Source organism: Parabacteroides sp. CH2-D42-20 (assembly GCF_003670185.1).
Classification (GTDB): Bacteria; Bacteroidota; Bacteroidia; order Bacteroidales; family Tannerellaceae; genus Parabacteroides; species Parabacteroides distasonis.
The window spans coordinates 57672-173014 of record NZ_RAYG01000013.1 but is presented as its reverse complement, the minus strand read 5'-3'; the positions used below and the strand labels follow the sequence as shown (position 1 = coordinate 173014).

Genomic DNA, 115343 nt, shown 5'->3' with positions numbered 1-115343 from the left:
TTGATCGTCAGTCCGTTCAAGGAAAGATCGCAATAAGGAGTAACGCCGGCTCTCGGAGAATTGCATACGATACCTTCCTTGGCATCGAAACTTTCCTCGCTTACGTCGCAACCTTCCACCAAGGGGCGGATTTCCAGTCCGAAATGCTTCGCGAAAGCGTAGTCGCGACTATCGTGCGCCGGAACCGCCATGATCGCTCCCGTACCGTAGCCGGCCAATACATAGTCGCTGATCCAGATGGGAACCGCCTCGCCCGTAAACGGGTTAATAGCATAGGAACCACTGAATACACCGGTTACCTGACGGTCGGCGATGCGCTCGCGCTCGGTACGTTTCTTGGTACGATCTAGGTAAGCGTCTACTTCTGCTTTTTGGTCTGCCGTAGTTAATTGTTGAACCAATTCGCTTTCCGGAGCTAATACCATGAAGGTAACACCAAACATCGTATCGGCACGGGTCGTAAAGATCGTGAATTCCTTGTCGCTGTCTTTTACCTTGAAGCGAACCTCGGCACCTTCGCTGCGTCCGATCCAGTTCTTTTGGGTCTCTTTCAAGGAATCCGTCCAGTCGATCGTATCCAATCCGTCCAACAGGCGTTGCGCGTAAGCGGATACACGTAAGCACCATTGGCGCATGATCTTTTGTTCCACCGGATAGCCTCCACGCTCGGAAACACCGTTCACGACCTCATCATTCGCTAATACGGTACCCAAGGCGGCACACCAGTTTACCATGGTCTCGCCACGATAAGCGATCCGGTAGTTGAGTAATATCTCTTGTTTTTCTTTATCGCTCTTGGCTTTCCATTCCTCGGCGGTGAAACTAAGTTCCTCTCCGCAAGCTACGTTCAGACCTTCCGTACCACTGGTCTCGAAAGCCTGTATCAACTCGCTGATCGGGCGGGCTTGCTTCTCGTCGTTGCAGTAGTAGCTGTTGAACATCCGGATGAAGGCCCATTGCGTCCATTTGTAATATTCGGGATCGCAGGTACGGATCTCACGGCTCCAATCGTAGCAGAAACCGATCTTTTCCAATTGCTCCCGATAACGGGCTATATTATTTTTTGTCGTGATCTCCGGATGTTGGCCGGTCTGGATGGCGTATTGCTCGGCGGGCAATCCGTAAGCGTCGTAACCCATCGGGTGCAATACGTTAAAACCTTGCAAACGTTTGAAACGCGAATAAATATCAGAAGCTATATAACCGAGCGGGTGGCCAACGTGCAATCCCGCACCGGAAGGATAGGGGAACATGTCCAATACATAGTATTTAGGCTTATTCGTGTCCTTTTCGACTTTATAAACCTTTTCGGCAATCCAGTAGTCGTGCCACTTCTTCTCAATCTCTCTGAAATTGTACTCCATGATCGTTTATCGTTTTTGTATCGTTTTCTATTTAAGGCCACAAAGTTAGTGAATTTATTTATTTTATATGAGTTATTTACATGAACTGTTTATTTCACGTAACCAATCCGGGGGCGAGATTGATTCTAGGTTCTTCTCGCTTGTAACTCAGCGAGTGACAGATTGATTAGCTCAAGTTGCGTACGGGTATCTTCGTTGATGTCGTTGTAATCGGCAAATGCTTCTTCGATATACGCTTTGAGTTCCTTTACTTCTTGTTGGAGTTCAAGCAAAGGGGAGGAAGAACTTATTATTTGTCGTATGCCGACGAAAGCACGCATGATAGAGATATTGACTTTAATGGCTGTATCGGATCTGAGTACAGAAGAAAGCATTGCTATACCTTGCTCCGTGAAAGCGAATGGAGCATATTGGTTACCTCCTTTCTTTGAGATGCCAATTTGGCATACCATATTGTTTTTCAAGTTGTTAAATTCTTGAATTGTTAATGTGAACATAAAATCATCAGGAAAGCGTTCTATGTTTCGTCTGACCGCACGTTTCAATTGGGCGGTTTCCGTTCCATACATTTCCGCCAGATCAAAATCCAGCATGACTTTTTGCCCTCTGATCTCATAAATCTTGTTTTGTATCGCTTGTAATTCCATAGTATAAGAACTTATTAGTTTACTTTATTTGATATAACCAATTTTAGGCTTTTTAGCATTGTTCTTTTTCTTTGTAGCCAGTTCGGAAAGAGCTATGTAAATATCATCCAAAGACTTTTGGGTGTCTTCACTGAGATCATTGATAGCGCAAAGGGTTTCCTCATTAGCCATTTCAAGAGATTTGATACGTTCTTGTAGTTCTTTAATTTCGATGGAACTAGTGATAGTTTGTAAGGTATAATTCCGGATAGCGACAAAGGCTCTCATAATGTTTCTGTTGATTTCTATGGCAGTTTTAGAATTTAGCACACTACTAAGCATAGCCACCCCTAATTCCGTGAAAGCAAAAGGCTTATATTTGAAATTACTACCTCTTCCTTTATTCAAGATACCAAATTGGCATCTTGAAAGTTCCTCCTTGGTTAACTCAAACATGAAATCATCTCCTTCAAAGCGTTCTATATTACGTCTGACCGCACGTTTCAATTGGGCAGTTTCCGTTCCATACATTTCCGCCAGATCAAAATCCAGCATGACTTTTTGCCCTCTGATCTCATAAATCTTGTTTTGTATCGTTTGTAATTCCATAGTAAAGATTTTAGTTTAATATTATGGTCGCAAAGGTTTGTAAAATAATTGAGATAAGCAATAAGCTAGTTGGATATTTATGATTGGTTGCATTTGTAAGTTGTACAATGAATTATTGCTGATCCGGCTTATTGTCTATTTTTTATGTGTTCTTATTTTCCTTATAAGATTTCCGGGAAAAACACGTACGTGATTTATGAAAAACACGTACGACTTTTTGGAAAAACATGTACGTGTTTTCCGGAAAACATGATGATGTTTTTATATCACTGATATTCATGTATATATAACTTGATACCTTTGCATGGACTTATTGTGTTTTTTTTCTTCTTGTATTTGTTATTTTGTTGTTCTATCGTTTGTTTATGAATTAAAAATATTTAATTTTGCTTATCTATAATAAAGGATGAAGTCATTTATATATATACTATTAACTTCCTTGACTTTCCTTGTGGTAGGATGCCAAAATGAATCTGAGGAAATCCGTTTGATCAATCAGGCGGAACGTTTGTTTGATGCCTATCCGGATAGCGTAATCACTACATTGGATTCCATTCCGCTCCCGGAAGAGATGAGTCCCCGTCTGGTAGCCCGTTGGTGTATGTTATACGCACGTGCCGCCGATAAAATAGAGGACGAGATGCCTTATACGAACCAGCTTGAGATCGCCTTGAAATATTATCAAAAGAAAAAGATGCGGAAAGAGGAGGCTGAGATCGGCCTTTATTTGGGGCGTTCGTATGTGGAGGATAAGGAGTACGAGAAGGCAATGAGGGCTTACTCCGATGCGCTGAAAGTAGCGTTGGCGATTAAGAACTATAATCGTGCCGGGTATATTTGTAGTTATATGGGAGATTTGTATGAGGTAGATCTTCGTTATATACTAGCCGCCGAGAAGTATAAAGAAAGCGGAAAGTATTTCTATTTAGCTAATAATGCTACGAGCTATGTACGTGCGTTCGTGAATGAGGGAAGAAGCTATATGAGTGTTGATTCTAATTATTTGGCTTTAGCTTCATTGAAGCAAGCAGAAGTGATTATGGATTCGTTAAATGTCGAAAATGTTAAAACTTATGTATATAATGGCTTGGGTAATATATATAATGATTTGGGAGATTATGGTTTAGCGGAATATTATATTTTACGATGTATAGAATTAGATCCAGAAGAAGTAGCTTCAGATTATTTATCATTGGTTGATATCGAGAAAAAACGTGGTAACTTGGAGAAGGCTGAGCAGTATTTGAGAAAGGCTAGTGATGTGCCTGCTGATAATGAGTTAGTTCCGATTACTATAGCTTATTATAATTATGTAATAAAGAAGAAACAAGATGACTTAAAAAACGCTTTGGATTTTTTTGAAAAATATGTGGAAATAGAGGATTCTCTTATAAACGTAAGTAAATCTATAGATATATATGATACAGAACAAAAATATGAACATTTGAAATTACATAATGAAAATATAGGATTACTTTTAAAAAATCAAAAGAATTATATATTTATATTGGTTTTATTATTTATCTGTGCTTTACTCGTTATTATCTATTTGATGACATTGAGAAGAAAAAATAGATCATTATTGAAACAACAAGAGGAAATAAATGATTTGAATCAAAATATATATCAGCTATCTGTAAAGTTATGTGGAAAAGAAAAAAAAATAAAGTTACAAGAAAACTCATTACATCTTGCGAAAGAAGAATTAGTATCTTATGAAAGTACAAAAAAAGAAGTAGAGGATTTGAGATATAGATTAATCAATTTAAGAGAAATAAAGATTCAAAATTCTAGTTTAACTCAAAAAATAAAGAGGATGTCTCAAACGGTTTGGTCGAAAGCCTCACAAGCAGTAATCGATGAGAAGATGTGGATTGATATAGAAGTGTTGATGGTAGAGGTATATCCTGATATTGTAAAGGCATTGAGAGACGCAGACCTATCTTTTTCGGAAATGCACCTTTGTTTTCTTACCTTATTCAAATTAGATACGAAAGCCATGTCTACCCTTTTAAATATAATACCAACTTCCGTAGACAAAACACGCTTGCGGGTACGGAAAAAGTTACATTGGGAAGGCAAGCAAGATTTTTATGAGTCGCTTATCCATATTAAACCTGTTTAGTCTGTTATAGACTCTGTTTAGATACAATTTTAGAGTTTTGTCCATATATGTATTGGTTTACTTGTTTGATTATTAAATAATTATATATTTTTGCTTGTCCATACGTTCTTGAAGGTTTTGTACTTTCTATGTCATGTAGACTCTCTACTTTTGCAGTCGTAAACAATAACGAAAAAAGAGAGTGTATATGAAAAATTTAAAATGGCTGTTACTAGCTCTATTTAGTATCTCTACTTGTACAACTTCATTATTAGCGCAGCGTATATCTATACGTGGGCACGGAAGTTTGCATAAAAAACAGCGATCTATTAATTTAGATGTACCTATAATAGCTGATATCGATGAAACCTCAAAAGTTCTATCCTTGGAGTTCTTAGAATATATAGGAGAGGTACGAGTATCTGTTACAGACACTAATGGAAATATTGTTTATGAGGAAATGATAAATACACAAAATGTTTCTTCGGGTATTATCTCATTAGATGAATGTACTTCTGGATCTTATGGACTTTATATATCAGATTCAGAAAATTATGCAGAAGGTTTTTTTAATTTATAATTGATTTTTAATTTGTAAAAGATGAAAAAGAAATTTTCAACAATGGTATTGGGTTTAACTGTCGCTTTGTTAAGCTCTTGTAATGGAAATGATATCGTAGAAGAAACTGCGATGAGTAATGTAAAAACTAAAGCAATAGAACAGGTAAAAAGTCGTTGCTCTGTAGTGGATGGTATATTACATTTCTCAAGTACTGATGATTATTATGCATTAACAGATTCTTTATGCAAATTGTCAGATGTAGAATTTGAGAACTGGGAAAATCAAAATAATTTTCTTTCTTATAGAACCTATGTTAATCGAATTATTGATGAAATAGAATCTGCACAAAATGAAAATGATGTAGATAAGGTTTCTTCTCTTTTGAAAGAGTATTCAAACTATGTTTATCTATCAGAAGAGGATTTTGTTCAACCCGTTATTCAAGCAACTTCTTATAGAAGTATCGTTAATAAAGATGGTATTTTCTACTTTAACGATACTGAAAATGTAGTTGATGGAAGGTATGTTTATGTTAATAATAAATCAGTGAACCAACGTGGACGTTCAATAAAGCAAGAATATGTTGTATATGGTACCCCATTGACAAAAGCTACACCAAATACAACAGAAATAAATTTTGTTACTGTTGCATATACAAAAGAAGATGGTACCAAAAGAGTTTACGGTGCTCCTAAAATATTTAGAAATGTTGTGAATAAAGATAATGTTGGAAATTTTATGGTACAATATGAATTTTATGTGAATGTAGATGGGAAAAAGAAAAGACCTACAGGTTGGAAGCATTATTCTACAGGATATGGAATAAAAGATGTTGTTTGTAGATTTAAAAATATACCATTAAGTTATACGAATGGAATAGTTAAAACAGGAGATATAACGATCACTCATCCTGAGGCAGAAGAACTTGGTGAGGGAAAAAGTGGTGAATTTAGGATGAATGTAGGTATTGGAGTTCCAAACTACACAGGAACTCCTGAGACTGTAGTGTGTATGCATTTTAAAGTATGGACATACGGTACGGCTCCAGAAGCTTTAGGATATAACTATTATCAAGGTAATTATAGTGGTGAGGACGAAGCTAATAAGAAAGGTAATCCTAGTGCTAAACAACTTTGCCCTCTCCATCATTTATATAATGGGACAGATTCTAGTTTAGAATAAACTTAAGTAGAGAAGTATGAGATTGCTAATATTCTTTTTAAGCTTATGTCTCCTTGTCGCATGCGATAAAGACGGTAAAGAGTTAAGTGAGAATGAAAAACTCGGAACATTGGGTTTTATTTTTGAGGATGAATTCTCAGACACGATCCCGGTTATTAAGATATCTCCAACAGATACATTACTGCCGGTTAAGATTGTGAGAGAGAGTAATCCCCAGTTAATAAATAAAACATATTCTTTTGATCGATATATACCGATCAAAGTACCGGAATCGAAGGATTCTACTCATGTACGACCGGGATATCATTATGATGTGGATGCGGAGTTGTCATTGACTGTTCCTGCTAACCAATACGAATATACTGTAACTCCATTAAGGATTTATCCTGAGCATATAGATAGGAGACTTTATATTAGTTTTGATATGGGGTATACTTATACTGGTATCCGGACTGTTCATTATTATCTGGAACCTATGAGATAATATATGATATTTTCGCTGATAAGTAGGGAAACTTTTGTTAATGTTCTCTGTTTATCGGCGAGTCATATTTCTGTCAAAGAAATGATTAATTCACTTTGTTTTACTCTTTTTATCTTTCAATGGATAAGGGTATTTTGTTTTTTCCTGTCTTAAAGATAAAATATGTAAGTTATAAAAAGAGAGAGTATGAAAAATGTGAAATGGCTAATAGCTACTTTATTTCTTATTTCTATTTGTATTCCGTCATTTGCCCAAGTAGAGCATGGCTTATTAGTAGGTGCCGGTGTTGGATTTCCTTTGCAGGACGGTTGGAAGGAGACTACTTGGGGTGATAAATCGAATTTGGATTATCGGAACGATTATAAATTGAATAGTATGATCGGTTATCGCTTCCGATTCCTTCCGGAACAGAAATTCTTCTATGACTTGGATGTTACGATGGGATTTCAAAAGATGGAAACTGTCAAGTCTTCTCGTTATCTTTCTTACGAAGGTATGGAAGGTGGTTCACATATATTCAAGGGAGGTACTGAGACGATCGATGAATTTGTGATGCCTATCTCCGTAGCCGCTAGTTGGAATTGGCGTTTTACCAAGAAATTCTATTTAGGTGTCGGTATCGCTCCTACACTTTATGTACAGCCACAAGCCGTGTTTGATCTGTCCGTGATGGCGAAGGTGGGATATCGTTTAAGCAAGCATTGTGAGTTCGGCCTTTCTTATCAGTATGGCTGTTTCAATACCTTGAAGCATTTCAATAACGGACCGGCTAATGGCCGTCGTGGACATCTTTCGGATTTGATGCTCTCTGTATATGTTCCTTTTGTTTTGAAATGATAGAATAATAAAATATAGAAACACATAATGTTTTATTTGGAACCAAAACAAAGATGAATAACTGCCTATAAGAAAAGAGTACGTGAAAAGAGTCATGTATAGAGAAATAATTCTATGCATGGCTTTTGCTTATATAATGTATATAGATTCTCAAGAATTATTGAGGCATTTTTTGTTTGCGATATTGTCTCTCTCGTGATTAAGAACTATCTTTGACAAACTATCCAATAGTGGATGCCGGATCAAAATCAATTGACTATGAAAACAAAAAAATTGAAATTCTTCGTAAATTTGTGGTTCTTTAAGCATATCTTATAGTAAGGATCGAATATGAAAATGAGTGAAAAGGAGGTTGATACATCAAATGAACTACGGGTCTTGTCCCTGTTCTCTGGATGTGGGGGCATGGATTTAGGATTCGAGGGGGATTTTATATGTCATCGTAAGTCTATATCTCCTCAAAGTACCTGGGTTCAAGAGGTTATCGATGAACACTGGGTTCGTTTACAGAAGAATCGTTTTCGAACGGTCTTTGCGAATGATATATTGAAAGAGGCACAAACCGCTTGGCTTCAATATATGGATCGATTCGGATATGATAAAAACGTTTATAATACAAAGAGTATCGTAGACTTGGTGAAAGAGCATCGAGCGGGGAAAAAAGTTTTCCCTAAAAATATAGATGTCGTCACGGGAGGTTTTCCTTGCCAGGATTTCAGTGTCTCTGGTAAACGTTTGGGATTTGAGTCGAATAAGGATCATACCGGGAAATTGCGTGAGGACGATGAGGCCTCGGAAGAGACGAGGGGTAAACTTTACTATTGGATGAAGCAGGTGATCGATATTACGAGACCCAAGATATTTATCGCGGAGAACGTGAAGGGACTGGTGAATCTGGGAGACGTGAAAAGTATTATTCAGAGAGACTTCGCCCATGCGGCTGGGGATGGATATATTGTTTTAGATCCTCAAGTTTTACATGCGGGCAATTATGGGGTTCCGGAGTCTAGAGAGCGTGTGATTTTTATCGGGATACGTAAGTCCGCGTTAAAGGTTAAGGCTTTAAGAGCGCTTCAAGAGGAGAAGATACCCAAAGCTTACGATCCTTATCCGAGTCCGACACATGCTTGCACCGTGGAAGATAAGAAACTATTGCCACCGGTGGTTTGTCGGGATGTATTTGTAGGATTGGAGGAACCGGATAGGACAGAAGATCCATCCCAGCGGTATTATTCACAGGCGAAATATATGGGAGCTCATTGTCAAGGTCAAAAGGAGATCGCGCTGGATCATATTGGCCCGACGATTCGTTCCGAGCATCATGGAAATATAGAATACCGTCGTTTATCCCGGGAGCATGGGGGCGTTATTACGGAAGAATTAGACGCCGGTTTACAAGAACGTCGCTTAACTCCTCGAGAATGTGCTTTGATACAGACGTTTCCGCCGGATTATACGTTTGTCTCCCATAAAAAGAACAGTACACGTTTTGAGTTAAGTGCCTCAGGCGCTTATAAAGTGATCGGTAATGCGGTTCCTCCAGTATTAGCGTATCATATAGCGAATCGCATACAGACTTTATGGCCGTTGTATTTTAAAAAGAGATAATATGGAAGAGGAGAATATTATTACTGTGCGTAATAGAAATCTTCAAAAAGCGGATGAGGCTTTTGCGGATTTTATGTTTATGCTGGAATCATACTTGAATGAAAAAGCAGCTGCTATTCCGGGTACGTATTGCGATTGTAAGAGTAAGGAATTGGAAAATGTAGTAGTGAACGTGATGAAAGAACTTTGCGGTAGAACTCCTTTCCGTGCGGAGGAGATACGCTTGGTTTCCGCCCAATATTTTCCGGATATTATTGCGGAGAAATATTATGGGGTTGAGGTAAAATCTACAAAAGAGAACCATTGGACATCTACGGGAAGTAGCATCGTGGAGTCTACACGTGATAAGAATGTAGAAAATATCTATATGCTCTTCGGCAAACTGGGAGGTAAGACGGCGGAGTTTAAGTGCCGTCCTTATGAGGATTGTCTCTCCGATATAGCTGTTACCCATTCTCCCCGTTATTTGATTAATATGGAATTAACGAAAGAGCAGACTATTTTTAGTAAGATGGGAGTTGCTTATGATCAATTAAGGAATGCTCCGGATTCTATAGAGATCGTTCGAAAATATTATAGGGAAAAAGCCATTAAAGCCAAAAAGAAAGCTATGCCTTGGTGGTTGGGCACTTCCGCTGAGGAAAGTTTGGAGGAGCATACGGATATGAATATAAGCCTGTGGGTGGATAATGGAGAATATGCGGATCCGGAAAGGAATAAGAGACTAAAAGCGGAGATATTTATTTTATTCCCGGAAGTGGTGAGTGGGAATTATGAGAATGCTGCCTTATGGTTATGTACGCGCCGGTCTGTTGTTAATTTTCATATGCGGGACACTTTTTCCGCGGGGGGCCAACAATTGAAACTGAATGATGAACTTCTGCCTTTTCCTCTACCGCATGTGGTTGGTGAGTTGTTAGAATCTGCGACTTTAATAAAGAACTATCTTCTTAATAGTGATGATTTAGACTTAGATATATCGGAATTCCGTCCAGAACTTATGTTGCCTAACCGATATGAGGTCTGGCTTAATGATATTTGGAAACGTATTCATCAACTAAAACCTTATAAAAGGAAAGAGACTATCGAAGAATTGGGCGGTATTTCATTGGCCGAATGGATCGATAGGAAATATACTTTGTCTGTAAAATAAAATATATCTTCTTCTCGATCGTCTCCCTAAGATCATAGATCGTATCAAGAAGCATACCTATCCCGGAAAAATACGCTGTTTTATATCTCCACAAACGGCTTAACGACTTGTATATGGAATTAGTAGGGGATTGAGACGGTTGATTTAGAACTAATAGCGAATCAGAAGGGTTATACAAATACGTAACATTAAAGTTTAAAGCTATGAAGTTTTTTATTGACACGGCGAATCTGGACCAGATCCGGGAAGCGAATGAATTGGGAGTATTGGATGGCGTAACGACTAATCCGTCCTTAATGGCGAAAGAGGGAATCCGGGGGGTGGAAAATCAACGGAAACACTATTTGGAAATTTGCGAGATCGTGGGCGGGGATGTAAGCGCCGAGGTAATCGCTACCGACTTAGAGGGCATGATAAAAGAAGGGGAGGAGTTGGCCGCTTTACATCCCAATATAGTCGTTAAAGTACCTTGTATCGAAGCGGGGATTAAAGCGATAAAATATTTCACCAGAAAAGGCATCCGTACGAATTGTACGCTGGTTTTCTCTGTCGGTCAGGCGTTATTGGCGGCTAAGGCCGGGGCTACGTATGTATCGCCCTTTGTTGGGCGTTTGGATGATATTGCCAGCGACGGGATAGAGCTGGTACGTAAGATCGTGGAAATGTATGATTATTATGATTATGATACCCAAGTTTTAGCGGCTTCTATCCGTAGCACCCAGCATATCATCCAATGCGTGGAGGCCGGGGCGGATGTGGCTACTTGTCCTTTGTCCGCCATTAAAGGCTTATTGAAACACCCGTTAACGGATAGTGGGCTGGCTACTTTTCTAGCGGATTATAAGAAAGTAAACGGATAGAAAAAAAATAGTACCTTTGTGCGGATTAATTCGTAAACGCATTTAAAAGATTACTATCGTGGCAAAAGTTGTGGAAACCCCTTTGATGAAGCAGTATTTCGATATAAAAGCGAAACATCCGGACGCTATCCTTTTATTCCGGGTTGGAGACTTTTATGAGATGTATGGCGAGGACGCTGTGATTGGCGCGGAAATACTGGGTATCGTACAGACCAAACGTGCGAATGGCGTGGCGCAGCATGTCGAGATGGCGGGATTTCCACATCATGCCTTGGATTCTTATCTGCCGAAGTTGGTGCGGGCCGGAAAGCGTGTGGCTATTTGTGATCAGCTGGAAGACCCTAAATTGACTAAGAAATTGGTGAAGCGGGGAATTACGGAATTGGTGACTCCCGGTGTTTCCATCAATGATAATATACTGAATCATAAAGAGAATAATTTCTTGGCCTCTATCCATTTCGCCAAGGAGGTATGTGGTATCTCTTTCTTGGATATCTCTACCGGCGAGTTCATGACAGCGGAGGGTTCCATCGATTATATCGACAAATTACTCAATAATTTTTCCCCGAAGGAAGTGTTGATCGAACGGGGAAACAAGAAGCGTTTCGAGGAGGCTTTCGGTCCTCGTTTCTTTATCTTTGAGCTGGATGACTGGATCTTTACGACCTCGGCCGCCGAGGATCGCCTGTTGAAGCATTTCGAGACGAAGAACTTGAAGGGTTTTGGCGTACAACACTTGAAATTAGGTATTATCGCTTCCGGGGCGATTCTGTATTATCTGGACCAGACCCAGCATACGCATATTTCCCATATCACCGCTTTATCCCGTATCGAGGAGGATCGATACGTCCGCTTGGATAAGTTTACGGTACGCAGCTTGGAACTGGTGGGTACGATGAACGATGAGGGAACAAGCTTGTTGGACGTGATCGATAAGACGATCTCGCCGATGGGCTCTCGTATGCTTCGCCGGTGGATACTATTCCCGCTAAAGGATGTAAAACCGATCCAAGAACGCCAAGAGGTCGTGGATTATTTCTTCCGTGAACCGGAGACAAAGGAGTTGCTGGATACGCAGTTGGAGCAGATCGGCGATTTGGAACGTATTATCTCCAAGGTGGCTGTCGGCCGTGTATCTCCTCGTGAGGTGGTTCAGCTAAAGGTCGCGCTTCGTGCGATCGAGCCGATCAAGGAGGCATGTATGGCGAGCGGGGAACCCAGCTTATGCCGGATCGGGGAGCAATTAAACGCTTGCGCCTTGATCCGCGACCGGATTGAGAAAGAGATTAATAACGATCCCCCTTCTTTGGTCAATAAGGGAGGAATTATAGCGAAGGGTGTCAACGAGGAATTGGATGACTTGCGTGCCATCGCTTATTCCGGCAAGGATTATTTGTTGAAGGTACAGCAGCGCGAGATCGAATTGACGGGTATCCCAAGCTTGAAGATCGCTTTCAACAACGTCTTCGGCTATTATATAGAGGTACGTAATACCCATAAGGATAAAGTCCCGGCGAATTGGATCCGTAAACAGACCTTGGTGAACGCCGAGCGCTATATTACCGAGGAGTTGAAGGAATACGAGGAGAAGATATTAGGGGCGGAAGAAAAGATCCTTGCTCTGGAGACCCGCCTTTTCAATGAGCTGGTATTGGCCTTGACGGAGTATATTCCGCCTATCCAGATGAACGCGAACTTGATCGGGCGTATCGATTGCCTTTTATCTTTCGCCAAGGCCGCGGAGGCGAATAAGTATATCCGTCCGATCGTGAGTGATTCCGACAAGATCGACATAAAGGGAGGTCGCCACCCGGTAATCGAGAAACAACTGCCCTTGGGAGAACCTTATATCGCCAATGATGTCTATCTGGATGACGAGAAACAACAGATCATCATTATCACGGGTCCGAATATGGCCGGTAAGTCTGCCTTATTGCGTCAGACAGCCTTGATTACGCTCATGGCGCAAATCGGTTGCTTTGTTCCGGCCGAGAGCGCCCATATCGGTATCGTGGATAAGATATTTACTCGTGTAGGCGCCTCGGATAATATCTCGGTGGGTGAGTCTACTTTTATGGTCGAGATGAATGAGGCTTCCGATATATTAAATAATATGACTTCCCGGAGCTTGGTGCTTTTCGACGAGTTAGGGCGGGGTACCAGTACCTACGATGGCATATCGATCGCTTGGGCGATCGTGGAATATATTCATGAGCACCCGAATGCGAAGGCGAAGACGCTGTTCGCTACCCATTACCACGAGCTGAACGAGATGGAGCGTGCCTTTAAGCGGATCAAGAACTATAACGTATCGGTCAAGGAAGTAGGGAATAAGGTGATATTCTTGCGTAAGTTGATACCGGGAGGAAGCGAGCATAGCTTTGGTATCCACGTGGCGAAAATGGCCGGTATGCCTAAAAGCATCGTGAAGCGTTCGAATGAGATCTTGAAGCAGTTGGAGTCCGAGAATCGTCAGGAGGGTATTACGGGTAAGCCTGTAAAAGCGATCGCCTCTGCCGCCGAGGGGTATCAGCTGAGTTTCTTCCAGTTGGATGATCCGGTGTTGAGCCAAGTACGGGATGAGATCAAGAACTTGGACGTGAATAATCTTACCCCCTTGGAAGCCTTGAACAAACTGAGTGAGATTAAGCGGATTATTACAGGGAAATAACTTGTGGTACAATGAATTATACTATGTTTCTTACAATGCCTATTCTAAGCCTCTTATAATGCCCATCGTAAGCTCTTTATAATGGGCATTATAAGAGGCTTAGAATAGGCATTGTTATTATTTGTTGATCTCACTGGTAATTTCCTGCACATCTTGGAGCGTAAAACGCCCTAACAATTGCATGACGCTGAAGCCCCCGTCGTCCATGTCGGCTATCATGATCAACTCCTGTATCAGTTCTCCTTGTTGCTTGACGTAGAAATTGGCTTTGGTCTTTCCGTCTTTTACTCGCATGAGTTCCTCATGGTCCTTTCCGATCAAGGCTTTGAACTCCCCTCGCATTCGTTCCCTTAAATCCGCTTTTTGGGTGGTGAGTATTTGCAGGGATTCTATTTTCCCTTTCAGGTTGGCAAGGTTGAGTCCGGCGGTTTCCATGACCGGCATCATCTGAAACATCTTCTTGGAGATATATACGGAAGTAACATCATCCATATCCGCATATTTGTCGAAAAGCTTGTTCTGGGCAAAACAGATATTCACGCAACAGAGAAGCAGTATTGTATATAGATATTTGAGTCTCATTGTATTAATCATTTAAATGTTTATTTACGATCTTGTTTATTTTTGTGATCTCTTGACCGGCTTCATTGACCTGCCCGAGACCTTTGTTTAAATTCCTAGACATGAACGCCAAGGCATTTTGGGCTACGACAGCTGCCTCTTCAGGATCGGTAAAGGTATCGGCCATAACGGGAGCCGGACGATTTGTCTCCGTGAAGATTAGGAATAGGGCGCCGAGAATAGCGGCGGCGATTCCGCTTATCCAATAGAAGGAACGTCTTCGTGATACTCGGGGAGATACCTCTTCTTGGGCTAGGAAGTCGATTTGTCGTTCCAGCCTTTCGGAAAGTCCCTCCGGTAAGGCTAAATCCTCTTGGAGTGCCTTGTTTATTAGTTCATCTATCTTTTTATCATCCATGACAACTTGCTTTTTCTAGTTTCTCCCGGATCAATTTGCGTGCCCGGGAAAGTAATGTTCTTATATTAGAGGAGCTAAGCCCTGTAATCTGTTCAATGTCCTCATAGGAACAATCCTCAATACCACGCAGGCGGATTACCTGCCTCTGGTTCTCGGGGAGCTGTTCTATCAGTTCTTGTATACGCCGGATATCCTCTTTTTCTTCCAATTCCTTTTCCGGCGAGGAGTCGGTCGTTAATAGAACGGTCTCCAATGCCTCTTCGTTGTCTCTTCGGCTTGCTTTGGGCGAGCGCAGGAAATCCAGACAAAGATTTTTGACCAATGTTATGGAAAATGCTTCCGGATTCTGGATATCTCCCAGCTCATCCCTTTTATTCCATAATTTGCAATAGGCATCTTGAAGTATGTCTTCCGCATCCGCTTTATTGTCTAATAAGGCATAAGCGATCCGATAGAGTTTAGGATGAAAGGGTAGGAACCGTTGTTTAAAAACATCAACGTCCATCAGTATCGCCCTTAATAATTTCCAGTTTTGTGCTCATTGATTACCCGGTCTAGATCGGACGGGCTGATCTTTCCTTTGATACGGATTAACGCATTGTCGCTTCCTGTCGTGAATATGACCAGTTCACGGATCATATCCTCTTTTATTTTGACAAGAACTTTCGTGCGACTGTCCCTTTCATTTGCCGTGACCATCGTCTCATAATCAGGATCTCTCAGGTTCCGTATGGCGGTAGACAGTCGGTCTTTCACCTCTTGGGCACAATTATCAAATTCAAGGATCTCTATACCGTTTACTCCCATTGTCTCGGTGAACAGGCTGGCTAGCTTCATCGTTATGTTTCCGATATTTACGGAAGTAACATCGCTTTCACCCCGGAAAGCATTGAATAATTGATCCATCTTCTGCTGCCCGTATCCTACTTGGCTGATAAGGAGGATGGCCAGTAACGCTAGTAATCTTTTCATTGTAATTGACTTTTTCGTTAATACTATGTTTTTGGATCGCCCTTCGTCCGTGCGCCTTAGAGTGGGGGCTTTCACAAAGAAGACGGGATAAGGGATTTGTTTGTTACAAAAATAGGCAAAAAAAGAATTATTTTTTATTCAACTTAGGTATCCAAATGCAGGCAACTAAGTCGTGAAACTTAATCTCCTTACCATCGAAGTAGAATTTGTATGAGTATTTATATCCTTTATTCCAACAGGTGCCTTCCGGAATGATGTATTTGTAAGTTCTTCCATTGATCGTAAAGATCGCCTCAACTTCTTTTTCCCGGATAGGAGAGTAAGTAGGGACTATACGGATATTTTGCTCCTCCGCTTTCGCGTGTCGTAAAGTTACGGATGGATCTATTGTAAGTAAAGTGGCCTTGTGTGCCCCGGGAGTTCCTTTGATATTTCCGGTTACGATATCCATTGTGCCGGTATACTGCAAGGTATTACCTCCCGCACGGTTACCGATCTGTATGGAGGTTAGCTTGAATAGCCCGTTAATGTTCGAATCTTGATATATTTCGAAAGAGAGAAGTGATAACGCATAATTCATGGAGAGTTTCGCGAGCGGAGATTTACGGTTAACCTCTTTTTGACCTTGCGAGAGCCTCCCATATTTATAAAAGGGGGTTTCCGCCGCGATTGGGGATATTTTGATCGGTATGGAAGTGGGATCTAACGGTATTTGTACTTTATAAGGTGAGTAAGCGTAGATCATGACTGGTCGATTAGATCTGAGGAATACCTGCGGTGTTTGTTTCCATTTTAAAGAACCTTTTGATGAGCCTACAGCCTTTGATTTTACGTTTTTATAAAGAGATGCGCCTTTATATAAACTGTCTTGATTACCATAGGTTATAAATAATCCTATTTCGGATCCTTCGGGCAGAATTTCGGTGAATACTGAAGAACCTGCCGTATAGGACCGGGTAGTCATTTCAAGAACCGACTTTCGTGCGATTGATTTCTCTTTGGACATCCACTGTTGATTTTCATGACATCCGGTAAAGATGATTAACAAGATCGTAATTAATAATAATTTGTTCATTTTGTCTAATGTTTTAATGGAACCTTTCAAACAATAAACATTTGAGCCAATATAGTTTATTATTCTATTACTATTAATTATTATTCCTGTTATAAAATGATATTTTTATATATTATATAGTAACGATTGTTTTATCCTCTTAATACGCAAAGTAACCTGCTTTATTGTATACTATAATAATCAATATATCCAAGAGATATAAAGTTATTATTAAACGGGTCTCGTCCTTGTAATAGTCAAATAGAAGAGTGTTTTTGGCGATAAGTTGAGAGGGAATGATAGCCCTTGAATGTAAAAGGGTATTTGGACGAGACCCGTTGTTTCTCTTAAACATAAAAAACTTACATGATATTGCCAATCAATCCTTCGTCGTTACCCGGTAACCAGTCTGTGATAGAGACGTCTCGCAATTGTAACGACCTTCCGTTAAAGCTTAGCTTATATAAATATTTTTTCCCTTTTTCCCATTGGGTGTTAGCGGGTATGTCAAATTTGTAGGTTTCTCCGTTGATCGTGAATAAGGTCTCCACGTCTCCGGTTCCGATCGTGCCGGAAGGTGGAATTACCATGAGCCGCATAGGATCACAATATTTCTCGTTGATGAGGGTAACCGGATTCGTCAAGGATAATACCGTGGATGCGGACGTGCTACGGGCGGTAGAACCGATGATATCGCCCGTCGTGATATCGAGGGTTCCTTCGCTGACTAAAGTTGTTCCACCGGGCTTATTTCCTACTTGAACGGAACTTATAATAAAGGCACCTGTCTTGCCTTTGCTTAGGTTCAGCTGGAAAGATATAAGCGATAGGGCATGATTCATGCTGAGTAATACAAGTGGCGAGGTACTGTTGACCGCTTTTTGTCCGATCGCATGGGTTCCATACATATAATCATCGGTCTCCAATGCGTTCGGGGCCAGTTTAACAGGTATCTGACGGGCGTTAAAATTTATATCTTCTTGATATGGATAATATGCGTATATCGTAGCTTCATTAGAGTCAAGGATCACTTCCGGACTCTGTTGCCACCGGATTTTTCCATTCACTCTATAAGCTTTTACGCTTACGTTTTTATAAGTGGATATGCCATTGTATAAATCGTCGACTGTACCGGACGTGATTTGTAGTCCGAGCATAGAGCCTTCTTTAAATTCTTGTATAAAATTGGTGGATTTTGTAGTTAGGATACGAGTCGTTATTTGGAGTGGTTTTTCATTCCAGCCGATATTCTCAAGACCTCCGAAGTCTTTGTCGTTGGAGCAACCCCAAAAGCTTAAAATCATACTGGTAAAGAGTACTAAATTTCTCATTATTTTACTTATTTTTGTGTGAAACTTCTGGATGCAAATATCGGGTGGTTAAGGGGAAAGGGAGGTGCATACGGTCTAAAACGTCGGTGAAATCGTATAAAATTAGATCGTTCAAATTGTCTAAGGCGTTCATATTGTTAACTGAGGGGTCAAAAAGAACATTCGGGGGGGCGTATTGTTTAATAGATAGGAGGTAGTGTTATTATGTTGGATAAAATTCAGTTTCTACTAAGCTTACAGATATTAGGCTTTTGTGTTTTTGGTGGTATTACCCTGCTACTACGGGCCCGTGAGAATAGGGCAAAACAGATTTTGGGGTGGAGTATGTTATTATGGGCGTTTTTAGCGGCGGTACGAGTATCGGTTAACCTGTATTTAGAGGATTCAAAAGAGATATTTCATCCGGATGTGCTGATTATGGGATGTATTGTGGTAGCTACATTAGCTTGTTACGTGATAGAAGTGTTACGACCTTGCTATATGACCGTTCGCCGTTTCTTTATTTTTACCAGTCCGATATGGGTATTGGGTATTTCTTTTTTGATTTACCGGCTATCCGGTGGAAATATTCATCGTTATAACTCTTTTGGCGAGGTATTCGATACCTTGAATCTGGATGTGGTTATAAGGCTTTTGATTTTATTTTTCACGCTTCTGTATATGATCGTTCCTATTTATCTGATCTTGCGCTATAGTGAGGGATTTAAGGTGTATTTAAGGGAAAATGTATCGGACCCGGAAGATTATGATCTGGACTGGTTGAAAAAGACCATGCTGATCCTTTCTTCTATGTATATTTTTTATTTGGTATTGTTGTTTACGGATCGGGTTAGCCTATATGTAATCGACAAAACGTTTTTATTGGTTTTATGGTACTATTTCTTTTATAAGGCCTTGTTCCTAAAGGTTATCCATTTGGATCACACATTCGAGAGCGGATGGGGATTACCCGATTTGGAGGAGGATACGGATGATGATCAAGGTAGTGAGGAACAGAAAGGCATCATACGCCAAAGGTATGTTGAGGAAGTACAGGCGTGGTTTGAACGTGAAAAGCCCTATCTACGGGAAGATTTACGCTTAACGGATTTACAGCGGATCTTCCCGATGAGCCGCTCTTATCTATCCCAATTGTTTAATAAAGAATTAGGTTGTTCCTTCTCGGATTACGTAAACCATTTCAGGGTAGAGGAAAGTAAACGTCTATTGGAAGCCGAACCTCTGGCCAGTATACAAGAGATAGCCGAACGTTCGGGCTTCCATTCTATCAGTACGTTCCGTCGTGCGTTTATTAAGCAGACGGGGGTTATTCCTTCCGAATACAGGAGAGACGGGAACGAGTCAATTTAACCGGTAGCTGACGAAAGCGAATCGTTTGCTATCGGGTGCCCAAGAGTTTACGTTTATGGTACCTTGGCCGCCGAATAGTTTGACTAAAGTCTTAGGTTCTCCGCCCTCGGCCGGCATAAGGCGTAACTCTACGTTTTTATTGGCGAGGTGCTGTCCGGGTTCCAGATCTCCTTTTGTATAGGTGATGAAAACGATTTGTTTTCCATCCGGAGAGATGTGGGGAAACCAAGAATTACGGGTCTCATCGAATGTCATCTGGGTTTGTTCGGAACCATCCGCTTTCATGCGCCAGACTTGCATAAGCCCGGTACGTACGGAGTTGAACCAGATATATTGTCCGCAAGGTGAGTATTCGGGGCCATCGTCCAAACCTTCGGCTGTCGTAAGACGTTTTTCTTCTCCGCCTAGGGCAGGAATGACGTAAACATCAAAATTACCGTTTCTCTCGGCGCAATAAGCGAGTTGTTTTCCGTCGGGGCTCCACCCGTGTAGGTAGCTAGGACCGAGTGGGGTAATCAACCGGGGAACACCTCCTTCGAAAGGCAGGGTATAGACACGCGATTTACCATCTTCTTTTGTTCCGTTACTGATCGCTATTTGTTTGCCATCCGCGGAGATCACATGGTCGTTGTTGCAACGGGTCGCATAGTCGCTATTGATTAATTGCGGCTCGCCCGGAGATTCCGGAGAGAGCTTATATAATTTTCCTCCACTATTATATACAAGCCAGTTACCATCCGGAGTCCAGTTAGGTGCCTCGATTAAAAAAGGGAATTCCTTGACAACGGAACGTTGCCCGGTCGTAATGTCCATCACTTCCAGCACACTAGTCACATTCTTTTTTTGGGCATGCGTACAAAAAACGGCGATACACATACAAAGTACAGAATTGAGAAAACGTTTCATATACATATAGATTTAAAGGATATAAGAAAACCGGGTAAAATTAGCTTTACGCTATTTTACCCGGTTTCAAAGATATAATTTATTTCGATTACTCTTTATACATTGAAACGGAAATGCATGATATCTCCATCTTGCACAACATATTCCTTACCTTCAACGCTCATCTTTCCGGCCTCTTTAACAGCAGCCTCGGAGCCATAAGCGATATAATCCTCGTACTTGATCACCTCGGCACGGATAAATCCTTTTTCGAAGTCCGTATGGATAACACCGGCGCATTGAGGAGCTTTCCAGCCTTTATGGAACGTCCACGCACGACATTCGTCCGGTCCGGCGGTCAAGAAGGTTTGCAGATTCAATAATTTATAAGCCGATTTAATCAAACGGCTTACGCCAGACTCTTCCAATCCGATCTCTTGTAAGAACATCTGGCGTTCCTCATAGGTATCGAACTCAGCGATCTCGCTCTCGATCTTAGCGGCGACTACTAGAATCTGGGCATCCTCGTCTTTAACCGCCTCGCGTACGGCATCTACATATTTATTGCCGTTTACGGCGCTAGCCTCATCCACGTTACAAACATACATGACAGGTTTATCCGTCAGCAAGAATAAATCGTGGGCAATGCGTTCCTCGTCTTTCGTATCAAAAGAAACGGTACGTGCGCTTTTTCCTTGTTCTAAAGCCTCTTTGTATTTACAAAGTACCTCGTAAGCGATCTTGGCTTGCTTATCACCTCCGGTTTGCGCTTGTTTCTGCACCTTGGCGATACGGCTGTCTATCGTTTCCAAATCCTTGATCTGAAGCTCATAGTCAATGATCTCCTTATCACGGACCGGGTCTACACGTCCGTCCACGTGTACGATATTATCGTCGTCGAAGCAACGCAATACGTGCAAGATAGCGTCTGTCTCACGGATATTAGCCAAGAACTTATTGCCTAATCCCTCGCCTTTACTCGCCCCTTTCACCAATCCGGCGATATCCACGATCTCTACGGTGGTGGGGATCACTCGCTGCGGATGTTCGATTTCCGCTAGTTTATTCAGTCGCTCGTCGGGTACGGTGATCACGCCTACATTCGGTTCGATCGTACAGAACGGAAAGTTCGCTGATTGTGCCTTCGCGTTGGATAGACAATTGAAAAGGGTAGACTTTCCTACGTTCGGAAGTCCCACAATGCCACATTGTAATGCCATATTATTATCGTATTTTTTATTATCAATCTGTTATATAGTCGCTCCAAGCGACTTGTTTTGAGTTCGCAAAGATAATCAATTTTAGGCTGATACGGTTATTTTCTTAGGCTTTCTCTTCATGCTTAACCGGTTGCCTCATCGATTGTTTGTTTAATAATGTTTTAACGAGTTTGTTCATAGGCTTCTCGAAATGGTAGTAAGAAAGCAGGCTCAACAGGATTATGACACAAAATAGAAGCGGGATCGAGATGTACCAGTCTATATGAAAGTCGCTTTCTTTTTGCCATTTAGCATAAGAGAGCAGTACAAAAAGATGAATCAAATAGAAACTGTAACTGATTTCTCCGCCAATCACTAAGAGGCGGTTAGATAATAGTCGTGAGACTATACCTTTTTGCAAGGAAAAACTTATTAGGATAAACGCGATGGGAAGCCAGTAATAGCAGGAGTATCGGTATACTTTGGGGATTTCAGCGGCATACAGATAGAAACTTAAGAATAATGCTATTGACGCGATCTCGATGATACTTCCTTGGCTGGAGGTGATATTCTTGGTTTTCAAATAGTCGTATAATTGAAATAATAGCATCCCGGCTATAAAATCTGGAAGTCGGGTGATTGGATTAACATACCAATATCCTTTTATACTTTCCATAGGAGTAAAATACATACCGACAATGCTCAATATCGTGCAAATCAAGAAAATGCTAAGTAATTTTCTGTAGTCTTTCGTGAATGCTATAAGGAAAGGAAAACAAATATAGAAAAGCTGTTCACAACATAAACTCCACGAAGGGCTGTTGAATGAAAAAAAGTAATTGTCTTTTGGTATATAGGCGTTTGTCAATGTGAGTAAGGCGAGGAAATGCTTGCACCAATCTATAGTTCCCGATGCTATTACATAGTTTCCTAAAGCGACGGCAATCAATAAGGTCAGCCAGTGTAAGGGATAAATACGGGCGATGCGTGCTATCCAAAAAGTGCGTTTGGTGATCTTATTCTCACTAAATTTCTTTTGATAATTGTACGCTATAATAAAACCGCTTAGCATGAAAAAGAAACTAACCCCTACAAATCCCTCCTTGAAAAAATGGATATCGAAGTGATTATCTATTACATAACAGTGCGCCCCAAAAACCATCATGGCGAATATAAATCGCAAAGATGTTAAAGTGTTAATCATAATTTCGTTACATTAAGTCTGTAAATGTAGGAAATCAATATGGAAATTTAGACAAGATTCTCATCATACTATTAGATTTACTGATCCTTTGGCTAATTTGTCATAATTTTCTTGCATGAATTAGCGTAGAGACTTGCCTATGTATAGAAAGAATTTGAAAGCTTTTGATAACTTTGTATGTATTAGTATTTAATATTCATTCAAAACTTTATGTCAATGAAACACGTCTACTTGGCTTTGTTAGCTTGTGCTACGCTATGTGTACAAACACTTTCGGCTGATCCGATAGGTTCGGCCGAAGCGCTCCGGATTGCCCAGCAACAGTATTCGATGGAGAATACCTCGGTGTTGAGGGCCGGTTCTTTTCCTGAGTTTAAGTTGGCCTACGTAGGGACGGAGGAAGGCATCGAGGCCCCTTCTAAATTACGTTCCTCGAGTGTGGAGAATGCCTTACTTTACCTGTATAACGTAGGGGATAACCAAGGTTTTGTAATCGTATCCGGAGAAGATCGTGGAAAGCAGTTATTGGGTATATCCGATAAGGGGGCTTTGCCGGAGAAAGGTCTGTCCGCTACGATGGAGAATTTTATGCGTATGTATATCCATTATGTAAAGGCGTTACGGTCCGGGATGCCTCTAGCGGTGGATAGTGTTGAGGCTTCTTCACGGTTTCCAGAGGCGGTGATCCCTTTGATTAAAACGGAATGGAAGGATGATGCTCCCTACAATGAGATGTGCCCGGTTGTCAATGATGTTCTAACTTTTGCGGGTGGGGAAGGTGTCGCTATGGCGCAGATCATGAATTATTATCAATATCCGAAAAGCGGTATGGGTAACGTAAATTATAAGAATCCGGGAAGTACGTTGGTTGTTTCCGCTAATTTTGGGCATACAACGTATGATTGGGAAAATATGCCTGCTACTCTTGATGAGTCTTCCTCTTGGGATGAGATAGAGGCTGTTTCCACGCTGATTTTTCATTGTGGAGCGGCTGCCTATATGAATTATGAATGGGATATGGGGGCTAATAAAGAAGATGTACGGAAGGCTTTCATTAATAATTTTGGATATGATAAGAATATACAATTGTATGATAGGACCTTCTTTTCCGGAAAAGAATGGACGGATCTGCTGAAAACGGAACTAGCCGCTCAACGTCCGGTTTATTATGAAGGAGGTAGCGGAGAAAATAATCAGGCCTATAAATGGGCATTTGTTTGCGATGGCTATAATCGGAGCGGACTTTTCCATTTAAATACGGGCTGGTTTGGCAGTGGATATTTTGAGTTAGGTGCGATTGGCGATAATTTACGTACTTACAATGAACGCCAAGCCATGATCACGGGTATCCGCAAACCGTCTGATGACTCGAAGCCTGTGAAGTTGTTAACGATCAGTTCTTTGGGTACTAAAGATATTGAAAGTATCAAGCTTGGTGAGAAGTTTCCGATTACTTATAACCTATTTAACTTGGGGCAAGATGGGAGCTATGTCCATACATTAGCCTTTTTCGAAGAGAATGAGGCGGTGGAGTTGCCTGTTAGCGAAGCGGCATTTTTAGATACGATCGCGGACTTTCAGCTAGGTAATTATATAACGAAAGATTTCCTTTGTGAGTCCCTAGGTATCCCGGATACTACGGCTACTCTGTATATGTACGTACTGGGAGGAATGGAAGGAGATAGCATCTTACGTCCGATCCGTTCGGTAAATCATCCGTATGATTATATCTTGTTGGATGTGAAGGATAGCGTTATTTCTTTCTCACAGGCACGGAATAGCTTGACCGCCGATCCTGTAAAGGTCGAGTATGATGCGGAAAGTGGGACCGCTACCTTTGAGGTGACTTTCTATAACAAGCAAAAAACGAATTTCCAAGGTACGGCCGGCCTTTACGTGCGAGATCCTAATCTCTCGATAGACGATTACAGTTGGGAGGTGAATAATTGGCTGGAGATTCCGGCAGGGAAGAGCCAGACGGTATCTTATAGTGGCTCGTTTGATTGGGGTATTGGTGATATGCTTGCCGTAATGGCTACTTACCAAGGTGACTTGAGTGAGCTGTGGGAAACCAAGTATACGGATATCCGTGAAAGCTATCGTACGTTCTGCCTAAAGATCGATGGTTCGCTAGTGGTTTCTAATGAGGTTACCGAGCCGTCTGTCTCGGATTTGGAATATGCGTTTGATTCCGCTTCCGGCCTATTATCGGTTCAATCGGATGTGGCGATAGAAAATATGATGCTTTATACTTACGACGGCGCGTCTGTCTGGGGAACTACCATAGATAGCCGGAAACAATATACGACTACCTTGTCGATACCTTCCGGGCATTATATCTTACGTATAAAGACGGCGGATGGAATAATCTCTAAGAAGATTTATAAGCAATAAGAGTTCCTTTTGATCACTAATAAATAGGGTGTCCTAAAAAGCTTCCGGCGATTTAGGACACCCTGTTGTTTTTACTTAGGCTGTTATGGTCTTAAAAAAACACGTACGTGTTTTTGGAAAAAGTCGTACATGTTTTTCGGAAAACACGTACATGTTTTTTTAAGGGGAATTCCGGCATTATTTTAATGCGCCTCCAACCAGTTCTCTCCCTCGCCGCAATCGGCGATTAAGGGGACTTGTAGTTTCATGACGTTTTCCATTTCCTCCAGCACGATTTTCTTTACCTCCTCGGCTTCCTCTTTGTAGACATTGAAGTTTAACTCATCGTGTACTTGGAGGATCATCTTGCTTTTCAATCCCTCTTCCTCAAAGCGTTCGTAAATGCGTACCATCGCTAGTTTGATGATATCGGCGGCGCTCCCTTGGATAGGGGCATTGATCGCGTTTCGCTCGGCATAGCCGCGTACGACGGCGTTGTGTGAGTTGATATCCGGAAGGAAACGCTTGCGCTTGAAAATGGTCTCTACGTATCCTTTTTCCTTGGCTACCTTGATGCTCTCCTCCATGTATTCCTTGATGCGGGGGTAGGTGCTGAAATAACCGTCTATCAGTTCCTTGGACTCAGAACGAGGGATGCCCAGACGCTCGGCGAGCCCGAAGACGGAGATGCCGTAGATGATACCGAAGTTGGCGGTTTTCGCCTTCCGGCGCATATCACTGGTTACTTCTTCTACCGGGATTCCGTAGATCTTGGCGGCTGTGGCGGCGTGGATATCCGCTCCGCTTTGGAAAGCCTCGATCATATGCGGGTCACCGCTCAGGTGGGCCATGATACGAAGCTCGATCTGGGAGTAGTCGGCCGAGAAGAAGAGGCAATCCGTATTGTCCGGGATAAATGCCTTACGGATCTCACGGCCCAGATCGTCCCGTACCGGAATGTTTTGCAGGTTCGGATTGGTAGAGCTGAGGCGTCCGGTAGATGTTACCGCTTGGTTGAAAGAGGTATGTATCTTTCCGGTCTGCGGATTGATCAACTCGGGTAGAGCGTCGATATAGGTACTTAATAACTTTTTAAGTCCGCGGTATTCAAGGAGCTTGCCGATGATGGGATGTTTGCTGCGAAGTTTCTCCAATACATCCTCGCTGGTACTGTAACCGCCAGTTTTGGTCTTCTTCGCTTTCTCGTCCAGCTTCAAGCGGTCGAAAAGGATTTCGCCGACCTGTTTCGTGGAGTTGATGTTGAATTCCGTGCCGGCCAGCTCGTAAACCTCTTGCTCCAGTTTGTTCATGGAGGCGGTAAGTTCCCCCGAAGATTGCTTAAGCGCTACCGTATCCAGCGTGACGCCGGTGGCCTCCATTTCCGCTAATACATATATTAATGGCATCTCGATCGTGGTGAAGAGGGATTCCAGTCCTTCCTTCTTTAACTCGGGCGCGAAATAATTCTTTAGCTTGAGCGTGATGTCCGCGTCCTCGGCGGCGTATTCGGCGATTTGCTCCACGGGTACGTTTCGCATCGATAACTGGTTCTTTCCTTTTGGGCCGATCAGTTCCTCGATGTGGACGGTCTGGTACTTGAGGTAGGTCTCCGCTAGGTAATCCATTCCGTGCCGCAATTCCGGATTCAGCAGGTAATGGGCGATCATCGTATCGAACAGAGGACCGGCTACCTTCACGTTGTATTTACGAAGTACCAAAATATCGAATTTGATGTTTTGCCCGATCTTTAATGATTTCGGATTTTGCAGGGCAGGGGAGAAGCGTTCCACTACTTTCGCCGCCTCTACTGAGTTGGCGGGAACAGGGACATACCAAGCCTCGTTTTCTTTCACGGCGAACGACATTCCGACCAATCCGGCTTTCAAGGGATCGATACCGTCGGTTTCCGTGTCAAAGGCGAAAAATTCTTGACCCAATAAAAAGCGGGCTAAATCGGCTTGTTTTTCCTCTGTATCAGTTAAATAATAGTTATGGGGGGTGGACTTTAAGTCCGTGAGAATCGATTTTTTGGGCTCTTCCGTACTCTCGGGCGTAAAAATCGCGAACAAATCGCCTTGAACGGGACCTTTCGGAGCGGCTTTGACCGGCTCAGAACTTAGTTTGTTAATAAATGTTCTAAATTCCAATTCTGTGTAAATCTCAGTCAGCCGCTCTTCGTTTGGCTTTTCACGAATGCAACGGGCGGCATCGAACTTGATAGGGACATCCGTCTTGATCGTCGCCAAGAATTTGGAAAAACGGATTTGCTCGGCGTTCTCCTCCACCTTCTTCTTTTGTGCGCCTTTCAACTTATCAGTGTTCGCTAACAGGTTCTCGATGCTTCCGAATTCGGTCAGTAGTTTTTGAGCGGTCTTCTCGCCGACACCCGGACAGCCGGGGATATTATCGGAAGCGTCGCCCATCAGTCCCAGCAAGTCGATCACTTGCTCCGTACTCGTGAGGCCGTACTTGTTTAAGACCTCGGGCACGCCCATGATCTCGTAATCGCCTCCGAATTTCGGACGATACATAAATATATGTTCGGACACCAATTGGCCGTAATCTTTATCCGGCGTCATCATGTACACCTCGAAGCCTTCCTTCTCCGCCTGTTTGGACACGGTGCCGATCACATCGTCCGCCTCGTAGCGGGGTACTTCCAGAATCGGAATATTGTAAGCCTCTATGATTTCTTTAATGATAGGGACGGATTGACGGATCACTTCCGGCGTCTCTTCCCGTTGTGCCTTGTATTGCTCGAAGGCCTCATGGCGGAAGGTCGGTCCCTTCGGGTCAAAGGCCACCGCTATATGAGTCGGGTTCTCACGTTTTAATACATCCTCCAGACTGTTGATAAAACCGAAAATGGCGGAGGTATTCACACCCTTGGAGTTGATACGCGGATTCTTGATGAAGGCGTAATAGGAGCGATAAATTAACGCATACGCATCTATAAGGAATAACTTCATTACTTTTAACACGTTTTAGTGGGACAAAATCTGGGTAAATGTACGAAAAAACTCGCTTACTCGATAGTTTTTGTTACTTTTGCGAATCTTTGCATGGAATTATGGATGAAAGAAGGAAAATAGAAGAACCGGTTTCCGCTGAATTTGAACGTTTCAATAAGGATTTCGAGGCATCTCTACGCAGCGAGACGACCCGGTTACAATCGGCTATCGACGTTATACTGAATTCTACCGGGAAGCATGTGCGTCCGTTATTGGTGCTCCTTACCGCCAAGGTCTGTGGACAGGTTACGGATAACACGATCAATTCCGCTGTTTTGCTGGAGCTTTTGCATACCGCTACATTGATTCACGATGACGTGATCGATGAGACGAAGCAACGTCGTGGCGTTCCCTCATTGAACGCTATCTTCGATAACCGTATTTCCGTGTTGGTAGGTGATTATGTGCTTTCTACCGCTTTGATCCGTTCCATACAAACCGGCGATTTGCGGATTGTCGGGATTATCTCTAATTTAGGCAGAGACTTGTCCGAAGGTGAGATCAAGCAATTGGAGACCGCCGAGGAGAGTATCTTAGACGAGAATTGTTATCTGCAAGTTATCAAGAAGAAGACGGCTACCTTGCTTTCCGCTTGCACGGAGATTGGGGCCATTTCATCGGGCGCCTCTGCGGAGGTGATCGCTCTTTGCCGTGAGTTTGGCGAGTATCTGGGGTATTGCTTCCAGATCAAGGATGATATCTTTGATTATTTCAAGGAGGCGAATATCGGTAAGCCGACGGGAAATGACATTCGTGAGGGTAAGGTTACGCTTCCATTATTATATGCCTTGCGGCAGGGTAGGGAAGAGGAGGCCGCCCGTTATTTGGATATGATTTTACGGAAGGATTTCGCGGCGGAGAATGTCGATTCTTTGATTGAGTTTGCCAAGGCGAACGGTGGAATCGAATATGCCGAGGCCCGCATGAAGGAATATCATGATAAGGCGGTCGATGTTCTTTTGAGATTGCCAGAATCCGGGGCACGGACATCCTTGATCCAGTTGGCGGATTATATTATGACTCGCTCCAAATAGAAATTCCTTTATCTATTAGTTGTAGAGAGATGGCTCTTGTTAGTAAAAAAGTAAGTATGCTTCAATAGCCAATGAAGTTAACTTACTTGACGAAGTCAGTTAACTTCGATGCTAAGGTAAGTTAACTGACTTTGAGAGTGCTTACCGGACACAGGATTCTAAGTCATCTGCGCCCGGTTTATTAGAATGGACTATTTCCCGAGTCGTTTTTCTATATCACCGACCAGACTGCTCGCTCCTATACGGAACAAATCCTTGTTCAGCCATTCGTTGCCCAGTATTTCCTTTACGATCGTATAATATCGAACTGCGTCTTCCGCCGTGCGTACGCCTCCGGAGATCTTGATGCCAACCTTGTTTCCGGTGATGGAATGGTAGGTTTTGATGGCTTTGCACATGGTATAGGCGGCCTCGAAAGTGGCTCCCGGGTATCCTTTACCCGTGGAGGTCTTGATGAAGTCCGCACCGGAATACATGGCTAGGATGGATGCCTTTTGGATGTTCTCCGCTGTGACTAAAGCTCCGGTCTCTAAGATTACCTTTAAATGGGCGTGGCGACAGCTCTCTTTGATCTCTTGTAATTCTTCCGTCAGTTCCTCGAAATTGTCTTCCATGAAGTAGCCTAGGTTCATGACAACGTCGATTTCATCGGCTCCTTGCATGACGGCCATGGCCGTTTCGGCGATCTTGACTTCCGTAAATGTCTGTGAGGATGGAAAACCTCCGGCAACCGACGCGATCTTAACCTCTTGTGCAGTAAGTGCCTGCTTAACCGTTTCCACGAATAGGGGATAGACGCAAATAGCGGCTACGTTCGGGACATCCGGACGAGTTCCCTCGAAATCATTTACCGTGTCTACCATCTTCCAGATACTTTCTTTGGTATCCAGACTGGTTAATGAGGTCAAGTCGATGCAACCATGAATCGTTTTCAATACTTCCGGTGTAAAGTTTTCTTGGAAATGTTTCTCTAAAAGAGCGTTTACAGTCTCAGTGGTCTGGGTATCCGGCAGGGCCGGCTCAAACTTATTGAAAGCTTCATGATAACGGTCTATCTGTACGGAATTTGATTCGTGTTCATGTTCATGATGATGATCATGTCCACATTCGCAATCGTGATGATGTGCCATATGCTTATAGTTTTTGATTGTTTATATGTCGTTCTTTATCTCGGTCTGTTTTCTTTTGGAGATTCTTCTCGAAAGCGGCGGTAAGATCTACTCCGGTCTGGTTGGCGAGGCAAAGCAGTACCCATAAGACATCTGCCATTTCATCGCCTAAATCCCGGTGTTTGTCACTTTCCTTGAAAGACTGCTCACCGTAGGTACGTGCCATGATCCGGGCTAGCTCGCCCACTTCCTCGGTGAGGATGGTCATATTGGTAAGCTCATTGAAATAACGGACCCCATAGGTCTTGATCCAAGCGTCTACCATTTGCTGGGCTTGTTGTAAGGTTATATCTGCCATACTTATTCTTTATTTTGAGAGTCGATAATAATAGTAACCGGCCCGTCGTTTAAAAGTTCAATTTTCATATCAGCTCCGAATGTTCCGGTTTGTACAGGTTTTCCGAGTTGAAGCCCTACCTCTTCGCAAAAAGCTTTATACATCGGAATGGCGATATCCGGTTTAGACGCTTTTAAGTAGGAGGGGCGGTTCCCTTTTTTCGTAGAGGCGTGTAAGGTAAATTGGCTGACAACCATGATTTCGCCTCCCGCTTCGATAACCGAGCGGTTCATGACCCCGTTTTCATCGTCAAATATGCGTAGGTTGGTGATCTTTTTTGCCAACCATTCAATGTCTTCTTGCGTATCCTTGTCCTCGATACCGACTAATACCAATAGCCCCTTTCCAATTTTGGACTTAAGCTGTCCGTCTATCGTGACGGAAGCGTGCTGCACACGTTGTGTAACTGTTCTCATCTTGTTCGCTTTTTGTTCGCTTTTGTTCTATTTTTGTTCGCTTTCTGTTCGCTTTCCATCCAGTCCCTCTTGTAGTGCCTTGGCTTTCGCCTCGCCAATCACGGATTTCAGTTCCTCGAAGCTTGCTTCCTTGATTCGTTTTACGCTTTTAAAGTGACGTAAAAGTAATACTTTTGTCTTTTCACCGATACCCTTAATGGTGTCTAATTCGGATTTTGTCTGGGTCTTACTTCGTTTATCCTTGTGGAAAGTGATGGCGAAACGGTGTACCTCGTCTTGTATCCGGGTAAGCAGATGGAATAGCGGACTGTCCAAACGCATGCCAACGGTTACGGGTGGGAACCCGAATAATAACTCCGAGGTTCGGTGCTTACCATCTTTCGCTAGTCCGGCGATTGGAATGGACAAGCCTAATTCATCTTCTACCACCGAGCGAACCACTTCCATTTGCCCCTTTCCACCGTCTGTTATAATCAAGTCGGGTAGGGGAGATCGCTCCTCGATCGCTCGCCCGTAACGCCTACGGACGACTTCTTTCATGGAGGCGTAATCATCCGGACCGACTACGGTCTTTATATTGTATTTACGATACTCCTGCTTGGACGGTTTCCCCATCTTGAATACCACGCAAGCCGCTACCGCATCGCTTCCCTGTATGTTTGAATTATCGAAACATTCGATATGAGCGGGCAGTTTTTCCAGATGCAAGGCCTCTTGGATCTCTTTCAAGATACGGGTATTCCGTTGTTCCGGATTCAACTTTTCCGCTTGCTTCAAGCGGTCTACCTTAAACTGCTTAACGTTCATCTCGGATAAATCAAGCAGTTTCTTTTTATCTCCTCTTTGGGGAATGGTGAAAGTGACATTCTCTAGCTGCATGTCCAGCTTGAAGGGTACGATAATCTCCCGGGCGGTGCTTTTAAAACGATTCCGCATCTCGATAATGCCTAGGCTTAACAATTCCTCCTTGCTTTCGTCCAATCGTTTTTTATACTCGAATGTATAGGCTTGTACGATCGCCCCGTTTCCGATATGCATAAAGTTTACATAAGCGGAATGGTCATTCTCTATGATCGTGAATACATCTATATTATGTAGCATCGGGGTTACGACCGTAGATTTAGAACGGTAGTTCTCGATGACTTCGTATTTTTCCTTGATCTTTTGCGCTTCCTCGAACTTGAGCTCGGCAGCGAGCGATTGCATCTCCTCATAGAGGTGTTTGCTGATTTGCGAGATGTTGCCTCGCAGAATCTCTTTGATCTCGGAAATATTTTGCTGGTATTCTTCCAATGATTGCAAGCCTTCACAAGGCCCTTTACAACGCTTGATATGGTATTCCAGACAAACCTTATAGCGTCCTTGTGCGATGGATTCGGGAGTGAGGGGATATTTGCAAGTGCGTAATGGGTAAAGTTCCTTTAGCATCTGTAGCATCACTTTCGCCGTGAACAAAGAGGGATAAGGACCGTAATATTGTGATCCGTCCCGAACGATGTTCCGGGTTTGGAAAACCCGGGGAAAGTACTCGTTCTTTACCACGATGGAAGGGTAGGTTTTGTCGTCCTTCAATAATACGTTATAGCGGGGACGATACTGTTTGATGAGGTTGTTTTCCAGTAGTAACGCGTCTTCTTCCGTATCGACGACTATATATTTGATATCCCGGATTTGTTTGACTAACACACGTGTCTTATTGCTGTCATGTACCTTGTTGAAATAAGAGGATACCCGTCGTTTTAGGTTCTTCGCCTTGCCGACGTATATAATCGTTCCGTTTTCATCGAAATACTGGTAGCATCCCGGCTTTTCCGGAATGACCGATAGGATCGTCTTGATATGTTCGTCTTTATCGGCTATCATACGAATAGGGAAGTAAATTGGAATGTCTCGCTATTGAACAAACCTTTGTTGCTAAGTTTCAAGGATGGGATCACCAGCAATCCCATAAAAGAAAGCGTCATTTGTAATGAATCCATCGGGGTCTTTAACCGTTTGATCTTTTCCTCGATCTCTTCGTAACGGCGGCTCGTCTCTTCCAATGATTCGTCGCTCATCAATCCCGCTACCGGCAAGGGCAGGAGAGTGACTTCGTCCATACTGCTTACTGCGATTCCACCTTTAGCCTTTATTACCGCATTGATCGCTTGCATAAGCTCGAAATCGGTTACGCCTATAGCGATGATGTTATGGCTATCGTGGGAAATACTTTGAGCGATGGCACCGAGCTTGAGCCCTGTTCCTTTTATAAAGGCAATAGCCGGAGGAGCCGTTTGATAGCGATTTAGAATGACGAGTTTTAAAATGTCTCGTTCTGTATCCGATTCTACAAATCCATCGAATGTATGTACAGGATATAGTTCTTCTTTCGTGATTAATTCGCTGTCTTCGCAAACAATGACACGCATCTGTTCCCCTTTCGCTTTTACCGCTAGCTTTTCTAATGTGATCGGTTTCGTGTGGAAATTATTACGATGTATAGGCTTTTGGAGTGGAAGCGTGCATTTTTCCCCATCGTATACACAGGTTCCTTGTATATAGGTTGCCTGTATGGTTAGATCCTTTAAATTGTCTACTTGGATAAAATCGGCGGAGTCTCCCTCTCGTAAGAAACCTGCGGGAATTTTATAGTGCATGGCCGGATTATAGGAAGCGGCCCGTAATACATCATATAGATCATATCCTAAATCCAGCGATTTTTTTACCATCCTATTTATGTGTCCTTTGTTTAAAAACGAAGGATGCGCGTCATCCGTACAGAACATGATTTGTTCGGGATACTCTTTCAATAGCGGATGAAGTGCGTCAAAGTTTTTCGCCGCGCTTCCTTCCCGAATAAGGACATGCATCCCAAGCTCACATTTTTCACGGCCTTTTTCTAGATAGATGGTTTCATGATCGGTGGAAATGCCAGACTCGATATATGCCTTTAGCTTGGGGCCTGTTGCTAGGGGATAATGTCCGTCGATGGGTTTCCCTGCGTTTTTCGCGGCTTCTATTTTGCGCATAACTTCCGGATCTTTATTTAAGACTCCGGGGTAATTCATCATCTCTGCCAAGAAGTGTAGATCCTCTCGTTCCAACAAACGAGCGGTTTCGTCTGCGTCTATGATCGCACCGGAGGTTTCCATAATCGTAGCCGGTACGCAAGATGGGACACCGAACCATGTGTAGAAAGGAATCCCTTTCGCGTTGTCGAGCATATATTCGACTCCTTCGGTACCCATTACATTCGCTATCTCATGAGGGTCCGCCACGGCACCGATACTGCCATGGCGTACGGCTGCGTGAATGAATGCCGCAGGGGTTACCATGCTACTCTCTATATGGACATGCGCGTCAATAAAGCCGGGGAGGAGGTAAGATCCCTCATCTTGTCCGGTAGGGATTACCTTTTTGATGCGCCCGTTTTGAATTGAAATCTCTGCCCCAAAGGTGCGCCTGTTGATTATATCTACCAGATTTCCTCGTATAACCAGTGTTTTAGCTTCATTCATTTGAATATCTCCTTTAATATGTTTCACGTGGAACATTTCGTGTTTTATCTTCCGAGCAGTACCAAAAGGATGTTGATGTCGCTAGGGGAAATACCCGGGATGCGGCTCGCTTGAGCGATCGTGTCGGGGTCTATCCGGGTCAATTTCTGGCGGGCTTCCGTAGATAAAGACTGGATAGAATTGTAATCGAATTTACCCTTGATCCGGATATTCTCTAAGCGGTTTATCTTGTCCGCTATGATTTGCTCTCGTTTGATGTAGCCGCTATACTTAATCAATATCTCGGCGGCCTCGATGATCTCTTCCTTACGAGAGGCCGGGACTTTGTCCAGCTCCGCACGAAGGGCCGGAACTAGATCCGCAAGGTTCTCCAAGGTAGTCTGCGGACGGAGTACGACATCGAATAATTTGCAACCATGGGATAGGGGGGCTGTGCCCAGTTTCTCCAAACCGCTATTTATATATTGAGGCTTTACGGAGTAGGTCTCCGCAAAACGGATGATAGCGTCACGGCTCTCTTTTTTCTCTCGCAGTAAATCGTAGCGGTCTTGTTTGGCCAATCCCATTTGGTAGGATTTCTCGGTGAGTCGCATATCTGCGTCGTCTTGGCGCAGTAAGATGCGGTACTCCGCACGAGAGGTAAACATACGGTAAGGCTCGTCTACGCCTTTTGTTACCAAATCATCGATAAGGACACCGATATAAGCCTCATCCCTTCCGAGGATAAAAGGTTGTCCGCCGTGGCAATTGATGTGGGCGTTGATACCCGCTACCAAACCTTGTCCGCCGGCTTCCTCGTATCCGGTAGTCCCGTTGATCTGTCCGGCGAAGAAAAGATTTCGGATTTGTTTGGTCTCCAAATTGTGTCTTAGCTGAGTCGGGTCGAAGAAATCGTATTCAATCGCATATCCGGGACGATAGATTTGCACGTCACGGAAAGCGGGGATCGCTTGGAGCGCACGAAGCTGGATATCCAAGGGTAGGGAAGAGGAGAAGCCATTTAGGTAGTATTCCTGCGTGGTCTCGCCTTCCGGCTCTAGGAATAGTTGATGTTGCGTCTTGTCGGCGAACGTCACGATTTTCGTTTCGATACTAGGACAATAACGGGGACCGATACTTTTGATCTGTCCATTATAAAGAGGAGAGTCGGGGAGACCTTCCCGTAATATATCGTGGCAAGTCTCGTTCGTAAAGGTAGTCCAGCAACTCAATTGTTTTAATTTACGATGACTGGTATCCATGTAGGAGAACTTATGGAAATCGTTCTCCCCCGGTTGTTCCTCCATTTCATCGAAGTGAACGCTCCGGCCATCGATACGGACCGGTGTTCCGGTTTTCATGCGATCTGTTTGGATACCTAAAGAGATAAGTTGCTCGGTAAGTCCGGTCGCCGCAGGCTCGGCGATACGTCCGCCCCGTATCTGGGTTCTTCCGATATGAAGCAGGCCGTTTAGGAAGGTCCCGTTCGTAAGCACCACCGCTCCGGCACGGAATACGACATTCATTCCCGTACGAACGCCGCAGACTTGTCCATGCTCGATAATCAGTTCTTGAACCATATCCTGCCAGATGGATAGATTCGGCATATTCTCCAGTATGCCCCGCCAGCAATCGATAAAACGGGCACGGTCGCTTTGGGCACGCGGGCTCCACATGGCCGGTCCTTTGCTACGGTTTAACATACGGAATTGGATAGCGGTCTGGTCGGTCACGATTCCCATATATCCGCCTAGCGCATCGATCTCTCGTACGATCTGTCCTTTGGCGATTCCCCCGACTGCCGGGTTACAACTCATCTGGGCGATCTTGTTCATGTCCATCGTGATCAAAAGCGTCTTTGATCCTAGATTCGCCGCGGCGGCGGCGGCTTCACAGCCGGCATGTCCTGCGCCTACTACTATTACGTCGTAATTGAAAGTCATTTTTATTCCCTTTTATTTTACGCGAAGATAGTGAGTGTTCGTGAAAGAATTCGTTTATATTTGTATAATAAATACATACATTGTTTTCAGGTTTAACGAACTAAAGATTTAAGCTGCTATGAATTCTATTCAATGCCGTATCCTTGTTTTTCTGGTTTTACTGACCTCTTGCTTCAGTCCAGTTTGTGGGAAAGATAAGAAACTTCGTCAAGCGATCGAGAATTTATCGATTGATGGTCCCTATCTATTGAAAGCGGATGATGGTAGTATGCGTGCGATATCTGTAGATGGGAAAGGCCGGTTATTGGATAAGCATTATAAAAGTATACCTACCACCTTTTCATTCGAGGTGTTTTCCGATAACGGAGAGAGATTGTTTCCGGTAACCATACACTCCGTCTCTCGTCCGAAATGGAAAGATGTGCAACCTGAGAAGACGTTTGTTCTTTCAGATCCACATGCGAACTGGTCTTGTTTCGCCTCCTTGTTAAAGGCGGGAAAAGTGATCGATGCGGACTATAATTGGATTTTCGGGGCCAACCAATTGGTGATAATCGGTGACGTCTTTGACCGGGGCGTCGACGTACTCCCTATCTATTGGTTGATCTACAAGTTGGAGAAAGAAGCGGAAGATGCCGGTGGAAAAGTGACTTTCTTAATCGGAAATCATGAGACCATGGTTTTGGGAAATGATTTGCGATACGTGAAGAAGAAATATACTCAATTGGCGGATACTTTAGGAATGACCTATCCGGAGCTTTGGCAGAAAAGCGAGTTGGGACATTGGTTGAAAACTCGTAACTCTATACAAGTGGTCGGAGATAACCTGTTTGTCCATGCTGGGTTGAGCAAGGAGTTTTTAGACCGGAATTACGATATCCCTACCGTGAATGAGATCGTGAGCGATGGTCTCTTCTTGACGAAAAAAGAACGTAATATAGATAAAGGCTCCGATCTTTCTTTTATGTTCGCTACGTATGGACCGATCTGGTATCGGGGTATGGTACGTAGCGCGGATAAGTATCATCCGCTAGACCGGGATGATTTGCGGAAAATATTAGAGAAATATAATGTGAACCGCATCTTTGTAGGTCATACCATTTTCGATGATATCACGACTTTCTATCATTATAAAGTGATTGCCGTGAATGTCGATAATCAAGAAAACAAGGAGAAGGAACGAGGCCGTGGCGTCATGATCGAGAAAGACGGCTCTATGTTTGTCGTATATGATTCGGGAAAACAGGAACCGTTGTTGATCGATTGATTGCTAAAAACGTATGGCCAAGGCCGCTCCGAACGCATGGTTATCTGGTTGATAGAACGGCGAGGTCGCAATGATAGTGGCACTCTTTTTCTTGTCTAATCGGAATAATTTTCGGTTGACCGGCAATAGCCAGTAACCGATACGTGCGCTCAATATGCCAAAACCCGCTCCCGCTACCACATCGTTCAACCAATGCCGATCGTTGTAAAGCCGTAGAAAAGCTACGCCTCCGGCTACCAAATAGGCACCGATTCCATATCCGATCCCATATTCCGACCGTACCAATTCCGCTCCCATGAAAACCGTGGCGGTGTGTCCCGAGGGGAAAGAGTTTTGGGCTGAGGAATCGGGTCGTTTCTCATCGACAAAGTACTTTGTCCCATTCACCAATATGCCCATGGTCAAATAAGAGGTAGTCGTGACGATCAGCCGCTCTTTGAACGAGTGTTTGGCTTTCACACCTACTAATCCTAATCCTACGTATGAGATGACCGGCAGGTATTGAATGTAATCGTCGGCATGGAAGTAGTGTTCTCCCCGGAGGTTGGTCATGCCGTCTCGCACGGAATTGTCGACAGATCGTAGAAAGCCATTGCTTATGCCCCATGATCCAACCGCTATTAAGGAGGCCGGAAGTATAAGTTGCTTTACCTTGAATCGTGTAGTCCTGTCTTCGCAGGAATAAGTAAGACTATCTGTTACTTCTCTTCCATCTGCCCATAAAAGATTCGGGATTAAGAGAAGAAGCAATCCGAGTACGCTGGTTCGCATTTCTTTGCTATATGAACTGGGTAAAAAGATATTGTTTACTTTATGATGGTTTGGACTTGCCCGTTCTTGAAAAATAAGTAAAAAGAACTGCTGTACATCCATTGTATCTCGCCATTGGTTTCTAGTATGGATTGAGGTTTGCCGAACGCCAATCTGCACTCATCCTCGTTCATGCCCTTTATGGGCTTACGGATGCTGATTGCGTCCCAATGCGTGATCTCGGATAATTGGTTGGTCGAGATGAAATCGAATAGTTTGTTTAGCACAGACGATTCGCTTTGCGTGAAGTCTTCCATCGTTTGTTTATGCGCTGCCTTTTTGTCTGGTGTCAACTTTTCGAGAGGGGTCACTTTCTTCATCACGAAAGCCGGCGATTCGATCAGTACATCCGATATGTAGTAAACCAATTTTTGATCCGCTACACGGAAATTGACACGGCAATAATACGTGTTCTCAAATCCGGAGCCGGCCAGCGACCCGATGATCCAATCGCAGCGAAAGCTCTTGCCTTTATCGTTTCGGTCGTTTATCCCTTCTTGAAGTTTCGGACATACGTTTTCCACCGTCCATAATAACGTGTTGGCGTAAATCTCCTCATCGGTGAGTTTATCGAAGGTGATGAAACCATTGACAACATATTTATTACCATCCACACTTACCGGATAGGTATTCCCGATCTCCACGAATGTCTGAGCTACCAGCATGGAAATTTGGAATAGGAATGTGATTGAGAATAAAAATCGTGACATATATCTTGAAATGTTTAAGATCATGCAAAAACGTCTATGACTTGTCTTCTATCGTTAGGTAAGTCATAGACATCTTTTTTGGGGTGACTTTTAGAATGCAACGCCTAAACGTAGCATGATATTGCTGGTATAAGCCTCGCTATCGGTAGCAGCCTCCACGAATCCACGTTGGAAAGTGAAGTCAAGGTTGAAACGGTCGTACCATATTCCGAATCCGATGTTCATACCTGCGTCGAACCGGTTCCATTCTATATCCAACTCATCTTCCCAGTCGCCCATGCTGATGCTCTCGCCATCGTATTTCATCTTGCCTAAATAGTCAAAGCTGATGAATCCTCCGATATGGCCGTCGATGAAAAAGTCATCCGTTATCCCATATTTCCAGCCGAAAGTGAATGGAGATACTTGGAGGTTGTTCGTCATGGTTTTTAGTTCATCTATTTTCCAGCCTCTCGATCCCAATCCGAAATCCATGCCCCAGTAAGCACCGATGTTCGTGATCGGCTTTTGAAAACCGACAGCGAAATTATAAGCCGCTTTTCTCCCCATGCCTTCCGCGCCGTCACCGGCGAATCCAGCCATATTCAGTCCGCCTCGTAAATACCACATGGTCTCGGAAGGGCGTTGTGGAGTGGATTCAATCCCAACGCTGCGGGATGATACGATCTGTGCTTGTATGCCGGAACATACGAGGAGCGTCATTACAAATAAAAGTAAACTCTTTCTCATCTTTGAAATCAATTTATAGTTAGTAATCTTTATCTTTCCAGCCGTTTATGGGCTTACAGACAGGATCGGTCAATCCGAGATCTTGCGATAGACCGTGCTCTGATATTCTTCGTAGACGATCCCCTCTTCCGTATCCATATGTTTATGATGGTACTCGGTGACCAATTGGGAAGAGGTCAGTTTCTTCACTGTTACGACCTCTTCTTCATCGTACTCGTAGTCACGCATATAGATCTTACCTCCTTTGTACGTCCATGTTCCTTCCAATCCTCCGTGCCACTGGCCATAATACCTTTCATACGATTCAAAAGTTCCGTCTTCGTTGAAGACAATCTTGAAGTCATCGTCTGGTTCGTCCTCCCATTGTTCGACAATTTCCTTGTTTTCTTTATACCAACCGGAAAGAGACACACTTTCCCATGTGCCGATCAAGTCATTGGAAGAACCAATGTTATCATCGGAACAAGACGTGAGACTGATGGGCATAAGCATTATGATGCCTAGCAGCCATAAAAGATAAATTCTTCTCATGCTTCTTCTTTTATTTTATTACAGTATTTATTTCACTACGGCCGAGATCTTTTCCCGGTCGTTGGTGGTAAGAGTCTTTTCCATTCGGATCCACTCTAAGTCGGAGCTATCGGCTGTTTTCCAGTTCTCGAAGGTTGCCGGATAGCCGACGACAGTAATCAGATATCCCGTACCTTCATCGTTTGTCCTGAAGTTGAACGTGGCGGCAACGATCACGTCTGCGTCATGTTTTTGCGAAGACATATAGACTGCATAACTGCGGATATTCACGATATCTCCTTTCATCTCCCCTTCCGCTTGTTCCTTGGTCAAAGTCCATTCATCCCGGATGCGTCCCTTGGTTTTATCTACTTTCAGTTCCACGGTTAGCGGTTTTACGTAGGCGTTGGATGTCACGTCTAGCAAGCGTGCTTGGGTATCTTGTATCTTTACCTTGTCTCTTTGAGCATACGCCCCCGTGCATATTAGCGCAAGCAGTGCCGTGGTTAGAATTTGTCTTTTCATCTTTTTATAGGCTCATATTATCGTTAATTGTAATTTGTTTTTACGGTACAAATATAGAGGTAAATATAGGAGTTAGTGGGTAAATTGGTGATTCCAAATGATTTATACAATTGTATCCTATATGGATACACTAGCCATGTTAGAAAGATGTCAGATCCGTCTTGACAGCTTCGGAGAGGTCTCGGAAGAAATCGTGCCGCAAGATGCAAGAAATTCGCCAAAGTAAGTAAGTGTCAATGCTTTCTTTGTTGAATATCTTATATACGTTCGGTCGGGTACAGCACAATTGCGTAGCGAACCAAGTGATCGTGTGACCTTGGTTGCGGAGCGTATGCTCAATCAGCTGTCCGATGTGGATCATGGTTAATTTCTCATGATACCCGATTCCCTTTGGTGGTTAATTGTTGGAAAAAGGAAGCCTATATACAAGGAAGGCGTGGGAATCTTACCTTTGCCCGTCCCGTACTTCAAGGCCTTCGCATTGCCCACTCCCCGAGAACGAGCAACGCAGAAAGCCCACGCCGATATGTACAACAAACCAGACGCCCTTTTGGCAAAGGACATATCGGTGTTTGTATGGACACACCACACGAGGACGTCTTTGTTGCTGTTAGTCATTTCGAGGAGTCAAAAGTTGCGAAGTTTTGAAATACGAAAGACAAACGCCAATAAACGTCTTCTTATAAATAAACCTTTCCCCCGGCTTCCACCCTAGGGCTTTCTGCTGAGGAATTTGTGACAAATATAGGAATAAAAAAGAATGAAGAACGATTCCGGGGGGTAAATATGCGGGAAATTATAGGGAAAGTTTAGGCGGTGTAACTTTCCCTTTGGTAAAACAATAGTTCTTATAGGACTGCAACTAGCCTTGCAGCATTACTGTAACCCACGTGCAGTGACACTGCAACCGGCGTGCAGTACTACTGCAAGGCGGGTTGCAGTAAAAGTAGGTTATGGGATCGCTCAGGCTCTCCAATTAGGTTGCGTCACATATTCGTCGAAGGATGGAGCGGGAAGGCCCGCTTTGGAAAAGATGGCATTGATTCGTTTCTGCTCCTCGGGAGATGTGAGGTACTCCCCTTTCTGGGCATAATAGAAAATACGCTCGCAACTGAACACTTGCATCACCCGTTGTCGTACTTGCGGATAGAGAGAGCGAGGTACGTCATCGAATAAGTGGTTCATACCTCGGGCATAGCGTAACGGTGTATCGGAGCGGTAATGTTTGCAAGGTTTTCCGGTGGCTACTTTCGCCACGTATGTTGGGGTGACGCAAGAGACGACGGAGTAAGGTTCCGGTTGTTCCTCGTTCATCTTGGCTGCATGTCTGCGCAAGCAATGGCCGGTTTGTGTACATTGCTCGTCCGTGGCGTAGCAATACGTGTAATCGTAAGGTATGTCTTCTGTTTTCATATTTGTGTTTTTGGGATTGATCGATGTTTTATCCCCGACATTCCTCCGGCAAGATCGCTAACGCTCTGTTCTCGTTCTCCTCCATGATCTCCCGCTCGCCGGGACCTTTGTCGTTGATACCGCAAAGGTGCAGGATGCCGTGGATGATGGTACGGTGGAGTTCCTCGTTATAATCCGTGTGGAATGTCTCGGCGTTTGTCCTGACCGTATCGAGGCTGATGAACAGGTCACCCGAGATCTTATTTCCTTCCGTATAATCGAAGGTGATGATATCCGTGTAATAATCGTGTTGGAGATATTGGCGGTTTACCTCCAATATCTTCTCGTCGGAACAGAAGATATAGCTGATATCTCCCGTTTTCTTTCCGTATGTCTCGGCCACTGCCTTGACCCAGCCGCTAACCGCTCTTTTCTTGATTGCCGGAAGCTCGATATCTTCGGCGTAATATGCTATTGCCATAAGGTCTATTTATCGTATTGAAATTTCGTTACAAATGTAATCATTCGATTTTAAATAGATTCATTTCAAATCTATTGATTGTATAGAATGTTAAAAGAACAGATAAGCCATTGCTATCGCCGCTATCGCCCCGGCCAGATCCGCTAACAAGGCGCATTGTACCGTATAGCGGGTATTACGGATACCTACGCTACCGTAGTAAAGAGCGACTACATAGAATGTCGTATCGCAAGAGCCCTGAACGATGGATGACAGGCGACCGACGAAAGAGTCCGCTCCATACGTGTTCATGGCGTCCAGCATCATGCCCCTAGCCCCGCTCCCGCTTAACGGTTTCATCAACATGGTAGGCAGCGCTTCCACGAAATCTGTGTTGAGTCCTATCGAAGCAATGCCGAAACGAACGCCTTGTATGATGAAATCCATCGCTCCGGAAGCCCGGAAGACACCGATACCTACTAGGATAGCTACCAGATAAGGAATAATCGTTATAGCAGTCTGGAAACCTTCTTTCGCCCCCTCTATAAAAGCATCATATACATTGATCTTTTTACGCATGCCGCTGATGATAAATCCGCAGATAATGGTAAAAAGAAGCGTGTTGGCGAATAAAGTCGAATACAAGGAAACTTGCTCCTGTTCCATCGAGTTAAATAGCCATACCAGGCCTCCGATAAATAATCCCAGTCCCCCGAAAAACAGGATTAGGTTCCGTTGGAGGATATTGATCTTCTGCCGTACGCAAACCGCTAAAATAGCGACTAAGGTTGATGTGAATGTAGCGAGCATGATCGGCAGGAATACGTCTGATGGATTCGCCGCTCCTAACTGCGCCCGGTACATCATGATGGTGATCGGGATCAAGGTCAGTCCCGAGGCATTGATGCATAAGAACATCACCATGGAGTTGCTGGCGGATTCTTTATTCGGGTTTAATTCCTGTAACTGTTGCATGGCTTTCAATCCCATTGGCGTGGCGGCATTATCCAGTCCCAGTAAATTTGCCGATAGGTTCATGAAGATAGAACCGGTCACGGGATGGTCTCTTGGGATATCCGGGAAAAGCTTGCTGAATACGGGAGCCGCCAATCGTGCGAACGCTTGTATCACCCCCCCCTTCTCGCCGATCTTCATGATGCCCAGCCAAAGCGACAAGATCCCCGTTAATCCTAACGAAATCTCGAAACCCGTCTTAGCCGAGGCGAAAGAAGCGTTGATAATCTCGGTAAAAACAGCGGTATCCCCACCTATGACCAATTTACCGATAGCCACTACAAAAGCGATTAAGAAAAAAGCGATCCAAATATAGTTTAGTACCATAATAAATATATATTGGTCACAAATTTAGGAATTAATTGCCAATTGATTTGTATTTTTGCTTTTTGAATAACAAATAGATCCAAGATGAAGATATTAGTGACATACGACATGTTCCGCGAGGGATTTACCGAGTTGGAAAGTAAGTACGAGGTAACCTTTCCCGAAGGAAGAGATTTTACGTATGAGGAGGTTTTCGAGATGATACCGGAGTACGATGTGCTCTGCTCCATGTTCGATTTCCCGGTAAACAAAGAGTTGATCGACCATGCGTCGAAATTGCGGCTGATCGCTAACTACGCCGTTGGTTATAATAATATCGATGTGGCCTACGCCCTCGAGAAAGGCTTGACGGTGGCGAATACGCCTGATCCTGTCACGGCCCCTACCGCCAATATCGCTTTAGGCTTGATGCTGGATACTGCCCGGCGTATCACGGAATGTGATCGTAAGCTGCGTACGCTTGGTAAGGACATGAAGGTCGGTGTACTGGAGAACCTCGGTATGCCGGTTACCGGACAGACCTTGGGTATTATCGGTATGGGACGTATCGGCAAGGCCTTGGCGAAACGGGCGAATGCTTTGGGCATGGATGTGATCTACCACAATCGCCGTCAGCTTTGCATCGAGGACGAGACCAAATTGAATGTTACCTACGTCTCCAAGGAAGAGCTTCTGGCGAAAGCCGATTTCGTATCCTTGAACGCCCCTTATACCCCCGATACCTATCATATCCTCGGCGAGGAAGAGTTCAAGCAGATGAAGCCTTCCGCCATCCTGATCAACACGGCCCGTGGCCCGTTGGTGGACGAGCATGCCTTGGTAAAAGCCTTGCGGGAAGGTACGATTCATGGTGCCGGTTTGGATGTATTCGAGTTTGGAGACTATCCTCTCCCCGAGTTATTGGAAATGGACAACGTGGTATTAACCCCTCATATCGGCACCCAGACGATGGAAACCCGTATCATTATGGCACGCACGGTATGCAACAACGTGATCGGGTTCTTGGAGGGCGATCGTCCCGTATCACGGGTACTCCGGCCATGACGGCGGCGTTTATCCTATCCGAGCTACAGTCGGTCGGTACACCCGAGAAGGCGGTTCATTTGAGCCGTTTTTTCAAGACTGGTCCCGGTCAATATGGCGAGGGCGATCAGTTTCTCGGGGTGGTTGTCCCGCAAACCCGCAGCATAGCGAAGGCTAATAAGGCGACTCCTTTCGATGAGCTGCAGCTGTTGCTGGATAGTCCGTGGCATGAGGCACGTCTATGTGCCTTGCTGATTTTGGTCTATCGTTTCCAGGATCGGAAAGTGATGCCGGAAGAGCGGGAAGCCATCTTCCGATTCTATCTGAAGAATATGCGGCGTTGCAATAACTGGGATTTGGTAGACTTGACCTGTCGGGATATCGTCGGCGAGTATTTGGTGGACAAAGATCGTTCCCTCCTCTACCGTTTGGCGGAAAGCGAGAATTTATGGGAACAACGGATCTCGATCGTCTCTACGTGGGCATTTATCCGTCGGAATGATTTTGGGGATACCTTGGAGTTATCCGAACGGTTGATCGGTCATAAACACGATTTGATGCATAAGGCGGTTGGGTGGATGCTGCGTGAGGTCGGCAAAAAGGAGCGGCAGACGCTTACCGATTTCTTGGAACGCAACGCTACTCGTCTTCCTCGTACGGCGCTTCGTTACGCTATCGAGCATTATCCGGAACCCGAGCGGCAATATTTTCTAAAGAAGAAATAACATGGATACAAAGATCATCTCTTTACTTCGTGAATGGGCGAAAACGTACAATACGGAATCGTTTATCAAGGATGATCCGGTTCGATTCCCCCATCGGTTTACGGAGAAACGGGATATTGAGATATCGGCTTTCCTGACGGCGTGGATCTCTTACGGTCGCAGGGCGCATATTCTCCAAAAAGCGGAAGAGCTACACTGGCTGATGGGCGAAAGTCCTTACGAGTTTATCCGTACCGGAGAGACTTCTTTCGCTCCTCTACGGAACCGCCCGGTTCGCGGGCGGGATACCTTTTACCGTTTTTATACCTATCATGATCTGCATCTCCTTTGTTGTCGCCTAAAGGATATATACGATACCTACGACTGTATGGAAGACGCTATGGCCGCCGCCGGTCCTTGCGAAGATCCTATCTTGCGGTTGCGACAACTTTTTGCTGATCTCAATGGCATTCCGGTCTTGCACGGGACTTCCGCTTGTAAGCGTCTGGCGATGTTCTTGCGTTGGATGGTGCGTACGGATGGTATCGTCGATCTCGGTATCTGGAGAACAGCCGTGCATCCCCGCCAATTAATCATCCCGTTGGATACGCATGTGCACCAGATCTCCTTGCGCTTGGGCTTGACAGGCCAAAAAACCGCTACCCTTCGTACGGCCCGTGAGATAACGGACGCATTGGCGAAAGTCTTCCCCGATGATCCTTGTCTGGGGGATTTCGCCTTATTTGGCTACGATATAAATCAAGAATAAAAAGATATGGAAGAAAAGAAGATAAATAACATCTCGTCTGTTTGCGTGTATTGCGCGTCCAGCACGAAGATTCCCTCGGTTTATTTTGACGCCGCCAAGGAATTGGGGCGTCTTTTGGGGGAGCGAAAACTACGGGTAGTCAATGGTGCCGGGAATATCGGTTTGATGTGCGCTGTCTCCGACGCTGCGTTAGCGGCTGGTGGAACGGTAACGGGCGTTATCCCCCATTTTATGGTGGAGCAGGATTGGTATCATAAAGGCTTGACTGAGTTGATTGAGGTCGAGACGATGCACGAGCGTAAACAGCTCATGGCAAACCTCTCGGATGCGGTGATCGCCCTTCCCGGTGGATGCGGTACATTAGAGGAACTTCTGGAGATCATCACTTGGAAACAACTCGGTCTCTACCTCAATCCGATCGTAATCCTCAATATTAATCATTACTATGATCCCTTGTTGGAACTCTTGAGGAACGCCATGAACGAGAATTTCATGCGTCCCCAGCACGCCAAGATGTGGGCGGTAGCCGACACGCCGGAAGAAGCTATCCGTCTCATCCACGCCGAGCCGAAATGGGACGCAAGCCTTCGGAAGATCGCGGCGATTTAATACTATTAGGCGAAAGGAGACGCAGCACGCTACGTCTCTACAATTAAAAATGAATATGATAATGAAAAAACTAGGTTTATTAATGATGTTGTTGCTCCTGTCAAGGATCGCTTTATTCTGCCAGCCACAGACGGCAGGCATCGAGGAGAAAGAAGTGCTTAAGAATGAAGATGTGATTTTCCATCAGATTGATGAGCATACATGGTTTGGAACAGGTCATTTAATGGCGAACGAGAGCCTGTATCTGGTCGAGGGCGATACGAAAGCGATCCTGATTGATGCGGGGACGAAGATCAAGGACTTGGATAAGCTAGTGGCTTCCATCACGGATAAGCCGGTTACGCTGGTCGCCACGCATGTGCATCCGGACCATACAGGCTCGGCTATCGATTATTTCCCCGAGATCTATATCAATCCGGCGGATACGGTAGGTATACCGGAATTTATGCCGAATTATAAAGGCAAAGTTTGTTTCCTTGAAGATGGTGAAATCCTAGATTTAGGTGGGCGTATCCTAGAGATAGTCTTTACTCCCGGGCATACTCCCGGCTCAACCACTTTTGTGGATAAGGATGCCGCTTATGGTTTTAGCGGCGATTCGTTCGGCTCCGGTAATCTATTGCTGGGAGTTGACCTCTCTACGCTCATATCCACTTGTAAGAAGATGAGTGCGGTGATCGAGAAATATGATATCAAATACCTCTACCCCGGACATTATTTCGGAATGAACAAGGAAACCCCTCAACGGGTAAAGGATCTAATCACGATGAGCGAGGAGATCTTATCCGGTAAAGCGCAAAGCGAGCCTAACCCCAGCGGCCTGATGGGGTTAGACCGAATATACACGAAGTATGGTGTCCGTATAAATTATAAAGAAGAAAGTATGAAATGAGGGGACCTTTAGATTCTGAACCCGATTTCACTGATAATCTTCAATTCAAGCAATTTCTCCAATATTAATCTATCCATATGAGAGTGAGCGGTTTTTCCGTGTGCTAACTTATATACACGGAAGCCGCTGACATTGAATTCTTTCCCTAATTGATCATACAAGCTTTTCTTGTTTGTCTTAAACCAGTAATTAAATAAGTTCTTCATAATCCGACTTTTGTAATTATCTTTCATTGTACGTTGTTAAAGAGCGTATTTTTACCTACCAGAATTGTAAGTGATGAAAACGAATAGCTAAAACGATGGTTTAAGCTAGTCGTTTTAAAGAAGCACTTAGGAATGAAGATGTGCTTTTCCATCAGATTGATGAGCGTACATGATTTGGAACAGGAAATTTAATAGCAAACGAGAGCCCGTATCTAGCCGAGGGAGAAACGAAAACGATCTTGATTGATGCAGGCCAATAGTAGCCTATATATTTATTATAGGTAAAGGTGGAATAGCCCCCTCCTTCATGCATGCATCCCCACTGTCACCCTCTTGGCATTCGTAATCGGTTTGGGTAAGCCCTTTATAGAGAGGAGTGCATATCTATGATTGCGATATCTTCTTTTCCCATCATGACCAATAATGTGCTGCAATTTGAGGCGTATCCGGATGTGTAGGTTATCGCATACTTATTTTTAAGGTAGGCTTATTGTATATTTCCATATACGCTCTTGTTTCCTGTCGTGTGATTCAGTAAAAACATGTACGTGTTTCCCGAAAAACATGTACGACTTTTTCCGAAAACACGTACGTGTTTCGCAGAAAGTATAATTGTCTTTTTAAGTTGTTTATGTTCAGTGATTTATATAAGAACATTATTTACGTGCTTATTGTCTAGGATTTGCCTTGGGATACGTATGCTCTAAATAGACTCCGGATACTTAAAATCGGGTGGAAAAAGTAAACAGGGATCGTTGGCAAACTTACCAGCGATCCCACTAAATCCCTATTATAATTTCGCTTGATTCACTTGCGGCGTGCGGATACCCGGTTTCAATTCTCCGTTGATGATAGTTAACCGGCCATCTTGGATAACCGCTCCCGCTCCGGCACGGGCCAACTGCTCATATTCGCCCAGATCGCTCCATGCTTTCGTGGATAGGTCGTATTGAAGTAAGGTGGTATTGAATCGGTACCATTCTACCGGATGGTGCATATAGGCCTTGGCTTCCGCTTGCAGGCGGGTAATGGCCGCTGAATCTCGCGTCGCCTCCGCTTTCGCTAAATGGATCGGGCGGGCGATGGCGGCTAGGAAACAATCGTAGTTCACACCTCCCATAAATAAGATTTTATCCGTTTGGAAAGTCACGGCACAGCCTCCTGTTAGGGTACGGTTCGCTCCGTCCTTAAACGGGGGAAGAACGGTCTCTTGTTGCCAGGTAAAAGTTGCCGGGTCGAATACCAATACATCCGTCGGGACGATCGGTTCCTCTTCGTTTAGGATGGGCTGGAAGCCTCCGGCTAGATAGATACGTGTGCCGTTGGGACTTTCTCCGGCCGCTAATACCGGTTGTACACGGGCTGCTCCCGGGAAGTCCGGTAGTTGTTCCCATCCCTTTTCGATATTCGCTAGGTTGAGGCGTAAGAAGGTATGGCAGGGCTGTCCGTTCTCATTTCCCCCTGCTACGTAAATCTCCTGTCCGGTAAAAGCGGCCGAGAGATTATCCATTGGAGACGGCAAGGAGGGTAAGGCGCAAACCGTTACCTCTCCTTTCGTGGGGTTATAGGAGATGCGGGAGACCTCTACCAAGGAAGAATCACTGTTGTTTCCTCCGATGCAAACGATACCTTCCGGGGTGGAAACCGTAGCGCCGTAGGCGACGGGACGAGGCAGTCGGTCGATCTCTTTCCAGCCTTCGGGAAGAAGGACGAATATCTCGCTATAATATCGCTTGGCTCCTCCCTCGGTGACGGGTTTGTCCGGAAAGTTGCAACCTCCGGCAACGATCAATACGCCGTTATGGATGCCGGCGAACGGGGCGGAAACGCCAAGGGAAGCCGTATCGGCTGCTCCCGGTAGATCCGGTAATTTTGTCCAGTTTATCATGGTGTTCTGTTTTTTAGATACAGGCTGGCCGCATCCCGCTACGCAGAGTAGCAGGAGGAACAACCAGCCGGTGATTTGTTGTTTATTATGCATAGCTTATTCTTTTATTGCCCGGAACGTAGAGGCCGGCATGCCCGCCTCGTTTACAAGATTCGCTCTCGTGAAGGGTTGCCAGCCGTAGCGTACCAGCTTCGGGTGAGTCACTTGATCGTTCCACACCTTTACTTTCCCGTTCTCTACCACGGCTTGCGCCGGATAGTAAAGTCCTTCCTGCTCGGCGATCTCGAATGTACGGATGGGGTCCCCATCGGAAGTTCTCAAGCCCTTTGCGTAATCGAAAGTGATATAGGCGGCGTTATCGGTAAACGTTGCGTTGCGGAACAAAGGGCCGGATGGGATTACGTTATGTCCGTAAGTCTTGTTCAAGGCCCAATGTGCCAGTCGTTCGCCAATCTCTTTTTTTCGGGTAGGGTGAACGTTTAAAGAATCCCCGCGATCGCTACTAACGGCCATACCCGTATTCGATATGGTTTGCGCTAGGCGGCGTTGGCTGTCCCTGAACCAAGTCCAACTCGGGCGGTCTATGCTGGATAGTTGGACATAGTAGAAAGGCAGGTCTGCGTTCCAATTCTGGCGCCAGCTGTTCACCAATAACGGGAATAATCGTTCGTGTACTTCCATATTATGGGCGTTCGATTCTCCTTGGTACCAAATAATCCCTTTGATGGGATATCGATGAAGGGGTTGGATACCCGCCTCGAACAGATAACAAGGCTCATACGGATGGCGTTGGAGCGGGTTGGACGCTTGCTTGATGTTTAAGGCCGCCCGTTCACGTACCCAATCTTGGATAAAGTCGTTCTTCGTCCAATCCTGTAAGATATCCGGAAACTCGAATTCCAGTGTTTTCCGGTCGATCCATGCCTCCGTAGGCGAGCCGCCAACAGCGTTCAATATCAATCCTACGGGTACTTGTAAGCTATCGGCCAGCATACGCCCGAAGGCAAATCCTATGGCCGAGAAGCGTGCGGTATTCCGCGTGTCGCATACTTCCCATTGGGCGTCGTGGTAATATTGCAGGCGGTTCAATGAATCCAGTACGGAAGCGTCCCATTCCACGGCGTAGGTCTCCCAGCGGGGCTTTAGGTCGAATAAACGGATTTGCGAGTGTTGTTTCGCGTAATCCAATTGTTGCTGTTGTTCTTCCTTTACGCTCTCGTTTACCCGAAACGCCATGTTGGATTGTCCGGAGCATAGCCAGACTTCCCCGGCTACTACATCCCGATAGTTCAGCGTGCGGCTGGGGGTAGAAACCGTTAAGGTATAGGATTTCCCGCTTACCCGCAAGGGATCGAGCGTGACAGTCCATTTCCCGTTCGTACCGGCTACGGTCTCCTTCCTTTGTCCGGCGAGGGTAACGGTTACTTTCTCCCCTTGGTTGGCGATACCAGATATAGGAAGCGGTTGATCCCGTTGCAAGACCATCCGGTCCGAATAGATGGCAGGAAGCTGTAATCCTCCGTAATCGCCGGTTAGCGCACCATAAACGGTGCGGGCCAAGATACCGGCACCTTCAGCGTTGGGATGCAATGCGTCGGGCAATAGATCCGGACGGTCATATAATCCTTCCTGCAAATCGACCAAGGTCGCGCCGGCTATCCGGGCGATTTCTTCGATAAGCGCTTGCTCCATCCAGTACCAGTCTCTTGTACCGGATTTAAAACGAGGATGGCGGTGAGATATCGGAGTCATACGGCAAACCCATACCTTGCATTTCGGATTGGCTTTCCGGAAGGATTCGATCAAGGAAAGATAATCCCGAACGAAGTCGTCCCGGTAATTCGGCCATGCCCGAGGGTCCGTATCGTTCAATCCCAGATGGATGATCACGTAATCTCCGGCAAACCTCAGTGCCTTTTGATACGCCTCTTGTTGGGTATAAGGACGATATCCCTTGTTTAATAAAGTAGCCCCGCTATGCCCGAAGTTCTCCACTTCGTAGGCATCTCCAAGCATCTGTTGCAATTGGGCCGGGTAGCAGTTTGTTTCCCGGTTCTCGATTCCGTAGCCGTAGGTCACGCTATTACCTACGCAAGCCACCTTGATCTTTTGCGCTTGGCTCATAAATGCGAAAGCGAGGAAGATGGATAAGATTCCTATTATTTTTCTCATTTCATTCAACCGAATTAGACGTTATTTAAGTTGTTTATCCGGAGAGTAAACCAGTCCTTCCACCGCTTTCTCTCCATCGGGTGTGACGCAAACGAACGTAAACATCCATTTCACCAGACGGACCTCGGGGGTATTGAACGTACCGACCGGAAGCTTCATGAACACCTTGTTCCAGCCTTTTCCCAGATGGACCGGGGTTGGTTTACGGCTTACGCAGTTCTCGTTCCCCAGTGGGATCTCATTGGACTTCTCCCGGTGGGTAGCGGTCCATACGGGGGGCGTTATCTCTTGATCATTTACCCAGATACGGCTCTCTTTATAATCCCATTTCCCTTGTGAGGGAGGAAGATCCATCTCCGAGCGCCCGTAATTCTGGAATTCGATCCACGCCCCTACGTCTTGCGTCTTGGGCGAATAGATCCAAGTCCATGCGTAAGCGGTATGATTCGGCTGCGGGTCCTTATAGACACCGGGAACCAGCGGTCCCCAGACATGGCGCAGGTAGATTCCGGCACCGATGGCGTCATGCGTGCCGTAGCTTTTCCCTTCATAGGTATATTGTGTCTGAAGCGCCTTTTCCGGAGGGAAAGAGCGGGTCAGTTCCCCATCATTCGGGAAAGCGTCGGTGATACGCCATCTCACGTTGGTTTGCTTGACGTAGGCGAACGGGTATCCTTGGAAATGATGTTCTTTATGCCATAACATCCGCCGCTCAAAATCGACAAATGCCTTATGCTCCTCGTTATCGGGATCGATAGGCAGCATCGTTCCGTTCTTATCGAAATATTGATAGCCGCCGCCCAACCAAGAACGTTCGGCGATCGCTAATAGATTCGGATACAAATTATTCTCCCGGATCAATTTGTCCTCCGGCTGTACGACCCGGTCGTGCCATACGGCAAGGATCGTACCCGCCAAATCATGGCTTCCTTGCGGTTCATTGTAAATACGGCTGGTGTATAAGCCGATCAAGTCGGCGAACGTATCAAAATGGTTGATATAATGGAAACGGGAGTCGATTGCGGGAATGCCCGGTCGCGCTTTTCCCCGGTAACTCCACATTTGCTCCATGTCGATCTCACCCGGCTTGTACTTCCATCCCGGGTTCCAAGAGATCACTTGTTTCCCTTTCGCACGGATATAAGCGACCATCTCGGGTACGAACTTTGGATTGGTAAACTTTACCTCGTCCGTACCGATATGTAAGTAAGGAACCTCCTCGAATACCTCGCAAACCTCGTCCATCAATAGTTTCAAGATCGCCATACCCTCCTTGCTCTGCATATCATGACGGAAGGCCCGTATGAAAGCGGCGCTATGTCCCGGCATATCTACCTCCGGGATGAGTAGTACGTTATGTTCTTTACAAAAGCGAACCAGCTCCTTTGCCTCCTCGATCGTGTAATATTTTCCGGGCATACGGCTCATATTGCAGCTGTCGTTCAGCATCGGAAAGATCTTGCTCTCCAGACGCCAAGCTTGGTTCTCCGTGAGATGCCAATGAAATACGTTCATCTTGTAGCGGGAAAGTACCTCGATCTCCCGTTTCAGTTCTTCCATGGAGATATAGCTCCGCCCCACGTCTTGCATGAATCCTCGTATGCGGAAAGCGGGCCAGTCGGTGATCTCGCAGCCTTGGATGGAATATCGCTTCCCTTGCCGCTCGGTCAGTTGGCGCAAGGTTTGTATCGCCCAATAAGCTCCTTGCTCGGATACCGCCCGGATGGTTATCCCCCGGGAAGAGACGCTTAGTTGATAAGCCTCCTCGGAGTTGAGGGGGATTCCGTCCAATTTGTCAACCAAGGAAACCTCTATCTTGTATCGGCTGTCTGGTTGGACGCTTACCGGCAGCTCCTCCAAGAATTCCATTAGGATGGAACGGAGTTTCCCTTCGGAAGAAACCGCGATTTCCTTCGGATGGAACGAAGCGTTTGTCCGGACGTATTTTTGGGGCAAGGGCAATAAAACAGGATTCCGGGCCTGTAAAGACCCGGAAATGCCTATATATACAATAAGAATAAGATTCAGTATTGATCTCATAGATTGTTTCTCTAAGGAATAAGATCTGTTAGCTTAATGGCTTGGAAGGTCATATGTGCCACGCTTGACTCGTAGAAGATTCCAACCGTTTCCTTATCGATCATGGAGAGACAGGAATATCCCCAGCCCTCGGCCTCGTCTAATAAGACTTGATGCTCCGTAGGCCAAGTAAGTCCGCCGTCCAGACTCGCCTTGATCGTGATATGATTACGCCCTTTTGTCGTATTCGGGTTGGAGAAGAGTAAAAGGTCTTTGCCGGTGATGTTGTCTTTGGCGTTTACCTTGATCAAGCTGGCCATACAAACGGGTTCCTGCAAGGCACTGCGGCTGGAAGGATGCTCTGTCCATGTCTTGCCTAAATCTTTTGTCGTGGCTACGGCACGGCTACCGCCCCGGTTATCGCGCATATTTAGCATCAATACGCCCGGCTCTACCTCGGCAACTTGTGCCTCCGTGGTATTCGTGCGGGCTAAGTTATGCAGGTGCCATGTTTTCCCGCGGTCTTTGCTATACATAATGCCGGCGTTGGGCACACGGGTAGCGTCGATAAACTGGATCGGGAAGACCAAGGTACCGTCTTGCATCGTGATGCCTCGTCCCGGGCCTTGCAATAGGAAATACCAAGACGGGTCTTTTACTTGAGACGTGATGTTGATCGGTTCGCTCCACGTCTTACCATCGTCCTCACTTTTCACGAGCATAAGTTGGGCGGTCTCGTCCGGTGTCATTCCCGGCATGGAGTTCCACCAAGCCCGTTCGTTACCCATACCATGCGTCCATGCGGCTACTACCCAGATCGTATTGGTCTTTTCGTCTACCAAGATCGATGGGTCTCCCACGCCGTTTTGTCCGTGGGGCAGGCCATCCGTTTGTTTGAAAGTCATGGCTACTCGCATCGGTTCCCAAGTTTGTCCCTTATCGGTACTGCGGCTTACTCCGATATCGATTTTCTCTTGCAGGTCCACGCTGCTATTATAGCGAATATCGTAGACTCCGAGTAATGTTCCGTTATTCGTCGTCACTAATCCCGGGATGCGGAAGGCCGCCGATCCGTCATCCCCGGCTTGGCGTACGCCGATACCTACATGGCGTTCGTCCACCTTTCCTTTCCAAGTGATGTCGATCGGTTTGTTGTTGATCTGGGCGTTAGGTATCGTAGTCGCTACTTTTGCCAATAAGGAAGTCTCTGGCTTCATCTGGATACTTACCCAGAAATAATTGATGCCTTTAAGCATCGGTTGTTTAGAGGTTAGTTTTACCGTGCGCGACAAGGGGGTGGTAACCTCATCTTGCCGTACGGAATAAGATTCAAGAGCCTTACGGGTATTTCCCGGTATATGGCTGGATATGTACGTAACGGGACTGAAATGTTCCCCTTTGCGGGAAGGAGCTTCCACTCCGCTATAAAATAGACGTATCGCTTGGATGTCCGACAGGTTGACATTGTCTCCGATCTGTATCGTGATCTCGTTTAATACATCCCCTTTTTGGGCCGGTATCCGCATCTCGTAAAGTACATTGTCGATCCGGTCTATCAAGATGGGGATTTGTTGCTCTCGCACATAAAGACTGTCTGCCGCAAAAGCCGTTTGTACGATGAAAAGAAGGCAGAAATACAGGAAAGTTTTTTTCATGATGTTTTTTGTTTGTAGGTTGAAATTAATAGATATGTGAATTCCAAAGGTAGCGATATTCATTCATATGAACAAAGCCCCTTTGGAATTCGTGCCAAAAACCTAATTATATCCAATCGCCTTAAACCTATGTACGATTAGTATCCGGGAGTCTGTTTCAATGCGGGATTGTTTGTCAATGCCCCTTCATTGATCGGCCATAATAAACGTGATTCTTGTGCTGTGGTATATTTTAATACATAATCCTTACCGAAGCGTCTCAAGTCGTACCAACGTTTACCCTCAAAGAAGAACTCGCGAAGTCTCTCTTTAAGGATAGCTTCCATCACATTCTCGTCGCCCGCCTCAAACGGGTTATCGTTATAGAAACTTCCTTTGTCATTCGGATAAGCCACCTCGTTCTTATGTGCGTTAAAATATTCGGAACCGTAAGCACGCTCGCGAACGGCGTTGATCTCTGTAGAAGGATCTTCTCCGAGCAAGGCCTTAGCCTCGGCTAATAATAGCAAGGCATCCGCATAGCGATAGATAGGATAATCATCGTACCAACTTCTTTCGTTGCTACCTTCCAAGGTGGTTCCTTGGAACTTGTATTGGATTGGTGCGATATATTCCAAGGTTCCGTCTTCGTGCTTTTTGTAAACCGCCTTCAAGGTACCTTTCAAGCGGGTATCACCTTCGCGGAATGATTTTAGGTAATGATCTTTCTTTACTTGGTAGCGCATTAAGCCTTGTAGGTTGTATCCCGGTATTTCAAGGAATGGAGTTCCTGTCTCGTCACAGTAGCCTGCCATGTACTCACGTTGAGGTACCATATTGTTACGCCAGTTATAGTCTCTCCACATCATGAAATCATCCTCCTTACCACTATGGAGTGCGAAGATCATCTCGCTGTTCTCCTTATTGTTGAAAGAGAAAACGTCCGTGAATTTCTCTTGCAGCTTTAAGTTGCCGTTTTGTTGAAGATCTTGCAAGGCTGTCTTGGCTACGGTATAATCGCCCGTGCCGCCACCCATCTGGCGTCCGCTCCATAGATAAACCTCACCTTTCAGCATCAAGGTAGCGGGTTTAGACCAATAACACTTTCCTTGTTTATAAGAATAATCTCCGCCAAAAGCTTTTTCCGAGGCATCGATATCCTTCTTGATCAGATCCATCACCTCACTCGCTGGAGAAGCGGCCTTATCAAGGTGAGAGATATCCAATTCGCTACCTAAGGTTGGCTCCGTAGTAATGATAACGTCTCCCCAAGAGCGTAACAAATGGAAATAGATATAGGCGCGTAAACCGTAAGCCTGCCCTAAGTAATAGTTCTTTTCGGCCTCGCCTAATAAATCGGTCTCGTTCGTTCTACGGATCATCAAGTTGATTTGGTTCAGTGTCGTATAAAAATTAGCGAAGTTGCTGATACCTGTAAACTCTGCGTTGATCGTGTTGTATGAGAAACGCTCTACGCCTTGGGTAGCCTCGCCTCCGAATGGCTGATCTCCGTAGATGTCCGAGCGAGGTTCGCCCAATACGAATATGTTATAACTGGATTGTGAACGGAGCAATCCGTGTAAACCTATGTTGAATGCCTTAAACTGGTCCGGGGATTTCCAATAGTTTGCGTCGGAAATACTACTTACGGGTTCCATGTCCAAGGAGTCGCATCCGCTGAAATTCAGTAATGAGACTGCTGCCATCATGGCTATAATTATCTTTTTCATAAATGTCTGTCTTTTTTAATGGGTTTGACTAAAATGTTACGGATAAACCAAGAAGAACCGTTTTAGGAGTTGGGTATCTACCGTTATCAAGACCTTGACCATAGGTAGTATCTACCGCCGGTTCCGGAGATACACCGGTATATCCTGTGATGTAGAACAAGTTTTGTCCGGTTACATAAACAGATGCATTGCTCATCAAGGCTTTGTTAATCCATTTCTTCGGTAGGTTCCAAGTCAATGTGATTTCACGTAAAGCTAGATAATCACCCTTTTCGTAGAAGCGGGAGCTGTTGTTGTCAACTGCTGTTAAACCATTGTTGGAGCGAGTAATATTCTTCTTACTCAACTGATCGGCATAGTAGAACTTAGGTATATCCGTATCCTGGTTTGTCTCCGACCAACTGTCTTTCACCATATCGATGATGTTAAACGAACCTTGATATTGTCCAAGTGAACGTGCGGCTAAGTCGTTATACAGCGTATGCCCTAACGCATAATCAAAACGAGCGTATAAAGAGAAATCCTTATAGCCTAATGTCGTGGAGAAACCACCGGTTACTGTCGGGAAAAGATTACCTACTTTCACGCGGTCTAGATTGTTGATTACGCCATCATTGTTCAAGTCGGCCCAACAAACGTCACCCGGCTCGATCGGTTGCTTACCTGCCTTATCCTTTAAAGCTTCCCATGCGGCGGGGCCATACAATTCTCCAATTGCGTCGTAGCGGTTATTGGCATTCGCTTTCACGTCATCCCAATCCTTGAAGATATGATCTTGCTTGAAGGCAAATAAATCACCCAGCTTACCTCCTTCTTGTTTTCCGCCAACCCATACGACTTCACCCTTTTGCGGGTCGTATACTTGGTAACCTCCTTGGCGGTTATTTTCGTTCCCATTGGCCGGAAGCTTGACAATCTTGTTCGCTACCGTAGATAAGTTTGCTGATACATCCCAACTGAATCCGTTTACGTTGTTTAGGATATTCGCTTTTACTTCCATCTCGAAACCTTGGTTACGTAAAGTTCCCAAGTTGGTTTTGATGCTGTTGAAACCAGTGTAATTGGGTAAATCCAAATCTGTCAATAAATCGGAAGTCGTACGATTATAATAGTCTAGGATAAAGCTCAAGCGATTGTTGAAGAATCCTATATCCAAACCTACTTCGAAAGATTTACTTTGCTCCCAACGTAATCCACCGTTTACCAATTTGTCATTATAGAAACCTACAGAGCCATCATAGTTTGTTATGATCGATCCGTTCGCGTCTTTCTGCCCATAGCTGCCATATACGTCGTAGTATCCTAATCCGTTTACGTTACCGTTCACGCCGTAGCTGATACGAGGCTTCAGGTTAGAGATCACATCTACCAACTTCGATTCCTTAAAGAACTCCTCTTCCATGATATTCCAACCAGCGGAGATACCCGGGAAGAAGCCCCAACGGTTATCGCTTAACTTGGAGATTCCGTCATAACGAGCTACGACCGATAACAGGTATTTGTAATTGTAGTTATAGTTTACACGGGCAAAGCCAGAAAGGATACGATAGCCTTCCTTGTAGCTATAGGTATAGGTACGATTACTACCAGCGTTCAAAGTAGGGATGTCATCCGACGGAGAATTTTCGGTCCTTGCGTTCAGCGTATATTGATGCCAATTGAAATACTCGCCACCAAGTATTGCCTCCAGATTGTGTTTTTCTTTGAATGTGTCTGTGTACGTCAAAGTAACACTATGTTGCTGTTGGTTCTGCTTTATATATTTGGCCTCAGCCTTACGGGTAAGATTCGGGCTAGTGGCGTTTTGTTGTTGGTAAGATTTCTCGAACTTATCTGTTTGATCGTCTACGTGGTATAGGGCGCTATTCTCTTTCAAGATTAATTTCTTCGGGATGATCTCTAGATCAAAACCGATATTATAGGTAGAGCGGCGGGTTCCATTCGTATTCGTTAATTTATCTTTGTAGTAAAGAGGGTTTCCATCACCCGTGCCGAAGCCTGAAGCGGGAGATCCGTCTTCCATGTATGGGTTCCATGTAGGGCGTTGGCTCATTGTGCGATAGAAGAACTCATATGATCCGATCCAAAGACCCGGCTGGCGAGACCATGTATAAGTCGTTCCAGCGTTGACTGTCAAGATCGGAAATATCTTATAGGATCCATTGAATGTCCCGGAGAAACGCTCGTAGCTGGTTCCCTTAATGAGACCGTCTTCTTTGTAGTAACCTAAGCTGGCTGCGAATGTACCTTTGTCGTTACCTCCTGTGATATTGATATAATGATCTTGCGTGAAAGAAGGGTCTTGGAAGGCTGCGTCTTTCATTTGCCCTGAGTAATCCTTGAATAAGATTTGTTTATTCGGATCGGTTGGGTCTTGCATTTGTTGCCAACCTTCTGCCAAGAGGCCTTTGGTACTGTCATCCAAATAACGGATATCAAATAGGTCATTCCCGATACCGTATCCCATTTGGTTATCCATGCCTGAACGTCCAGTTCTTTGGTATCCTAAGCGATTGTAGTAAATATAATCGTGAGCGTTTAAGTAATCATAACCTGTGCGAGCAAAGTTGGCACCTCCCTTGAACTTGTAAGAGACGGAAGCGGATCCTTCTTTACCACGTTTCGTGGTAACCAAGATTACGCCACCATTGGCACGGGCACCGTAGATAGCGGTTGAGGCTGCGTCTTTCAATACTTGGATAGACTCGATGTCGGAGGGGTTGATGTCGGCCAATGAGTTGCGCACGATACCATCTACAACGACCAATGCGCCATTATCCTTACCTGTTATGGTAGCTCCGCCACGAAGTACGATATTTGGGTTTGCTCCCGGCTGACCGGTCGTGTTTACGACGCGCAAACCAGATACGGTTCCTTGCAAGGATTGTCCGGCGTTAGACATCGCTGCATTTTCCAGTACGGCGTTATCCAATTTAGAGATAGAGGTTGTCAAGGTCGCTCTCTTTTGTGAGCCACCGTAACCGGTTACCACTACTTCGTCTAGCTGTTCGGCGTTTTCTTGTAGGATCACGTCTACTTTGGCCTTTCCGGCTACTGGAACTTCTTGTGTCTTGTACCCAATGAAAGAAAATACTAATGTGGCGTTCTTGTTGGATACGGTGAGAGTGTAATTACCGTCGAAATCGGTAATCGTTCCATTTGTCGTGCCTTTTTCAACGATAGACGCACCGGGGACACCCATGTTGTAGGTATCCAGCACTGTTCCGGAGACTGTCTGCTCTTGTCCGTACATAAATGCCGGAAGTAGGAGCGCGAGCATTAAGAGCAGTAGATTCTTCTTCATAATGAATTACTTTTTTGTTGTTTATTTAGTTTATTGGATGAGATTAATTAGCATTCGTCGGTCATATTAGCGACTTTCGGACGTAAGAAGATCACTTGGATTAAAAGTGCGATGAGTACCAATCCGGCTAGCATGGCGAAGTCATGGCCAAGATTACCAGCGTCGGTAGATTTTCCTAGTATATCCGTGATGGCGGCTCCGGCAAATACACCGGTCATATTCATAATTCCATAGGCTGTAGCCCGATAACGGGGGGAGATGAATTGGCAAAGGATAGGCATATTATTGGCGTCGAATATACCATAACCGATACCGAAGCAAAGACCACCGCCGATAATCATCGGGAAGTTGTGCCCAAATCCTAGTAATAGGAGAGAGGGTATCGTTAATGCCAAACCAATGGCGCCTGTGTATACACGTCCCCGGACATTCCGCTGGATCCATTTATCGGATAAAATACCTCCGGCGATTACCCCTATAAAGGAAGAGATAGCGATCGTGAATGTAGATAACGGACCGGCCTCGGACATATCCAACGAGAGATTTTCAGCGAATAGGGTAGGGAGCCAGTTCTTTGTCGCCCAACCCGGTAAGCTCGGCGTGGCGAAATAAAGAAGAATGATCCAAAAAGCGATGTTCGTGAATAACATCCCTAATCCTTTAAACGCACCGGAAATCGGATTCTCTTTCGGATAATTTTCCAGTTTTACGGCTTGTTCCACATGATCTTTCTTATCGTGTAAGAAGATGATCAAGACCACGCTATAAGCGATGCCGATGATACCAAACCAATGGAAAGTCGTTTCCCACGTATAAGCGCTGGCCACCGTAGCTCCGAATCCCCCCAAGGCTTGGCCTACGTATAGACCTGTCATATGGATACCTACGGCTAATGACCGTGTTTTCTCTTGGTGATAATCTGTGATAAGCGATAATCCGGCAGGAATATACAGGGCCTCACTGACCCCCATCAAGGCACGTAGGTAATAGATCTGATTGAAATCCGTGCAATACCCCATCATCAAAGTCACGAAGGACCAGACAAATAAGCTACCCACGATTAGCCACTTCCTGTTTACCCTGTCTGCCACCATACCGGCTACAGGGCTCATGAATCCGTAGATCCAGAGGAAGACCGCCATCAAACGTCCGAAGTTCGCCGCAGACTCTAGTTCCACGATATCCACCATCATAGCTGATTTCATGGTTGATAGCATCTGGCGATCCATATAGTTCAGTAAGGCGACAACCCATAGTAAACCGACTACGATCCAAGGATATAATTTCTTATTTTTCATTTGATTGAGGAAAATAAAAAGGAAAACAAAGCCTTAGAACATCAGGAGCCACGGTTGTGACCCCTGATGTCAATTGACCAATTTTCAGTATTTTAGATAAAGTTATTTAGAAAGAATTTCGTCGCAGAGTAAACTACATTTGAGAAGCATTCTAGGAATGTGGAACGGACCTTTGAATAGATTGCCTTTGGCAGATTGAGAGAGACTACCATCGAAGTGTAGGTAGCCATACCATTCCCCATATTCTTTGTCGGGGAGATGATTAAATGTGTAATCGTTTATTAGTTTGTGCATTTCGAGATATTTGGCGTCGCCAGTCGCTTGGTAGGCGTAAAGCGTAGCGATAACCGCCTCGCATTGTGGCCACCAGAACTTCATGTCGTGCCAATACTCTTGGGGAGGGAAGTTTTTGCAATCCTTGAAATAGTTGATTCCGCCGTACGTCTTATCCCAGCCCCAGTCCCAAGACCAGTTGAGGATTTGTAAGCCCATCTCTTTTAGTTGGGGGTCCCATCCTCGGTATTTGGCCTCTTCCAAGATAAACCATGCGGTCTCGATGGAGTGGCCGGGATTGATGGTACGCCCGGCGATAGAGTCGATAAACTCACCGTTGGGTCCTACTGTCTCCAAGATAGCCTTGAATTCGGGATGCATGAAATCACGGCGTAGCTCGGCTATGGAATCATCGATTTGTTGTGTAAGTATGGGATCGTTTATAGCCTCACGGATGCGTGCCGCCGTATCGATCAGTATCATGCAGAAAGAATGGCCTTTCGCCACGAGACCTTCACGAAATTTAGGCTCCAATAATCCCGGGGTATTCTTATAGTGTAATACTTGCTTGAATAAGTTCACGGCCTTCTCGGCATAGCCTTTGTCGCCTGATGCCAATGCATAGTGGGCCATAGCGATCGCCGCAAAAGTCTCGGAGAATACGTAACGGCGTTTACGTACAGGGATGCCTGTCGCTGTCACCTCGAAGAACATACGTCCGTCCGTATCAAAACAATGTTTCTCGATGAAATCGATACCGTTTTTACAGGCTCTCAGCCATTCTTCGTTCTTCTCAATGTGATTATAGGCATATGCCAAGATAAAGGCGAATCGTCCTTGGAACCAAACGGATTTAGTGGAGTCCATCAGAGTACCATCCCGGTCTACGCAAGTAAAGTAACCGCCGTTCTCTTTGTCCAGTCCGTATTTCATCCAAAAAGGAAGAATATTGGAAAGAAGCTCATTCCGATAGGTCTTGCCCCAATAAGCTAGATATTCCGATGGATTAGATAAATTGTCAAACGCTGCCATACCTTAGAATTTATTACATCTTTCAAAGAAATTGATAGCCTCTAATTCCGCTTTCATCGCGGCCTCTTCTTCGTCCGTCATATTCCGGAACGGGGTACGGTTCTTGCCGAGATCTAATCCGATCAATTTCATGATGCGTTTTCCTCCGACGATATTACCACGGTAATTGCAGATAACGTTAATAACCTCCTGAGAGAAGTTTTGTCTCTCGCGAGCTGTCTCTAAGTCACCGGCTGCCCAAGCCTCTAGGATACCGGTTAATTCTTTTCCGTTATAGTTTGTGGTACCACCGATACCTCCTTGCGCTCCACCCATCGCAAGGCAAGGAAGAATCGTTTCATCCTGTCCGTGCAACATGTCGAATTTACCATCCTTGTATAAACGACATTGATTGTATTCGTATAAGCTCTCGTATGTATATTTGATACCGGCGAAATTAGGGATACGCCCGTCTACTGCTTTTAAAAAATCCAGCATAGGGAGGAAAGCGTTGTTAAACGCAGGGATATGATAGTAGTAAAACGGTAAGGCAGGAGCGCCGCAAGCGATCTCCTCGCAGTACTTTACCAATTCCTCAATTCGACCGATACGAGGGAAAGGAGTAGCCATAGCGCCAATACCCCAAGCGCCGATCTTTTGAGCATGTTCCGCCAAATTACGACTAGACTTAACGCATGTGCTACCTACGTGCACAATTACCTTAAAGCCTTCCGGAGCTGCTTCCATCCATTTCTCGGCCAATTTCATGCGTTCTTCCTCTGTCAGCATATAACCTTCTCCGGAAGAACCATTGATGAACACGCCTTTCAGTCCGTTTTTCACAAGAAGTTTCGCATAAGCTTCAATTGGCTCGTAATTAACTTCCCCGTTCTCATGGAACGGAGTGAAGGGAGCATCGATCAGTCCTTTAATTTTATCCATACCTGCGTTATTTTTATGAGTTTTAACCTCTAATTTTAATTATGATGCAAATATAAATAAAATAATTTAATAATATAGTAGTGTTTTATCGAGAAAATGAAATAATTATTTATTTTTTATTTAATTCCTTTGAAATACATATTAAATCATACCTAGAATTTTAGATCGAGATAGCAGGCAGGCTCCTAATATACCCGCTCTTTCACCTAATTTGGATACTTTGATCTGAGTATCACGGGTTACCAAGTTCAAAGAGTACTTCCTGACGGCACTTTTAATAGGTAGGCTTAAATATTCTCCCGTCTGCGACAAGGGGCCGCCCAGTACGACCAGTTCCGGATTGAAAATGTTCATCAATCCGGCTATTCCTTTACCTAGATTAAAACCGATCTCCTCCAGTATCTCAATAGATAGCATATCCTCTTTCTGAATAGCGTCGATCAAGTCAGAGAGCCCGATGTATTCCCCGGCATCGATTTTACTGGCCAATATGGTGTTGCTACCCTCTTTATACCGCTCAAGGAGGGTACGGTATAGGGCAGAACCGGAAGCTCCAGTCTCGAGGCATCCTTTTTTACCGCAATGGCAAAGAATCTCATTCTCGAAGAAGCTGAAGTGCCCAAATTCTCCGGAGAAGCCTGATTTCCCGAAATAAACCTTGCCGTCTATGATGATACCGATACCTAATCCCCAAGATATATTGATGAATAGGATATTTTTTTCTCCTTTTACGACTCCTTGAAGATATTCGCCGTAAGCCATGGAACGGGTGTCATTCTCTATATAGATCTTTATATGTAGTTTTTCCTCAAGGATTTGAGACAAGGGCTTCTCCTCAAAGTAAAAAATGCTATAGCTATATCCGGCGAAAGGATTTACCCGTCCGGATATATTAATGCCAATGCTTAATATCTTTTCCCTTGGGATCGGCAACGAGTTTATAAATTCATTGATACATTCGCAAAGATGGTCTAAAGCGGCTGGTGTGTTTTCGAGTGTATAAGGGATATTCTGCTCAATGCGGATCTTATCTCCTTTAAAATCTAATATGGCTAGATTCAGTTGATCTTTCAGTATATCTACGCCCACAAAATAGCCGGATACGGGATTGAGCCCGTAAATACTAGGTTTACGCCCTCCGCTAGTCTCTTGTTTTCCAAAGTCGAGTATATAACCGTCCTCTTGTAATTCGCTAATTAGCTTAGTGACGGTGGGGATACTGAGATTCATTTCTTTACATACCTCCGCTATAGTAGCGTCTCCATTGGCCATATAATAATGTATGATCTTCTTTTTCAGAAGGCCACTGCGAGTATTGTCATCGGACGAGAGCAAGAACTTAGTTGTCATGGTTATACCTTTATTGAGTGATTAGGGCAAAGGTACAATAAGTTTTTTCAAAAACTAAGCGTAATAAAATAAAATTTTTTCATAAGGAGCTATCTTAATTGTAAGAATTTGTAATAGAAGTTGAATGACATAGTCTGCGGCGAACTCTGTCACTCGTGACATCTGTGATAAACGCATAGGAAAGAAAGGATAATATTACACTAAAATCCTTCTTTCACGATCCGTTTGATCGGGAGGAAGAATCGTTCGATCAGGCGTAATTCTTCCGTTACGATCTCCGCGGAGGCTTGCGTCTCGGGCGAGACGGGCAGGTCGATACCGTAATTGGTTCTCAGACCCTTTGGAAAATCGATATCCGCCGTATAGTACTCGTCGGTGGGGACCAATGAGATATTCGATACCACGCCGTTTACCACGCCAAACTCCTGATCCGGGAAATTGGAGAAACGGACGATCGCCCGCTGGCCTCTCCGGACTTTTCCCGAGCGTGCTATCGGTATGCGCACCTTCCCCACCAGCCGGCTCTCGCCTTGCGGCACGACGGTGAAAGCCACCTCTCCGGATGGGATATACTGGTTCTCGTTCCAGTACTTGGTGAAAGTCACGACACCCCCTACCGGGGCGATGAGGCAATAACGCAACCTCCACTCGTTCATGCTATTCAGCAATTGTTCCCGGGCGGTCTGTAATTCCTGCCGTAGCGTAAATTCTTTCTCGCTCCGCTCCAGCGTCAGATCCAGCAAGGATTGCTCTTGCTCCCCGATCTGTATCCGGAGATTCTCGGCCGAGGCTGCCGCCCCTTCCAGCGAATAACGGCTTTGCAGCAAAGAAGCCCGTGCGGTCTCATGCTCGTAGGAGGAAATCACGGACCGGCTATACAATAATGAATCCCGGGTGTATTGCCGCCTTGTCAAGGCGAATTGCTCCGAGAGGGTCTTCCGCTGCCGTTCGGTCTCGTTGTAGTAAGCCTTATACAACGCTATCTGTTTGCGGATGGAGGCCATTTTTTGTGGATAATAATCGATCTCCCTGTAATTGATGCAGGCATGGAGCGCCGAGAGTAGTCCCGAGTAAGCCGCTTGCATATCACCCAGCGATAGCTCCTTGTACTTTGATAATGCCTTGTCCAAGCTATCCACGTCGCTTCCGGATCGTTCCAACACCTTATCCAGATAGATGGCATCGTCCGTGTCGGCGTGATTCTCTATGACCGCCAGCCAATCCCCCTCCCTTACCGGACGATTATCCCTGACGAGCAGCTCCTGTATCTTTCCCGCTGCCCGTGTCACTACCGCCGTCGCGGGATGTTGCCCCGTCAATGTCATGTCTGCCGTGATCACGTCAGGATACTTAAAGAAACAGCTCCCCACCAGCAACGTCACGACCACGAGGAATAACAGCGTTATCCCCCACCGTACGATCCAGGCCGGCACTTGCCCCATCACCTCCTGTACCTCCTCGCTCCTCAGTTCTATGTCCTTATTTCTCTTCTCCAACTAATTTTCAACTTTCAATTCTCAATTCCCAAGCTCCAACTGGTTCTTCACCAACTTATAATAAGTCCCCCGCAAGGCCGTGAGTTCCTGATGCGTCCCTTCCTCCACGATGCGTCCCTTGTCCAGCACCACGATCTTGTCCGCGTCACGTACCGTGCTTAGCCGATGCGCCACGACCACCACCGTCCGTCCTTTATAGAAGGCGTGCAACTGCTCCATGATCTCCCGCTCGTTGTTTGCGTCCAAAGCGTTCGTGGCCTCGTCCAGGAAGATGAAGTCGGGATTCTTGTACACCGCCCGGGCGATCAGGATCCGTTGCCTCTGCCCTTGGCTTACTCCATTGCCCTCCATGCCGATCTTCGTATTATAGCCCAGCGGGAGCGAATCGATGAAATCCCGGATATTCGCTACCGTCACGGCATGCAGCAGGCGTTCCTTGTCCACCACCTCTTCGCCGGGGGCGATGTTGTTGGCGATCGTATCCGAGAAGATAAAACCATCCTGCATGACCGAACCGGTCTTGCTACGCCATACGTGAGGATTCAAGTTCCTGAGGGAGGTATCGCCGATCCTCACGTCCCCCTTGTTAGGGTTATAAAAACCGAGCAGGAGTTTTACTATAGTCGTTTTTCCGCTTCCGCTGGCCCCTACGATGGCGGTCACCCTGTTATGGGGTATCGTCAGGTTGATATCCTCCAGCACGTAATCCCTGTCCGCCCCGTCATAGTTGAAGCTGAGGTTTTCCAACCGTAGCGTCCTGTCATCGGGGAGAACATTCAGTCTTATCCCGCCTACCTCTTCCTCGTCCTCCTTCCCGTGTATCTCGCCGAGCCGCTCCAAACTGATCTTCGCGTCCTGCAAGGACCGTGAGAAATCGATCAATTGCTCGATAGGTGAGGAGAGCTGCCCCACGATGTAGGTCACCGACATCATCATACCCAGCGTCATATCCCCTTGCACGACGGCCCGTGCCGCGATGAAGGAGATGAGTATGTTCGTGGTCTGGTTGAAAAAGACCGCCCCGAGTTGCTGATATTGTTGTAACGCCAACCCCTTGATCCCTATCTTGAAAAGTTTTACCTGTATCCGTTCCCATTTCCATCGCATCTTGGTCTCGCAATTATTGAGCTTGATCTCCTGCATTCCGGTGATGAGCTGGAATAGGTTGCTCTGCTCCCCGGCCGCCTGCGAGAAACGCTTTACGTCCAGCTCCCTCCTCCATCTCATGAAGCCCAGCACCCACGCCACGTACAACCCGTTTCCTAGTAGGAACAATCCCAGTATGGTCCAGTCATAGTAGGCCAGTACGAACCCGAACACGATGAAGTTGACGAAAGAGAAGAGCGTATTGATGGATGTCCCCGTCATGAAAGCCTCGATGCGGTCATGGTCTCCGATGCGCTGCATGATATCGCCCACCATCTTGGTATCGAAGAAATGCAGGGGCAGGCGCATCAGCTTGGCGAGGAAATCGGAGATCAAGGCGATATTGATCCTCGTGTTTACGTGCAGCAATATCCAGCTCCGTATGAAGTCCACGGATAGCTTGGCGATAAAGATCACCAATTGCGATATAAGGATCAAGGTTATGAAACCTAGGTTGTTGTCCCGTATACCGGTATCTACCAAGCTCTGCGTGAGGAAAGGCAGGATGAGTTGCAGTACGCTGGCTGTCACCATGCCCAGCACGAGCTGTGCCATCTCCCGCCTGTAGGGCGATATATATCGGAAAAAGAATCCGAGGTTACGTTTCCTGTCTCTCTCCTCGTCCTCCATCCCGTAGAACTCCGGCCCCGGTTCCAGCAAGAGCGCCGTCCCGGTATCCTGCCCGTCCACCTTGGTACTGACCCAGCACCGCTTGAACTCCTCCCTCGTATAGGTGATAAGTCCCGCCGCCGGGTCCGCTATGTAGAACTTCCCTTTCTTTATCTTGTAGCAAACCACGAAATGCCATTGGTTCCAGTGCAGTATGCAGGGTAGGGGACATTCCTTTTCCAATTCCTCCACCGTGATCCGCACGCCCTGTGTTCGGAACCCGATCGCTTCCGCCGCCTCGCTGATACCCAGCATGGAGACTCCTTCCCGGGTGATGAAGGCTTTCTCCCGTAAGTTCTGGATCGAGTACACACGACCATAGAACTTGGCGATCATACGGAGGCAGCTAGGACCACAGTCCATAGAATCCAATTGCTGATAATGTGGAAACGATCTTAGCATAAATTAAAACATTAGGATATAGACATGATTTAGTTCTTATTTCTTATACTTGATCAGCATTATGACGGGATTGGAATCCTCATTCAATTTCGTCGCGATTTCGTTTAGCCTGCCTTTGAGCTTCCCTTCTTTATAAGCCTCAATCAGTTCAGGCACATCAAAGGGATACCAGTTCGCGATATCTTGATTAATAGATGAAATCCAATAGATCGGTCTTTGATATAAAAAATCAGTATTATATATTTGATATTTGAATATAGAATCTTCCTGTTTGTCGTATACCAACCTACTCACCGGTATTTTTCTCGTTTTAATATCGAGTTTTTTTTCTACGGTTCTCATAAAATAATAACGGCTTGTCACCTCCTCTACAAAAAGAAATATTTCTGTATCCATGGAATATATAGAGGGTGTCCTCACGATAAAAGGCTTAATATGACCGTTTGGCGAATAGGAATATAGGGTATCGGATGAGAGATTCATAAGTATCCAATTATCGGAAGTGGCGGTTGTAGCAAAAAAAGTAGGAATTACTTTTTGATCATTATCTCCGAATATAACCAGTGTTTTCTGTTCTTTAGAAGGAATTGTAATTTTCTGGATAATACTTCCATCATACTTTGAGATAATCAAATGATAAGGCTGTTGGTCTGCCACCATTCCATAGCCTTTGTTATCATAAGTGATCAGATTATCCTTGTCATAATTAAAAACCTTAAGGTAGTCACTCTCGGGGTCTAGGAAATTAAAGCTTCTTTTAAAGTCCCCGTCTAAATCATATACTGATATTTTCCCTGTATGTGTAACAAATAGCTCATTGTTTTCCTCATCTAGTGTAATTCCTGCAATCCCCGGATATTCCTCGACACCTTGTCCTAAACGGTTTATTTTCCGTATAGCTTTTCCCGTTTTCCGGTCAAAAATGAATATGTTCCCGTCGTTTGTGTTGTTTTTTACTATTATAAATTTTTCGTCGACATCCATGACATTACCATGTGTGATAAATTCGTCAGTCGTTTCCAGCGCAATATATTCCACATCCATAATATCCTGAAGGATTAGCTCCTTTTCTGGGTAATCTTTGCTAACATTGATCGTGACAAGCTCGTCTGTCGATTGCTTATCTTTTCCACATCCCGCTAAGGCAAAGAGGAGGACTACTGAAATTAAATTTACTTTCATGCTAGTATTTATTTTTCTTATGTTTTATCAGCATAATCACCGGATTAGACTCTTCATCCAATGTAGTTGCGATCTCTTTCAGTTTGCCTTTCAATCGTCCTTTCCCGTAAGCCTCGACAAGTTCGTGGGCTTGCAATGCCTGTCCGATTACGAATCCCGGATCTAAAGGTCTTGACATCATATACACTTCTCTTTTGCTGGTATAATCACCATTGTATGTTTTAGGTATGAATACAGAATTTTCTAACCTATCGTACATCAATCCGGAAGTCGGAAACCCTCTCCCTGTTTCAAAATTAAATTCCGCTTTCAACAGGCTCATGAAATAATAACGGTCGGTAAAAACGGTTGGCATAAGAAATACTTCAGGAGGATCCATGGAGTGTATGGAGGGGGTTCTTACGATAAGGGGGATTGTCGTATTAGCATCCGGCAAATAGTGGTATATGGTATCGGATGATGTCTCCATAAGTACCCAATTGGTATGATCTGGAACTATTTGATACATGGCGGTTGGTACTGGAGCGGCCCAGTTCTCCCAGTTTTCCCCATCTCTTGCGACCGGGCTTTTAACTTCATCAAAAGGAATTGATATTTTCCGGGTGATACTTCCATCCTGCTTGGAAAAGATTAAATAATATGGAGGTATGGCGTTTGACGGGTTTTCCAGACTATTATCTGGTACATAAGAGATCAAATTATCCCGGTCGTAATTAAATGTATTTATATGAGATTCCGTACCTTCGGCTTTGAAACTCCTTTTAAAATTTCCGTATAGATCATATACTGAGATTTTACTTCCGGTATAGGCTATGACAAATATTTCCTTGTTTGCTTCATCTAAAACAATTTCAGTAATATCTACATATTCCTCGCCACCTTGCCCTTTCCTGTTTATCTTCTTCAAGGCTTTGCCGGTTTTTCTGTCAAAAACAAACAAATTCCCGTCGTTGGCCCAGTTGGTTATTAATATAACTTCTGCACCAATGGCCATTACTTTGCCTTGGGTAACAAACTCATCATTTGTTTCCAACGGGATGTATTCTACATCCATGAAATCCTGTAGTGTCAATTCCTTTTCAGGATAATTCTTTGTAACATCAACTGTGATGAGTTCATTTGTTGATTGTTTATCTTTTCCACATCCCGCTAACGCAAAGAGAAGGATCGCTGAAATTGTGATTATCCATTTCATTATTCTTACGATTTAAGGTTAAACACTTAGGGCGATACATTCGCTCAATCATGCCTAATTACAAAAATAGGTTATTTTTTCTCGATATCTCTTCTTTTTGCTCAAAACTTATAGCGGTGAATGGAATTCTATCCGTTATTTACATAATTTAGGCAAAGGCTTAGCAATGGATGTTGTTTCCTCTCGCTATCTTGCTATCTTGTGGGTCACTTATCAAAAGGTCGAATAGTTCGTTTATTTCCGGGTCGTTGATTCCCAGATCATCCTTTTCGGACTCCAGATGCCAGCTGACCCATGTTTGTCCTTCCAACTTATCCAGTCTTCGCTATCTAAAAAAGCGATATACTCACCTTGGGCAATCTCCAAACCTGGGTTACGGGCAGCGGACGCTCCCTCGTTCTCTTGATGAATCACCTTGATACGATCCTCTTTCTTAGCGTATTCGTCAGCGATCTTTCTGGATAAGTCGGTCGAGCCATCATCCACCAAGACAATCTCCAAGTGCAGATCGCCTTGGTACATCAAGGAATCTATGCATGTGGTCAAATATTTTTTGCTTCTTGGAAGGCCCTTGTATAATCACCGTTACCGGCTATCAGCAAACGACTATTAGGATGAGCTTCTAAGACCATATGGAACGCTTTGATCAAAGAACTCACACCCTTTATTTCGTCAATCCGACCGGCAAAAAAAATAATTGTTTCTCAATTTTTGTATTATAAGAGACAGCCTCCATTGGATTCATAACCATTAGGGATTGGTTTGTTTTTTGTGTTTTATTAACATGATTACCGGATTGGATTCTTCATCTAAACTTGCGGCAATTTCTTTTAATCGTCCCTTCAACTTCCCTTTTTCATAATCCTCAATGAGCTGGGAAGCCTCGATACTTTGCCAAGATGCGATTTTATCGTCTACAGGAAGTGATTTCATATTCACCGCTCTTTTCTCAGAATAATCGTTGTTATATACAATATATTCAAAAATAGCCTTTTCTTGTTTGTCATATAATAAGTCTGTAGTGGGAAATCCCTCATGTGTCTCGAAGTTATATTCTTTTTTAACCGTTTCCATAAAATAATAGCGGTTAGTAAGAATCCCTAGGAAGAGGAATACTTCCGGATTCATGGATTGTACGGATGGGGTCCTTGCTATAATCGGTATCATTTTATGGTCTGATTGGTACTTATATACTGTATCGGATGATTGTTCTACAAGTACCCAACAATCAAAATAGGGAATTATAGGATTATAGTTATCAGGGATCACGTTGTAATATATATCCTTTGCTTTATCAGAATAGTTTACAGCCATTGATATTTTTTCTTTAAATGGAATCTGGATTTGTTTGGTTGTTCCATCCTGTTTAGATATAATAGTAAAAGCAGGCTTGTCTGTTACCCAATAATTATTAGTTATTAAATTTGTTTGGTTGAAATTGTATAAATGAAAGAAATAGAGTTCATCACCTCGTTTAAGGCTTCTTTTAAAATTCCCATCTAAATCATATACTGATATTTTCCTTGAAAAATGATCGAGTACAAATATTTCATTTTGTTTTTCATCAAGCACAATTCTTTGGATGAACGTATATTCTTCTCCACCTTGCCCTTCTCTATTTATTTTTTTAATCCTTTTCCCGTTTTTCTGTCATAGATAAAGATATCTCCATCTCTGATTCGGTTTCTGGCAAGAATAATATCCTTTCCGATTGCTAGGACAAGACCTTGGCAAATAAAATCGTCCTTTGTTTCCAAAGGAATATATTCGACATCCATAAAATCTTGAAGAATTAGTTCTTTTTTAGGGTAACTTGCCGTAACATCAACAGTGATAAGCTCATTTGTCGATTACTTATCTTTTCCACATCCCGCTAACGCAAAGAGGAGGATCGCTGGTATTGTGATTATCCATTTCATTATTCTTCCGATTTAAGGTTAAACACTTGGAGCGATACGTTCGCTCAATCATGCCTAGTTACAAAAATAGGTTATTTTTTCTCGTGATCTCTTCTTTTTGCTCAAAACTTATAGCGGTGAATGGAATTCTATCCATTATTTACATAATTTCGGCACAGTCTTAGCAATGGATGTTGTTCACCCTCGCTATCTTGTGGGTCACTTATCAAAAGGTCGAATAGTTCGCTTATTTCCGGGTCGTTGATTCCCGGATCATCCTTTTCGGACTCCAGATGCCAGCTGACCCATGTTTGTCCTTCCAGCTTATCCAGATCATTCTCTAGCTCATAATGCAATGTGGGAAGGTGGAAAACGACTATAGTCGCCTGTTGGAAATATTTCCTGTCGGTGGTTATCACCCAATCAACGGGTACATCCTCTATTTTCAACTGTAGATCTTCCCCATTTATCGTGTTGAATACGAGCATCACTTTTTTACCAGCCTTTATTTGGCAATCTACGCCTGCTACCCAATCAGACACACGCCAATCCGTATATTCTTTCAGCCCGGCTTCTGCCTTGTAGTAATAATTCCTGCATCTTTGTATAGATTCCGGAATCATTTGCCCGCAATCCCTCCAAAATCGATCCAGATAATGTTTGTGTACTATGTATGAGGAATCTTTTATGTTGGGAAGTAGTGTGAAGGCCATGGAATAAAGCCTGAGGATGTTTACATACCACCAGCTTCTCAAGTCAACGCTCGTCTTAGAGGAAACAAATTGATCAGAGAATTTAATCAATCCCTCAGTAACTTGAAATAATGATTTCAGCCTTCGGGCTAGGCTTGTCGTATGCATGACCGATTCTTCGTTCTGGCGGTAATAATAAAACTCAATGTTGGTGATAACCATCCTCTCCGCTTGGCAAAGGACGATGGGACACCATAACTCATCCTCATGCATGATGCCTTCCTCAAAACGAGCCTGCATTTTATGCAGATATTTCCTATTGTATATGTATCTGACGGGTGTAGGCAAATAGAAACACGTTTTGACTAATTCTATGAAACCTTCTTTACCGGAAAGCAATTTTTTTATAGATCCGTTGGAAATACATTTAAAAGGTTTATCCATACTTCCGTCTTGATGGCATAGCCACATATTTCCCATCACGACATCGGCATGATGTTTCACCGCCTCATCATATAGAAGAGATAATGATTCATCTTTAATCCAGTCATCACTATCCAAAAAAGCGATGTACTCTCCCGTGGCAATATCCAAACCAACGTTGCGGGCTGCGGATGCTCCCCCATTCTCTTGATGAATCACTTTGATACGCTCCTCTTTTTTAGCGTATTCATCAGCAATTTCCCCAGACAAATCAGTCGAGCCGTCATTAACCAAGATAATCTCCATACGTAGATCACCTTGGTTCATCAACGAGTCGATACAAACCGTCAAATATTTTTCCACGTTATATATCGGGATAATGATCGATATGTCGATTTGATTGGGCGTATTCATATAATAGTATCAGGCTAGTTGTTTATTACTTGCATTCTTGGAATAAGGATTTATAAAATTCTATCATGTTTTTCCCGAATACCTCCGAGGAATATTTCTCCAAATACCGTTTGCGACCGTTCTTCCCGAGTCGTTTCGCTTCTTCCGGGCTCTGTAATAGGTAGACGATCTTCTGTGCTAATAAAGAGGTGTCGATCTCTACATTATCAGGAGATACTATTAATGGTACTTTCAATCCGCAAGACTCATCTACTACCTCGTTTAATCCGGATGTAGTGGTCGCTATAATGGGCAATTCATGCATCATCATCTCGACAGGGACATAACCAAATGGTTCGAATAAAGAAGGTACAACACCGGCATCGGCCAATTGATAGATCTCAAACAGCTCCTCCTTTTTCAATAGCCCAGTGAAAGTAATTTTAGTGTAAATATTTTTTGCTTCTTGAAAGGCTCTTGTGTAATCACCATTACCGGCTATTAGCAAACGGCTATTAGGATAAGCTTCTAAGACTAGATGGAACGCTTTGATCAAAGAACTCACACCCTTTATTTCGTCAATCCGACCGGCAAAAAGAATAATTTTCTCTTTAGGTCCTACGTGCCATTTCTTACGTAAAAGTTCTTTATCTACCGACATATCAACTACATCACCCAAACCATTAGGAACAACAGAAACTTTCATTGAATCAAGTCCATAATCCTGACATAGTATTTTTTTCATATAATTTGACAAGCAAATTGTATGATCCACCTGGGTATAGTACGCCCTTTCTTCTTCAAACGATTTTTTTACGTTTTCACTAAAACTATTCGGATGTTCTTCATTGAGAATATTACGTAGGCGATTCAGGTTGTCAAAAACAGTAAATCCCCAGTCAGAAAAATGTGCGACAGAAATAATCTTACAATCAAAAGCTTCTTTCAGTTCGCTGACAAGACTCTCATTTTGATGATAATTCAAATGGAACACTAAATCCTTTTTGTCCTTAATATGTAATTGAAGTAAATATACAACATTACGAAAATACAACGCTCTTTGTTTTTGGCTATCTGATGTTCGTTGCTCTGGTATAGGTGAGGGAAAATACCAATGCTCAATGTTCTCTATTTTCTCCATCTGTATATATGGCTTGTCAGATAGCAAATTTATTATACAAATGTGCAAACTTCTATTTTGTAGAGCAAAAGTTAGTTCTCGGATATATGTCCCGACACCAAAAACAGCTCCTCGACGAGTTTCATTAAAGATATATAGATTCATATTAACGACATTTTCTTGGTTAATAAAAGATTATAAAAGTTGCATCCATGACAGATCCGTTGAATTAAGTGCGGTCAATCGCAACAATCCTTCACCCGCATAACCAGAAAGAAGCCCCATAGAAACAGGCTGTTTCTCCATATCTAGATCAGGAAGTTGTTTTAAGATATTATCAATTTCGTTTTGACTAGTATTATGGAAATATTGGCTATTTATACTTTTGCACGCAACGTTACCTATCATAGAATTTTCTAAACGATGAAAGCATACTTCCAAACTCCATTCCCTACATTGTTCTAAGAGATCTTTACAATCCTCATAACCAAATATCTTTTGTAAGTCAAGTAAGAAACAATATACATCTGTTTGTTCTTCCGGAGAAATCTCCGGTAATTTATTTTTGATCAGTTCAACAATATGCCATAGACATTCTCGTGCTTGAGAGGATGGCTTCTGATAACGTAATCTCGAAATCCAATATCGACCATACCCAGCTAATCCGTCATACAGGCTGAAATCCAGCCAAGGATCGTACATAACTGCACGAAGCATCCTTTGATCAAAATCCTCACAAATATCATCTTCTACAATTAAAAAATTATTACGGATTAGGTAATCAATTCCTATGCCTATTCCTGCTATACCTTTTTCATAATCTGCGGGGCTATTTACATGTATTTGATTCTGTATTTCTCCAATCAGATCTAAGGCATAATCTGCAAACAACATGTTTTTTGTATATTGCGCATAATGGAAAAAGAAAATTGCAATTCCCATCTTGCCATGTACTAATCCGGGACTTTCTGTCAATGTGCCGTTAAGTAGGAGTGTACCAACAATATGAGATATTTGTTTCTCTATTGTTGTATTAGAAGAGATCGCCTTTGGATTCATAACTATTTACGATAGTTTCATTTTTTATGTTTTATCAGCATGATCACCGGATTGGATTCTTCGTCTAAACTTGCGGCGATCTCTTTTAACCGGCCTTTCAGTCTTCCCCTTTCATGATCTTCAACAAGTTTGGGAGCCTCTAGGTACAAGATAGATGCGATTTCTTCATTGCCTGGTAATGATTTCATATATACCTCTTCTTTGCTTGAATAATCATTATTATACACGGTATATTTAAATATAGTTTTTTCCTTTTTGTCATATACCAAATCAATACCCGGAAATCCATATTCTTTTTTGACTGTTCCCATGAAATAATAGCGGTCGGTGAGCACACTCGGTAAAAGAAATACTTCTGGCATCATAGATTGAACAGATGGAACCCTTACTATAGCAGGTTTCATAGTATGGTCTTGTGAATATGTATACAATGTATCGGCCGAAAGTTCCATCAGTAAATAATTATTAAAATAAGGAATTATCGGATAAACACACGAAGGAAGGTAGGCATAAGTCATACCAGTTGTTTCATCTTTAGTCCTCATCACTATTGATTTTTTCTCTTTAAATGGTATTTGAATTTCTTTGGTGATACTACCATCTTGCTTTGAAACGAGCATGAATGAATGACCAGTATGAAAAGCCAGAGAATTATTATCATTAAAAGCATCATGGCAAATTAAATTTTCCCTGTCAAAATTAAACATTTCAAAAAACAAAAAATCTCCTTTATGAGGAAGACTTCGTCTAAAATTCCCTTCTAAATCATAAACAAGTATTTTTTTTGCATACATATCGTTGACAAATATTTCGTTATTGTCTTCATCTAAAACGATTTTTAAAATATCCGTATACTCTTCCCCTCCCTGTCCTTTCCTATTTATCTTTCTCAAAGCTTTTCCTTCCCGATTATAGATATAAATATTTCCATCATTGCTTCGGTTTTTTGCAATTATCATATCCTTACCAATAGCTTGAATAAAACCTTGGCAAATAAACTCATCTGTTGTTTCTAACGGAATATATTCGACATCCATAAAATCTTGAAGAATCATCTCCTTTTTAGGGTAATTTGCTGTAATATCTACAGTTATAAAGTTATTAATTGGTTGTTCATTTTTTTTACATCCAATCAATAGAAACAGGATAATAACTAAATTTATATTTTTCATATATACTCGTTTATCTTATTACGACTCTCTAATTAACATATTATCACGATCCATTATTGTCACTTTACATGACAAAGGTTAGGACGACCAATGGCTATTTCATAATTAGATGGAGAGGGGCAGAACCATTGGTATAAACAAGTATTGCATGGCGCTTGATTACGGATACGAAGCCACGATCTGCCTTCTTCTAATTCTTTAGATATGATCTCATAAATACTATGTGTATGTATATTTCCTAATATTGGATAGTTTACATTTGCATAAATATCACCATTAGACATAATGGCTATTTTCCCAAAATCAAAAATATTCATCGATTGATTTATAAAAAAATCACTAATGGAAAGTGGTGTGGATAAAATATCATCCTTTGTTAGAAAAACATTTTCCTTAAAAAAATCTATGTTATCTCCCGTATATACTGGTTTTAATTGGTGTTTTTCAATTCCAAATTCCTCTATAAATTTATTTATTTGCGAATAATTATCCATAGATGTTACTTCAAAAATACATTCAAAAGGTATTGATTGATTAAGTAATAATCGCCTTGAATAATTCCATTTTGATATATCTATTGGGTAATTTATTAATATTGAGTATGAAAAATTATTTACAAATTCTGGCTGCAAAGATATAACATTTGAATAGTTACATGTTATTTTTTTTAATGAAGGAAATTGATCTAAAACAAGTAATAGCTCTTTATAATTCGCAACATCTTTTAAATTTCCAATAATATTAACAGTTGAAATGTTTGGCAATGACTTTAGAAAAGAATTTAAGTCCATTATATTAGTATTGTAATCCACGTAAATACTAATTTCAGATAGATATTCTAAAATCTTTTTACCTGTTGGAAAATTTTGTTTTTTAAACAACTCTTGAGTATTTAATAAACTAGTAAAAGGCATTATTTGAACGGGTTTTGATTTAGATAATTCAATATCAATTATATCACCCATATATTTCGCCCTAAGCTCCATGATAAATTTTCTTATATTGTCTAGATTATATCTTTCAGCAGTTAACAAAACAACACCGCAATTTTCTTTTAGAAGCGTTTCTTTTAATAGTTTAACAATTTCAATATCTTTTGATTCAATAAATGATCCATCAAAAGTATTATACAGTAATACATTGCTATTAACAATGCTAATGTGCACATATGGTTCTATTTTAAACCAGTAATTAGTTGTCTCTTTTTTTGTTATCATATGATTACTATATTTTCTATTATTGAGGAGTTATCTTCTGGGTGTTTTTCAAGAAATGAGAAAATTCGGTGTAATTTTTGAACAAAAGTATTTAAATCGTGAAAACTATCGCAAACGAACTCCTCTGTATCTAACTTATCTAGATTATTATTCTTCATGAGAAATAAACAAACATCACAGGATTTGTTGATGTAGCAATGCTGACATTTTTCTTTAACATGATCATAATAAAAATTATATAATTGCGTAATTTTAGGTATATCAATTTTTACAGATTCATTTACTTCCCCTACGGTTAACTTATGATAGTTAACTTTTTCACATAGAGCTAATTTGCTACTTGTAGTTAACATCAATTTTTTCCAAAATGGCAGGCAAGTACTTGTTGGTAGATATTTTTTCTCTTTAGATAACAAATCTGTTATATTTGAAATATAATAATTAATTGAATAATTCTTTAAAAAAGAAGTTAATTCTTTATATTGTAATAATTCTTCGTGAGGTAATAGATTTGAATCGTCCTTTATGTATTCAGACTCACTTCTTCTATAACTGTGAAATATTTCATTAAAAAATTCTTTTTTACTTGGATTTACGTCATTAGGTGCTAATTCAGAAATTCTTGGAATTTTATGATATCTTGAATAAATAAATTCATATATATCATTTACTGAATTTCTGTCATGCAAGACGGCATTAAAATTTACATTGTCGGTAAAATATTTAGGGTATTTATTCTGAAGATTATCTATATTTACGATTACTTTTTCGAAAGAATTTTCCTTGCTTTTTCTAAAAATTCGATAGCTATGATTTGATTTATTCCCATCTAAACTTATAAGCAATTGAAAGTTGTTTTCAACTAAAAAATGCAAATATTTATGTAGCAATGTGGCATTTGTAGTCATTGTGTATACAATTTCAATTTCTTTCCCTGATTTCAATTGATTAACGACATCAACGATCTGTTTGATAAAATCTCCATTAAAAAGAGGTTCTCCTCCATGAAAGCTGATGTATAATTGGTTTTTTTTACTTTTATGCTTAAGTTCAAAAATGTATTTCAGCAAAATAATTGCATGATCAATATTGATCATTTTTTGATTCCTTACGTCAAACTCTTCATAAAAATCGCCAAATACGCAATACGAACAATTCAAATTGCAAAAGTCTGTCGTTTCAAATACAATTTGTGGAACTTGCGCTATATTGTTTTTTATTACAGACTCATCTATTTTGCCAAAATTAACAGGGTCTACTGTGGAGAAAAAATTATGTTTTTTCAGATATTCATATTTTTTAATATAATACGGATCTGCATCTGCTGATCCTTCATAAGCTTTTCTGAAATCAGGATGTACTAATATCGATAATTTAGATTGATGATTATAGATATATAAATTATCATTTTCTGAAGTGTGAATGAGTGTCTTAAACATAATAGATTAGTTAATCATATCTCCCAATAAGCAAGAAGTTGTTTACTGGGAGACACATGTTATAAAATCTGTACAATACTACTACAAACTAAGCATGCGTTTTTTCCACATAATGTCAATATGCAGCACCAGCACCATTCGAACCTCCTCCAGTGTTTTCATAGCCAGAAACGCCTGCACAAGCACACTTGCATTGACAACCTCCTTTTAAAGCATTTAGTTCACGCTTTTCCAATTCGGCTTTTCTGAATTCATTTAACTTAAGTTTACCTAATGTTTTCATTTTCTTACGTATTAAATTAGTTCATTATTAATAATATATATTACAAATATAAGTGTGTGTGTTTATTTGATAATTAGCCTAATTGAGTCTATTTTGCGCTTATTGCTTCAGGCCATCATAATTTAATATTAATTATAACACATTATAGTAAATGAATGATTGTCTCTAGATGGATTCTATTAGAGCCTTTGATTAAAATTTCATAACCTTGGAGTGGGTTAGTCGATAAATACCGATATAATGCCTCAACGTCAAGGAAACACTGATAAATAGAGCTCACTGCCGTAAACTGATCACCACAAAGTAGGATTTTTTCAAAACCATATCTATTAAGTGCCTCTATTATTTCAGCATGGTACTGCAAACTGTTTATCCCTAATCCGAGCATGTCTCCTAAAATTACAGCCTTAGGTTTCGCTTTCAGTGTGGAAAAGCTAGCCAAAGCAGCATGCATACTACAAGGATTTGCGTTAAAGGTATCAATTATTAGCTCATTACGTAACGTTTTTTTCCACTGTGAACGATGATTAGTGGGGATATAGTCGCTAATCACACGATTAATTTCTGAACAAGGAATATCAAAATGAAGTCCAACAGCAATTGCAGCTAATGCGTTCCACAGATTGTAGTTACCTGCCATGTGTGTTGATATGGTATACCCAACTCCGGCATTTTCCCAATTAAAACAGAGACACGGTTCTGAACTTATCATTCGACCGGAAACAAAAGCATCTTTACTTTCACCATAAGAAATTTGCTCTAAACCTCTGGCTATGGACTGAAGATGTGTATTTTCCTTATGGATAAATATTTTACCACCAAATTGGCGTAAATAATCATAAAGCTCACCTTTGGAACGTATCACACCTGCAAGTGAGCCGAATCCTTTGAGATGGGCCAATCCCACATTAGTGATAATGCCATAACAGGGTTGGATAATTCGAGCTAGTTCTCGTATCATTCTAGGGCAACAAGCACCCATTTCAATAATAGCTACTGTATGCTCAGGTTTTAAGCGTAACAAAGTAAGAGAAGCACCTAAAGAAGCATTTTCACTTCCCTTTGTAGATACTAAATTGTATTTGGTAGAAAGTACGGCTGTTATTAAATCTTTAGTTGTTGTCTTACCACATGTACCTGTAATACCTATGACTGGCGTTTTTAAAATTTTGTGGTGAATTTTTGCTAATTGCTCCAATGTTTGCAGAACATCATCTACTAATATATAGAGATTGTTAGTTATTACCATGGGGTTATCGACAACTGCATAACGGCATCCCGCATCTAATGCCTTTTGTGCAAATTTATTGCCATCGTAAGAATAGGTTTTTACAGCGAAAAAAAGAGAATTAGGCAAACTCATCTGGCTATCTGTACAAATGACTGGATATTCTTTGAAAATTTGATACAGTTCAGAGATAGGCATATAGGATAATCTATTTTTTTGTGGTAAATAATCGTTATTTTTTATTAGCCATGAACCTAAAAAATAATGGATAGCAATAGCATTTTGTAGTTTTTTTTCCAATATCTTTTCATCTGCTTTACCATGAATATAATTTTTCACCTCTTCTCTTGAGAAAGGAGATACTAGTTCTGCTGGCAAAATATCAACTGTATCTTTATTATGATAATTTTCATAGAGGTTGGTTAACATTGACGCCCCTGTAGTATTTAACACATCTTGATATTTATTTCCTGTATAGAATATTGGTGTGGTTTGAAGATGCACAATAATATTGATAAAAAATGGATGATTTGGAGGTGTAATGATCAATGCATTATTAATATAGGGGACTTTATTACAAAGGCGATAATGTCCTTCTGGTTCCGAAGCAAAATGACATTTACTTCCATCCAATATATATCTATCGAAAGATTCTAAACATTCATAGTCAAAATCCACATACAAACCTCCTATCTTATAAAGAATTAGGTAGCGTATTACATGCCAACGTTGCACATTATATTGATATCCAAAGTAGATATCAATCATTTCTGGATAGTAATCGTAAATAAAATCAACTATTCGGCTTTCATCCCAAAACTCATATTTCCAGTCAGGATGATGCTCTTTCCAAGTTTCACCTAACAATTTATATGCGTCCCCCAAATATTCGGTACGTCCCTCCCAAATCTGATGAATTATCTTTGGAATCATAATAATGCAGATTGATTTTATTTATTTATTTTAATGTTTAATAGGTGATAATAGTCGCAAAATTCAATAGCCTCCTGTATGGAATGTGCTTTTAATTTATTAAATAAAGATTTTATCTGATTACGTATAGTATTTTGACCTTTGTATAAATCATTAGCTATCTCTACCGTATTTTTACCTTGTTTGGCAAGCATAAGTATCGCTTTCTCTCGTTCTGTAAGCAGTTCTCTTGTTTGTTGTTTCCAGCGTCTAGTGATAAAATTATACTCTTCGTATATTAATATGTTTTTGTTATGCAATAATAAATTTCCAGTCTCTTTGTAGGTTGAGCTTCCTACAATACAAATAAAGTAGCGCAATTGGTTATTTAGACAAATAGGTTTCATCCGTTGATATACCATTTGTGATAGGAAGCGTGATGAAAAAGAATATTTGCGAAGCAAACGAAGGGTACAAGAAAAATAATCTATTTCATTCCATTTATCTTTTCGGTCATTTAGGTATTGAGGAATGATCTTAAGTATGTTTGTCCATAAAGGCAAGTCATCAGGATGGATTATTTGTTTATAGAAATCATAGCCAAGCTTCATTGCCTCTTCCGTGGAATGATCGCATAAGAAAAGGTTATCAGGTTTAATATAGCAAAATCGCTTTTGGACCACGTCAAATACATAAAAGCTATCAGTGGTAAGTGAAGAAAACACTTTACAATATTGAATAAATGCAGACTCTTGATCATTAGTGGTATCTGTTATTTTCCCGGCATATTTGGGAAAAAAATCTTCAAAGGTATTCATAATCATATTATTTTTAGGTTAATTCTTTAGTTTACTCGTGCCAACTGCCGAAGAAATAATGTATCGCAAATGATTTTTCAACTTTGCTCTCAATAGTCATAGATGTTTCCTCTTTCATGATTTTTCTTATATCTGAATGAGTTATAGGAGCGATGAGTTCTGCCGGAATTAACGTAATCCGTTCCTGATATTTACTATTATCATATATCCGAGTTGTTAGAAATGGGCCTGTGGTGTTAAGTATTAATTCTACTGAATCAGTGTATGTTCCGGCTTTTGTGTTATCATAAAAAACTGCATCGATCAACTCTTTGAAATAAGGATGCTCCGGAACTGTTGCCATAAAAGCATTTCCAACAATGTAAGGTACATGGATACGGACAGCGTGAGCTTCCGGTTCCAATCCCATGGCACATTCTGTATTACATAATATAGGGGTGATATTTTCCGTACATTCATAATCCATGTCTACATATAGACCACCAAACTTATAAAGTATTAAATACCGGATTGCGTCCCAGCGTTGTACATTATGTGAAAAAGCATTATAGGCCGGAATAAATTCCGGATAATAGGTTTTCAAAAATGTCTCAATATCATTTTTATTCCAAAACCGATACTCCCAATCGGGATTTAGCTCTTTCCATGATTGGGAGATCTCGACTAAAGAAGGAGGTGGTCCCGCTAAATCCTCATAGATCTGATGAATGATCTGTGGAATTTTAGGATGTATATGATTATTTCGGATTGCGGCGACAAAGTGCTCTTTTAAGTAAAAGTATTCTTTAGGCATATACAGTTCCTCGAAAGATGTATTATATTCTTTGGTTTGTGAATATAAATCGGCTTCTATGTCCGGACAGATGAAAGATGGATGAACAATATGGTCGATTTCCTCGTTTTTGATGTTGGTAAATGGATGATTTTTTATAGCATGGGGCATTTTGTCATAATATGCGATCTTTGTTATTAAATTTTTGTTTGGAATGATCGATAATCGATTATTGATAAGGTTCGTGTATGCGTATTTTACCTCCCAAAAATGTTCATTACTGTGATTTGCTATATTGAAGAGCCTGTTCCAGCGATATTGGAATGGAGCGTGAGAAGGTAAATTTGATAAGTAATCCAGTTGGTTAAAAAGATCGTACTTGTTTTCGTTAAGGCAGTGCTCTTGCCAAACTCGTCTCCAACCAGCCCATCCGGATACGTGGGTTAGGTTAGAATAATAGTAAGTTCCGTCTCCCCTGTTTTTACCGAATTGATAATTACTTCCGGATATATGTCCGATGCGTTCGTCGTTTCTGAATTTTTTTAGTAATGTCGTACAAAAACCAAAGAATGAAAGAGAGGGTACACAGTCATCTTCTAGTATGATTCCTTCGGGCTCTTGCTCGAAGAACCAAGAAATCGAATGAAAACAGTGTTTGTCGTATCCTTGATTTTTTCCCTGATATAGTTTAAATACTTGGCATTCCCAATCAATGTGGGAAACAATGGACGTTGTTTCCTTACATATTTTACACTGTGTGTCATTAGTTGATTCATCTACTGCTATATATAGTCTTCTCGGTTTCACCACTTTGATACGATCAAATACTTGCTTTATATTTGATCGATTAAAGGCTATAAGGAGAATCGCTATTTTAGGGTCGTAGATTATCATAATATGTATTAGTTCTTGATTAATGACAAACTTAGTATTTTTGTTAGGTTATGCTTAGAATTCCTAATAACATAATTCAATGCAAGCATCCAGGAAAAACGTATCATTGGGGGCACTGTACAGTGATTATCACAATAGTGATGGATCAACTATATAATACTGTTTAATCCTGAAGCTTGCATATGATAAAGAATAATACCTAATTATTTTGTATGATGAAATCTCCCGTAAGCTGCCCTAGGCGATGTTCTAACACTAGATAAAAGCATCCTGTGCCAGCCTGATCTAAAGAGATGGATACACATTCACCTGCTTCGCCGGAGACTACTTCGTTATATAGGATAGCTCCTTGCTCATTTACAACTTGGACAGTCAAATCATCCAGAGCATCTATAAAATGTATGCTCAATAAATTTCCGTCGATTGATACCGTTGGAGGATTGGGGATTATCGAACGATATCTTTCTTTACCCCATGTTCCTTCGGTTGGAACGGTATCTCCCAATACTACTTGAGGTAAAAATATACCTAAGCAGATAATTAATAAGGTCAACAAATGCTTATTCATGATATCTTATGGTTTAAATTTTTTGCAATTTAAAAAGTTTAATGAAGGTAAGGCAAGAAATCCAGAACAAAGTTCAGAACATATTTTTGTTCTGAACCTGTTCTGATTTGTATAGAGTTAAAAACCAGCGATAAACGAATTAAAATCCTGAACGCTTCCAGTTTTCTTAAAGATTTTTTTATAGAGACGAGAACGGAGTGGCGAGCTATTGTATCGCAATATCTTTGTCATCTTTGTAGAGCTAAGTTTTATCTTTGTCAAGTAACAAACCTGTATTTCCTTATAGGAGATCTTCGGATAGCTCTTCTTTAATCGTGCCGTAAAGTTATTGAAGGTTTGATCTAATAGTTTTTCTAATGCTCTCCATTCATCATCGGTTAGTTTTACACAGTCTTCCGTATGGATTTTTTTATAAATATCAGAGTCTTCCATTTGAGCAATCCGTAAAGATTGCCTCTTTTCATCAGCATCTATACTCTCATTATGAATTTCCAGTACTCTCTTCTCTTGCAAGAGCTGTTGACCTTCCCATCCTTCTTGTCGCTCTTTTTCCATGGCTATTAGTTGTTCTTGCAATTTCTCAATCTGTTGTCTGTTTTCTTCTTTTATCCGGAGATTGTTTTGACGTTGTTTCTCGATAGTCTGCTCCAATATCTCTTTTTGGTTTTTTATTTCTTTCTCTCTTCTTCGCCAATAAGAATAAATCCCTAAGCTTATAAAAACACATGCACAGATAATCAAAGCATACAGATAGCGTTCCTTATCTTTTTTCATTACTTTTATTTGAGACTGGTATAGTGCTTCTTGAATTTTCTGATAGTTGTAAAAATAATCCATTCTCCGGATTGACTCTGTTTCCACGATTCTATCGATAGAGTCTCTGCACGCTTCATATCTTTTATTTAAAGTGATACTCTCTATCCATGCGGATTGTTTTTCTTTTACATATGACAGATATTTCAATGCTCCCGCATGAGTTTGTAAAGAAGGGCTGCTTAATGCCTTTTGCAGATAATATTCCGAGGAATCGATTTGCGCTGTCTCTAAATAGTATTTGCCTAGCACCAAATGGGTCGGAAAACGTGACTCCTCTGTTCGAAAAAGCCGTAAGGCCTGATCTATATATTTTGCGGCTACCTCATACTCTCCCTTTTCTAAATAAATATTGGCTAATTCATTGGGAATAGTTCCGTTACCCATAGCAGGGGCATAAGGTAATGCCTCACGGTAAACCTCTATTGCATCGATGAGTTGTTGAGTTACGGTATATGCTCTTCCTAGGTCTCTTAACACGTAGGCCTGTCCTATCGTATCACGAATCATTTCGAAACAATTATTGGCTTGTTTCAAATAAGGAATTGCTCTTTCATATACATGTTGATAAGTGTAGAGCATCCCTATCTGATTATTGATTCGTCCTAGCAATGCATAGTCTTTCACTTGCTTTTCATCTCGCAAAGCCTTTAAAAAACATTCTTGTGCTTTCATTGGTTGATCGAGGTCATTATTTATCAGTCCTTTGTAATACCAAGCTTTCGCTTTTCGTTCCAGATCGTCTGTTTCCTCATAATAATCCGTCGCGATCGTGATCAGCGAGTCGGTTTCATGCTTAACAAAAGTTTTGTCTTGTGCTTCTGTTAACAGCAAATAATAATGTGCCTTATCTTTTCGGGATAGGTTTTCTTTGTTCTCTATTTGCTCAAGGAGCATTAAGGCGCTATCCGGATGTTGGGGCATAAGGTTCTCTATTTTTCGGAAGTCTATGGTTTGATGGCCCATTCCATCGCAAGAGATCCATATAATAGGTATTAGAATTAACAGGAAAACAATGTTTTTCTTCATCTGCGTATTATTTGTTGGCGATAAAGATAATACAAAAAGGCGAGGATATTCCGGCTGGAAAGTCCGACTTTTTTGAACGGTTTTTATTTCTGTTGTAAATGCATTGAATAACAGATTGTTACGCTAGATGTAAACTGTTTGTTTATGGCTTGTCAAATGAATAACTTACGAGTAGGGGTAGCCGTAAGCTTACGAGTTGGGAAGTGATTAGTTATTCACTTGAGGAGCCTTTTGGGGGAGAAGATATACTTCGATGCCACTTGAAGTATATCTTCTCCGGGCATAGGATATATACTGTATCGGCAAAGTAAGTATATCTGGATAAAAACATGACTTTTTCACCCAACCAGCCACTTCTCGATATTGCGGGTCTCGGAAGAGAAGTTCACGCCGATCTTGAAGACCTCCCGGTCGTCTCCGGCGAAGGGTAGGGCGTAGCCTTTCTCCTCGATCTGCCGCAGGGCCTCCTCGGCGGTTCCGTTGAGCTTGAACTCCATGATATAGATGTATTGGTTGGTTTGCAATACGAGGTCGATACGCCCGTTCGAGGTATGGTACTCCACTTGCGTGTACAGGCCGACCAGCTTGAAGACGATGAAGAGGATGTTCCGGTAATGCAGCTCCGTGTCTCGCTCCGGCTTTTGCCCGGCGATCACCTCGTAGGGTGTGTCGGCGAAGAAGCTTTGGAGGCGGTGGAAGAAGGCGTCGTAATTGCCAGACCGTATCTCCCGAACGAACTGTCCGATCTCGAAGGGGGTCTTAGAGGCTTGTATGCTCGTATAGAAAGGAAGTAGGTATTTGACGAAACCTTCTTCCACCTCCTTGTTCGGGAAACCCAGTCGATAAATGCCAAACTCAGGATCATAGCCCTTGATGGTCAGATACCCGCTTTGGTAGATGACGGGTATGGGATTGTTCGAGGCGGAGTCGATGCTGTTCAGCACATCGGCGTCGGTCTCCGTGTTGGCCATCTCGTAGAGGTCGTAATGGGTGTGCTTGAGCAGCTCCACGAGGTAGGAGGGTGTTCCGGTCTCGAACCAGTAGTCTCCGAATTCCATCTTAGCGAAGGTATTCAATAGGCTGAATGGATTGTATATACCCTCGGACTTGGCGGTGAAATGGTATCCGTCATAGCGTTGCTTGAGTTTTAGGCAGGTTTCCTCGTAGGTCGTCATTTGGGTATCAGCCAGTTCCTTCACTTCGTCATCCAGATAGGCATGTATCTCTTTCTCTGTGATGCCGCATATCTCGACGTACCGATTATCCATCGACAGGTCCATGAGGTTGTTGAGGTCGCTGAATACGCTTACCTTGCCGAACTTGGTCACGCCGGTCAGGAACGCTAGGCGGATATATCCGTCCATGCTCTTCAGAACGCCGTAAAACGCTTTCAGTATAGAGCGGTAGGCCTCCTGTAACTCCGGATTCCCGATCGCCTGTAGCAAAGGCTTGTCATACTCGTCTACCAGTATGACCACTCTCCGTCCTGTTCTCTCATAGGCACGGCGTATCACGCCGGTGAAACGATCGGATGGTGTTATCTCTCTCTCGTCTTTCCCCCACAGGTCTTCCCAAAGGTTCAGATAACGTCGTAATATACTCTCTAATGCCCCAGGGTCAGAATATCTCTCCGCATTTAAATCCAAATGTAAGATGGGGTATCTTATCCAGTCTTTTTCCAATTTCTCCATTGCCAGTCCCTCGAACAGCTCCTTCTTTCCTTGGAAATAGGCCTCCAGCGTGGACAGCAACAGGCTTTTCCCGAAGCGTCGGGGGCGGCTGAGGAAATAATATCGTCCGGTTGTTACTAATTGGTAGATTAGGGCGGTCTTATCAATATAGAGATAACCATCTTTGCGAAGGCTCTCGAAGTTCTGTATGCCGATGGGATAAATTGTCTGGTTCATATCGTCCTATATTTTATGCGACTTATAAGCAAAGTTACATAAAATATAGGAGAGGAACCGTATCTTTAGAAGTAAATTTTCAACAATAATATCTTACTATGAAGTCGATTTATAACTCGCTGATAGTAAGATGGATAAATATGCTTGTCGGATTTCCGTAAAAACACGTACATGTTTTCACGGATTCACGTACGTGTTTTTGGGGATTCACGTACGTGTTTTCCGAAAAACATGTACGAATAAAAAACAAGTCTGGAAAAATAGACAATAAGTAAGAAGTTTTTATTCCTTATACTTAGCCACCATAATCACGGGGTTGGATTCCTCATTCAATCCCGCTGCGATCTCATTCAAGCGGCCTTTCAGCTTACCTTTCCCGTAGGCTTCCACCAACTCATTGGCTTCTAGTTTCTTTATGAAAGCGATCCCATCGTTATTGATGATCTTTAGTATTCCATGTTCGTACCACATATTAACGGGTGTCTGATCTACGAAATCGTTATTATATACGACACACTCAAAGATAGCGTCCTCTTGTTTATCATATACCAAGTCGGTTCTGGGGAATCCGGTTTCTTTCTCAAAATCCCATTGTTTCTTTGTTGTTTGCATGAAATAATACCGGTCGGTAAGAATACTTGGATAAAGAAATACTTCCGGGGCCATAGAGCGGATAGGTGGAGTCCTTACGATAAAAACGGTGATATCTTATGCTCATAAGGGAGTTCGATTTCCTTGACAATGCTCCCGTCTTGTTTGGACAGGAGCCAAAATGCGCTTTTTCTCAGATTTTTATAATTGCCAATCTCATCGTAGCAGATTAAGTTGTCTTGATCGAAATTGTATATCTTCCCGCTATTGAAATTAAAATCTTTATCGTACTTTAAAGTTCGCTTAAAGTTTCCGGACAGGTCGTATACGATAAACTGGCTCGAATAGTAGTTGTTGATAAACAGCTCACCTTTCTCCTCATCGAGGGCAATAGACCCGATATTCGTGTATTCTTGGCTACCTTGGCCGCTGCGGTTGATTTTTCTCTGGCCTTTTCCGGTCCGGTCGAAGATAAATATATCTCCGTCTTGTCCGTTCTTGTTTCTAAGGATTATGAGATTTTTGCCGATGGCTTGCATGCTGGCTGAGGTTATGAATTCCTCATTCGTTTCTAATGGGATGTATTCCACATCCAAAAAGTCTTGAAGAATCAGTTCCTTCTTCGGATAATTTGCCGTGATATCCACGGTTAAAAAGTCGTTAGCCGGTTGCTTACCACTTTCGCATCCCGTTATCAGGAACAGGATCATCGCAGAGATTGTGAGTATAAGTTTCATGGTAGTATGTTTTTAAAGGTGTCCCTTTAGCAAACATATGCTTTTCTCACTGTTAGAAAAATATTTTATACATCTATTTTCGTGAATGTGTTGTTTAACATTATCTTTGCAAGTCAATGAACGTGAATATGGAAGATGATTTTGATATAAGGGATGCCCGGATGCCGGAAAACGAACGAGAGTACGAGAACGTGCTTCGGCCGCTTTCGCTCCGTGACTTCAGCGGGCAGGCGAAGGTGGTGGAGAACCTGAAGGTGTTCGTCATGGCTGCCCGCATGCGTAAGGAGGCGCTGGATCATGTGCTTTTGCATGGACCTCCCGGGTTGGGAAAGACGACGTTGTCGAATATTATAGCGAACGAGTTGGGGGTTGGTTTCAAGGTCACGTCGGGGCCTGTGCTGGATAAGCCGGGAGATCTGGCCGGGGTATTGACCTCGCTGGAGAAGAACGACGTGCTTTTTATCGATGAGATTCACCGGTTGAGCCCGATCGTGGAGGAATACCTATATTCCGCTATGGAGGATTACCGGATCGATATCGTGATCGATAAAGGACCAAGCGCTCGCTCGATACAGATCGATTTGGCTCCGTTTACATTGATTGGCGCTACGACCCGTAGCGGCTTGCTGACTAGTCCGCTGCGTGCCCGTTTCGGTATCAATATGCACTTGGAGTATTATGATATGGAGACGCTGACGAAGATCGTGCTCCGTAGTGCTAATATCTTGAATGTAAAATGTGAGTTGAACGCCGCTAGGGAGATCGCTTCCCGTAGCCGGGGTACGCCTCGTATCGCCAACGCTTTATTGCGCCGTGTGCGTGATTTCGCTCAAGTGAAGGGGAACGGAGATATCGATAAGGCGATCGCTTGCTTCTCTTTGGAGGCGTTGAATATAGACCGGTATGGCTTGGATCAGATCGATAATAAGTTGCTGACGACGATCATTGATAAATTCCAGGGAGGCCCGGTCGGATTAACGACGATCGCCACGGCTTTGGGCGAGGACCCCGGAACGCTAGAAGAAGTGTACGAGCCTTTCTTGATCAAAGAGGGCTTTATCAAACGCACGCCCCGTGGCCGTGAGGTCACCGATTTAGCTTATACCCATCTGGGACGCAGCCGGGTGGGGGAACAAGGTTCTTTATTTGATTAGACAGATACGATATGGCAGGAGGAATGAAGCGGCTCGCTAAAGAGACAGCCGTTTATGGATTGAGTAGTATAGTGGGGCGTTTCCTGAATTGGATGTTGGTGCCGATGTACACACGTGTGTTGGCCGGAACAGGGGATTATGGGATCGTGACGAATTTATATGGTTGGACAGCCCTGTTGCTGGTCTTGCTTACTTATGGCATGGAGACGGGGTTCTTCCGTTTCATCAATAAGAAAGAGGAGCAAGAGCCGATGCGGGTGTACGCTTCCGTGCTGTATTGCCTGCTGGGAAGTTCGGCGCTGTTTAGCGTAGCGGTTTTCGCCTTGTTACCATCTATTAGTGCCGGCTTGGGATATGGCGACCATCCGGAGTATATCGGGATGATGGCGGGTATCGTGGCGGTAGACGCTTTTTGTTGCATTCCGTTCGCTTATCTTCGGTATAAGGGAAAAGCATGGCGTTTCGCCGGGATTAAGTTGCTGAGTATTTTCTTGAATATTATCTTGAATATATTCTTCTTGATCACTTGTCCGTGGTTGCATACGCACTATCCGGAGGCGATAAGCTGGTTCTATCGTCCGGATTATGGGGTAGGCTATGTATTCGTGGCGAACGTGTTTACGACACTGATAACCTTATTGCTTTTGATCCCGGATATCTTGCCGGGCATACGGGCGAAAGTAGACGGAACGGTATTGAAACAAATCTTGCGTTATTCCTTCCCGATCCTCATTCTAGGTATTGCCGGTATCTTTAACCAGACGGCAGATAAGATCCTGTTTCCATTCTTGTTTGATGATAAGGAGTACGCGAACGAGCAATTGGGTATATACGGCGCATGCTTCAAGATCGCCGTGGTGATGGTGATGTTCACGCAGGCTTTCCGGTATGCCTATGAGCCGTTTATTTTCGCTAAAAACAAGAGCGATGATAATAAGAAAGCCTACTCGGAAGCGATGAAATATTTCATCATATTCGCCTTGTTTATCTTCCTCGGGGTAATGTTCTATATCGATATCTTGAAGTACTTTGTCGGGCCGGCCTATTATCCTGGATTACGGGTGGTGCCGATCGTGATGCTGGGCGAGTTGTTCTTCGGTATTTATTTCAACCTCTCCTTATGGTATAAGCTGATTGACCAGACACGATGGGGCGCCTATTTCTCCACGATCGGATGTGTGGCCACGGTCTCTATCATCTTGCTGTTCGGTCCCTCGTACGGTTATATGGCTTGTGCGTGGGCATCGTTCTTTTGTAATTTATTGATGATGCTTTTATCCTATTTTGTAGGACAAAAGAAATTCCCGATCGAGTACGACTTGAAATCCGCGTTTCTTTATTTCGGAGTGGCGACGGTGTTATACGTGGCAGGCATGGCACTGCCGATACAGTCTGAATGGCTCCGGTTGGGATACCGCACGATCTTATTAGGCGTATTCATCGCATTTATGGTTAAAAGGGATTTACCTTTACGAGAACTCCCGTACGTAGGACGTTTCTTTCGTTAATCGGTAGGTTCGGAGGGTTTGGACGGCGTGGCGATTGGCATCGTGATAACGAAGCGTGAGCCTTTCGTATAAGACGGATCTGTCTTTATCTTACCGTTTAGCCGGTTAACGATCAAGCGACATAGGTAAAGCCCCAGGCCAGAGCCGGGAATGAAATCATTGGTCTTCGTGAAACGCTCGAATATCCATTCCTGTTTGTCTTGAGGGATGCCGCAACCCGTATCTGTTACCGACAAGGTCACTAAATTGGCTCCGCTATCCAGATGGTATGAAAGCGTGATGCTTCCTTTCTCCGTGAATTTATTCGCGTTTGCCAGCAGATGCGAGATGATCAAACTGAAATAAGCACGGTTGGTCAAGACCATATCATTCTCCTTATCGCCTTCCACCACATAGTTGATCTCCGGCTTCTCTTGATATTTCTTTACCTGTTGCATCTCATGTAAACAAAGCTCATGGATACGTGTGGGAACAAGAGGAAGGGAATCATTGCCGCTATCGAGCTGGGCGATCTCAAGGAGATTGTTCAGCATGGAAGTCAAGTGGTAACAGTTTTCATAGATAATACGGCTGAAAGCCTGTTTCTCGTCCATGGAGATATCGTCGTTGGTGATGAGTTCCGAGAAACCGTTGATTGCGTTTAAGGGAGTCCGTATCTCATGCGACATATTCCGGATGAAGGCGGTCTTCATCTCCTCGCTTTCTTGTGCTTTCTGGTTCGCTATCAAGACCAGCTCGTTAGACTTCTGCAATGCCCGATAGAGGGATCTCATTTTGCCTAGCCGGAAAAAGATATAGAACACGGCGCATAAAGCTAGAAGCAATAAGGATATATACAGGTAATTCTCTTTCTTGCTTTTCTGTAATTCCAATTCCAATGATCTCTTTTCGATCACCAACTCGTTCGCCCCTTTCTCGATCTCCAGATTTTCCATTTTCTTCCTGAGTTCTTGCATACGTAAGGTGTCTAGCAATACAGCGTATTCCTTGGATGTCTCATAGGCTTCCTTGTACATCCGGAGGCTGTCGTAAGCGGCAGCTTTCGCGGACACATAGGCGATTACATGTTCCTTGTAAAGCGGTATCTGTTTGGAGAAATTGATCAAAGAGTCACTGAACTCAATGAATTTCTTATAGTCCTTAATACCTAGGTAATAATTCGATGAGGTGTAGTAGAGCTCATACTCCGGGGCGGCGCTAGCTGATTCCGGATAAGCCTTCAGCAGATTCATGAACTTACGGTAATAAGAGGTCGCCAAATCCTTTCCAATAGCCTCGGCGCTAATGGCAAGGTTTGAATAAGCGCTTAATAATTGACGTTTGTTGACTGCGTAAGGACGTTTCCTCATCTCCGGGATGTTAGAGTAACCTAAGATCGTATTTAGGTAACGGGTAGCATATTGTCCTCGTTCTTGAGGGTTACTCGCATAAGCGCATAGCATGAAATAGGTGTTAGGCAAGAAATTGTACGCATATCGTAGGGGCAGTTTTTCCGCCTCGGCCAGAACATTGTCGAAATATTCTCTTCCTTGCTTAAAGTCCTCCTTAAGCATATTTTCTTCCATAATGCTGTTGCTGACAGCCATACCAAGTATATAATTGCAGGCTATTTTCTCGTAGGGAGACAATTTATCAGGTTCTTCCAGCTTGAATAGGCAATTCATGAGGACTTTCTTTCTCGGTTCACCGGATGTATAGAATATGACGCGCGTATCTTGTATCATTTTCATGAACGACACGAGGCTGGCTCTGGCTTCTCCTTTTAGCTCCTGCTCGGCTTTGGCGATATAGACATTTGCGCTATCGGTTTGGTCCGTGTTGATATAATGCCGGAGAATCTCGGTCAATGCCGCTTCCTTATAGTAATTGTCATTCGCTTTTAAGGCTTCCTGATAGAGTTGTTTAGCGTTTACTAATATGTCATCGTTTCGTGAGATGTCCATTAAATTGGTAAGGATTTCCAATCTTGAGCGTTCGGAGGTTGCTTTTTGCAAGGCGTTTTTGAGTGAGTCTGGTGTGGTCGTTTGAGATGAAACGACAAAGGACATAAACAATAAGCATAAAAGCATTAGATATCGTTTCATACAAATAGGATCTCTTTTTGTTGTGTTACAAGTGCAAATATACGTAATCTCACTATAAAAAAACGATTAGATAGTTAGAAAAACAAACAATTGAAATATCTTTGCATAAATATGGGACAAGATTAATACCGCATGGAAAAAGGATTGCTACATAAACAGATTATGGATTTTTTTGTCCGTAATTTCGACGTCAGGCAGGACAAAGAGGACGAACTGGACACGATAGAATCTATTAAGAAGGGAGTCGAATTTAAGGGGACAAATTTATGGGTACTTATTTTCGCTACATTTGTGGCCTCTCTCGGATTGAATACGAACTCTACGGCCGTGATTATCGGCGCCATGCTGATCTCGCCGTTGATGGGACCGATCATGGGATTCGGCTTGGGATTGGGAATCTCCGATTTCGAGTTGATCAAGCGTTCGTTCCGTAATTTCGCTACCGCTACTATTTTTAGCGTGATTACCTCCACCTTATATTTCTTGATCTCACCGATCAGCGAGGCGCAAAGCGAGTTGCTTGCCCGTACGCAACCTACGGTATACGATGTATTGATCGCTTTCTTCGGCGGTCTGGCCGGAATCGTGGCGAGCTCGACAAAGAGTAAGGGTAACGTGATTCCGGGTGTAGCTATCGCTACGGCTTTGATGCCTCCGCTTTGTACGGCTGGATTCGGGTTGGCGAGTGGCAATTTGTATTACTTTTTCGGTGCTTTTTATCTGTATTTTATCAATACGGTTTTTATCAGTTTGGCTACGTTTGTCGTCGTTCGTTTGTTGAAATATCCGAAGAAAGTTTTCTTGGATAAACAACGGGAAAAGATCGTGACTCGTTACGTGGGTATCATTGTTTTTTTCACGATCGTGCCGAGCCTTTTCTTGAGTTATAACTTGATCCGGAGTAGTTATTTCAATGATCGGGTACGTAACTTCGTATCGGAGGAGTTGACTTTCCCGAATACGCAAATCTTGAATAAGGTCGTTACGGATACGAGCGAGAAAAAGGAGGTGAAAGTAGTCTTGATCGGCCAGACGGTACCGGATGAGATGATCGCTAACGCCCGGGCTAAATTGCCTAAGTATGGATTGAAAGATGTGCATTTAGTCGTGCAACAAGGCTTCGGACAAGAGGCCACGGATATCAATGAGTTGAAAAGCCTCTTGATGCAGGATTTATATAAGAATAGCGAGGAGGTACTACGTGCGCAGACCATCCAGATAGATTCGTTAAAACGACAGGTTGACAAATATCAGAGTTATAGGCGTTTGACATCCGAGTTGATCCCGGAGATGAAGGTTCTTTTCCCCTATGTAGTTGAGGCATCTTGCTCGAATACGTATATTGTGAATACGGAGACGGCGAAGCCGGATACGGTTATGCTGGTTTATCTGAAAAGTAAGACGATCATTAAAGATGCGGAACGTAAGAAGATCAGGGAATGGCTGTCGGCTCGTGTGGAAATGAAAAATATTAAATTACTAATCGAATAATTTAGACTAATCAGAGTAGAATGAAGTTGATGAAAAGAGTGTGGGCGGCTTTGTTGCTTTTAGCCGCTTCCGGCCAGTTATATGCCGATGAGGGCATGTGGGTGCTGAAGGAATTAAATAAGCAGAATTTGGCGAGAATGGCCGAGTTGGGTTTTACCCCATCCTATGATCAGTTGTATAGTGAGACGGATCCTTGCGTGGCGAACGCCGTGGTAATCTTCGGTGGGGGATGTACCGGTATTACGGTCTCTAACGAGGGATTGATCTTCACGAATCACCATTGTGGTTTCGGAGCCATCCAGCAGTTGAGTAGTGTGGAGCACGACTATCTGAAAGATGGTTTTGTCTCTCAAAGTAAACAGGAAGAACTTCCGGTTCCAGGCTTGACGGTACGTTACCTGAAAGAGACCGTAGACGTGAGCGATCGTATCAACAGCCAGATCTCCGGTATCGAGGATGAGTTCCAGCGTTTGTCGGCGGCTGATTCTATCGGTCGTGTGATTTGTGATTCCGTGGGAAATAATGAGTTCCTAGCGGCTGATGTTGTCCCTTTCTATAGCAATAATAAATATTTCTTGGTGGTGTACGATGTTTATCGTGACGTGCGTATGGTTTTCGCTCCGCCTAGCTCTATCGGTAAGTTCGGTGGCGATACGGATAACTGGATGTGGCCTCGGCATACCGGTGATTTTTCCGTATTCCGTGTGTACGCCAACGCAGATAATAAACCGGCGGAATACAACGCGGATAATAAGCCTTATACCCCGAGATATGTAGCGGAGGTGTCTATGCAAGGCTATCAAGATAAAGATTATGCCATGACAATCGGTTTTCCGGGAAGCACGGATCGTTATTTGTGCTCTTGGGGCGTGCAACAGCGTATCGAGAATAGTAATAAGCCTCGTATCGAGGTGCGTGGCATCAAGCAGGGCATCTGGAAAGAGGCGATGTTGGCTAGCGACGCTGTACGTATCAAATATGCTTCTAAGTATGCGGGAAGCTCCAATTATTGGAAGAACTCGATCGGTATGAATAAAGGATTGGCGAATCTAAACGTGATCGAACGTAAACGTGCGGAAGAGACGGCTTTTGCTGATTGGGTAGCGAAAGATCAAGCCCGGGGCGCTAAATATGGCGAGGTCTTGAATTTGTTGGAAAAAGGATATACCTCGACCAATAAGTATAGGGAGGCGTTGACCTATTTGAATGAGGCGTTTTCCAGTGGAGCGGAGATTATTCGTTTGGCTCGTATGGTGCAATCGGTGGATATAAACGGAGCTACTCCGGAAGAGATTACTGTCTTTTTAGAGGATCGTATCCAACCGTTCTTCAAGGATTACGAGCCGTCTTTGGATCAGAAGGTATTGGCCGCGATGATGAAGATCGCGAAAGAACGTGTATCTCCGGAGTTCTTGCCGGATATTTATACGAGCATTGATAAGAAGTATAAAGGAAATTATGAGAAATATGCGGCGGATGTATTTAAAAAGACTTCCTTATTGTCATACGACAAGATCGCCGAGATGTTGAGAAATCCGAAGCAATATGAGAAATTGAGAAAAGATCCGGCGGCGGAACTGAGCTTGTCCGTATTGGTGTCTATCTTCCAGTTACAGCAGTTGATGGGCGATGCGGAGTATGATATCGCTAAGGGAGAACGGTTGTATTTCGCTGGCTTGAAGGAGATGTATCCGGAGAAAGCTTTGTCTTCCGACGCTAATTTCACGATGCGTTTAAGCTATGGTTCTATCGGAGGGTATCGTCCTTATGATGCCGCATGGTACAATTATTACTCAACGGATAAAGGTATCCTAGAGAAAGAGGACCCGACGAGCGATGAGTTCTGGGTACAACCGGAGATACTGGATCTGGTTCGTAGCCGTGATTTCGGACCTTACGCGAATGAAAAAGGGGAATTGCAGCTGTGCTTCCTCTCGAACAATGATATCACTGGTGGTAATTCCGGTAGCCCGGTATTCGATAAAAACGCCCGTTTGATCGGACTTGCTTTCGACGGTAACTGGGAGGCGATGAGTGGTGATATCGCTTTTGAACCGGATTTGCAACGTTGCATCGGCGTAGATATCCGCTATGTCCTTTTCATGATCGATAAATGGGGTAAATGCCCAAGGTTGATTGAAGAGTTGAGGCTCGTTCGATGAGAGAAAAAAGAGATGGGCATCCATGATTTCCGCGGATGCCCATTCTAAGGAGCTAATAATGCCCATTGTAAGGTGCTTTGAATGCCTATTCTAACAACCTTACGATGGGCATTGTAATATCCTATACGATAGGGAAGTTCTAAATGCCTAATTTAGACTTGATTGCCTTTGGTATCGCATCCTTATGTACCATGATATAGATCGTCTTGGCACGGACAAAACTATCGGACATGTTCAAGTATCCGCCGAAAGTATTACGCTCGGTTCCCCAAGAGTTCTTCGTGATATAATATTTCGTGCCGTTTTGATCCTTGGCGATGCCGGTAAGGTGCATCAAATGGTCATCGGTGGTGACGAATGCCTCGAAGCCTTCTTGACGGACCTGCGGGGTGACGTTTACTTCCGGGAAAGGTTTCTCGAATTTGTAGACTTCCTCCAGACGTTCCTTCTCGTCCATTTTCTCAAAGCGAGCACGGTCGGTAGTCGAGTAATCTTCCACCTTCTTTACCTCCGGGTTGATCGCCACGCCATTCTTGAAAGAGAAGCCTTTCTCGCTCACGTCGCCATCCCAACATACCGTGTAACCATTATTTAAAGCATAATCCGCGACTTGCATCATCTCATCCAACGGGAGGTTATACATTTGCGCATGTTCCCAGTTATCGGGAACCTCTACCTCGAATTTCTGGTAATACGGATGATGCGTGAAGCTTGTCAGCTCGATATAATCGTCCATATTCAACCCTAGGGAGGCGGCGAATGTCTTCGGGGTATATTCCTTGCCTTGATAAGTGAATTTCTCCGGAAGCTTGCCTAGGTAGGTATCGAATAGGTTATCGATTAGTTTGTAATATTCCGGGCTGCGTTTCTTCATGTCCACGGCTGTCGTTGCGATCGCCTTGATGTATTTTACCATCTCGGCATGATTGTGCCGGTCGGAATCGTAGTTGATACCCGAGTACACCTCTTCCGGAACGATACCTACTTGGTTGAAAGCGTTCATGAAGGTGTGGGAGAGACTTCCTTGACCGATATTACCTCTGCCTTGGCGGACATAATTATCCTGCAACTGGTTCATGTATTTCTGGCGGACGATAAACATCTCAGAGAGATCGTACGTCCCTTTTCCCATACGGAGTAATTCCGACTCCATGAAAGAGGTCGTGGCGAAGCACCAGCAGGTTCCCGTGGATGCTTGATTCTTGACTGGCGTGGCGGGTACCTTTACTACATCCGTAAATTGGTAGCCTTGAGCGAATGTGCTCAAGGAACCTAACGCTAAGGCGCATGATAGAATGAATGTTCTCATTGTATATGAATTTAAGTTTATATTATTATTGTAGAGACGGGGTGTGCCTCGTCTCTACTATCGGATGTGGTGATTAGAAGCCTCTTTCGAATTGGGTCCAGAATGAGTCTCCCATTTCTCTCCAGCGTAGCATCGTGGCTCCGGCGAAATCGGCGGTATATCCGGTTAGGTATTCTTTTGCGGCCTCCTCACCTTGTTGGGTAAGAATCTCTTTGTAACGGCTCTCTACGAAAGGAAGTTCTGTCTGCCCTTTCTCCGTAAAATGGGCGATAGATGCTTTCATACGATCTTTAGTCGCTCCCCAACGTACGGTAGCGAGTTTATTGGCACGACGGAAAGCCCATACGGCGGCATCTTCCCGGTAACGGTGCTGTCCGCAAACCTTGAAGCAAGCCGGGAGATCTTTCGTCCCACAGAAGATGGGGATGCGGGGGCTTTGTCCGGGATTATCATAGGCCATCCAAACCACGCCGCCTACTGCATTGGGTAACCAGTCACGTAACTGGATCACGGTAGAGTAGGAGCATTGTGGTACGGCAACCAAACGGTAGCTTTTTACGGCGTCCGGTTTTAACCCATTCAACATGTTCACCATATCCCGAGTCATCCAAGGATTGGCTACCGGACTGATAACCGTATCGGTCTCGTTACTATCTTTTTTCTTTACGGCTACTTTCAAGTTCTGGGTCATATCGTATTCCGTACCCTCGTACGTTTCGGAGAGGAGAGCCATCACATCCGTTACGGATACTTGCCGGTCCGGTTTTACGCTGATGGGAAGTTCTTCCGCGTCATACGATAAACGTAAGGAAGGCGCTAATTTATTCAATATAAAGAACTCACGGATACTGAATGATTTCAGTTCACCGGCATAGTTCCCACCGGCATACGCTTCCCAGAAACGGAACGGTTTCTTTCCGTCCCAGAAGCCCATGCGCTTGGCTACCTCGAATACGTTGGCGGAAGCCATGCAATTGTCCGTATCTTTCGGATCGACCTTAGAGATACGCGGGATATTCGCCGATACGCCTACATGATCGTCGGGGATACGGATCGCCGCCCATACGCCACCGATCTTATCCGGACCCTCGCCGAAGACCTCGAAATGCCATACCTCTTTCGGATCCGCTATCGTAAGGCACTCGCCCCAGTCGCCATATCCGTATTTCTCGATCAACTCGCCCATCACACGGATGGCATCACGGGCGGTCGTGCAACGTTGTAAGACGATTCGCTGAAGTTCCTCGATCATGAACATACCTTTCTTGTTGACAAGGGCTTTCCGGCCGGTGATTGTTGTTTCCCCGATGCCTAGTTGCTTCTCGTTCAGGCAAGGATAGGCCGTGTTGAGGAATTGATACGTAGACTGCGCTTCGGGCAGTGTTCCTTTCGTTATCATCCCCCGGGTTCCCTCGGCATATTCGGTATGCATACGTCCGGTATAGACCGTGGTTGTCGTATCGTGATCGTACGAGGCGGAAGGTACGATATCCATCCAAGTGCGGTAATTGCTATCGCAGGTGTGGCTAGTCATCACGGAGCCATCCGCCGAGGCTTTTTTACCGACCATGATACTCGTACAACTCTCCGGGTTCAAGATCGGCTCCGGATACTGGATTTGTTGCGCTACCGAAACGGATAGGCTGGCGCAAAGCATAAGAACATAGGTAAAAAGTTTCTTCATCTTTCTTGTGTTATTTAGATGTTTGTATCAATTAAATTTGTAGGCCGCTTTTCGTACGTCTTTTACGGATTTGAATGGCTTATTGGGTTTTAGATGCTTGGCGAGGAACTGGTAGATGCCGAGTCGTATCTCGGAAGCTTGTTTCGTGTCGGTCCGGTCGAAGCTATGGGCACCGGGAGCACGGTCGAATATTTTGTAGTCGAACTTCTTTCCTTCGGCCTTGAGAGCGCGTATCATATGCTCTACTTCCACTACGTTCACGTCATCGTCGCTAGTATTGGTATGGATGAGCAGGGGATCTTGTAGTTTTTCCGCGTGCCAGACCGGTGAGCGGCGTTTGTATTCCGCCATATCCTCCCGGGGAGTCTTCCCGATATGGCCTTCGTCGGAGAAGATTTTCCGATAATCATCGGTGGAATATCCCATGCGCATGATCACGTCGCTTACCGGTACTCCGGCGAAACCGCATTTATATTTACCGGGGTAGGTGAAGAGGTTCATCAGTGTGATCATTCCCCCGTGGCTCCATCCCATGATACCGATACGATTGGCATCTACAATATCGAAATTCTCTACCATATAATTACGACTAACGTAGACATCCTCGTTTTCCAATCCTCCGTAATCGATATTATCGTAAGTAGCTTTGCCATACCCCGTGCTACCCCGGTATTCAGCGGAGACCACGATGTATTCCTGGGCGATCAGTTCCCGGACGATATGGGCGTAATACGTGTTGAAATCCGCATGTACACCACTATGCGGGAGAACGATCAAAGGATATTTCTTGTCGGGATCCACACTTTTAGGGATGAAGATATAAGTCCAGAATTTCAGTTCGTTTCCGGCGCTCATCCCGGTAGGATTCGTTTCTTTCCAGCGGGCGGGGCCGCAAAGGTAGACTTTGTCGATATGGGCGATGTCGCCCACTTTCTCGTACCATAGGAGGTCATCTACCTTCTTTACGACTTGGTCAAAATCATGTTGGTAGTTTTGCGCTATGGCATAGTCTGCTCCGAATATAAAGAAGAGGCAAAAGCAGGAAAGATGTTTAAGCAGTGTCTTCATGTGACTTATCTTTGAATTTGTGATTGACTGTGATTTTCCGGCTGTAAATATACAATAAAAGAAGCGTGATCCGTAATAAACGAACCACGCTTCTTTGATAAATTATGTATAAGTTGTATGTTACTTGCGTTTCTTCCTGCTACGAGGAGTGTCCTCATAGAATTTGCGCTTCGGTTTGTCGTCACTACGGCTGGAACGTCTGCCGCCACGGTCACTTTCCCGGCGGCTGTCTCTGCCTCCTCTACCGCTATCCCGTCTGTCTCGGAAGCCATTGCCTCCACGACTGCCTCCACGAGGACTACGTCCACCTTTTCCTCCCTCGCCTTTCGCTTGCGCCGGTTCCACGGAGATACGTCGTCCGTCTACCTCGAAGCCGTTCATCGAGTCCATGACACGGTTGGCTTCTCCCTCTTCTACCTCGAAGAATGAGAAATTATCACGTAAGTCGATACGACCGATACGAACCTTGCCCGGTACGCACTTGTTGACTAACTCAATAAGTTGAGGAGGCGTAAGCTCGTCTGTCTTTCCGAAGTTGATAAAGAAACGGGTGTAACCTTCTTCCGCTTCGCCTCTGCCACCCCGTTTACCTCTCTCTCGGGGAGCGTTCTCGTCTACAACCTCGATATCATCGTTATCTTTATAATAGTCGATCATCCGGTTGAACTCCAAGGATACGACACGTTTGATGATATCTTCCTTATCCAGCCATTCCAATTTACGGTAGATAGAAGGCATCAAACTGGCGATTTCCTCCTCGTTCACTTTCACTTTCTCGATCTGGTCCACCAAGTTGAACAATTGCTTCTCACAGATTTGCTCACCGGTAGGCATCTCGCCCCTGTCGAATTTCTTGTTGATGATCCGTTCGATCTCGCGAATCTTGCCTTTTTCCCTTACGTGGCAGATAGAGATAGCGATACCCGTTTTTCCCGCACGGCCCGTACGTCCGCGGCGATGGGTATAAGATTCTACCTCATCCGGCAGACCGTAATTGATTACATGGGTTAAGTCATCCACGTCCAAACCACGTGCGGCTACGTCCGTAGCGACCAATAACTGGATATTCTTGATACGGAACTTCTGCATCACGTAGTCACGTTGCGCTTGGCTCAGCTCGCCGTGCAAGGAGTCGGCGTTATAACCGTCTTGAATCAATTTATCGGCGATCTCCTGTGTCTCCTTACGGGTACGGCAGAAGATGATACCGTAGATGTTCGGGTAATAATCGGCTAGACGTTTCAAGGCGAGATATTTATCCTGCGCACGAACCATATAATAAATGTCGCGGATATTCTTGTTTCCCTCGTTCTTCCTGCCAATGACGATCTCTTTCGGATCCTTCATGTATTTCTTGGTGATAGAGGCGATCTCTTTCGGCATGGTAGCGGAGAAGAGCAGCATATTTCGGTTTTCCGGTATAGCCGCCAAGATCTCGTTGATACTGTCGGTGAAACCCATGTTCAACATCTCGTCCGCCTCATCGAGGATGACGTTCTTTACGTTGCTTAAGTCAACCGTCTTGCGGTTCATCAAGTCGATCAAACGTCCCGGGGTAGCCACTACCACGTGTACGCCTCTCTTCAGTGTCTTGATCTGGCTCTCTATACTGGAACCTCCGTATACAGGGAGAACCTTCAGGTTATCGATGTATTTAGAATAATCGTTCAAATCGTCCGCTATCTGTAGGCAAAGCTCGCGTGTCGGACAAAGGATAAGCGCTTGAGGTTGATATTGAGAGACATTGATCTTTTGCAGGATCGGCAGGCCGTAAGCGGCTGTCTTGCCGGTTCCTGTTTGTGCCAATGCGATTACGTCGTTATCTTCTCCCAGTAAGAAAGGAATCACTTCTTCCTGTACGGGCATGGGCGATTCATAGCCCATCTCTTGAATTGCCTTTAATATCGGTGCGGCAACTCCTAATTCTTCAAATGTTTTCAAAATGCGATTGTGTATATATGATAATATTCAGTGGCCGCAAAGGTACGTAAATAATTCGGATTCATATCAATAAAGTAATATATCTTTTAGCCTTTCACGTTTCTTATCAGTAAGACGTAATCCTTTGGATAAATATTTTTCGGTAGAGCCATACTCTTTCTTGATTTTGTTAAAAACCAAGTCCATGAGTCCCTCGTTGGCTGTAAGGAAGACCGTAATGCTTTCTTGGGCGTCTGTGGAGAGATGTTTCACGATATCAGCTAAATGACTCGTATCGATATATTGATTGGATGTCAAGTAGTCTTCCATGATGGCATCCCGGGGAATATCCAAGGCGGCGAGTAACATGGCGGTGAGAAACCCGGTACGATCCTTTCCGTAGGAACAACTGATGAGAATGGGGTAATTATCCTCGTTCTGGAACTGTTCCAGTACCTTGGCGAACTGATCGGTATTATCTGTCACGAATTGCAGGTACTCGTCTTCCATATATACCCCGGCGTCTCCTTTCCGCATTCGTCCCTCGATAACACGTTGGGGGGCATCGGCGATCTTGCCGACCGAGATGGGGATTTGCAGGATATTTGCTTTCGTATATTTGATAGGGGCGGTGAGGGTTTCTTGGTTCGTACGGAGGTCGATGATGGTCTTGATCCCTAGATTATCCAATCGGATGGAGTCCCATTCGCTCAAGCTGCTTAACTCGCCGGAGCGAAATACCTTGCCCCATTTCACCGTCTTCCCGTTTGTAGAGGTATAACCGCCTAGATCCCGGAAATTCTGTACACTATCCATAACCGCCGAGCGTGCCCCGATGATCCGTGCGTATTTATCATTAAAAGAAAGGCGGAAATACTTACGTGAGATATTATCGTTCGTGATGTAAGTAGCCACGCCATCCTTGATGTTGGCGTAAATGATCGGGGACTCGTTGGTGAAAAGATCCGGGTTGTCGGACACGGTCATCTTGACAATCCCCTCCATTACCGGATCGGTTTCCCATTTTATCACGTAATTTCCGATGTCATCACGTAGGCAAATCGCTCGTATGTCGGGCGCGTTAGAGGAACAACCCACTAACAGGATCACACTGGCGAATAGAGAGAGAATCTTTCCTAACATTGTCTTCTATTATAATAAGCTTTCCTTACAAAGATAGTAAAACAAGTTTTTCCCGCTTCTTCATTAATGATATTTAAGACTGACTAACATACTTCGCCGCGAACTCCTTGGATATATAATTATCATAGCTTTGGCAAACCTCGGAGGCGAGGTCCATTCCGCAGCGGATGATTTTTCCCCAAGTATCCTGATCCAGAGAGGGAAGGTCGGCATGGCGTACGTCATACTTTAGAAGTCCGTAGATAATACCCGCGTTAAAATTGTCGCCGGCGCCGATGGTACTAAGCGGCTGGATTTGCGGGGAATCGAAATGTCGTGTGAAATTACGGGTGTGGAGATTGACTCCGTTTGCCCCGTGAGTTGTTAAGAAACGATCACAATAAAACTGAATATGCTCTTTGTAAACCTTCTGTGCGTCGCTCTTGCCATAAAGGTTCTGGAAGTCCTCGTCCGAGCCCCGGACGATGTCGGCGAATTCCAGATTTTCCAGTACGGTAGGCATGAGGCGGATCGCCTCATGAGCGTGTGCCTTGCGGAAATTGGGATCGTAATAGATGATCGCTTTCCGTTCTTGGGCGTATTGCAGAAATTCTACCATACGAGTCCGCAAGACCGGGTTCAGGGAATAATAAGAGCCAAACACGAAAATATCGTCTTTCTCGATCTTAGGCAGGGGCACCTCCAGCCGTTGCGCCGGGTAATCCTTGTAGAAGATATAATTAGCGTTCTTATCGTCGTCCAGAAAAGCGAGTGATATAGGACTTTTCCCATCGGGGAAACGGTCTACGAACTCGGTCGTGATGTGGTTATCTTCCATGAAATCCCGAATCATGTCGCCAACCCGGTCGTTGCCCAGCTCGCTGATAAAGGATACGGGGACATTCAATCGACCTAATGATATCAATCCGTTGAAAACGGAACCACCGGGAACGGCCTTCTGTGGCTGGTCGTTCCTGAAAATGATATCGAGGATGGTTTCTCCTATACCAAAGACTTTTCTCATGACTATATACTGGTTTGTTATTCATTCTTGCTTAGCTCACGGCTCTTGGAGCCTAAGTAGCCCCCGTGATGGCGCTTGGCGTAATCCTTGTTGGTGAAATGGATACGCTTCATGGTTCCGACCACGAGGATATCGCCTATTACCGTCATGACGGTCGTGGAGGTAGTCGGCGTAAGGCCTAACGGGCAAACTTCCTTGGGAGCGCCGGTCAACAGGCATACGTTCGCCTCGGCGGCTAGAGGACTATCCGGGTTACTGGTGATAACGATAAATTTCATGTCTGGCACCAAACCCCTCGTGAGATCTACCAATTCCACCAGTTCACGTGTCTTTCCTGAATTGGAGATCAATAACATGATATCGTTCTTGCATACGATTCCCAGATCTCCGTGTTGTGCCTCGCTGGGATGTAAGAAAAAAGCAGGTGTACCGGTCGAGCTAAAGGTGGTAGCGATATTCAAGGCGATTTGCCCGGCTTTACCCATTCCACTCATGATCAGTTTTCCACCTAGGTCGTGTACATGTTTCACTATAAGCGATACCGCTTCCTCATATCCGGGCGTAACGGGTATGTTGCGAACCGCTTCCGCTTCCTGCTCCAATAAAGAGGTGATATTTTCGTTTACCATATTGTTGATTGATTGTTTTACGGCATTCCTGCCTGAATAACGATCGCGAAAGTATTTATATTTACTGATATTGGCATCATCTATTTCAGACAATTTATCTTTTTAAGACGTTTGCGAATTCGGACTTCGGCTTCCATTTCGGGTATCCGGTATTTTGCGCCAGTTTATAACCGAGGTCGAAGAATAATTGTACTTCTTGTAACAGACCACTGTAATCATCCGTGTCGGGATGGGTCTGGTCGGTCGGTTTGTGGTAAGTTTCCGCCCAATAGCGTGCGATATGCTCTTTGGCCCACTCCTTACCCTGTTTGCGGTTGTCGTTCCAACCTTTGGCGAACATGGCCGGGATGCCTTTTTGTACGAAAGGGAAATGGTCGGAGCGGTAGAACATCCCGTTATAAGCGTCGGGGTCGGGCATGATGTAACGGTTGTATTTCTTCGCTAGCTCGGCTAGGGTATCATCCAGCTCGGAGTTGCCGTATCCGGTGATCGTGACATCGTTGTTCTCGCCCCATAGCGGGAAGACATCCAGATTGATTACGGCGGCTATCTTATCAATCGGGAACAACGGGTGCTCCACATAGTATTTCGTACCGAGGAATCCGGTCTCCTCGCAAGTAGGGGAGAGGAAGACGATATTCCGGCGGGGTTTCTCTTTCAAGGCATTGAAACAACGTGCCATCTCGAGCATCCATGCGATGGCTACGGCGTTATCGGTAGCGCCGTTGATGATACTGTCGCCGTTGATCGGTGCTCCATAGCCTAGATGGTCCCAATGGCCTAGATAAATAACACTCTCATCCGTGTTCCCGCTACCGGGAATATAACCGATTACGTTAGGGCTTTGCTGGCGGTCGAAGGTGTTCCTCATCGAGACGGTTACCGTAGATTTCAAGGAGATGGGCTTGAAGTCCGGCGATTTAGATTGCTCGATTAGTTGGTCAATGTCGTAGCCATTATCGGCTAGCAATTGCTTGGCGGCATTGAATTGGATCCAGCCGTTTAGCGGGCAATGATAGGCATCGCTATCGCTGTCCACATACATCTTAGATTGGGCGGAAGCTCGTACGACCGACCAAGGGTAGCCCGCTCCCCGGTCTTCATGGATGATCAAGACTCCTTTTAATCCCTGTCGGGCGCCCTCCTCGAATTTATACATCCAACGGCCGTAATAGGTCATGATATCACCGTTAAAATAATCCGTGTTGTCGCTTCCGAGTCCCGGGTCATTTACGATAACGACCGCTACTTTATCCCGCGGGTTCTCGATTCCCTCGAAATCATTTTTCCCATACTCGGGGGCTACGATCCCATAGCCGGCGAATACCAGTTCCGCATTGTCTATATCGATCTCCGGCTCGATCCGTGCGGAGAAAGCGGTATAGCCCTCTAGCCAATCCAATGAGATCTTTCCTTCCGGGGTACTCAAGACCATCGGCTTCGGGCATTGCGTACGTGAGGATATGATATTAACCTGTTGGAGATAAGAATCTCCGTTGATGGGTTTCAGGCCGACTTCCTTCATTTGGCGGGCGATATAGTTCACCGCTCGTTCGGCCCCTTCCGAGAATGGTTTACGGCCTTGGCAGGAGTCATGCGAGATGGCCTCGGTGTATTGCTTTAGATGTTCCGTGGTCGCAAGGCTTTTCGCTTTCTCTATATCGTTGCCTCCTCCTCCACAGGCGGAAAGAACCAAGGAAGTGATAGTTAGTAAACAGGTTGCTATTTTCATGTTTCTCATAGAATTACAATGTTTTTTCAATCAGCCATTCACCTAAGTTGCGAGTGGTTGCGTCGAAAGCGACCCCCACTTTGACTACTTCCCGTTCGTCGGCCGTATAAGGAATCAGATAGCCTCGATCGTCGATTTGCCGGATCGCTTCTTCCGCTGTTCCTTTCAGCTTGAACTCGAATACGTAGATGTAGCGAGGAGTTTTTACGATGGCATCGGCACGTCCTTGGGCCGAACGTACCTCGGCCTCGGTGAATTGCCCTAGTAGCTTGAATACGATGTAGAAGACCACTTGGTAATGACGCTCGGTCCGGTCATTCAGCTCGTAGGGTATGTCGGCGAAGAAAGCCTTTAGGCGGGTGAGGAAAGCCTCGGTGTTTCCGCTTTCCAGCTCTTGAATGAACTTTCCGATATAAAAGGGAGTCTCGGTTTCCGGTAAATGCGCATACATGGAGGCGACAAAATTCAAAAATCCATATTTAACTTCCTCATTCGGGTATCCTAACGTATATAACCGGAAACGTTCATCGTAACTTTTAATCGTCAAATATCCACTTTGATAAATCATGGGAACCGGGTTATTGATGTTCGCCCGATCGTCGGAAAGGGATACCTCGGACACCTCGATCCCGTCCAGCTCCCGTATATCGTAATTCGTTTTCCGTAACATCTCCGCCAAGAATGTCGGGGTACCGGAAGCAAACCAATAGTCGTAAAAGACCTGTTTACTCAACACGTTCAATACGCTAAACGGGTTATAAAGGGCGATACCGCTGCGGAAATCAAAATGGTAGCCGTCGTACCGGCGTGTAATTTTCTCGATGGTACCTTCGTATGAAAGCTTATTCGCCTCGGCCAAGGCATGAAGCTCCGGCTGGAAAGTCGCCTCGATCTCGGGCAATGTCATGCCACAAAGGGCCGCGTATTGCGGGGCTAGGCTGATGTCGTTCAAATGATTCAGGTTGCTAAAAATACCGACCTGGGCGAACTTGGTGACACCGGTTATGAATACGAAGCGCAGCCAAGGATCGGCATCTTTGAGGACCGTATAGAAGGCGGTCAATAATTCCCGGAACTCGTTCTGTAGCTCTTCGTTGTGCAGGTTCCTAAGTAATGGCTTATCGTACTCGTCGATCAGTACGACCACCTTCCTTCCGGTTATCTCCGCCGCCCTTCGTATGATGGTCATGAACCGTCCGGAATAGGTGATACCCTCTCCTCCGGTATCATATATTTTTTCCCATTCCCTCAACTGGCGTTCCAGCATATTCTCCAATGCCTTGCGGCTATCGTACAACTCGGCGTTGAGGCTGAAATGAAGTACCGGATGCTCTTTCCACTCGGTCTCTAGTTTCTCTATGGCTAATCCCCGGAATAATTCTTTCTTCCCCTCGAAATAAGCCTTGAATGTCGATAGCAGCAAGCTTTTCCCGAATCGCCGGGGGCGGCTTAGGAAATAAGGGACACCTTGGTATGCCATTTGATAAATGAACTCGGTCTTGTCAACATACAAATAGTTCTCTGTACGTAGTTTGTCAAAACTCTGTATGCCTATCGGTAATTTTCGGACGATATTTCCCATAGCCTTATCTGTTTAATTTACACAAATGTAGGTATTTTTTCCAAGGAGGCAAATAGATCGAAAAAAACACGTACGTCTTTTTCCGGAAACACGTACATGTTTTTTGAAAAAGACGTACATGTTTTTCCGGAAACACGTACATGTTTTTCCGGAAAGTCTTTCGTACCTTTGCGGGCTGATACAAACAAGAAGGAAAATGGATTATATCGCTCATACATTGCCGAATGGACTTCGCATGGTACATCTCCCGGTTAATTCCCCGGTTTCTTACTGCGGTTTCGCCGTGAACGCCGGTACACGGGATGAGAACGAGGATGAGTTTGGCTTGGCGCATTTCGTTGAACACATGATCTTCAAAGGTACGGAGAAACGGAAAGCGTGGCATATCCTGAACCGTATGGAGAACGTAGGAGGGGAGTTGAATGCCTATACTACGAAGGAAGAGACCTTTGTTTATTCCATTTTTATGGAGGAGGATTTCGGCCGGGCGTTTGAGCTATTGACCGATCTGGTTTTCCATTCCCAATTCCCCAAACAGGAGATCGAGAAGGAGGTAGATGTCATCTTGGATGAGATCAATTCGTATGAGGATAGTCCTTCGGAACTTATATTCGACGAGTTTGAGAACTTGCTTTATAAGGGTCATGCTCTCGGGCATAATATCTTAGGGGATGAGGAATCTCTTCTTCGCTTTGACTCCGAGTCCGGTCGTTCTTTCATGCGTCGTTTTTACGCCCCGGAGAATATGGTGTTCTTCTCGATGGGACGAAAAGACTTCAAGAAGATCTTGAAATCAGCGGAATCCGCTTTAAGCGATATCTCTTTCCCGATGGCTGAACGGATTCGGAAAGCTCCGGACCCCATCGAGGCTTGCGTACGCCAGATCCATAAAGATACCCATCAAGCCCATGTACTGATCGGTGGCCGGGCTTTCAGTATGCACGATAAAAAGCGCATTCCTTTATTTTTGTTGAATAATATTTTGGGTGGTCCGGGCATGAATAACCGCTTGAATGTCTCCTTGCGGGAAAAGCATGGTTTGGTCTATAACGTAGAATCCAACATAACCTCTTATACCGATACCGGACTAGCCAGTATCTATTTCGGGACAGACCCGAAGAATCGTGAGAAAGCGATGCGTTTGGTGCATAAGGAATTAGCCCGTTTACGTGACGTAAAACTGTCCGCCACTCAATTAGCCGCCGCCAAGAAGCAGGTAATCGGTCAACTGGGTGTGTCGGGCGATAACCGGGAGGGCCTTTTTCTTGGCTTAGGAAAAAGCTACCTCCATTACAACCGTTACGATACCCTCCCCGAAGTATTCGCCCAGATCGAGAAAATAACCGCCGGGCAAATTCTAGAGGTGGCTAATGAGGTACTTGCGCCGGAACGGTTGTTTTGCTTGATTTATGAGTGAGGCTAATTATGGAACCTATACCCAACCCCCAACATCAAGTTATTCGGATTATGGAACTTGTGCAGTTGGTATCCGACATGCAGGAATAAATTTCGTGTAACCGATACCTTGAGGGCTAGGATCTGGTATAATCCTTTCAGATCGCCTTTGTTGTAAAATAAATTATGTCCGACTCCTATATTGATCGAGAAGAATGGCATCGTGAACTCGCCACGGGCGGAGAGGCCGATACCGATTTGCTCGTGTAGGGGCGGGCGGTAGAATCGGGGTTCTTCGCCGACTTGGATGATCTCGTCGGAATAAATATTCGCGCTTTCGTCATATTGGCCGTCTAGGGAGATACCTGCTTTTAGGAACCGGTTGAATTTGTACATCGGGTTGAGGTTGAATCCGAGGATGCCGAACTGACCTGGAAAGATATGAGCCTCGTCACCAAGCATAACTCCTTTTGCCCGGGTCGCGCCATATAGGATGACATCGTAACTGACACGTTGCCAAAAGCTGGAGAGGTATAATTGATTTGCCGGTAAGGAACGTGCGGTACCTATCTCATGATGGCTTTCCTCGATAGGATTGAGCGTGTAGACGAGTCCGATCCGGCCGCCAATCGTATTCAATCCCGCATTCGGAAGATGAGTATTTCCGTTTGAGTAGTGCGTTAAATCCGCCCCGACGAGCAGGTTGCAATAACGGGATAGTTTCGCATTGAGGAAAAATCCCAGATTGATATAGGCATTGATCTTAGAACCGATGATCTTATTACGGTAATTATTGTTATCATCATACGGATGCCAACCAAATGAGGCTCCGAAATTCCACTCATAATCGAAGGATAGCCGGGAAGAAATTTTGGCGATGCGGGAGCTTTGGAAAACATACGCCGCCCAAGGATTACCTACTTCCTGCCGATTGCCAAAGGTATTATAAGAGATGCCTATTCCTTGGTAAGTGTGCGGATAGAGCTGGCCCTCCTTAGAGTTCGGATTCTGTTGGAACCCGTATTTCAAATGGAATGAAGCCGCCTTACGTAAAGTAAGCCCG

The 115343-nt window shown here is 43.8% G+C and carries 92 protein-coding genes and 2 pseudogenes (2 of these 94 cut by a window edge); 23 read left to right on the top strand and 71 right to left on the bottom strand.

Translation table 11 applies throughout. The features are described from left to right. The 3 genes from leuS to D7V92_RS10410 form a co-directional block, all read right to left on the bottom strand. Positions 1-1364 carry the 5' end (the start) of a leucine--tRNA ligase gene (gene leuS, locus D7V92_RS10420; RefSeq protein WP_121772830.1) on the bottom strand. 1477 nt of this gene lie to the left of the window's left edge, so only the first 1364 of its 2841 coding nucleotides appear in the window; it begins with the start codon at positions 1362-1364; its stop codon lies beyond the left edge, outside the window. A gap of 125 nt (positions 1365-1489) precedes the next feature. Continuing rightward, entirely contained in the window at positions 1490-2011 is a 522-nt protein-coding gene (locus tag D7V92_RS10415; protein WP_121772829.1) for an ORF6N domain-containing protein, read from the bottom strand. Between the two features lie 24 nt (positions 2012-2035). Next, on the bottom strand, positions 2036-2599 hold the full coding sequence (locus tag D7V92_RS10410) for an ORF6N domain-containing protein (protein WP_121772828.1): 564 nt from the start codon (positions 2597-2599) through the stop codon (positions 2036-2038). Positions 2600-3005: 406 nt separating this feature from the next. Between D7V92_RS10410 and D7V92_RS10405 the strand changes: the two genes are divergently transcribed. From D7V92_RS10405 to mutS, 9 genes are all read left to right on the top strand, one after another. Next, on the top strand, positions 3006-4724 hold the full coding sequence (locus D7V92_RS10405) for a lipopolysaccharide assembly protein LapB (RefSeq protein WP_121772827.1): 1719 nt from the start codon (positions 3006-3008) through the stop codon (positions 4722-4724). A 187-nt stretch (positions 4725-4911) separates the two neighbouring features. Beyond that, entirely contained in the window at positions 4912-5283 is a 372-nt protein-coding gene (locus D7V92_RS10400) for a DUF3244 domain-containing protein (protein WP_008773203.1), read from the top strand. Positions 5284-5304: 21 nt separating this feature from the next. Further along, complete coding sequence (locus D7V92_RS10395; RefSeq protein WP_147331046.1) at positions 5305-6447, top strand: hypothetical protein; 1143 nt, start codon at positions 5305-5307, stop codon at positions 6445-6447. Positions 6448-6463: 16 nt separating this feature from the next. Beyond that, positions 6464-6931: a hypothetical protein gene (locus D7V92_RS10390; RefSeq protein WP_121772825.1), complete on the top strand. Its 468-nt coding sequence runs from the start codon at positions 6464-6466 to the stop codon at positions 6929-6931. Positions 6932-7117: 186 nt separating this feature from the next. Next, positions 7118-7768, top strand: coding sequence for an outer membrane beta-barrel protein (locus tag D7V92_RS10385; RefSeq protein WP_121772824.1), 651 nt, complete (start codon positions 7118-7120; stop codon positions 7766-7768). Between the two features lie 336 nt (positions 7769-8104). Next, entirely contained in the window at positions 8105-9376 is a 1272-nt protein-coding gene (locus tag D7V92_RS10380; protein WP_370036248.1) for a DNA cytosine methyltransferase, read from the top strand. Position 9377: 1 nt separating this feature from the next. Continuing rightward, positions 9378-10529 (top strand): hypothetical protein, encoded by a 1152-nt coding sequence (locus D7V92_RS10375; protein ID WP_057329512.1) that lies wholly within the window; start codon positions 9378-9380, stop codon positions 10527-10529. Between the two features lie 203 nt (positions 10530-10732). Then, positions 10733-11389, top strand: coding sequence for a fructose-6-phosphate aldolase (fsa, locus tag D7V92_RS10370; protein ID WP_005860406.1), 657 nt, complete (start codon positions 10733-10735; stop codon positions 11387-11389). Positions 11390-11474: 85 nt separating this feature from the next. Beyond that, complete coding sequence (gene mutS, locus D7V92_RS10365; protein ID WP_370036246.1) at positions 11475-14060, top strand: DNA mismatch repair protein MutS; 2586 nt, start codon at positions 11475-11477, stop codon at positions 14058-14060. A 117-nt stretch (positions 14061-14177) separates the two neighbouring features. On the opposite strand, the gene D7V92_RS10360 is transcribed toward mutS, so the two are convergent. From D7V92_RS10360 to D7V92_RS10335, 6 genes are all read right to left on the bottom strand, one after another. Beyond that, on the bottom strand, positions 14178-14654 hold the full coding sequence (locus D7V92_RS10360; RefSeq protein ID WP_008773209.1) for a DUF4252 domain-containing protein: 477 nt from the start codon (positions 14652-14654) through the stop codon (positions 14178-14180). Next, positions 14647-15039: a hypothetical protein gene (locus tag D7V92_RS10355; RefSeq protein ID WP_121772821.1), complete on the bottom strand. Its 393-nt coding sequence runs from the start codon at positions 15037-15039 to the stop codon at positions 14647-14649. The genes D7V92_RS10360 and D7V92_RS10355 overlap by 8 nt, the downstream gene beginning before the upstream one ends. After that, the gene (locus D7V92_RS10350) at positions 15032-15544 is read right to left on the bottom strand and encodes an RNA polymerase sigma factor (RefSeq protein ID WP_005860415.1); all 513 of its coding nucleotides are present in this window, start codon (positions 15542-15544) and stop codon (positions 15032-15034) included. The genes D7V92_RS10355 and D7V92_RS10350 overlap by 8 nt, the downstream gene beginning before the upstream one ends. Before the next feature lie 11 nt (positions 15545-15555). Continuing rightward, complete coding sequence (locus D7V92_RS10345) at positions 15556-16011, bottom strand: DUF4252 domain-containing protein (protein ID WP_121772820.1); 456 nt, start codon at positions 16009-16011, stop codon at positions 15556-15558. 127 nt (positions 16012-16138) lie between these two features. Next, complete coding sequence (locus D7V92_RS10340; RefSeq protein ID WP_036612057.1) at positions 16139-17086, bottom strand: fimbrillin family protein; 948 nt, start codon at positions 17084-17086, stop codon at positions 16139-16141. 341 nt (positions 17087-17427) lie between these two features. Next, positions 17428-18396 carry a fimbrillin family protein gene (locus D7V92_RS10335; RefSeq protein WP_005860423.1) on the bottom strand — a complete coding sequence of 323 codons (969 nt, stop codon included), beginning with the start codon at positions 18394-18396 and terminating at the stop codon, positions 17428-17430. 204 nt (positions 18397-18600) lie between these two features. Here D7V92_RS10335 and D7V92_RS10330 point away from each other — a divergent pair, with 204 nt between their 5' ends. Continuing rightward, a complete protein-coding gene (locus D7V92_RS10330; protein ID WP_005860425.1) occupies positions 18601-19746 on the top strand; it encodes an AraC family transcriptional regulator in 1146 nt (381 codons plus the stop codon). Here D7V92_RS10330 and D7V92_RS10325 read toward each other — a convergent pair. The 3 genes from D7V92_RS10325 to D7V92_RS10315 form a co-directional block, all read right to left on the bottom strand. Next, the gene (locus tag D7V92_RS10325) at positions 19738-20652 is read right to left on the bottom strand and encodes a TolB family protein (RefSeq protein ID WP_044546540.1); all 915 of its coding nucleotides are present in this window, start codon (positions 20650-20652) and stop codon (positions 19738-19740) included. The genes D7V92_RS10330 and D7V92_RS10325 overlap by 9 nt on opposite strands. Positions 20653-20747: 95 nt before the next feature. Then, entirely contained in the window at positions 20748-21851 is a 1104-nt protein-coding gene (gene ychF / locus D7V92_RS10320) for a redox-regulated ATPase YchF (protein ID WP_005863784.1), read from the bottom strand. Positions 21852-21954: 103 nt separating this feature from the next. Further along, the gene (locus D7V92_RS10315) at positions 21955-23034 is read right to left on the bottom strand and encodes an acyltransferase (RefSeq protein ID WP_121772819.1); all 1080 of its coding nucleotides are present in this window, start codon (positions 23032-23034) and stop codon (positions 21955-21957) included. Between the two features lie 216 nt (positions 23035-23250). Here D7V92_RS10315 and D7V92_RS10310 point away from each other — a divergent pair, with 216 nt between their 5' ends. Then, the gene (locus D7V92_RS10310) at positions 23251-25428 is read left to right on the top strand and encodes a thiol protease/hemagglutinin PrtT (protein ID WP_233572830.1); all 2178 of its coding nucleotides are present in this window, start codon (positions 23251-23253) and stop codon (positions 25426-25428) included. 182 nt (positions 25429-25610) lie between these two features. On the opposite strand, the gene polA is transcribed toward D7V92_RS10310, so the two are convergent. Next, positions 25611-28376: a DNA polymerase I gene (gene polA, locus D7V92_RS10305; RefSeq protein ID WP_005860432.1), complete on the bottom strand. Its 2766-nt coding sequence runs from the start codon at positions 28374-28376 to the stop codon at positions 25611-25613. Positions 28377-28477: 101 nt separating this feature from the next. Here polA and D7V92_RS10300 point away from each other — a divergent pair, with 101 nt between their 5' ends. Continuing rightward, positions 28478-29452, top strand: a complete 975-nt coding sequence (locus D7V92_RS10300) for a polyprenyl synthetase family protein (protein WP_008773223.1) — start codon at positions 28478-28480, stop codon at positions 29450-29452. A gap of 191 nt (positions 29453-29643) precedes the next feature. Here the strand turns inward: D7V92_RS10300 and deoC are convergent, their stop codons facing one another. Genes deoC through mnmG form a run of 6 tightly spaced genes read right to left on the bottom strand, consistent with a single transcriptional unit; the run spans position 29644 to position 36793 of the window. Beyond that, positions 29644-30582, bottom strand: a complete 939-nt coding sequence (gene deoC, locus D7V92_RS10295) for a deoxyribose-phosphate aldolase (protein ID WP_121772817.1) — start codon at positions 30580-30582, stop codon at positions 29644-29646. Positions 30583-30586: 4 nt separating this feature from the next. After that, the gene (locus D7V92_RS10290) at positions 30587-30919 is read right to left on the bottom strand and encodes a nucleotide pyrophosphohydrolase (RefSeq protein WP_008778912.1); all 333 of its coding nucleotides are present in this window, start codon (positions 30917-30919) and stop codon (positions 30587-30589) included. 2 nt (positions 30920-30921) lie between these two features. Further along, complete coding sequence (gene dtd / locus D7V92_RS10285) at positions 30922-31374, bottom strand: D-aminoacyl-tRNA deacylase (RefSeq protein ID WP_005860440.1); 453 nt, start codon at positions 31372-31374, stop codon at positions 30922-30924. Between the two features lie 27 nt (positions 31375-31401). Further along, positions 31402-33237, bottom strand: a complete 1836-nt coding sequence (uvrC, locus tag D7V92_RS10280; RefSeq protein WP_005860442.1) for an excinuclease ABC subunit UvrC — start codon at positions 33235-33237, stop codon at positions 31402-31404. Next, entirely contained in the window at positions 33234-34871 is a 1638-nt protein-coding gene (gene ade, locus D7V92_RS10275; RefSeq protein ID WP_034531878.1) for an adenine deaminase, read from the bottom strand. The genes uvrC and ade overlap by 4 nt, the downstream gene beginning before the upstream one ends. A 44-nt stretch (positions 34872-34915) precedes the next feature. After that, a complete protein-coding gene (gene mnmG / locus D7V92_RS10270) occupies positions 34916-36793 on the bottom strand; it encodes a tRNA uridine-5-carboxymethylaminomethyl(34) synthesis enzyme MnmG (protein WP_005863809.1) in 1878 nt (625 codons plus the stop codon). Between the two features lie 118 nt (positions 36794-36911). On the opposite strand from mnmG, the gene D7V92_RS10265 reads away from it, so the two are divergent. Then, positions 36912-38060, top strand: coding sequence for a metallophosphoesterase (locus tag D7V92_RS10265; protein ID WP_036612084.1), 1149 nt, complete (start codon positions 36912-36914; stop codon positions 38058-38060). Between the two features lie 3 nt (positions 38061-38063). Here the strand turns inward: D7V92_RS10265 and D7V92_RS10260 are convergent, their stop codons facing one another. The 9 genes from D7V92_RS10260 to D7V92_RS10220 all read right to left on the bottom strand — a co-directional run bounded on the left by D7V92_RS10260 (position 38064) and on the right by D7V92_RS10220 (position 44537). Further along, complete coding sequence (locus D7V92_RS10260; protein ID WP_121772816.1) at positions 38064-38831, bottom strand: phosphatase PAP2 family protein; 768 nt, start codon at positions 38829-38831, stop codon at positions 38064-38066. A 35-nt stretch (positions 38832-38866) separates the two neighbouring features. Beyond that, complete coding sequence (locus D7V92_RS10255) at positions 38867-39580, bottom strand: hypothetical protein (protein ID WP_036612090.1); 714 nt, start codon at positions 39578-39580, stop codon at positions 38867-38869. Positions 39581-39670: 90 nt separating this feature from the next. Then, positions 39671-40309, bottom strand: a complete 639-nt coding sequence (locus tag D7V92_RS10250; protein WP_036612092.1) for an outer membrane beta-barrel protein — start codon at positions 40307-40309, stop codon at positions 39671-39673. A gap of 69 nt (positions 40310-40378) precedes the next feature. After that, positions 40379-40840, bottom strand: coding sequence for a lipocalin family protein (locus D7V92_RS10245; RefSeq protein ID WP_036612095.1), 462 nt, complete (start codon positions 40838-40840; stop codon positions 40379-40381). Positions 40841-40867: 27 nt separating this feature from the next. Continuing rightward, complete coding sequence (locus D7V92_RS10240; RefSeq protein WP_036612097.1) at positions 40868-41344, bottom strand: hypothetical protein; 477 nt, start codon at positions 41342-41344, stop codon at positions 40868-40870. Positions 41345-41483: 139 nt separating this feature from the next. Next, positions 41484-41705: a hypothetical protein gene (locus D7V92_RS10235; RefSeq protein ID WP_036612100.1), complete on the bottom strand. Its 222-nt coding sequence runs from the start codon at positions 41703-41705 to the stop codon at positions 41484-41486. Between the two features lie 602 nt (positions 41706-42307). Further along, entirely contained in the window at positions 42308-42757 is a 450-nt protein-coding gene (locus D7V92_RS22445) for a DUF6078 family protein (protein ID WP_036612105.1), read from the bottom strand. A gap of 28 nt (positions 42758-42785) precedes the next feature. Continuing rightward, positions 42786-43217, bottom strand: coding sequence for an rRNA maturation RNase YbeY (ybeY, locus tag D7V92_RS10225; RefSeq protein ID WP_005863817.1), 432 nt, complete (start codon positions 43215-43217; stop codon positions 42786-42788). Between the two features lie 90 nt (positions 43218-43307). Beyond that, positions 43308-44537 (bottom strand): nucleoside recognition domain-containing protein, encoded by a 1230-nt coding sequence (locus D7V92_RS10220; RefSeq protein ID WP_005863819.1) that lies wholly within the window; start codon positions 44535-44537, stop codon positions 43308-43310. An 84-nt stretch (positions 44538-44621) separates the two neighbouring features. Here D7V92_RS10220 and D7V92_RS10215 point away from each other — a divergent pair, with 84 nt between their 5' ends. The 5 genes from D7V92_RS10215 to D7V92_RS10195 all read left to right on the top strand — a co-directional run bounded on the left by D7V92_RS10215 (position 44622) and on the right by D7V92_RS10195 (position 48534). Continuing rightward, positions 44622-45581: a 2-hydroxyacid dehydrogenase family protein gene (locus tag D7V92_RS10215; RefSeq protein ID WP_005860460.1), complete on the top strand. Its 960-nt coding sequence runs from the start codon at positions 44622-44624 to the stop codon at positions 45579-45581. After that, positions 45578-46285 (top strand): DNA alkylation repair protein, encoded by a 708-nt coding sequence (locus tag D7V92_RS10210; RefSeq protein WP_048926921.1) that lies wholly within the window; start codon positions 45578-45580, stop codon positions 46283-46285. Before D7V92_RS10215 ends, D7V92_RS10210 begins: the two co-directional genes overlap by 4 nt. Position 46286: 1 nt before the next feature. Continuing rightward, entirely contained in the window at positions 46287-47033 is a 747-nt protein-coding gene (locus D7V92_RS10205) for a TIGR02757 family protein (protein WP_121772815.1), read from the top strand. Positions 47034-47039: 6 nt separating this feature from the next. Continuing rightward, the gene (locus D7V92_RS10200; RefSeq protein WP_008773231.1) at positions 47040-47642 is read left to right on the top strand and encodes a TIGR00730 family Rossman fold protein; all 603 of its coding nucleotides are present in this window, start codon (positions 47040-47042) and stop codon (positions 47640-47642) included. A gap of 61 nt (positions 47643-47703) precedes the next feature. Next, positions 47704-48534, top strand: a complete 831-nt coding sequence (locus D7V92_RS10195; protein WP_121772814.1) for an MBL fold metallo-hydrolase — start codon at positions 47704-47706, stop codon at positions 48532-48534. 8 nt (positions 48535-48542) lie between these two features. Here the strand turns inward: D7V92_RS10195 and D7V92_RS10190 are convergent, their stop codons facing one another. The 32 genes and pseudogenes from D7V92_RS10190 to D7V92_RS10030 all read right to left on the bottom strand — a co-directional run bounded on the left by D7V92_RS10190 (position 48543) and on the right by D7V92_RS10030 (position 92416). Then, positions 48543-48740 (bottom strand): hypothetical protein, encoded by a 198-nt coding sequence (locus D7V92_RS10190; protein WP_226766821.1) that lies wholly within the window; start codon positions 48738-48740, stop codon positions 48543-48545. Positions 48741-49530: 790 nt separating this feature from the next. Further along, positions 49531-50721, bottom strand: a complete 1191-nt coding sequence (locus tag D7V92_RS10180; RefSeq protein ID WP_121772813.1) for a cyclically-permuted mutarotase family protein — start codon at positions 50719-50721, stop codon at positions 49531-49533. A gap of 3 nt (positions 50722-50724) precedes the next feature. After that, the gene (locus tag D7V92_RS10175) at positions 50725-52800 is read right to left on the bottom strand and encodes a GDSL-type esterase/lipase family protein (RefSeq protein ID WP_121772812.1); all 2076 of its coding nucleotides are present in this window, start codon (positions 52798-52800) and stop codon (positions 50725-50727) included. Between the two features lie 21 nt (positions 52801-52821). Next, the gene (locus D7V92_RS10170; protein ID WP_121772811.1) at positions 52822-54840 is read right to left on the bottom strand and encodes a family 20 glycosylhydrolase; all 2019 of its coding nucleotides are present in this window, start codon (positions 54838-54840) and stop codon (positions 52822-52824) included. An 11-nt stretch (positions 54841-54851) separates the two neighbouring features. After that, positions 54852-56474 carry a sialidase family protein gene (locus D7V92_RS10165; protein WP_036613805.1) on the bottom strand — a complete coding sequence of 541 codons (1623 nt, stop codon included), beginning with the start codon at positions 56472-56474 and terminating at the stop codon, positions 54852-54854. Between the two features lie 137 nt (positions 56475-56611). Then, entirely contained in the window at positions 56612-58183 is a 1572-nt protein-coding gene (nanU, locus tag D7V92_RS10160; protein ID WP_005860490.1) for a SusD family outer membrane lipoprotein NanU, read from the bottom strand. Between the two features lie 28 nt (positions 58184-58211). Continuing rightward, positions 58212-61487, bottom strand: a complete 3276-nt coding sequence (locus D7V92_RS10155) for a TonB-dependent receptor (RefSeq protein WP_121772810.1) — start codon at positions 61485-61487, stop codon at positions 58212-58214. 47 nt (positions 61488-61534) lie between these two features. Continuing rightward, positions 61535-62785 carry an MFS transporter gene (locus tag D7V92_RS10150; protein ID WP_005860494.1) on the bottom strand — a complete coding sequence of 417 codons (1251 nt, stop codon included), beginning with the start codon at positions 62783-62785 and terminating at the stop codon, positions 61535-61537. Between the two features lie 102 nt (positions 62786-62887). Further along, positions 62888-64090, bottom strand: a complete 1203-nt coding sequence (locus D7V92_RS10145; protein WP_005860496.1) for an AGE family epimerase/isomerase — start codon at positions 64088-64090, stop codon at positions 62888-62890. A gap of 3 nt (positions 64091-64093) precedes the next feature. Then, positions 64094-65011: a dihydrodipicolinate synthase family protein gene (locus D7V92_RS10140; RefSeq protein ID WP_008773239.1), complete on the bottom strand. Its 918-nt coding sequence runs from the start codon at positions 65009-65011 to the stop codon at positions 64094-64096. Positions 65012-65152: 141 nt separating this feature from the next. Next, entirely contained in the window at positions 65153-66361 is a 1209-nt protein-coding gene (locus tag D7V92_RS10135; RefSeq protein WP_005863842.1) for an ROK family transcriptional regulator, read from the bottom strand. A 200-nt stretch (positions 66362-66561) separates the two neighbouring features. Further along, the gene (locus D7V92_RS10130; protein ID WP_121772809.1) at positions 66562-67857 is read right to left on the bottom strand and encodes an HlyD family secretion protein; all 1296 of its coding nucleotides are present in this window, start codon (positions 67855-67857) and stop codon (positions 66562-66564) included. 21 nt (positions 67858-67878) lie between these two features. Continuing rightward, entirely contained in the window at positions 67879-70074 is a 2196-nt protein-coding gene (locus D7V92_RS10125; protein ID WP_121772808.1) for a peptidase domain-containing ABC transporter, read from the bottom strand. 36 nt (positions 70075-70110) lie between these two features. Continuing rightward, positions 70111-71256: a 6-bladed beta-propeller gene (locus tag D7V92_RS10120; protein WP_121772807.1), complete on the bottom strand. Its 1146-nt coding sequence runs from the start codon at positions 71254-71256 to the stop codon at positions 70111-70113. 1 nt (position 71257) lies between these two features. Then, positions 71258-72451, bottom strand: a complete 1194-nt coding sequence (locus D7V92_RS10115; RefSeq protein ID WP_121772806.1) for a 6-bladed beta-propeller — start codon at positions 72449-72451, stop codon at positions 71258-71260. Between the two features lie 234 nt (positions 72452-72685). Continuing rightward, the gene (locus tag D7V92_RS10110; RefSeq protein WP_008778897.1) at positions 72686-72997 is read right to left on the bottom strand and encodes a glycosyltransferase; all 312 of its coding nucleotides are present in this window, start codon (positions 72995-72997) and stop codon (positions 72686-72688) included. Further along, on the bottom strand, positions 72994-73146 hold the full coding sequence (locus D7V92_RS10105; RefSeq protein ID WP_224202621.1) for a glycosyltransferase: 153 nt from the start codon (positions 73144-73146) through the stop codon (positions 72994-72996). Before D7V92_RS10105 ends, D7V92_RS10110 begins: the two co-directional genes overlap by 4 nt. Before the next feature lie 55 nt (positions 73147-73201). Continuing rightward, positions 73202-74370 (bottom strand): annotated as a pseudogene (locus D7V92_RS10100) (6-bladed beta-propeller). Positions 74371-74498: 128 nt separating this feature from the next. Continuing rightward, positions 74499-75878, bottom strand: coding sequence for a glycosyltransferase (locus D7V92_RS10095; protein ID WP_087345112.1), 1380 nt, complete (start codon positions 75876-75878; stop codon positions 74499-74501). Between the two features lie 25 nt (positions 75879-75903). After that, positions 75904-77142, bottom strand: a complete 1239-nt coding sequence (locus D7V92_RS10090; RefSeq protein ID WP_121772805.1) for a TIGR04157 family glycosyltransferase — start codon at positions 77140-77142, stop codon at positions 75904-75906. A 30-nt stretch (positions 77143-77172) separates the two neighbouring features. Next, positions 77173-78036 (bottom strand): lanthionine synthetase LanC family protein, encoded by an 864-nt coding sequence (locus D7V92_RS10085; protein ID WP_048926915.1) that lies wholly within the window; start codon positions 78034-78036, stop codon positions 77173-77175. A gap of 17 nt (positions 78037-78053) precedes the next feature. Continuing rightward, a complete protein-coding gene (locus D7V92_RS10080) occupies positions 78054-79208 on the bottom strand; it encodes a 6-bladed beta-propeller (protein ID WP_057328961.1) in 1155 nt (384 codons plus the stop codon). 59 nt (positions 79209-79267) lie between these two features. Next, positions 79268-80425 (bottom strand): TIGR04150 pseudo-rSAM protein, encoded by a 1158-nt coding sequence (locus D7V92_RS10075; RefSeq protein WP_057328960.1) that lies wholly within the window; start codon positions 80423-80425, stop codon positions 79268-79270. Continuing rightward, the gene (locus tag D7V92_RS10070) at positions 80422-81864 is read right to left on the bottom strand and encodes a radical SAM peptide maturase (protein WP_057328959.1); all 1443 of its coding nucleotides are present in this window, start codon (positions 81862-81864) and stop codon (positions 80422-80424) included. The genes D7V92_RS10075 and D7V92_RS10070 overlap by 4 nt, the downstream gene beginning before the upstream one ends. Positions 81865-81979: 115 nt before the next feature. Further along, positions 81980-82147 carry a TIGR04149 family rSAM-modified RiPP gene (locus D7V92_RS10065; protein WP_081032003.1) on the bottom strand — a complete coding sequence of 56 codons (168 nt, stop codon included), beginning with the start codon at positions 82145-82147 and terminating at the stop codon, positions 81980-81982. 142 nt (positions 82148-82289) lie between these two features. Beyond that, positions 82290-84308 carry a UDP-N-acetylmuramoyl-tripeptide--D-alanyl-D-alanine ligase gene (gene murF / locus D7V92_RS10060; RefSeq protein WP_121772804.1) on the bottom strand — a complete coding sequence of 673 codons (2019 nt, stop codon included), beginning with the start codon at positions 84306-84308 and terminating at the stop codon, positions 82290-82292. 17 nt (positions 84309-84325) lie between these two features. Then, complete coding sequence (locus tag D7V92_RS10055; RefSeq protein WP_157395831.1) at positions 84326-85105, bottom strand: response regulator transcription factor; 780 nt, start codon at positions 85103-85105, stop codon at positions 84326-84328. A gap of 31 nt (positions 85106-85136) precedes the next feature. Continuing rightward, positions 85137-86771 carry a glycosyltransferase family 32 protein gene (locus D7V92_RS10050; RefSeq protein WP_121772803.1) on the bottom strand — a complete coding sequence of 545 codons (1635 nt, stop codon included), beginning with the start codon at positions 86769-86771 and terminating at the stop codon, positions 85137-85139. 199 nt (positions 86772-86970) lie between these two features. Further along, a complete protein-coding gene (locus D7V92_RS10045; protein WP_005863867.1) occupies positions 86971-87339 on the bottom strand; it encodes a DUF3244 domain-containing protein in 369 nt (122 codons plus the stop codon). A gap of 117 nt (positions 87340-87456) precedes the next feature. Further along, a complete protein-coding gene (locus D7V92_RS10040; protein ID WP_087345106.1) occupies positions 87457-89181 on the bottom strand; it encodes a hypothetical protein in 1725 nt (574 codons plus the stop codon). A gap of 338 nt (positions 89182-89519) precedes the next feature. Next, positions 89520-91088: an ATP-binding protein gene (locus tag D7V92_RS10035; protein WP_121772802.1), complete on the bottom strand. Its 1569-nt coding sequence runs from the start codon at positions 91086-91088 to the stop codon at positions 89520-89522. Between the two features lie 282 nt (positions 91089-91370). Then, a pseudogene (locus D7V92_RS10030) lies at positions 91371-92416 on the bottom strand (6-bladed beta-propeller). 128 nt (positions 92417-92544) lie between these two features. Between D7V92_RS10030 and ruvB the strand changes: the two are divergent. Then, entirely contained in the window at positions 92545-93570 is a 1026-nt protein-coding gene (ruvB, locus tag D7V92_RS10025) for a Holliday junction branch migration DNA helicase RuvB (RefSeq protein WP_008778665.1), read from the top strand. 11 nt (positions 93571-93581) lie between these two features. Beyond that, positions 93582-95078, top strand: a complete 1497-nt coding sequence (locus tag D7V92_RS10020) for a lipopolysaccharide biosynthesis protein (RefSeq protein WP_008778664.1) — start codon at positions 93582-93584, stop codon at positions 95076-95078. On the opposite strand, the gene D7V92_RS10015 is transcribed toward D7V92_RS10020, so the two are convergent. Continuing rightward, positions 95075-97162 carry a sensor histidine kinase KdpD gene (locus D7V92_RS10015; RefSeq protein ID WP_121772801.1) on the bottom strand — a complete coding sequence of 696 codons (2088 nt, stop codon included), beginning with the start codon at positions 97160-97162 and terminating at the stop codon, positions 95075-95077. The two genes, D7V92_RS10020 and D7V92_RS10015, sit on opposite strands and share 4 nt — an antisense overlap. Positions 97163-97294: 132 nt before the next feature. Here D7V92_RS10015 and D7V92_RS10010 point away from each other — a divergent pair, with 132 nt between their 5' ends. Beyond that, positions 97295-98653, top strand: coding sequence for a TIGR00341 family protein (locus D7V92_RS10010; RefSeq protein WP_121772800.1), 1359 nt, complete (start codon positions 97295-97297; stop codon positions 98651-98653). 29 nt (positions 98654-98682) lie between these two features. Continuing rightward, complete coding sequence (locus D7V92_RS10005) at positions 98683-100815, top strand: S46 family peptidase (protein ID WP_370036228.1); 2133 nt, start codon at positions 98683-98685, stop codon at positions 100813-100815. 139 nt (positions 100816-100954) lie between these two features. On the opposite strand, the gene D7V92_RS10000 is transcribed toward D7V92_RS10005, so the two are convergent. From D7V92_RS10000 to D7V92_RS09960, 9 genes are all read right to left on the bottom strand, one after another. Beyond that, entirely contained in the window at positions 100955-102124 is a 1170-nt protein-coding gene (locus D7V92_RS10000; RefSeq protein ID WP_005863886.1) for an aminopeptidase C, read from the bottom strand. 73 nt (positions 102125-102197) lie between these two features. After that, on the bottom strand, positions 102198-103808 hold the full coding sequence (locus tag D7V92_RS09995) for a dipeptidase (RefSeq protein ID WP_121772798.1): 1611 nt from the start codon (positions 103806-103808) through the stop codon (positions 102198-102200). Between the two features lie 27 nt (positions 103809-103835). Further along, entirely contained in the window at positions 103836-104876 is a 1041-nt protein-coding gene (locus D7V92_RS09990) for a S9 family peptidase (protein ID WP_036613828.1), read from the bottom strand. A gap of 120 nt (positions 104877-104996) precedes the next feature. Next, on the bottom strand, positions 104997-106760 hold the full coding sequence (locus D7V92_RS09985; RefSeq protein WP_051635790.1) for a DEAD/DEAH box helicase: 1764 nt from the start codon (positions 106758-106760) through the stop codon (positions 104997-104999). Between the two features lie 123 nt (positions 106761-106883). Beyond that, entirely contained in the window at positions 106884-107939 is a 1056-nt protein-coding gene (locus tag D7V92_RS09980; RefSeq protein ID WP_008773268.1) for a tyrosine-protein phosphatase, read from the bottom strand. Between the two features lie 73 nt (positions 107940-108012). Next, positions 108013-108942 carry a carbohydrate kinase gene (locus tag D7V92_RS09975; RefSeq protein WP_008773269.1) on the bottom strand — a complete coding sequence of 310 codons (930 nt, stop codon included), beginning with the start codon at positions 108940-108942 and terminating at the stop codon, positions 108013-108015. Positions 108943-108959: 17 nt separating this feature from the next. After that, positions 108960-109571 carry an SIS domain-containing protein gene (locus tag D7V92_RS09970; RefSeq protein ID WP_005860581.1) on the bottom strand — a complete coding sequence of 204 codons (612 nt, stop codon included), beginning with the start codon at positions 109569-109571 and terminating at the stop codon, positions 108960-108962. A 94-nt stretch (positions 109572-109665) separates the two neighbouring features. Next, entirely contained in the window at positions 109666-111312 is a 1647-nt protein-coding gene (locus D7V92_RS09965; RefSeq protein WP_034531800.1) for a M20/M25/M40 family metallo-hydrolase, read from the bottom strand. A 4-nt stretch (positions 111313-111316) separates the two neighbouring features. Further along, positions 111317-112885, bottom strand: a complete 1569-nt coding sequence (locus tag D7V92_RS09960; RefSeq protein ID WP_121772797.1) for an ATP-binding protein — start codon at positions 112883-112885, stop codon at positions 111317-111319. A gap of 196 nt (positions 112886-113081) precedes the next feature. On the opposite strand from D7V92_RS09960, the gene D7V92_RS09955 reads away from it, so the two are divergent. Then, positions 113082-114302 (top strand): pitrilysin family protein, encoded by a 1221-nt coding sequence (locus tag D7V92_RS09955; RefSeq protein ID WP_034531802.1) that lies wholly within the window; start codon positions 113082-113084, stop codon positions 114300-114302. Between the two features lie 2 nt (positions 114303-114304). On the opposite strand, the gene D7V92_RS09950 is transcribed toward D7V92_RS09955, so the two are convergent. Then, positions 114305-115343: the 3' portion of an acyloxyacyl hydrolase gene (locus D7V92_RS09950; RefSeq protein WP_121772796.1), read on the bottom strand. 170 nt of this gene lie beyond the right edge of the window; the window shows 1039 of its 1209 coding nt (coding positions 171-1209); its start codon lies beyond the right edge, outside the window; it ends in the stop codon at positions 114305-114307.

Coding starts and splice junctions, on each gene's coding strand:
- D7V92_RS10415 (WP_121772829.1), bottom strand. CDS start 2,011: ATGGAATTACAAGCGATACAAAACAAGATTTATGAGATCAGAGGGCAA.
- D7V92_RS10410 (WP_121772828.1), bottom strand. CDS start 2,599: ATGGAATTACAAACGATACAAAACAAGATTTATGAGATCAGAGGGCAA.
- D7V92_RS10405 (WP_121772827.1), top strand. CDS start 3,006: ATGAAGTCATTTATATATATACTATTAACTTCCTTGACTTTCCTTGTG.
- D7V92_RS10400 (WP_008773203.1), top strand. CDS start 4,912: ATGAAAAATTTAAAATGGCTGTTACTAGCTCTATTTAGTATCTCTACT.
- D7V92_RS10395 (WP_147331046.1), top strand. CDS start 5,305: ATGAAAAAGAAATTTTCAACAATGGTATTGGGTTTAACTGTCGCTTTG.
- D7V92_RS10390 (WP_121772825.1), top strand. CDS start 6,464: ATGAGATTGCTAATATTCTTTTTAAGCTTATGTCTCCTTGTCGCATGC.
- D7V92_RS10385 (WP_121772824.1), top strand. CDS start 7,118: ATGAAAAATGTGAAATGGCTAATAGCTACTTTATTTCTTATTTCTATT.
- D7V92_RS10380 (WP_370036248.1), top strand. CDS start 8,105: ATGAGTGAAAAGGAGGTTGATACATCAAATGAACTACGGGTCTTGTCC.
- D7V92_RS10375 (WP_057329512.1), top strand. CDS start 9,378: ATGGAAGAGGAGAATATTATTACTGTGCGTAATAGAAATCTTCAAAAA.
- fsa (WP_005860406.1), top strand. CDS start 10,733: ATGAAGTTTTTTATTGACACGGCGAATCTGGACCAGATCCGGGAAGCG.
- mutS (WP_370036246.1), top strand. CDS start 11,475: ATGAAGCAGTATTTCGATATAAAAGCGAAACATCCGGACGCTATCCTT.
- D7V92_RS10360 (WP_008773209.1), bottom strand. CDS start 14,654: ATGATTAATACAATGAGACTCAAATATCTATATACAATACTGCTTCTC.
- D7V92_RS10355 (WP_121772821.1), bottom strand. CDS start 15,039: ATGGATGATAAAAAGATAGATGAACTAATAAACAAGGCACTCCAAGAG.
- D7V92_RS10350 (WP_005860415.1), bottom strand. CDS start 15,544: ATGGACGTTGATGTTTTTAAACAACGGTTCCTACCCTTTCATCCTAAA.
- D7V92_RS10345 (WP_121772820.1), bottom strand. CDS start 16,011: ATGAAAAGATTACTAGCGTTACTGGCCATCCTCCTTATCAGCCAAGTA.
- D7V92_RS10340 (WP_036612057.1), bottom strand. CDS start 17,086: ATGAACAAATTATTATTAATTACGATCTTGTTAATCATCTTTACCGGA.
- D7V92_RS10335 (WP_005860423.1), bottom strand. CDS start 18,396: ATGAGAAATTTAGTACTCTTTACCAGTATGATTTTAAGCTTTTGGGGT.
- D7V92_RS10330 (WP_005860425.1), top strand. CDS start 18,601: ATGTTGGATAAAATTCAGTTTCTACTAAGCTTACAGATATTAGGCTTT.
- D7V92_RS10325 (WP_044546540.1), bottom strand. CDS start 20,652: ATGAAACGTTTTCTCAATTCTGTACTTTGTATGTGTATCGCCGTTTTT.
- ychF (WP_005863784.1), bottom strand. CDS start 21,851: ATGGCATTACAATGTGGCATTGTGGGACTTCCGAACGTAGGAAAGTCT.
- D7V92_RS10315 (WP_121772819.1), bottom strand. CDS start 23,034: ATGATTAACACTTTAACATCTTTGCGATTTATATTCGCCATGATGGTT.
- D7V92_RS10310 (WP_233572830.1), top strand. CDS start 23,251: ATGAAACACGTCTACTTGGCTTTGTTAGCTTGTGCTACGCTATGTGTA.
- polA (WP_005860432.1), bottom strand. CDS start 28,376: ATGAAGTTATTCCTTATAGATGCGTATGCGTTAATTTATCGCTCCTAT.
- D7V92_RS10300 (WP_008773223.1), top strand. CDS start 28,478: ATGGATGAAAGAAGGAAAATAGAAGAACCGGTTTCCGCTGAATTTGAA.
- deoC (WP_121772817.1), bottom strand. CDS start 30,582: ATGGCACATCATCACGATTGCGAATGTGGACATGATCATCATCATGAA.
- D7V92_RS10290 (WP_008778912.1), bottom strand. CDS start 30,919: ATGGCAGATATAACCTTACAACAAGCCCAGCAAATGGTAGACGCTTGG.
- dtd (WP_005860440.1), bottom strand. CDS start 31,374: ATGAGAACAGTTACACAACGTGTGCAGCACGCTTCCGTCACGATAGAC.
- uvrC (WP_005860442.1), bottom strand. CDS start 33,237: ATGATAGCCGATAAAGACGAACATATCAAGACGATCCTATCGGTCATT.
- ade (WP_034531878.1), bottom strand. CDS start 34,871: ATGAATGAAGCTAAAACACTGGTTATACGAGGAAATCTGGTAGATATA.
- mnmG (WP_005863809.1), bottom strand. CDS start 36,793: ATGACTTTCAATTACGACGTAATAGTAGTAGGCGCAGGACATGCCGGC.
- D7V92_RS10265 (WP_036612084.1), top strand. CDS start 36,912: ATGAATTCTATTCAATGCCGTATCCTTGTTTTTCTGGTTTTACTGACC.
- D7V92_RS10260 (WP_121772816.1), bottom strand. CDS start 38,831: ATGCGAACCAGCGTACTCGGATTGCTTCTTCTCTTAATCCCGAATCTT.
- D7V92_RS10255 (WP_036612090.1), bottom strand. CDS start 39,580: ATGTCACGATTTTTATTCTCAATCACATTCCTATTCCAAATTTCCATG.
- D7V92_RS10250 (WP_036612092.1), bottom strand. CDS start 40,309: ATGAGAAAGAGTTTACTTTTATTTGTAATGACGCTCCTCGTATGTTCC.
- D7V92_RS10245 (WP_036612095.1), bottom strand. CDS start 40,840: ATGAGAAGAATTTATCTTTTATGGCTGCTAGGCATCATAATGCTTATG.
- D7V92_RS10240 (WP_036612097.1), bottom strand. CDS start 41,344: ATGAAAAGACAAATTCTAACCACGGCACTGCTTGCGCTAATATGCACG.
- D7V92_RS10235 (WP_036612100.1), bottom strand. CDS start 41,705: ATGATCCACATCGGACAGCTGATTGAGCATACGCTCCGCAACCAAGGT.
- D7V92_RS22445 (WP_036612105.1), bottom strand. CDS start 42,757: ATGAAAACAGAAGACATACCTTACGATTACACGTATTGCTACGCCACG.
- ybeY (WP_005863817.1), bottom strand. CDS start 43,217: ATGGCAATAGCATATTACGCCGAAGATATCGAGCTTCCGGCAATCAAG.
- D7V92_RS10220 (WP_005863819.1), bottom strand. CDS start 44,537: ATGGTACTAAACTATATTTGGATCGCTTTTTTCTTAATCGCTTTTGTA.
- D7V92_RS10215 (WP_005860460.1), top strand. CDS start 44,622: ATGAAGATATTAGTGACATACGACATGTTCCGCGAGGGATTTACCGAG.
- D7V92_RS10210 (WP_048926921.1), top strand. CDS start 45,578: ATGACGGCGGCGTTTATCCTATCCGAGCTACAGTCGGTCGGTACACCC.
- D7V92_RS10205 (WP_121772815.1), top strand. CDS start 46,287: ATGGATACAAAGATCATCTCTTTACTTCGTGAATGGGCGAAAACGTAC.
- D7V92_RS10200 (WP_008773231.1), top strand. CDS start 47,040: ATGGAAGAAAAGAAGATAAATAACATCTCGTCTGTTTGCGTGTATTGC.
- D7V92_RS10195 (WP_121772814.1), top strand. CDS start 47,704: ATGAAAAAACTAGGTTTATTAATGATGTTGTTGCTCCTGTCAAGGATC.
- D7V92_RS10190 (WP_226766821.1), bottom strand. CDS start 48,740: ATGAAGAACTTATTTAATTACTGGTTTAAGACAAACAAGAAAAGCTTG.
- D7V92_RS10180 (WP_121772813.1), bottom strand. CDS start 50,721: ATGCATAATAAACAACAAATCACCGGCTGGTTGTTCCTCCTGCTACTC.
- D7V92_RS10175 (WP_121772812.1), bottom strand. CDS start 52,800: ATGAGAAAAATAATAGGAATCTTATCCATCTTCCTCGCTTTCGCATTT.
- D7V92_RS10170 (WP_121772811.1), bottom strand. CDS start 54,840: ATGAGATCAATACTGAATCTTATTCTTATTGTATATATAGGCATTTCC.
- D7V92_RS10165 (WP_036613805.1), bottom strand. CDS start 56,474: ATGAAAAAAACTTTCCTGTATTTCTGCCTTCTTTTCATCGTACAAACG.
- nanU (WP_005860490.1), bottom strand. CDS start 58,183: ATGAAAAAGATAATTATAGCCATGATGGCAGCAGTCTCATTACTGAAT.
- D7V92_RS10155 (WP_121772810.1), bottom strand. CDS start 61,487: ATGAAGAAGAATCTACTGCTCTTAATGCTCGCGCTCCTACTTCCGGCA.
- D7V92_RS10150 (WP_005860494.1), bottom strand. CDS start 62,785: ATGAAAAATAAGAAATTATATCCTTGGATCGTAGTCGGTTTACTATGG.
- D7V92_RS10145 (WP_005860496.1), bottom strand. CDS start 64,090: ATGGCAGCGTTTGACAATTTATCTAATCCATCGGAATATCTAGCTTAT.
- D7V92_RS10140 (WP_008773239.1), bottom strand. CDS start 65,011: ATGGATAAAATTAAAGGACTGATCGATGCTCCCTTCACTCCGTTCCAT.
- D7V92_RS10135 (WP_005863842.1), bottom strand. CDS start 66,361: ATGACAACTAAGTTCTTGCTCTCGTCCGATGACAATACTCGCAGTGGC.
- D7V92_RS10125 (WP_121772808.1), bottom strand. CDS start 70,074: ATGCTAAGATCGTTTCCACATTATCAGCAATTGGATTCTATGGACTGT.
- D7V92_RS10120 (WP_121772807.1), bottom strand. CDS start 71,256: ATGAAAGTAAATTTAATTTCAGTAGTCCTCCTCTTTGCCTTAGCGGGA.
- D7V92_RS10115 (WP_121772806.1), bottom strand. CDS start 72,451: ATGAAATGGATAATCACAATTTCAGCGATCCTTCTCTTTGCGTTAGCG.
- D7V92_RS10095 (WP_087345112.1), bottom strand. CDS start 75,878: ATGAATACGCCCAATCAAATCGACATATCGATCATTATCCCGATATAT.
- D7V92_RS10090 (WP_121772805.1), bottom strand. CDS start 77,142: ATGAATCTATATATCTTTAATGAAACTCGTCGAGGAGCTGTTTTTGGT.
- D7V92_RS10085 (WP_048926915.1), bottom strand. CDS start 78,036: ATGAATCCAAAGGCGATCTCTTCTAATACAACAATAGAGAAACAAATA.
- D7V92_RS10080 (WP_057328961.1), bottom strand. CDS start 79,208: ATGAAAAATATAAATTTAGTTATTATCCTGTTTCTATTGATTGGATGT.
- D7V92_RS10075 (WP_057328960.1), bottom strand. CDS start 80,425: ATGATAACAAAAAAAGAGACAACTAATTACTGGTTTAAAATAGAACCA.
- D7V92_RS10070 (WP_057328959.1), bottom strand. CDS start 81,864: ATGTTTAAGACACTCATTCACACTTCAGAAAATGATAATTTATATATC.
- D7V92_RS10065 (WP_081032003.1), bottom strand. CDS start 82,147: ATGAAAACATTAGGTAAACTTAAGTTAAATGAATTCAGAAAAGCCGAA.
- murF (WP_121772804.1), bottom strand. CDS start 84,308: ATGATTCCAAAGATAATTCATCAGATTTGGGAGGGACGTACCGAATAT.
- D7V92_RS10055 (WP_157395831.1), bottom strand. CDS start 85,105: ATGAATACCTTTGAAGATTTTTTTCCCAAATATGCCGGGAAAATAACA.
- D7V92_RS10050 (WP_121772803.1), bottom strand. CDS start 86,771: ATGATAATCTACGACCCTAAAATAGCGATTCTCCTTATAGCCTTTAAT.
- D7V92_RS10045 (WP_005863867.1), bottom strand. CDS start 87,339: ATGAATAAGCATTTGTTGACCTTATTAATTATCTGCTTAGGTATATTT.
- D7V92_RS10040 (WP_087345106.1), bottom strand. CDS start 89,181: ATGAAGAAAAACATTGTTTTCCTGTTAATTCTAATACCTATTATATGG.
- D7V92_RS10035 (WP_121772802.1), bottom strand. CDS start 91,088: ATGAACCAGACAATTTATCCCATCGGCATACAGAACTTCGAGAGCCTT.
- ruvB (WP_008778665.1), top strand. CDS start 92,545: ATGGAAGATGATTTTGATATAAGGGATGCCCGGATGCCGGAAAACGAA.
- D7V92_RS10020 (WP_008778664.1), top strand. CDS start 93,582: ATGGCAGGAGGAATGAAGCGGCTCGCTAAAGAGACAGCCGTTTATGGA.
- D7V92_RS10015 (WP_121772801.1), bottom strand. CDS start 97,162: ATGAAACGATATCTAATGCTTTTATGCTTATTGTTTATGTCCTTTGTC.
- D7V92_RS10010 (WP_121772800.1), top strand. CDS start 97,295: ATGGAAAAAGGATTGCTACATAAACAGATTATGGATTTTTTTGTCCGT.
- D7V92_RS10005 (WP_370036228.1), top strand. CDS start 98,683: ATGAAAAGAGTGTGGGCGGCTTTGTTGCTTTTAGCCGCTTCCGGCCAG.
- D7V92_RS10000 (WP_005863886.1), bottom strand. CDS start 102,124: ATGAGAACATTCATTCTATCATGCGCCTTAGCGTTAGGTTCCTTGAGC.
- D7V92_RS09995 (WP_121772798.1), bottom strand. CDS start 103,808: ATGAAGAAACTTTTTACCTATGTTCTTATGCTTTGCGCCAGCCTATCC.
- D7V92_RS09990 (WP_036613828.1), bottom strand. CDS start 104,876: ATGAAGACACTGCTTAAACATCTTTCCTGCTTTTGCCTCTTCTTTATA.
- D7V92_RS09985 (WP_051635790.1), bottom strand. CDS start 106,760: ATGGGCTATGAATCGCCCATGCCCGTACAGGAAGAAGTGATTCCTTTC.
- D7V92_RS09980 (WP_008773268.1), bottom strand. CDS start 107,939: ATGTTAGGAAAGATTCTCTCTCTATTCGCCAGTGTGATCCTGTTAGTG.
- D7V92_RS09975 (WP_008773269.1), bottom strand. CDS start 108,942: ATGAGAAAAGTCTTTGGTATAGGAGAAACCATCCTCGATATCATTTTC.
- D7V92_RS09970 (WP_005860581.1), bottom strand. CDS start 109,571: ATGGTAAACGAAAATATCACCTCTTTATTGGAGCAGGAAGCGGAAGCG.
- D7V92_RS09965 (WP_034531800.1), bottom strand. CDS start 111,312: ATGAGAAACATGAAAATAGCAACCTGTTTACTAACTATCACTTCCTTG.
- D7V92_RS09960 (WP_121772797.1), bottom strand. CDS start 112,885: ATGGGAAATATCGTCCGAAAATTACCGATAGGCATACAGAGTTTTGAC.
- D7V92_RS09955 (WP_034531802.1), top strand. CDS start 113,082: ATGGATTATATCGCTCATACATTGCCGAATGGACTTCGCATGGTACAT.